Source organism: Neobacillus camarae, assembly GCF_054950115.1.
Genome location: NZ_JBUCKX010000003.1, coordinates 1091679 through 1177534 on the forward strand (window position 1 = coordinate 1091679; position 85856 = coordinate 1177534).

Genomic DNA, 85856 nt, shown 5'->3' on the forward strand with positions numbered 1-85856 from the left:
AGGCAATTTCTCCTAATGTGTTTCCCAAAAAAGCGGTATGCTCCAAGCTAATGTTTGTAATGATGGAGACCAGCGGACACAGCACATTGGTGGAATCCGTCAATCCGCCCATGCCGGTTTCGAAAACGACCGCATCCTGCGGCTCGATACGGGAGAAATAAACAAGGGCCACCACCGTTAATAATTCGAAATCCGTTAAGGTTTCTAACTTTGATGGACCCTGGATATGAGAAATAATATATTGCAGCGTCTCGTCAAATCTTTCTACAGATATCGGACCTTCATTGGTGCAGATTTGATCATTCACCTGAAGAATCGCCGGTGAGGTAAACGTCCCAACCTTATAACCAGCCTCCATTAAGATTTGCCGCATGAATTGAACGGTAGACCCTTTCCCGTTGGTCCCGGCAATATGGATGGATTTCAGGTCATTTTGCGGGTCACCGATAGCATGTAAAAACTCCTTGATCCTTTCAAGGCCTAAATGTATTTCCTCACTTGTATGGATACCGAACTTATTTTTATATGAATTGAATCCCTTGATCATGATGGATTTCCCTTCTTTTATTCTCACTCTATTGTGATATAGTTAGATTATAATTATAAATCAATACATAGCAGCAGGTGAAATAATGTACAACAGTTCCACGAGAGAAAGTCTGATAAACGGTCTTGTTCAATTGGAACATAACCCGGGAACAGCCGGAAAGTTCCCTATTTTCAAACGGGATTCCTATAAGGGAGAAAAACCCGCCTTAATTCTTGTGTTGGCTGATAACAAAACCAAGGCCAAGACTTGGTGCAGAACCTTGGCCAAGCTAACCAAGGCCCATGTGAAAGCAGTGGATTCGCCTGTCTCTTCGTTTGAGATGGAAGCATACATGGAAGAAAATAAAATTCCCTATCTCTTTCTCTTGGAATTCAGCCCGGCTGCTAATGGAATTATCATCTCTGCCCAAAATGAGACGGTCCAATCGTTTTTGACCCAATCGTTTACCGTGGGCTATCCATTTGTGTTCGAACCAGCTGGTTTTGAACCCTATCCAAAGGCCCTGACCACCCATATTACAATGGGACCGGATGCGGACCTTGAGAAATTGATGGGGTTTGTTTGTTCTTACGTGGACTTGCTTCCCAAATTATCTTTGGAAGATAACGAGAGTCATATTCTCAAAAAAAGCGAGGCAAAGGTGAAAGAAAATATCCCTTATAACCGGGTAGAGCTGCATCCGACCTTTTTACAGCAATATCACTTGCAAGAAAATGATTATGTCGTCATCTATAATCCGTTAAACTTCAAGTACACTGTTGCCTGTGTCAAAAGTACAGCCAATATGGCTTTGGATGAAATCATCACCAGTTTGTCCATCCAGAATAAATTGGAGTTATGGACCAATATCGAGATTGTCCTTCATCCGCTAAAGAAAATCGTCAGCCAAAAAGTGACGATTCAAAATGTCAACAAGCTCGCGGATGGTCACATAACCGTTGCCGACGACCTGTTTCAAATGATCACACAGTATGGGGCGGATTATTTTGAAGTGGTGAACCGGACCACCTCGGCTTCATTCGATATTGAGGCCTGTTTCATCCAGTCTGATGCTTCGTTGGGAGACGGGACAGTGAAACTGAGTTACCTGCAGCGCGAATTATTGGGGTTTGAGAACCCGCCGGATACCCTATCTCCATTCTATTTTAATAGGTACCATGACGAATTGGCGCTAAACGATGAACAGCGGCAATTTATCAACAGCCATTACGCAAATAAAAAGGTTCATGAAATAAAAACCTATGAAGGAAAAACGAAAGCCAAGAAAATTTTCACAGCAGCCGGATATTACCAGCCGGCAATTTATCCAATTTATCAAAAACACAAGAAGTCCAGGCTTTTTTTCCTGAAGAAAGTCTTTGTATCCTTATTAAATTGGCTGATTCGTCCTTCTTCCCTTAAGCTGAAAGTGATCCGTCCCTACAGTACGGACGAATCCAGTAACATCGTGAGAATATCAAAGAGTGTGATGAGCCTCTTGGGAATCGAGGAAAATGACCGGATTAGGATCCTTTACCGCGGAAAATCGATTGAGGTTCCGGTTCTTGAACTGGATTCACCGGAATTGATAAAAGAAACCAATATTGTCACCAACGAGAGTTCCATGAACCTATCGATTGGCATACCGGCACATTTGAGATATAAACTGGGAATCAAGCAAATCGGCAAGACCTGTGATGTGGAAAGGGACATGTATTTCCTATTTAAGAAAAACTGGAATTTACAGTTCCTGCCGATACTGGCCACCATTATCGCCATCCTAACTCTGGATCCGCTTGGGGGCTGGCTAAAATTAATCTTAAGCATTATCATTGTTCCATTTTCCAGTTATATCACACTCTCATCAGTCCGGGAAAAAATACCGAAACTATAGGAGTACAACTATGGAACCTATTGAAAAAATCATCAGAATGGAATTAGACTACAAACAGGAGAATTTCCAACAAGAGCAGGCCTATGACATCATTTCTGGCAGCTTGCCGGTTATCATTTCTGCTCCCCACAGCGTGACTCATTTCCGCGATGGCAAACCAAAGCAAGGAGAGTTCATGACAGGGGTGCTGGCCAAATATTTACAGAAGCGGTTGGACTGCTGGTGCATTACGAAAACCAGGAATGACCGAACAGACCCTAACTTTGACCCCGTTCATCCTTATAAACAAGCGATTTGTGACTTGGTTAACGATAATGAGATTTCTTTGTTAATTGACCTGCATATTATGGCCCCTAAACGCCCTGCCGCAATTGAGATAGGCACGGGCAAAGGGAAAAATGTTTTTCACGACGGGCTCTATGCTCAAGTTTTAAAACATCATTTTGAAACATCTGGAATTAGCCCCGTTATCGTCGATGAACGGTTTACCGGAGGATTTCCCTACACGGTATCATCCAATGTTTCTAGTCACACAAACATCCCTTGCGTCCAAATAGAAATAAACTGGAGGCTGCTCGATTTAACGTCTGGCAAGCATCAATTTTTTACGTTGCTTGAATCAATGGCAACGAGCATTAAACAAGTAAGGAGTACACCATGAATAAGAACCGACTTTCCTGCTGGGTCATTTACAACGGCAGTCTGACCGCGGCAAAATTTCTTGACCAAGCCGAAATGATTAAAATCAGTGCCGAAAAGAAAAATATCAGCTGCACAATTTTAAAGAATGATGAACTGACGATGGAAATTGTGAAAGGACAAGCTGTCCTCGGTGGTGAGTCAGACAGACCAAAACCGGACTTTGTCGTGTTTTTAGACAAGGATTTACTACTCGCACGTCATTTAGAACTTCTCGGCATCCCTGTCTACAATCCTGTTTCAGCAATTGAAAGCTGTGACAATAAAGCGGTTATGTATCAAACACTAGCCAATCATGGCCTGCCGATTCCGGAAACCATCATCGCCCCGAAAGTGTACAAAGGCTTTGAATTTCGTAACAAAGAATATTACGAGTATGTGATCCAGCGACTCGGCTTCCCATTAATAATAAAAGAGGTCCACGGTTCGTTTGGGTTGAAAGTTTACTTAATTAATAACCGGGAAGAATTTTATGAAAAAGTAAATGAACTGGCCGGGATTTCTTATTTGTTTCAAAGATTTATCTCTACCAGCCGCGGCCGCGATATACGGATTAATGTCGTAGGTGATCAGGCTGTGGCGAGCATGTACCGGCATTCTGAAACGGACTTTCGCGCCAATGTTTCCAATGGCGGCAAAATGCAGCCGTATCAGCCAACTGAAGCGCAGATCCAGCTTGCCGTACAGTGCAACAAAATCATGGGGACTTACTTTTCGGGGATTGATATTTTGTTTGGGGAAAATGATGAACCTATCATTTGTGAAGTGAATTCCAATGCCCATCTGCGGAATATCTACGACTGTACCGGAATTTGGGTCGCTGATTATATGTTGGATTTCATCATCGATCATTTACAGGAGAATAAACAATGAGAACTGACCTGACAGGCTGGCTCGTCTATAAGAAGCAGGACGCAGCTAGAAATCACGGCTTCATTACCATGCTGATGAAAGAAGCAGAAATTTTAAATATATCTTTAGAACTGGTGTTTGAAGAGGACCTCACATATGGGATCGTCGATACCAGGCTGTCCATTCGACATCCTTACCTTTCGGTGGAGAAAATCAGCTTTGTGGTAATGAGAGCAATCAATCCTTTGTTGTCAAAACAATTTGAAGGAATGGGCCTCCCATGTTACAACCCTTCTGCCGTTTCAGAGATTTGCAATAATAAAGCATTAACCTATCAGTTTGTTGCAAAGTTAGGAATACCCTTATTAACTACGTATTTTATTTCTTACAACTCTTTCCCGGTAGATCACATACCATTTCAGTTTCCAATGGTGTTAAAACAAGCGGGCGGCCGGGGTGGTAAGGAAGTATTTCTTGTTTCCAGCACGGAGGAAATAACCGAATTATTAACGGAATCACCCAATAAACAATTTGTCCTCCAGGAATTAAGCGATAACCCTGGCAAAGACCTTCGGGTGTTTGTCATCGGCACGAATGTGATTGGAGCCGTTTTAAGGGAGTCCCATACCTCGTTCAAGGCGAATTATACATTGGGCGGCATGGTCAGCCCTTATCAGTTGTCAGATTCGGAAATGGAGCTTGTCCAAAGAATTGCTTCCGAACTAAAGGGCGATTTTTTCGGAATTGATTTTTTGTTAAACCAAAACAATGAACTTTTATTTAATGAAATTGAAGATGTTGTCGGATGCCGCTCGCTTTATGCGACCACTGACGTGAATGCGGCAGCATTGTATATGGAATATATTAAAGACCAATTTTAAAAGGGCAGCGGATTCGCTGCCCTTCTTGTTTATGCCCGAATCACTCCGGGGACGATTCTTGAAGCTAGAACCCTATTGGACATATTGGCTGAATTCTTGAAGCATATTGTCTCATAGAGCCCCTTTATGGGACAATTCGACTGGATTCTTGAAGCAAATTATCTCATAGAGCCGAGTTATAAGACAATTTGACTGGATTTGTGAAGCAAATTTTCTCATAGAGCCCTATTGATTCGCTCGATTCCTAATAAAATTAGCCTCGCAGTTCTTTGATTCTTGCTTCCACGATGCCGCGTTTTTCAAGATAATCTTGCTCTTTAGCGCGCTCCTCGGCCACTACAGCTTCGGGAGCTTTTTTCATAAAGCCTTCGTTGCTTAGTTTCTTTTGAACCCTTTCGACTTCTTTGTTTAATTTGTCGTGTTCTTTTTCCAGACGGGCAATTTCCTCATCAATGTTAATCAAGCCCTCAAGCGGCAGGATGATTTCTACCCCGGTGATGACGGCTGTCATGGCTTTATCCGGTACTTCGATATCCGTTCCGATCACCAGCTCTTCCGGATTACAGAAACGCTCAATATAGCCGCGGTTTTCCTCCAGAGCTTTCTGGATGGCTTCATCCTTCGCTTTCACCAGCATCTTAATTTTCTTGCTTAATGGGGTATTCACCTCGGCACGGATGTTCCGTACTGAACGGATCATTTCTACCAGCAGTTTCATCTCTTGGGCTGCTTGATCATCGCTCAGTTCAGGCTTAACCTGCGGCCAGTCAGCGATAGTGATCGATTCTCCTTGATGCGGCAGGTTTTGCCAGATTTCCTCTGTAATAAATGGCATAAACGGATGCAGCAGGCGCATGGTGTTGTCTAGGACATAAGCCAAAATGGAACGGGTCGTTTTCTTGGCCGCCTCGTCTTCCCCGTACAATGGCAGCTTGGACATTTCGATGTACCAGTCACAGAAGTCATCCCAGATAAAATTATATAATGCCCTACCGACTTCACCGAACTCGTAGCGCTCGGAAAGCTTCGTGACATGATCAATCGTTTCATTCAAACGGGTTAAAATCCATTTATCGGCAACTGATTTTTCACCGCTGAAATCAATTTCCTCATAGGTTAAACCATTCATATTCATTAAAGCAAACCGGGAAGCGTTCCAAATTTTATTGGCAAAATTCCAAGTTGCTTCTACTTTTTCCGTGCTATAACGCAAATCCTGACCTGGTGAAGAACCAGTGGATAAGAAATATCTTAGTGCATCGGCACCGTATTGATCTATGACGTCCATTGGATCAACACCGTTACCTAATGATTTACTCATTTTCCGGCCTTGCTCATCGCGTACGAGACCATGGATGAGAACATCCTTAAATGGACGGTCACCGGTGAATTCGACACTTTGGAAAATCATCCGAGATACCCAGAAGAAGATGATATCATAACCGGTTACCAGCGCATCGGTTGGGAAAAACCGTTTGAAGTCCGCTGCATCCTTATCCGGCCAGCCCAGAGTCGAGAATGGCCATAGGGCGGAACTGAACCATGTATCCAATACATCTTTATCCTGTTCCCAACTTTCCGCGTCAGCCGGTGCTTCATGGCCGACATAGACTTCACCAGTTTCCTTGTGATACCAAGCTGGAATCCGGTGTCCCCACCACAATTGTCTTGAAATACACCAGTCACGGATATTTTCCATCCAGTGCAAGTAAGTTTTTTCAAACCGGTCCGGAACGAAGTTAACCTTGTTCTCCTTCTTTTGCAATTCAACGGCTGCATCGGCTAGCGGCTGCATTTTTACAAACCATTGGGTGGACAGATATGGCTCTACTACGGCACCGCTGCGCTCGGAGTGTCCGACGGAATGCAAGTGGTCTTCAATTTTGAACAGAACGCCTTGTTCCTGAAGGTCCTTAACGATTTGCTTACGGCATTCGAACCGGTCCAAACCTTGGTACTTGCCGGCTTTTTCATTCATCGTGCCGTCCTCGTTCATGACGAGAATCCGCTCCAGGTTATGGCGGTTACCGACTTCAAAGTCATTAGGATCATGGGCAGGCGTGATTTTTACTGCCCCAGAACCAAACTCTTTATCAACATAGTCATCCGCGACAATCGGGATTTCCCGGCCGACAATTGGCAGGATGACAGTTTTGCCGATTAGATGCTGGTAGCGCTCATCTTCCGGATGGACTGCTACTGCGGTATCGCCCAGCATTGTTTCCGGACGGGTCGTTGCCACTTCAATCGAACCAGAGCCATCGGCAAGTGGATAATTCATATGATAGAAAGCACCCTGAACATCCTTATAGATAACCTCAATATCGGATAGAGCTGTCTTGGTCGACGGGTCCCAGTTGATGATGTATTCACCGCGATAAATAAGCCCTTTATTATATAGCTTAACAAATACTTCACGTACCGCTTTAGACAAGCCTTCGTCCAGGGTAAAACGCTCACGTGAATAATCAAGGCCCAGGCCTAATTTGGCCCATTGCTGGCGGATATGGGAGGCATACTCTTCCTTCCACTTCCATGTTTCCTCGACAAATTTTTCACGGCCTAAGTCATAACGGCTTTTGCCTTCACTGCGTAGCTTTTGCTCGACTTTTGCCTGGGTGGCGATTCCGGCATGGTCCATGCCAGGCAGCCATAAAACATCATAACCCTGCATCCGCTTCATACGCGTAATAATATCTTGTAGCGTTGTATCCCACGCATGGCCTAAGTGCAGTTTACCTGTAACGTTTGGCGGCGGAATCACGATCGTATATGGCTGTTTTCCCTCGTCATCTTTCGCTTCAAAAAATTTGCCTTCTACCCACCATTTATAACGCCCTTTTTCAATAGATTGGGGGTCATATTTGGTAGGCATTGAAATTTCCTTTGTTTCCATGTATATTGCCTCCTTCTAAACTACCTGCAAACAACAAAAAACCCCATTCGTCGTAAAAGGACGAATGGAGTTGCTTCGCGGTACCACCTTTTTTCCAATCAACCATTATTGATTGGCGCTTCATCGAATAACGGATTTCCTCCGTCTTCTGCTACTGATTGTTCACAGAAGAAGCTATTGGGTGACCTTCCGATGTTCCGCTTAGGAAATCTTTCAGCTAATAATTTCCCTCTCTTAAAGCCGGATGGTATCGTACTCTTCCCTGTCTTTGCTTTTGGTTTTTAAATTATATTGTTATACTACCCAAAAAAGGGTCCCTTCGTCAATCATGATGGACAATTTTTTTAATTTATATACTATGAAGCACCTATGAAAAATGCTACCACTTTTAAGCAATTTGGTTCTTTCCGTGGTCTGGTAAGTTCAATTGTTCCGATGCTGCACTCTTCATTAACCACTCGGATTTGGCAAGGGTAATCCCTAGAATAGCCCAATATAGCGGAGCAACTGGAACCGTGCTGATATTAAAGAATGCCTGAATCAAATAGCCGATGACGATGGAAATGAGCCCGTACATCATCAGTCTCTCCTTGCCGCTCGCCATTCGAACCGCAAGGAACGCCTTTCGCAAAATCAAAAATATAAACAGCAAATAGGTTAATAGTGCCGGAACCCCTAAGGTAATCGCCATCTGCAAGTACTCATTATGGGCTTTGTCCACTCTCTGTCCACCCAAGTAGGTTAGTAATTCCTTATCTGTTGCTGGAAAAATAAACTCAAAGGTATCCGGACCAGAACCGATCCAAAAATATTCCGGGATTAATGGCAGTGATTTCTTCCATATAAAAAACCTTGAAGAACCTTCATGACCGGTGCTATGATGGGAAGCTATCTTATATGAATCCGATAAAACAGACCCAATCCGATCATTATACCTCCCGTTTTCAGTCCAATTAATAATAAGCAATAATAGCATCAAGGAAACCATTAGGGATCCCCATTTTTTCCATAGGAATTTTCTCTTAAAAATAACAAAAACCTTCAGAAACACCAGAGCGCAAAATACACCAACATAAGCGCTTCTGGTATTAGAAAATATTAATGCAACAAATGCAAAACAAACTGTGATGTAATACAGCATAGTAGTTTTTTTGCTCTTTGATATAATGAAACAGGTCACGGCTGACAAGAATGCCAATACCAAATAGGAACCGAAAAAGTTAGGATTATCAAAAAACGTGTAAGTTCCAGGATAATGACGCATGGCGCTATTCCGAGGCAAAAAGTCCAGTTGGAAATGCTGCAGGATTCCATAGATCGAGACGATTATCGACACAATCGCGATTCCCGAAATGGCTTTATCCCATTTTTTCTCCCCCAAAAACCTGAACGAAAATAAAAATACACTGCAGTAGGAGAAAAACGAAATCAGGCCTTCCTTGCGATCGATAAGGCCATAAACAGACGTATACCGGTAATCGGAAAACGCAGTTGAGATTTCTACCAGACATATAAACACAAATAAGGTGTAAACTGCCATGTTGTGTTCTTGGGAAGGAAACAGGGAGCGGAACTTGCGTTTGAATAGGACATACAACCAAGTGCCGATAACAAATAGGTACAAATAATTTGTTTTGGGGTCTGTGTAGTACGGATCAAATCCCCATGGATAGATGAGCAGCGGAAATAGTAGAATAAACCAATACATGTATGTACTCCTTTAGATTGTTCATTTAGTAAAATAGGCACTTGTAAATGATTTCATTTTTATCAAACCATGCATTTGATTTTTTGTAAAGGAAATATTTTAAACAAATATTGGAGAATTCACACGATTGTCTGAATATACATATGGTAAATGGGCGTGGGGGAGGTTTACCGGTGAGGAATTTTCAAAAATACAAATACCGTCCCTGGTTTAAAACGTTTCGCAAGGTGAGCGGACAGTTAATTGTACCGTTTATAATTTTTCAGTTTTTGAGGACGATTTTTCTGCCGACTGTTTTTGATGTCATTTTATTATCGGTCTTTGTCGGGATTGCCATTTCCATCTATTTTGACGTGATATAAGAGCCCATCGGCGCAAACTAACTTTGCTGCTGTTGGGCTCCTTCTTTTGCCGCCTGGGCCGCTGCCTGTTGCTGGGCATCAATCTCGCTCATCCGCATCACTACATACTCGGTATTTTTCAATTGCCAATAGCGATGCTGCAGCTGCCGAACGAATTTCAACTCATTTTTGGGCCGTTGCTTGCGGTAAAACTTCTCTGCCGCTTGAATGATTGGGATGGGATAGGACAGATAACTGTAGAATAATAGTTTTTCATCGGATTTGAAGGGAAAATATTTATAATAATGATATACCCAGTCAATCACCTCATCGTTGCGCTTCGGGCTGGTGTTGAGCGCCCGCGACAGGTACGGCAGCAAATCGTGAATCGGTGAACCATACTGGGCATTTTCAAAATTGATGAAAAAACCGTAGCCGCGGTCATCATAAAGAAAATGCTCATGGGACAGTTTCCCGTGGACGACCACCATCCGGGCCTTCTCTTTCTCCTTCGTTTGCTCATACCATTCTTCGAACTTTGATTTGGAAAACCGTAACGCCTGGCTGATTTCGTTATAGTACAAGCAATAGAGCAATTCAAACGGCGACATGTACGCCTTTTTTTCACAAACATCAATAAAGCCGTCGAGGAATTCCTGATGTTTATCCAACTGCTCGATGGTTTTTTCGTAATGTTCGGTCCGTTCTTCCTGGCTAACCTTGACTTCTTTGGCTGACAAGGTATGCAACCTAGCCAGCTCGCGGAACAGCTGGTTATTTTTAAACTGGCGGTTTTCCGAATAATCATTCGACATCCATGGCATCAGGTAATAAAGCTCGTTATCATGCAAGATTGCGTACCTGCCATCCATGGCCGGATATATTGGGACAATTCGGTTATAGCCTTTTTGGTAAAGATAATGGACATGGCGGATAAAATCGGTCCCGATCGAAGGAGGAATTTTTTTCAAGGCAAAGGTGCCTTTATTGGAATACACCTTCTGGACACTTCCGAAATCCTCGATAAAATACGGTTCCACTTGGTATTGCTGCAGGATTGGAGTGAGCCTCTCCAATCGGTTGGGGTCACTCATAAAATTCAACTCTCTTCCCTTTACAAAAAGTCTGAAAAAAAGAATCTGAGCAGGCCGAACGACCCGCTCAATTCCTTCAAAAGTTTACTTTTTTGCCAAAGCGGCCGGAATATACAATACTTGGCCTTCATGGACATCCTCGCTGATTTCAAGCTGGTTCATGCGCAACAAATTATGCACGGGCACTGAATACCGCTCCGAGAGGGAGTCAATTGTGTCGCCCTTTTGGACAATGCACATACGCAGTCTTGCCTGCTGCGGTCCTTCATCCTTGCGGGCAAGGAAATCGGTCAGGGTCATGGTTTTCTTTTTTACGGTTTTCTTTTTCTTCTTAGGGGCTTCTTCGGAAGAAGATGAACTTTCTAAAACTTCGTCCACTTCCTCTAATACTTCCGGCACCACCTTCGTCTTTTCTGCCACTACCTCCACTTCCACTGGATGCTGCTCGCTTCTGGCTTCATGAAAATGTAAGGCTGGCTCAACAGGCTCCGGGTGGTATTCTTGGAATTGCCATGCTTCCTCGTGGTCTGCGCTTTCCTCGGCTTCCTCCGGCTGATAGTTAAACGTCGGGAACTTAGGGAATGCCTCAACTTTCGGCTGTTCATCCTGCTGCTTCCTTGCCTCAATTTCAAATAACACATTGTTCTCATATGGGCTATGGGCAGCATGCTCTTCTATTTCTTCCTCAAATTCGGCTTCGGCGCGATGAACGACCTCATATTCCTGCTCTTCTTCCTGCTGGGGTTCGGATTCATAGAGCCCACTGATCGTCAGTTCGGCAGAAAGCTTCAAGCAACTGCGCTCAGGCAAAGAATAATCAAACGATTCCACCAGCACATCGATATCGTAAACACTTTGAATGCGGTTATTCGGAATGGTAATGTCAACTGGGAACCGGTGTGAAAATTCACAGACTCCCTCTTCTTGTTCCGCGACCCGCTCCACAAATTTTTGTGAAGGCACCGCCTGGGCCTCAACAGCATTACTATCCTGTACGTTTTTATATTCGCCGGAGAGTTCCAGCGACCCCCGTATAGTTACGTACTGATCGTTTTCCTGGATGGTTATGTCCGGGTCTAGGGATATGGAAATGAGTTCCTCGACTTCCTGTCCTTTTCTAAACCACAACGATTCCTCCACAGAAAATCTAAGGTACGATTGATTCTCCTGGGACAAAGCGACTCCTCCTTTCGTTTCCTTCACGTAAAATCACTATGTCACTTACACTCTATGAGCCAATATTTTTATTTATGATAAAAAAGCCCGATTGTCTGGAAAAATTGCAGGAGTTTTTAGAAGAAGCCCAGGATCTTTCTTAAAGAAGGGGTCCTCGAGTTTGTCAGTGCTTTTTGTAACCAAGGTTTATTGAGGACAATTTAGTCTGTTTTCCAGTTCATTTTGTCGCCAAGAAGCCTTATTGCCGACAGTTTCGTCTCTTTTCCTGCCCGTTTTGTCGCCAAGAGGCCTTATTGGAAACCCCTTAAGAGAGCATTTTTAAATACTGGATTCCTAGAGCAAAAAAAAAACACCCGTCGATTGGCGGGTGCTTCCATGTTATTTAAGCTTGGAAAAAGCAACTTCTGCTGCTTGTATCGTTTTGGCAATATCCTCATCCGAATGTTCGGTGGACAAGAACAGTCCCTCGAATTGGGATGGCGGCAAGAAGATTCCTTGGTCGGCCATTTCGACGTAATACTGAGCAAAATAATCAAGATTCGAGGTTTTGGCTGTCTCGTAATTGACGACATCCATACCGGTGAAGAAAAAGCCAATCATCGAACCGGCACGGTTAAACGTAATCGGAACACCATGCTTTTCAGCGGCTGCTGTAAAGCCTTTTTCCAGCATGTCCGCTTTACGGATGAATTCCTGATAGTGCTCAGGAGTTAACTGGCTTAATGTCTCATAGCCGGCAGTCATCGCTAACGGGTTTCCTGACAAAGTGCCTGCTTGGTAAATCGGGCCGCTTGGCGCGATTTTTTCCATGATTTCAGCTTTACCGCCATAAGCTCCTACCGGCAGCCCCCCGCCAATAACTTTTCCTAAGCAAGTCAAGTCAGGCGTGATATTAAAATAACCTTGGGCACAGTTGTAGCCGACACGGAAGCCGGTCATGACTTCATCAAAAATCAGCAATGCTCCGTATTGGGTAGTAATTTCACGCAACCCTTCCAAGAAACCTGGAAGCGGAGGCACGAGGCCCATGTTGCCGGCAACAGGTTCAACGATGATACAGGCAATGTCATCCCCAAATTTTTCAAAAGCAAGTTTAACACCGTCAATGTCATTGTACGCTACCGTGATGGTATTTTTCGCAATGCTCTCCGGAACACCAGGGCTATCGGGAAGCCCGAGGGTGGCAACACCGGAACCTGCTTTAATTAACAAGGAATCGCCATGTCCATGGTAAGAGCCTTCGAATTTTAATATTTTGTTGCGGCTAGTATAACCGCGTGCAAGACGGAGCGCACTCATGGTGGCTTCTGTGCCGGAGTTGACCATCCGGATAATTTCAATCGAAGGCACGCGTTCTTGGACTAGCTGGGCCAATTTATTTTCCAATAAAGTCGGAGCACCAAAACTGGTTCCTTGCTCGGCTGTCTTTTTCAACGCTTCGACGACTTGGTCGTTAGCATGTCCCAGTATTAACGGTCCCCAGGACAGCACATAGTCAATGTATTCATTAGCATCAATATCATAGATTTTGGAGCCTTTGCCCCTTTCCATAAAAATCGGATTCATATTGACCGATTTAAAGGCGCGGACTGGGCTGTTCACTCCGCCAGGCATTAAGTTCTGCGCTTCCTTAAATGCTTCTATCGATTTGGTATACGAACGCATCCTGTTCCCTCTTTCCACCTATATTCAATATCTGGGTTATTGGTTTTCTCTTAACCAGCGAATCGCGTCTTTTGCATGGTAGGTGATGATCAAATCGGCACCTGCACGCTTCATGCCAACTAGCATTTCGAGAACAGTGGCTTTTTCGTCAATCCAGCCGTTTTGGGCTGCTGCTTTAATCATGGAATACTCGCCGCTGACGTTATAAATGACGACTGGCAAGTTAAAGGTATTTTTGACATCACGAACGATATCCAGGTATGGCATGCCAGGCTTCACGATTAAGAAGTCTGCTCCTTCTTCCACATCGGATTCGGCTTCTCTGAAGGCCTCAATGCGGTTAGCAGGATCCATTTGATAACTTTTCCGGTCGCCAAACTGAGGGGCGCCTTCTGCAGCTTCACGGAATGGTCCGTAGAATGCGGAAGCATATTTAACCGCATAAGACATGATTGGTGTGTCTTGGAAACCGGCTTCGTCCAATCCTTTACGGATGGCGGCTACAAAACCATCCATCATATTGGATGGCGCGATGATATCGGCACCTGCTTTGGCTTGGCTGACTGCTGCTTGCACAAGTAAATCCAGTGATTCGTCGTTAAGAATTTTGTCCCCTTCAACCATTCCACAGTGGCCGTGGCTTGTGTATTCACACAGGCAGGTATCGGCTACAATCAGGATGTCCGGGAACCGCTCTTTAATAAACCGGGTGGCTTCTTGGACGATTCCATGGTCGTGGAAGGCTCCTGTGCCGCATTCATCTTTTGTTTTAGGAATACCAAATAATAATACGGATTTGATGCCGTGAGCGACGATGTCTTCCATTTCTGCTTGCAGATGATCAAGAGAGACTTGGAATACGCCTGGCATCGAAGACACTTCTTTGCGGATGTTTTCTCCTTCGCAAATGAACAACGGATAAATGAAATCATCGGCGCTTAAATGATTTTCCCTTACAAGTGCCCGCATATTGGCACTTGACCGCAGGCGGCGATGACGTTTAAATTGTAAATCCATGGTTTTTACCTCCAAATATGTATTCTCATTTTATAAAAAAGATTTGCTGGGAGCGAAGGGTTGCTTTACTGTCGGATACCCTTTGCCAACTGTCGCATAGACGTGCGCTACTGTCGTATACCCTTCGCCAACTGTCGCATAGACGACCACCACTGTCGGATAACACGTCAACTGTCGCATAGACGCCCCCTACTGTCGGATAACCTTTGCCAACTGTCGTATTGACGCACCCTACTGTCACTTCCCATACGTAACGCATCGGAAGACCTCTTTTTATTATTAACGAATTGCCTGTTTTTTCTCCAAGCAAGCAACGGTCGCTTCTACCATAGCTTGTACCGTATATTCCTGCGGCGACACATGAACCGGCAGCCGGTACTCTTTTAGCCGTTTCTCCGTTACCGGGCCAATGCAGCCAAAGATACATTCGCTAAGCCGGCTCTCAAGTTGATTCTCCTTCACCACATCCATGAAGTGATCCACAGTGGACGGGCTGGTAAACAGCAAAATATCAAGCTGGTTTTCCTTCAGCATCGTAGCGAGCATGTCGCGGCTCTCAACCGGCATGAAGTTTTCATAAATCACCATTTCTTCTACTTCGGCGCCCGCATCAGTTAAGGAATCGGCAATATATTCACGGGCGAGATTCCCTTTTGGGATTAACACGCGTTCCCCTTTCCCGACATGGGGGAGAAATTCCTCAACGAACGCTTCCGCTACATAGGCAGTCGGGACAAACTCGGACTGAATTCCGCGCTCATTCAATTCCTCAGCCGTCTTTTTTCCAATGGCTGCAATTTTAGGGAGCTGGACGTCAACCGGGTCGATAAACGAAAAGAACGTCTCCACCGTGACCTTGCTGGTAAAAATCAGCCAGTCAAAGGTCCCTAGCGCCTGCAAGACTTCTTGCAGGCGCGCACCTTTCGCTACGGGGCGAAACGCAATTAGGGGAATTTCCACCGGGATCCCGCCATACTCCTTCACAAGCTTAGAAAAGGATTGAGCTTGACCTTTGCCCCTTGGGACAAGAACCCTTTTATCCTGTAAAGGTAATGGGTTACTCACGGCCCTCGAGCTCCCGAAGAACCCGATCAATCAAGTCTTTGGCACCCTTTTGCGTGAGCAGGTCAGCTGCTTGAACACCAAGTTCTTCTGGATTCTGGCCTCTAAGCTCTTCTTTAAAAATCTCCTGACCTTCCGGGGAAGCAACCAAAACATTTAAGACCACTTCATCATTGTCTTCAACGCGGGCAAAGCCAGCGATTGGCACCTGGCAGCTGCCTTCCATCTTTTGAAGGAACGCACGCTCAGCCCGTACGGCTCTCTCAGTTTTTTGGCAGGTGAATTTTTCAAACAGTTCAAGCAGTTCCTTGTCATCCTTGCGGCATTCAATCGATAAAGCTCCTTGACCGACGGCAGGAATACATACATCTGCATCTAAAAATTCCGTTACGACATCCTTTGTCCAGCCAAGGCGTGACAGCCCGGCGGCCGCTAAAATAATCGCATCATACTCGTCTGTCTCCAATTTGGCCAGTCTGGTGTCGACGTTGCCGCGGATCCATTTAATCTCCAGGTCAGGACGTTTGGCCAACAGCTGGGCACTGCGGCGCAGGCTGCTTGTGCCAACAATCGCACCTGGTTTTAAATCCATCAATTTAACATGTCCTTTGGAGATCAGAGCATCCCGGTGGTCCTCACGGAACGGAATGCAGCCAATCGTCAGGCCTTCTGGCAGTACAGCCGGCATGTCCTTCATGCTATGAACGGCCATATCAATCTCTTTATCCAGCATCGCTTGCTCGATTTCTTTCACAAACAGCCCTTTTCCGCCGACCTTTGACAGGGTCACATCCACGATTTTATCGCCCTTGGTGACAATCTCCTGGACTTCAAATTCAAATCGAGGATCAATTTTTTTCAACTGGTCAATGACCCAATTTGTTTGTGTTAACGCCAATTTGCTTCGTCTGGAACCTACAATAATTTTTCTCATGATTGCCTCCTATTTTACGAGTACCATATGTGAAAGGAAGATAATTGCCCAAATAAAAAGAAGTTAATTAATACGATCAAAAAGGACCCAGCATTCCAAAGCGCCAATTTTTTGCCTGATAAATTTCTCACGGTGCGCAGATATAAATAGATACTGTATGCAATAAGTAAGATAAACGAACCGATGATTTTCACATCATACCAAGGCATTCCTGGAAGTTTCAGGAAGGCCCATTGCAGCCCAAGAATCAACGCCAACAATAAAAGCGGAACACCAATGACTGCGGATATGTAAGACAATCTCTCCAATTTTTCCAAATCAGCCAGCCTTATAAGCCTTGTTCCCCATTTCTTTCGTTTTAACAAGTCGTATTGCAGCAGGTATAACAAAGAGAAAACAAAGGACAAGGAAAATGCCCCATAGGACAGGATGGCCATTGTGATATGAATCAAAAGCAATTCCGAAACAAGCTGCTTGGCCATGACATGGGTATCCGCCTGCATCGGGGCAAAGGTATGAATCGCCATGACGGTGAACCCGAGTATATTCGTGAAAAAGACGATAAAATCGACCCTTAGTAAATGATTTATCAAAATTGACAATGTTACTAATACCCAGGCATAAAAATAAAGTCCCTCAAAAATCGTCAGTACCGGGAACCTTCCTGTTTTTATGATATAAAGAATAAAAAAAACAGTTTGCAAAATCCATACAAATGCAAGTAACCAGAAGGCAATCCGTTTTGCCTTCCGGTTATGATGGATAAAGTCGAAAAAATAAAGCAGCACACTGAAGGCATACAAAACAACGGTCAATTCATGGAGCCTCGTCATCAAGACAGTATACATCGCACCGTCCCCTTATGACTGAAAGGAAGCCTGCACTTCACGAACCGGGCTTGATTTCGTTTCGGCTGCTTTCAATTGCTGTTCCTTCGCCAGTTTTTCAATATTAAAGATTTGCATGAATAATTCCAAAGCCTGATCCGCATCAGGTCTTGCAGCCATTTCTTTCGCTTGTAAAATCGGATCCTTTAACATTTGGTTTACGATACTTTTTGTATGTTTATTTAACACCTTCATATCGTGCTCACTTAGGTGTGGAAGTTTCCTTTCCAGACTGGTCATGGTTTCGGCCTGGATAGCCAATGCTTTTTCCCTTAGGGCCGAGATAACCGGGATTACCCCGAGCATGCCTAGCCATTGATTAAAGTCGACAATTTCTTTTTCAATCATCAGCATGATTTTTTCAGCCGATTTTTTACGTTCCTGAAGGTTGGCCTCCACGATACCTTCCAAATCGTCGATATCATATAAAAAGACGTTTTCCAGTTCGGCAATTCGTGGGTCTAGATCGCGGGGAACCGCAATATCAACCATAAATAATGGCTTGCCCTTTCGTTGCTTCTCGACCTTTGTCATCATTTCCTTTGTAATGACAAAGTTTTTCGCACCGGTTGAACTGATTAAGATATCAGCATCCACAAGTGCGTTTTGCAGGTCAGAAATGGTTTTGGCATCTCCATTAAACCGGTCGGCCAAAGCCTTGGCTTTATCATAGGTACGGTTTATGACGGTTACTTGTTTGACACCATTACCATGAAGGTTTTGAACCGCCAATTCGCCCATTTTTCCTGCGCCGAAAATCACCACATGTTTATTGCCGAGCGAGCCGAAAATCTTTTTGGCTAGTTCGACAGCGGCGTAGCTGACGGAAACGGCATTCGACCCAATTTCCGTTTCGGAGTGGCCGCGTTTTGCCAATGTAATAGCTTGTTTAAATAAATGATTAAATACTGTGCCGGTAGTTGCCTGTTCTTGGGCAAGCAAAAAGCTGGTACGGACTTGGCCCAAAATTTGTGTTTCCCCAAGCACCATGGAATTCAATCCGCAGGCGACAGAAAATAAATGTTCTACTGCACCATCGTCTTCATAGATGAAGAGGAACGGCGAGAATTCCTTTTGCTCAATACCAAACCATTCCGATAGAAACTCTTTTATGTAGTAGCGGCCGGTATGAAGCTGGTCGACTACCGCATATATCTCAGTCCGATTACAGGTTGACAGGATGACATTTTCAAGAACGCTTTTCTTGGCATTCAGCTGTTTAACCGCTTCTCCAAGATCCGCTTCATTAAATGTCAACTGCTCACGAATTTCTACAGGGGCAGTTTTATAGTTAAGACCGATCGTGACAATATGCATATTAAAAAGACACCCCCACTAAATAATGCATGATTAGCTAGAAATAATTATATCACTCACATTTTTAGGAAAAGCCGGAAAATGTGAACATAAAGCGAAACTATATGGTAAGATAGACTGGAAAAACTGAATTGGCCGCAGGATCACTTTTTGCACATCCTAGCTGTTAAAAATCAGTTCCAAACGTCTATGTTTTCTTTTATACTCCCTTATGTACAGTACCAAAAAACTAGAAGATATTCAAGTGAACCTTACTGGAAGTGGTGTGTTTGTCATGAAAAATCAACGGATATTCCCAGCTATTATTCTTATTGGATTTGGTGGCTATTTTTTCTTGCAGCAGACCGGAATTACTATATTCCCACAATTTTTCTCCTGGCCTACCTTATTAATCATTGTCGGAGTCGCCTTTCTGGGCCAGGGATATTCGGCTAAGGAACATGACGCCATCCTGCCTGGCGTGATTTTGACCGGATTCGGCCTGCATTTCCATCTCGCCGGACACGCTTCGTTTTGGCCGGAAAATACAAGCGGTATGCTGATTTTGTTGATATCGATTGGCTTTTTTCTGCGCTTTTTAAAAACAAATACGGGTATGTTTCAAGCGATTCTGTTCTTTTTACTCGCGATCCTGTTTTTATTTAATGACAAAATTACCGGTTATTTTGGGCTGGTGCAAAGCAGCATCAGCTTCATCTGGAAATTTTGGCCAGCGCTCATCATTGTGATTGGAGTCTATTTTTTGCTAAAAAAGAAAAAATAACCGCTTATATGGGCAGATGTACAAATTTTATGCCAAGAGCATGGGCGGGCCATGCTCTTTTTTTTCAACAAAAAAGCACACGAGATTTCTCCTAAGAAATTTCGCGTGCTTTTTCTAGCATGTTTACATATAACTTTCAATGATGGCCCAAGCTTGGTCTTTTCCCTCGCCAATCTCCGAGGAGAAAACGACGACATGGTCGTCTTTCTCAAGCTGCAACGTTTCTTTTGTCACCTTTAAGTGCTTCTGCCATTTTCCTTTCGGAATCTTATCGGCCTTAGTGGCAATCACGATGCACGGTATGCCGTAATGCTTCAGGAAATCATACATCATTACATCGTCTTCTGTCGGCGGGTGCCTGAGATCGACGATCATCACGACGGCCCGCAATTGCTCCCGTGTGGTAAAATACGTTTCAATCATTCGCCCCCATGCCGCCCGCTCCGCTTTGGACACTTTGGCATAGCCATAGCCTGGCACGTCAACAAAATGAAGAATCTCGTTAATCAGGTAAAAGTTTAAGGTTTGGGTCTTGCCTGGTTTGGAAGAAATTCGCGCCAGCCCTTTGCGGTTCAGCATTCGGTTAATAAACGACGACTTCCCCACATTGGAACGGCCGGCAAGGGCAAATTCAGGCAAATCGGTGGCCGGATACTGTTCCGGCTTCACCGCACTTATGACTATATCAGAGCTTACTACCTTCATTTGGCCCCACCCTCTAAGAGGGCATGCTTCAGAACTTCATCCAGATGGGACACAGGCACAAATTCTAATTCATTCCGGACACTTTCCGGAATATCCTCAATATCGATTTCATTATCTTTTGGTAAAATGACTTTCGTTAAGCCGGCACGATGGGCACTAAGGGTTTTTTCCTTCAGCCCGCCAATCGGAAGCACCCGCCCGCGAAGCGTAATCTCACCGGTCATGCCCACTTCACGACGGATTGGCTTGCCAGTCAATGCCGACACCAATGCTGTTGCAATCGTGATTCCTGCTGACGGGCCGTCTTTTGGCACCGCCCCTTCCGGAACGTGAATATGGATATCATATTTTTCATGGAAATTCTCGTCAATCCCAAGTTCCTTGGCTTTCGAGCGAACGTAACTGAACGCAGCCTGTGCTGATTCCTTCATTACATCGCCAAGTTTGCCAGTCAACACAAGTTTGCCTTTTCCAGGAGCCAATGACACTTCAATTTGCAGCGTGTCACCGCCAACTGTTGTATAGGCCAACCCGGTTGCCACCCCAACCTGATCCTCCGCTTCGGCTTGGCCATAACGGAATCTAGGTTTTCCTAAGAAATCCTCTACTGTTTTTTCAGTCACTACCACGCGCTTTTTCTCACCGGATACAATAATCTTGGCGGTTTTCCGACAGATAGTAGCCATTTGACGCTCTAAACTCCGTACCCCGGCTTCACGCGTATAATAACGGACCACTTTTAAAATCGCGTCATCGCGAACTTGCAGGGCACCTTTCGAAAGGCCGTTTTCCTTGATTTGTTTTGGCAGCAAATGGTCCCGTGTAATATGGACCTTTTCTAGTTCGGTATAGCCGGCAATCGTAATGATTTCCATCCGGTCCAAGAGCGGCCCTGGGATGGTCCCGAGATTATTGGCCGTTGCGATAAACATGACTTTGGATAAATCATAGGTTTCTTCAATATAATGGTCACTGAAATTTGCATTCTGCTCAGGATCCAATACCTCTAAAAGAGCAGACGACGGGTCGCCCCGGAAATCACTGGACATTTTATCAATTTCGTCGAGCAGGAACACCGGATTGATAGTTCCGGCTTTTTTCATTCCTTGGATAATCCGGCCAGGCATGGCCCCGACATACGTTCTGCGGTGGCCGCGAATTTCCGATTCATCCCGGACCCCGCCCAATGAAACCCGGACAAAGTTTCGGTTCAAGGAGGAGGCAATTGATTTTGCCAGACTGGTTTTTCCTACCCCTGGAGGGCCTGCTAGGCAAAGAATCGGCCCTTTTAAGGAATTGGTCAATTTTTGGACTGCCAAGTATTCCAGAACCCGCTCTTTTACTTTTTCCAGACCGTAATGTTCCTCGTTTAGGATTCTTTCAGCCCTGGCAATATCAATGTTGTCATTTGTCTTTTTCGACCATGGCAGGGACACCAGCCATTCAATGTAATTGCGGATCACAGCACTTTCAGCCGAGCTTGTCGGTACCTTTTCATAACGATCGAGTTCCTTCATTGCTGCTTTAAGAATATGTTCCGGCATGCCGGCTTCCTCGATTTTTTTGGTCAGGTCGGCAATTTCCCCGGTTTTCCCTTCCTTGTCGCCCAGTTCTTTCTGAATCGCTTTCATCTGCTCACGTAAATAATATTCCTTTTGTGTTCGTTCCATTGAACGCTTGACACGCTGGCCGATTTTCTTTTCGAGATTCAGCACTTCTTTTTCGTTATAGATGATATCGATGACCCGATTTATTCTCTGTTTCACATCTAGGGTTTCGAGGATGTCTTGTTTTTCCTTTAGCTTGATTGGCAGGTGTGAGGAAATAATATCTGCCATGCGACCTGGTTCCTCAATATCAGCCACAGAAGCCAATGTTTCAGCAGAGATTTTTTTCGATAGTTTTATGTATTGTTCAAAATAATCAAGCATGGTTCTCATTAATGCTTGATCTTCTACGTCCTTTGTTTCGGGATCTTCGTATGTCATTATACTGACAGAATAATATTCCTCTTCATCTTGAAATGAAGTGAGTTCCGCCCTGCTTAAACCTTCTACTAATACTCGAATTGTTCCGTTCGGGAGTTTAAGCATTTGTTTAACCTTCGTCAAGGTTCCAAACTTGTATAAATCCTCTTCGGAAGGCTCGTCAATGGAGACATCCTTTTGAGTGGTTAAGAAAATCAGATGGTCATCTACCATTGCTTTTTCGAGTGCCTGGACAGACCGTTCACGGCCGACATCTAAATGAAGCACCATTGTCGGATAAACAAGCAATCCTCGAAGCGGCAGGAGGGGGACGATCAATTCATTCTGTTTCGCCATAATACTGCACCTCCACATACTAAAAAAATAGATACATTCCCACATTTGCGGAATCGTCTTTGTACAATTCTATCTCATTTACTTTTACGTGTCTATCTTTTGAGATAGCCGTCTGGTACTCCTTACATTAGCTTCTCCAATACCCCAAAAAATACTAAGAAAAATTGGGGCCTGTCCCCCATTGCGTCACCACGTTAAAGGAGCGGGGGACAGGCCCCCGCTGCGTTACCATGTTAAAGGAGTGGGGACAGCCCCACTCCTAGATGGTTTCTTTTTTGGATAATTCGATTGATGCGGGTACGGCGTTGTTTTGTGCGAATTTGTTGACGAGTGCGATTTCGAATACTTCGTGGAGATGGGTAACCGGGACGATTCGGATACCGTCGACCTCGTTTAAGAGTGTTTGCATGTTCTCCTCTGGTATGATTACCGTTTTGGCTCCTGCCTTTTTGGCGGCCTTTACTTTTGGATAGACGCCGCCGATCGGTTTCACGTTGCCGTGAATGCTGATTTCGCCTGTCATGGCGACGGTATTATCAATCGGTATTTTGTAAATCGCCGAGTAGATTCCTGTTGCCATGGCAATTCCGGCTGATGGCCCGTCGATTGGCACCCCGCCTGGGAAGTTCACGTGGATATCAAAGTCATCGGCCGGAACACCCATGGAACGCAGCACCGTAATGACGTTCTCAATCGAACCTCGGGCCATGCTCTTGCGGCGAATCGATTTGCCTTGCCCGCCAATACTTTCTTCTTCCACAATCCCGGTAATATTGATGGACCCTTTTTCTTTGGCTGGGATTACCGTTACTTCGATTTCCAGCAAGGCCCCTGAATTCGGGCCATAGACGGCAAGTCCATTGACCAAACCGACCCGGGACTCCTCGTTGATCATCCGCTCCATTCTCGGTGACAGCTGGCTGGATTGGATAACCCATTCAATGTCTTCATCCTTAATAAATTGGCGGTCCTCGGTAATCGCCAGACCCGCGGCGATTTGAATCATATTAACGGTTTCCCGGCCATTTCTCGCATAGGATGACAAGGTTTGAATGCCCGTTTCATTGATTTCCATATTGACCTTATCAGCCGCTTTTTTGGCTACCGTCATAATTTCTTCCTGAGTTAAATCCCTGAAAAATACCTCCATGCAGCGTGACCGAATGGCCGGGGGAATTTCGCTTGGGGTTCTGGTGGTTGCCCCGATTAACCGAAAATCGGCCGGAAGTCCATTTTTGAAAATATCATGGATATGTGTTGGGATTTGTGTATTTTCCTCATGATAATAAGCACTTTCCAAATATACTTTCCGGTCCTCCAAAACTTTTAGCAGCTTGTTCATTTGAATCGGGTGCAATTCCCCGATTTCATCGATGAACAGCACCCCGCCATGGGCATTGGTGACAGCCCCTTGTTTTGGCTGCGGGATTCCCGCCTGTCCCATCGCACCGGCGCCTTGATAAATCGGGTCATGTACTGATCCAATTAGCGGGTCGGCAATGCCCCGTTCATCAAATCGCGCTGTGGTCGCATCCAATTCAATGAACACTGATTCTCGTTTAAAAGGGGACTTGGCATTTTTCTTTGCCTCTTCCAATACCAGCCGGGCAGCGGCCGTTTTGCCGACACCCGGAGGTCCATAGATAATCACATGTTGTGGATTCGGACCGCATAATGCCGCTTTTAACGACTTAATTCCGTCCTCTTGTCCAACAATATCTTGAAAACTTGTAGGACGTACCCTTTCTGATAAAGGTTCCGTCAATGAAATCGATCTCATTTTTCGCAGCTGTTCCATCTCTTTCCGTGATTCACGGTCAATCGATACTTTTTGTGTCCGCTGATTTTTTAATAGGTTCCAAAAATACAGACCGATTATGATGCCAAAAAACAGCTGAATAAATAAAGCAATCCCCGTCCAACTCATACATTTTCCCTCCTGCACGATATCTATTTCACTAGATATTAAAAAGTATTTCCTGCAGAAAGGAGGAATAAACCCTTTTCGATAAAGAATAGGTAAATGTGCATAAGAAAAGGACTTGGCATATTACCAAGTCCCTAACATTTTATGCAGATTTTTCTTCCACAACAACCGTTCCATCTTCCAAAATCAATTTTGGAACGCCATTTTCAGCAACGGTTTCTTTTGTAATGATACATTTCGAAATATCATCGCGAGATGGCAGATCAAACATGACATCCAACATAATGCCTTCGATAATGGAGCGTAAACCGCGGGCACCCGTTTTACGTTCAATTGCTTTTTTAGCAATTTCTTGAAGGGCTCCTTCTTCAAAATCAAGCTCAACATCATCGATTTCAAGCATTTTTTGATATTGCTTCACCAAAGCATTTTTTGGTTTTGTTAAAATTTCAATCAATGCATCCTCATCCAGTTGCTCAAGGCTGGCAATAACCGGCAGACGGCCGATGAATTCCGGAATTAAACCAAAGCGTAAAAGGTCTTCCGGCAGCACTTTTGAAAGCAACTCTTTTTGGCTGATTTCCTGCTGTTTTACATCTGAGCCAAAACCAATTACCTTTTGGCCTAAACGGCGTTTGATAATCGGCTCGATGCCGTCAAATGCCCCGCCGCAAATAAACAGGATATTGGTGGTATCGATTTGGATAAATTCTTGGTGCGGATGCTTTCTTCCCCCTTGTGGCGGAACGCTGGCAACTGTACCTTCCAAGATTTTCAGTAATGCCTGCTGAACGCCTTCACCAGACACATCGCGGGTAATCGAAGGGTTTTCCGATTTACGGGCGATTTTGTCAATCTCATCAATATAAATGATTCCCTTTTCAGCTTTTTCCACATCATAATCGGCTGCTTGGATTAATTTTAGCAGGATATTTTCAACGTCTTCCCCAACATAGCCTGCCTCCGTAAGCGAAGTCGCATCGGCAATGGCAAACGGCACATTTAAAATACGCGCCAAAGTTTGGGCTAGCAAGGTTTTACCGCTTCCTGTAGGCCCAATCATAGCGATATTACTCTTGGAGAGCTCAACATCATCAATTTTGCTGTTTGAATTAATCCGCTTGTAGTGGTTGTAAACCGCTACGGACAATGATTTTTTCGCTTTGTCCTGACCGATTACATACTCATCGAGGATTTCACAAATTTCTCTTGGCTTCGGAACATCCTTGAACTCCACTTCTTCTTCGGTTCCGAGTTCTTCTTCCACGATTTCTGTGCAAAGTTCAATACACTCATCACATATATATACTCCCGGACCGGCAACCAGTTTGCGGACTTGGTCCTGTGTCTTGCCACAGAATGAACACTTCAATTGTCCTTTTTCATCATTAAATTTAAACAATCCTTTCACCCCTTAACAATCATTTAAAACGTTTATTTTAATCGCGAATCCCAACAAATTCCGATAATTTACTTTTACTTCAATGGTATGTATGTTGCATTTTAACACAATCGCTAGCAGACCGGAAATAATTAGCTTATTAACATATATGTTTTTTGGGCCGTTGGGATTCGCATCAAAAACATATGTACCCAATAATGATAACCATTTTTTAAAAAAATAAATCGGTCTTTCCTTGGAATTAATTAATTCGCTTTCATTCAAAATTATTCCTGCCTGCTTATGAAAAAGGTTTCCCTGTCATTATTATAATATGTAATTGAAAAAATGTATAAAGAAAACTCGCCGACTGGCGAGCCCGAAAGGGCGATGACAGAGGCGCAGCTGCCCTTATGCGTTAAGAAAGAATAAAGCTTTCGACAGAAAGTTTATACTTTCTTATTAGCTAAAATAAGGCACGACTGATATCGTGCCTTACCTATTATTAGTTAAAATATTTTACGACAAAGTTCGATCCTGCCAAAACAGGCAGTTCCACCTTGAAAAATTATTTCTTATTTTCAACAAGGAAATCAATCGCTTTTTGAAGTGCAAGATCAGCCTTGATTCCTTCTGTTCCGCCAAGAGCTGCTTTGATGTTATCAACAGTCATATTGTACATGCCTGCCATTTTTTCAAGCTCTGCATTTACATCTTCGTCAGTAGCTTCTAGGTTTTCTGCTTTAGCAATCGCTTCTAATGTTAAGTTGACACGAACGCGCTTGGTTGCATCTTCTTTCATCTGTTCGCGAAGGGCAGCCTCATCTTGACCAGAGAATTGGAAGTAAAGCTCAAGGTTCATCCCTTGCATTTGCAAGCGTTGTTCAAACTCTTGAAGCATACGGTTAGTTTCGCTTTCTACCATAGCATCTGGAATTTCAACTTCTGCATTAGCTGCAGCTTGCTCAACTACTGAATCTTGAATATGATGCTCTGCTTCATGGTTTTTGCTGTCTTGAAGACGAGTGCTGATTTTTTCTTTCAACGCATCTAATGTTTCGACTTCTTCGTCGACATCTTTTGCAAACTCGTCATCTAGTACAGGAAGCTCTTTTCCTTTTACTTCATGAACAGTCACTTTGAAGGTTGCAGGTTTGCCTGCAAGCTCAGCTGCATGGTATTCTTCAGGGAAATTTACTTCAACATCTTTTGATTCGCCAGCTTTCACACCAACTAGCTGCTCTTCAAAGCCTGGGATAAACGAACCTGTTCCTAGCTCAAGAGAGTAGTTATCTGCTTTACCGCCTTCAAAAGCTTCTCCATCCACAAATCCTTCAAAATCGATTACAACAGTATCGCCGTTTTCAGCAGCAACATCTTCTTTCACTACTAATTCTGCATGGCGGTTTTGAAGCTGTTCTAATTCTTTTTGTACATCTTCGTCAGTTACAGTGGTGTCGAATGCTTCCACTTCAAGGCCTTTGTACTCGCCTAATTTCACTTCAGGCTTCACTTGTACAGTCGCTTTGAAAGTAAAATCTTTATCTTTACCCATTTGCTCAAGATCGAAATCAACGTTTTCTGGTTGAGCGATTGGCTCAATTCCTACTTCATCAACGGCATTCATATAAGCTTCTGGAAAAATCACGTCCAAAGTATCTTGGAATAATGATTCAACTCCAAAACGCTTTTCAAACATTGCACGAGGCATTTTTCCTTTACGGAAGCCAGGAACATTGATTTGTTTTACCACTTTTTTGAACGCTGCGTCCAAGCCTTGGTTCACTTTTTCAGCACTTACTTCAAACGTAAGCACGCCGCGGTTTCCTTCTAACTTTTCCCAATTTGCAGTCATACCTATTTTCCCTCCAACATCTATTTCCTTTTTCATTCGTAACGAATATACTGTAGATTTGCCCTGTCGTACCAAGCCAGTTTCTACTTTTTTATGTAAAAATTTTTCCTTTTTACACAATGCAACCCTTACATTATACCACACGTTTGGTTTCTTTCAACATATCATCCTATATATTGGGATAGGAAATTTTCTCTAATTCGATAATATGCTTCATTGCCTGTTCGATTTCATTAGGCAAAACCCCGAATTCATCTGCTATTTCCTGTATGTCCGTATCTATTCCCAAGTATTCATTTCCAAGGAGAATGAAGGCTGCCGCCCAGATGGAAGCCTCGTCCGGCGGCAGGTCAAACGGATAGCTGATAAAATAGATCCGTTCCACTAGTGCAGCAATATTTTCATATAAAGCCGGGTTGTTATGTTCCAGAATGCCGGCGATAAGTTCCTTGACGGCCAGCATTTTCGGTTCCAGTCTGACTTCCGGAAGCAGCACAGGATTCACCCGTTGTTCCCGATTGAACTTTCTGACGGCCAGCTCCCTGTTAATTTCCTGTTCTTTTAATAGAGTTAATAAAACAGTTTTCAGAAGAGGATGGCCCGTATCGGTTTTTAAATATTCTTCCATTTCCATCAAATGGGGCCGGATATTCTTATTCGCCAAGCTGGATACAAGCAGCATTTGTTCGTTAAGGTCATTCAGCTCTATAAGATTTAAGGATGGTGGGGCCGGTTCCTCCTGTGCCTGCTCCTGTTCATTTGCTATGGGAGTATGGTTTTCCGCCATTTTTCTGCTGAACTGGAGGATGTTTGAAAAATGGGACAGTTTTTCTGGAGGGATTTCCATTTCGTCCATCAGCGCTTCAATCGTCGTGACAATTTCCTGATATTCATGGAGCTGAATCAGGACGGTTAAGTACAAGTCCACCATCTTGTAATAGTCCCCAATGCCCTTTAACAGCATTTCCTTGGCCAAAACCTTGGCTTTTTGATAGGACGCCGCTTCGAAATAAGCGAGCACCAGTCCAATAAGGACCTCATCATTATCAGGGTCCAGCTCTTTCGCTTCTTCCAACAAATCGATGGCCTCGGTGTAATTTCTAGAGTGCAAGCTGTCCAGCCCTTTGGCCGTTAATCTTTTTTCAATGCCGGGAAAAAAAATCACATTGTCTTTTCGTTTTACTTGTTCCCGCTTCTTCATACCAATAACCGTCCTTCAAGTGTCATTGGAAAATAGTGTATCATATCGTGTGCATAAAAAAAACTCACCATGAGTGAGTTTTCTTTCAAAACTCATGGTGGCGGGGATTTATTTTAGAATACTTCACTCGCTTCAAAAGTATCTTTGATTAGTCCTAAATCATGGAGCTGCGCAATCAATGTAGTCCACCGTTTTTGCGGACATATAGGAGACCCCTTCGTTGCAGCATCGCCTCCCTATAGGAGATCTTTCCGTGTTTCCGTTTTATACATTTAAAGCTTCTAACTACATTCAGGATTATTCTTTAAAATCATTTCATTGATAGCTTTATATCCGAATTATGGGACATTAACTTACAAAGATTTTTAGTCAATTCAGCTAAAAATTTAAAAAAACAAAAAAACTCACCTTTTTAAAAAGGTGAGTGAATTTCGGTATGTAGTATGGCGTCCCAGGAGAGATTCGAACTCCCGACCGTACGCTTAGAAGGCGTATGCTCTATCCGGCTGAGCTACTGGGACATTTATTTGTTTTCCGAAGACAAGATTTATTATATTACCCTAACATCTGAAAGTCAACAGGTTTTTCATATATTTTTTTGAATGGGGAACCGTCACAGCTCCCCATCGCTTCTTTAAAAAACAAACTCTTTGGACAGGCCATCCAGTTCACGCCCAGAAACGTCATAAACCGCCAATTTTACCGAGTCTTTATCCACATCTAGAATGCAATACGTTTTGTCCACGCGGCCGCGCGGCAGACGGATGCTGCCAGGATTCAAAAATAACGTTCCTTCCACGAGCTCCGCCCCAAGTTCATGGGAATGCCCAAAACAAACCACATCTGCCTTTACTTCTTCAGCCTTGTATTTTAAGTTCATTAATGAGTATTTTACCCCATAATGATGCCCATGGGTGATGTAAAACTTCTTGCCCGCTACATTGGTGACTAGTTCTTGAGGATAATTGCCATAATCGCAGTTTCCTCCCACTGTGAAGTATCCTTCCATTGATTTATCATCAGGCATGAGTTGCGAATCGCCGCAGTGAATCATGATATCGACATCTTTAAGATGCCTTTTCCGAATGACTTCCAGTTCTTTAGTTAGCCCATGGCTGTCGCTGATAACCAGTACCTTGCTCATGGCCGGTCCGCTCTTTCTAATAGGGAGTCCAGCACAGCATCCAATTTCTTCAATGCATTGGCCCGGTGGCTGATTTTATTTTTTTCATCCGCTGAAAGTTCAGCCATCGCCACATCTTTGTCTGGCACATAGAAAACAGGATCGTAGCCAAATCCGTTAGTTCCTCTAGGCTGCTGGAGAATTCTCCCTTCGCAGGTGCCGGATACCGTAAAGGTTTCCTTGCCTGGGATGGCGGTCGCCAAAGCGCAGTAGAACCTTGCTGTCCGTTTTTCTTCCGGTACGCCTTGAAGCTCCGTTAAGAGTTTATTCGTATTGTTTTGGTCGTTTTTTGGTTCCCCAGCAAATCGAGCCGAATAGATACCGGGTCTTCCTTCCAAGGCATCCACCATTAATCCGGAATCATCTCCGATGACCATTCGGTTGAGCGCCCGGGAAATCGTCTCCGCTTTCAGAATCGCATTTTCCTCAAAGGTTTTGCCGGTCTCTTCCACGTCAGGAATTTCCGGAAAATCAAGCAGGGTCCGTACTTCAATTCCCCTTCGTGCAAAAATTTCTTCAAATTCCCTTGCTTTGCCTGGGTTTTTTGTAGCAATAATAACTTCATTCATGATACTCGCCTCTTTTTTCGGGATATTACAATAAAATAACGGCGTTTATATGCCGATATCGGATATCTATTTGTTCCTGCGTGTCTCGATCTTTTGTGAAATTTCCTCACCTAAGGCCGCTTTTTGAAATTCAAACAATTCCATCAGCCCTTCTTGGGCGGCATTTAACAAGCTGTGCAGCTGATCGTAGGAAAACGTAGATTCTTCTCCTGTACCCTGTAATTCCACAAATTCTCCTTTTCCCGTCATGACCACATTCATATCGACATGCGCTTTCGAATCTTCGCGGTAGTTTAGATCAAGCACGGTTTTTCCATCTTGAAGGATTCCCACACTTGTCGCTGCCAAATAGTCGGTAATCGGGAATCTCGGCAATGACCGCCTTTTTGCCAAGTCATTCAAGGCAATCGCCAGTGCCACAAACGCCCCTGTTATCGAGGCTGTCCTTGTGCCGCCATCGGCCTGTATGACATCACAGTCGATCCAAACAGTTCGTTCACCAATCGCTTGAAGATCGACTACCGCCCTGAGGGCACGACCGATTAACCGCTGAATTTCCATTGTCCGGCCGGAAACCTTGCCCTTGGAAGATTCCCTGATATTCCTTGTATCTGTTGCCCGTGGCAGCATGGAATATTCCGCCGTAATCCAGCCTTTTCCCTCGCCTCTCATAAACGGAGGAACCCGCTCTTCTATGCTGGCCGCACAAATGACCTTCGTGTTCCCGACAGAAATTAGAACGGAACCCTCCGGATGCATTAAATAATGGGTCTCAATATGTATCGGTCTTAATTGCAACGGTTCTCTACCATCTACACGCACGAATCTTCCTCCTCTTTCTTTCTTTAAAGCCCTGTACATTAAGAAAGAGGCGGCCTTCAGCCTGCCTCTTTCCTTGTCATTATATAGTATATCAAAAATACTTTCTTAAAAACTACCTGTATTGACTTTTTGCGGACGGGTAACAGGCTCGGATAGCTTTTTACCCTGTTCATTTTTCAACTCCGCCTTGCCATCCACTTGGACCGCCACTTTTTGAATCCCCTTCTGTTCAGTTAACGAAAGCACCAGGGCGTCAAGCAGATGCTGGGAAATCACCTTTTCCTCAAAGCTGCCATAAATATTTTTATCAAAGTTTAAAGTGACGGTCCCATCTTTATATTTTGGTGCATTGAGAAGTTTCACATCCGGCATAAACTCGGAAACAAGATTCGATTGGTCACTCGGCCCCTCAATCAATTGATTGACCGCAGCAGTGACGGGATCCTTCTCACTATTGCTGATCCTGCGCGTAACCGGCACATAATAATAGGAACCTTCCTCGCCGCCAATGTAGTAAACGGTTATTGGCTTCGTGTTCGATATATCGACGACATCTGTCGTATCCAAATTGATTCCGGTGGCCCGGGACAGCTTATCACTAATCGGCGTTCCATTGACCGGCATTTCTGTCAACTCATTCCCATTCATTTTTAATTTAACTGATTTAACATTATCGAATTGTGTCAGAGTCCAAGTAACAGATTGCAGGATTTTCATTTCATCTTCTGGCTGGTAATTTTTAAATTCCTTAGAAAAATTAACGGTTGCCACCCCATCTTTGATATTGACACTAAGTTCAGTATCCTCAGGCAGAACCGCTTTGAAATCATTTGGCAGCAGGTCAGTTACAGGTCCATTGATTACTAAATATTCTAATGCCTGTTTAGCAACAGATGTAGTTTTAGGAAGATTGAGTGTCTGAGGAACTACATACCCATTCTTATCCATGAGATAAAGCTCCGTTTTGATGGTGTTTTCCGTATTTTCGGTATTTTGGCTTTCCTTTTTTCCTGTGTCTTTTTTTTCCTCCACCGAGACAGTTTTTGGCGGATCGATTTTCTTTTGTGTCTCCGCGCCAAACAAGCCGCAGCCGGATAATAAAAGAGAAGAGGTAAGTACTGTGGAACCAAGAATTTTCGCTTTATGTTTGAACATATTTTTCCCCCCAAAGACAGTTTGTACTATCATATATACGAGCCTTTAAAAAAATTAGACCGGCTCAAGGAAGAAAAATTGGACAAAACTTCCTAATTTTTTTCACACACAAAAAAACCCCGTCTGGCAGGGGTGGATTATAGCTTTATTTTTTTCACATGGTCGACAGGGAAACCGAGCCATTGGGAAGCAATCTTGGAAAAAATCCATCTCGAACCGGTTGTGTAATATTCGTGTTCCGGTTCAGATTCACCTGAATCCAAGAGTCCATTATATTGGAGAATTGCACTGATTTCCCGTGCCGTTTCATCGCCGGAACTAATCACAGTGACCTCCTCACCCATTACCTTTTTAACCAATGGCTCAAGAAGCGGATAATGGGTACAACCGAGAATTAGTGTATCCAAATGATGATTCTGCAAACAACGCAATGATTCATTGACTATTTTTTCTGCAATGGGTCCTTCATACTCACCGCTCTCGACTAACGGTACAAACTTTGGACAAGCATGGGCCATGACAAACAGACGGCTGTTTAATGATTTGAGTGCTTTTTCGTAGGCTCCGCTTTTGACGGTGCCTTCGGTTCCAATAATACCGACACGGTAGTTTTTTGTCCGCTTAATAGCGGCACGGGCTCCTGGGTTTATGACCCCAATCACCGGAATTGACAGTTCCTTGCGTATATCATCCAATGCTGCCGCTGTTGCCGTGTTACAGGCAATCACGAGCATTTTTATATTTTTTTCTAATAGAAAGTTGGTCAATTCCCAGGTAAATCGCTTTACTTCATGGGTCGACCTCGGTCCATACGGACAGCGTTTCGTGTCACCCAAGTAAATGATTTTTTCGTTTGGCAGTTGCCTCATTACCTCTTTGGCAACGGTCAATCCGCCTACGCCGGAATCGATCACACCGATAGCTTGCTTCAAACTTTTCGCCCCATTTTTAGCATATGGGCTGGCTCAAGGCAGACGACTGCCCCCAAAAATATCCTGGTGAGGATCAAATTGGAGAGCCCTCTAGCCATGGGCCAGCCTCATCGCCTAAATTCAACTGCGTCTGGACCATGCCGATAGTCGGTTGGCTTTGGCTTCCCATTAACGCATTTCTTGATGTAATTTCACTAAACTGCTGGATAGAAGTTGAATTTCTTCAGATGAGAAGTTTTTCAGTATGTCCTCAAGATAAACTTGACGCTTATTAATCACTTCGTTAATGATTCTTTTCCCTTCATCAAGAAGATGAATTCTGACCACACGCCGGTCATTCGTATCTTTCACCCGCTCAACCAAAAGATTTCGTTCCATACGATCAATTAAGTCAGTTGTTGTACTGAATGCCAAGTACATTTTATTGGATAGCTCGCCAATAGTCATATCCCCGTCTTCAAAAAGCCATTGCAAGGCAACGAACTGAGGAGGTGTTATTTTATAATTGCTTAAAATCTCCCGCCCTTTTTGCTTAATGATTCCTGAGATATAACGTAATTCTTTTTCAATGGTTCTAACAACGTCCAAGTTGCTAGATGGAAGGTTTTCGAGTTTCATGAGCCATACACTCCTAAAATATGCTTCTCCTCATGATTTGATTATAAAGAAAACACGCCGACTGACAATCCCTTCAAGGGCGACGACAGAGGCGTATGTATACCTGATAGAAAAGGTCTTTACTTTTCCATCGGCTGAAAAAGACGTTTTTTGGTTGAACACTTGAAGCATGTCCTTATTTTCTACTTTTTTCACTAAAATTTCAAGCTGGAACTATTCGTATAGTTTAGACAAAAGCAGGTTGTACGGAATCATCCGTTGGTAAAAATTATCCTCTATAAAATGTATGAACCGGCGTCCAAAATGGATGCCGGCCATGTTTAAAGTTCTAGCTCTCCCATACGAAGGAGTTCTACAACTGCTTGTGAACGCCCCTTAACACCAAGCTTTTGCATTGCGTTGGAAATGTGGTTCCGAACTGTCTTTTCGCTGATAAATAATTCACTCGCGATTTCTTTTGTAGTTTTGTCTTGGACTAACAGTTCGAATACTTCTCTTTCACGTTTGGTGAGTAATGGCTTGTGAGTATAATCATTCTCCTTCAAGTATTGTGACCCTCCTTGCCTTCGCCAGTTATGCACCGGGGGTGGGTATATATTTAGTCAACATATCTTATGTGAACGGTTCACTACTAGTGACTAAAATGGTTAAGGTAAAATGCAATAAATATAGGTTTTTCTTCATCTAGAACAACATTTCAGTGAAAAACAGTAAAAAACTCCTATGAATTAGGAGTTTTTTTGTTTTGCATATATAATATACCGCTTTGGTGCATTTCCCACATATCGAAATGGATAGCAAGTCGTCACAATTAATTCCTCTTTTTGATTTTGCAGCGTAATGATACTTGTATCATCGGACTTTACAATTTTGGTATGGGTAATCTCGTAAGTATAGTCTCCATCAGGCATCCGTATTTGAAGTGAATCGCCGATTTCCAACTCTCCTAACCGGCGGAAAACTGTATCCCGATGTCCGGACAAGACAATTTGTCCATTATCTCCAGGAAAATAGGAACCCTTATAGTGGCCGACCCCTTTTGCTAAGTCGTCAGGATCGGTTCCTTCCACAATAGCCAGTTCAGATTTTAATTTCGGGATAACCAAAAGGCCGACAGTATCCCCAAAACTCGGTGCCGGAGTAGCTTCCCCCGTCTTTTGGTCGTTCTTTACCGGATTTTGTTTATTTTCCACCAGCTTCTTTGCTTTTTCAACGGATGCAGCAGTCTGAACTTTGACATCCACGATTTGCCAAACACCAATCCCGATGATGATTAGGCCGACCAAGATAATCAAGAGAGGGAACTTTGATTTCACCTTATAATACCTTCCTTTATCCATTGGTTCTGTTAAATTTGGCTCTTGATTGCAGCGAAAGTCACTCAGCGAACCCGCGGGAGTAAAGCTTATCCGCTCCAAACAACAGAGTTAGAAAAATCGTTTAACAGATGCTTTCCATTAGAACTTGATATTCCAAGTATATCAAACGATAAAAGAATGGACTACAGGATTATCGTTTATACAATATAAAAAGAAAACCCTCTTTTTCATAAAAGAAGGTTTTCTTTGTTGTTGGTCTTTGATATAGTCTTTTAAGCTAAAAATTAAACATGGTCGCTTCCAAAGAAATTTCTGAATGCTTGGAACGTCGTTTCGCGGTTCAATGCAGCAATCGAGGTAGTCAATGGAATACCTTTCGGGCAGGATTGAACACAGTTTTGTGAATTACCGCAGTTGGCAAGCCCACCGTCACCCATAATCGCTTCCAAACGTTCGGCCTTATTCATAGCCCCCGTTGGATGGGCGTTAAACAGACGAACCTGCGACAGCGGCTGTGGCCCGATAAAGTCCGATTTGCTGTTCACATTTGGACAAGCCTCCAAGCAGACACCGCAAGTCATACATTTGGATAACTCATAAGCCCATTGGCGTTTGGTCTCAGGCATGCGTGGTCCTGGACCTAAGTCATAAGTACCGTCAATCGGAATCCAAGCTTTCACTTTTTTCAAGGCATCAAACATTCTGCTGCGGTCCACCTGAAGGTCACGGATAACCGGGAATGTTTTCATCGGTGCCAACCGGACCGGCTGCTCCAATTTATCCACCAGTGCGGAACAAGATTGACGCGGCTTTCCATTGATGACCATGGAACAAGCTCCGCAGACTTCTTCCAGACAGTTCATTTCCCAAGTTATCGGGGTTGATTGCTGCCCCTTTGCATTAACGGGATTCCTGCGAATTTCCATTAACGCAGAAATAACGTTCATGTTGGGACGATACGGTACCTCGAACTCCTCGTCATAAGGAGCAGAATCCGGGGTATCCTGACGAGTTATAATAAATTTGACCGTTTTCGTTTCAGCCATTCCTTCCCACTCCCCTTTTTAATGCTTTGTCGTATAATCGCGCTTTCTTGGCTTAATCAAGGATACGTCGATATCCTCGTAATGGAAAGCAGGAGCTTCGCTTGCACCAACGAATTTCGCCATTGTCGTTTTCATGAATTCCTCATCATTCCGTTCAGGGAATTCAGGCTTATAGTGCGCGCCACGGCTTTCGTTACGGTTGTAAGCGCCAATCGTAATGACCCTTGCCAATTGCAGCATGTTGAATAATTGGCGGGTAAACGCAGCTCCCTGATTGCTCCATTTCGAAGTGTCATTGATATTGATGTTTTTATAGCGTTCTAGTAATTCTTGAATCTTTTCATCTGTTTTTAATAGTTTATCATTGTAACGGACGACGGTTACATTGTCAGTCATCCACTCACCAAGCTCTTTATGGAGAATGTACGCATTTTCCGTACCATCGAGGTTCATAATGTTATCCCATTTTTCCTGCTGTTCTTTCACGTAACGGTCAAAGACGCTGGAAGAAACGGCGTCGGAGCTCTTTTCAAGTCCTTCAATATATCGAACCGCATTTGGTCCGGCAACCATACCACCATAGATAGCTGACAACAATGAGTTGGCGCCCAAACGGTTCGCACCATGCTGTGAAAAATCGCACTCACCAGCAGCAAATAATCCTGGGATATTGGTCATTTGATCGTAGTCAACCCATAATCCGCCCATCGAATAGTGAACGGCAGGGAAAATTTTCATTGGAACTTTACGCGGGTCATCGCCAACAAATTTTTCATAGATTTCGATAATTCCGCCTAGTTTAACATCCAATTCATGCGGATCTTTATGGGAAAGATCGAGGAATACCATGTTTTCGCCGTTAACACCGAGTTTTTGATTGACACAGACATCAAAAATTTCACGTGTCGCAATATCACGAGGGACCAAGTTACCATATGCAGGATATTTTTCTTCAAGGAAATACCATGGCTTACCATCTTTGTACGTCCAAATCCGGCCACCTTCACCACGTGCCGATTCACTCATGAGGCGAAGCTTGTCATCCCCTGGAATGGCAGTAGGGTGAATTTGGATCATTTCCCCATTCGCATAGTAAACCCCTTGTTGATAGACAATCGAAGCAGCTGATCCTGTATTAATAACAGAGTTAGTGGATTTACCAAAAATGATTCCAGGACCGCCTGTAGCCATAATAACCGCATCGGCATTAAAAGACTTGATTTCCATCGTTTTTAAATCCTGGGCGACAATACCGCGGCACACGCCATCATCATCAACAACGGCACCAAGGAATTCCCAGTTTTCATATTTTGTGACTAATCCGGCTACTTCCTCGCGGCGAACCTGCTCATCCAAAGCATACAATAGTTGCTGGCCGGTTGTTGCTCCGGCAAAAGCCGTACGGTGATGCTGAGTCCCGCCAAAACGGCGGAAGTCCAATAATCCTTCAGGAGTACGGTTAAACATAACTCCCATCCGGTCAAATAAATGGATGATGCCAGGTGCTGCATCACACATTGCTTTTACAGGAGGCTGGTTGGCCAGGAAGTCTCCCCCATAAATCGTGTCATCAAAGTGAATCCAAGGGGAATCCCCTTCACCTTTTGTATTTACTGCTCCATTGATACCACCTTGGGCACAAACAGAGTGAGAGCGTTTAACTGGAACCAGGGAGAATAATTCTACCGGTGTCCCATGTTCTGCAACTTTAACCGCAGCCATCAAGCCAGCTAATCCGCCGCCGACTATGATCACCTTTCCTTTACTCATCGTGACTCACTCTCCTAATCCGAGAATCCAATATATTTTCTGTGAATAAATCTGCTTGTTTAGATAAATGCTAGTAATGTTTGTATCCCTACGATAGAAAGCACCACGAAAACGGCCATCGTGAAATATGTAGAAATTTTTTGGGAACGCGGTGATACAGTGATGCCCCAGCTCACTAGGAAAGACCATAATCCATTTGCGAAATGGAAGATTGCTGATAGGATACCCACCAAGTAAAATCCAAACATAAATGGTGAAGACAGGATATCCTCCATCATTTTGAAGTCAATTTCCGAACCCATTGCAGCAGCCACCCGTGTCTGCCATACATGCCAAGTAATAAAGATAAGTGTAATAACGCCGGTTACACGCTGGACCATATACATCCAGTTTCTAAAAAATCCGAATCTACCAATATTGCTTGTTGCTGTAAAGGCAATATACAATCCATAGATTGCATGAAACAGAAGCGGCAAATAGATTACTACTGTCTCTAGGACAATTTTGAATGGAAGATTCCCCATAAAATTGGCAGCTGTATTGAAAGACTCAGCCCCCTTTGTTGCAAAGTGGTTGACTGTAAGGTGCTGCAAAAGAAAAACTCCGATTGGAATCACTCCGAGCAGTGAATGCAATCTTCGATTAAAAAACTCGCGATTCCCCGCCATTGATTTACCCCCCTTTTAGATTTAAAAACCGATTATTCTCCCTATTAAGTGTTTCTGCATCACTGTGACAATTATGTGACATGTCCATTTTACTCCCATCATTATAGAGCGTCAAGGAAACGGATACATAAAAACAGCCGAAAAAATAAAATTTTTAAAATATATTGATATTATACTAGAAAACGCTTACATTTTAGGGATATTAGAGCATGTTGTTCCTATAACTTGGCTGGCCTGGCATAAAATTACCAACATCTTATGGGTAAAGTTTTTCTATTTTAGGTAAAAATAACGTCAGTCCATAAAATAAGGTATTGTAAAATAGCAAAAACTTCCACTAATATCAGCCGGCTTTTTTGAAAAACGCTACTAAAAATCGGCCAAGATTGTATATAATAGAATCGTAGAAAGAGGGGAAACTCGTGAAGGAAAGCACTGCACTGGAACAATCTGTTCATACTTTAGAAGATACAAGGACCATATCCATTTTCGGTTATGAATTAATCCGAGAAACTCTCTTGCCGGAGATTTTTGGTAAAGACACCCCTGAAATCCTGTATTGGGCCGGCAAACGGCTTGCAAGGAAATACCCATTGGCCGACTTTGAAAGCCTGATTGATTTTTTTGCCAAAGCCTCTTGGGGAACTCTTCAAATCATGAAAGAAACGAAAAATCAGCTGGATATTGAGCTTACGACCCCGTTGCTCGCCCCGCGCGTCAAATCGAAGGCGGAGCACTATTTCCAACTGGAAGCGGGATTCTTGGCCCAGCAAATTGAACTGCAAAAACAAGTAGTGGCTGAAACGTTTGAACATCCTGTAAAAAAATCTAACAGGGTTCTATTCACCGTCAAATGGGATCACAATGATTCTGTCTAACCGCTAAGGTAAAGGAGGATGGCTTAGCCATCCTCCCATTTTTTTATTATGAAGCTTTTTTTATTCCTTGCTTCCTAGTTCAAATGCATCGTGAAGCACTTCGACTGCTTTGAGCATGTTTTTCTCTTCCACAACCGCTGACACCTTGATTTCTGACGTGCTGACCATTTTCACTTGGATGTTGTTCTCAGCCAGAATCTCAAACATTTTAGCCGCAACACCAGGATTGGAAATCATGCCTGATCCGACAATGGATACTTTCGCCAGTTTATTTTCCGCATCCAGCTGTTCGTATCCCAGGACCTCCTTGTTATCTTCGAGTACATTCAATGTTTCCAACCAATCATTGGTATGGATGGAGAAGGAAAGGTTAGCCGTTCCTGCCTCGGTTGTGCTTTGAATGATGATATCAACGTTAATATGATTTTTTGCCAAAGTTGTAAAGATGGTTGATAAACTGGTTAACGAATTGGTCAATCCCAACACGGTTACCTTGGTGATTTCGTCCTCAAATGCGACTCCCCGGACAACTAAATTTTGTTCCATTGTAGCTTCCCCCTCAATTACAGTGCCTTCTTCTTTTTCCATACTTGACCGGACTTCTAGACGGACCTGATAGTTTTTCGCAAATTCAACTGCTCTTGGATGCAATACGCCTGCTCCAAGGTTGGCCAGTTCCAGCATCTCATCATAGGAAACCGATAATAGTTTACGGGCATTCTTTATATAGCGCGGATCGGTTGTAAAAACGCCGGTCACATCGGTATATATATCGCAACGGTCCGCCTTTAGGGCAGCTGCCAGAGCAACAGCCGTCGTATCGGACCCGCCACGGCCCAGCGTGGTAATTTCCCCGTCCTCTGTGACTCCTTGAAATCCTGCCACGATGACAACCTTCCCATTGGAAAGCTGCTGTGCAATGGCGTTGGTGTCAATTCTAGCAATTCTAGCATTGCCATGGACCGGCTCGGTGACGATCCCCGCCTGCCATCCGGTATAAGAAATGGCATCTACCCCTTTTTGGTTCAAAGCAATCGATAGTAATGATATTGTGACCTGCTCTCCAGTCGTCAGAAGCATATCCATTTCCCGCTTGTTTGGCTGCGGTGACAGTTCCTTTGCCATGTTCACCAATTGGTCGGTGGTTTTCCCCATTGCGGAAACCACTACGACTACTTGGTTCCCCTTGTCTATTTCCTCTTTAACACGTCCGGCTACATTGAGAATGCGGTCGATGCTGCCTACGGAGGTTCCTCCAAACTTTTGTACAATTAGCCCCATGTCTTCTCCCTCTTTCGCCTTTCAACTATCTTTATTATTTTCTTCCAAATAAAAAAGCAACGGGAGATTATCCCATTGCTTGTTAAACACGAAGAAAAGTTCATGCATACACAATGAAAGATAGCTCTCCAAGACGGTTGATCCTGACAGTCCCGCATCTCTTAAATGCAAAACCAGCAAAGAAAACAATGAGTTTTCCTTTACTTCGGCGAACATCCCCTTTCAAAGCCCTTCCTCGAAGCTCATCCTTCTCCGGACCTCTACTATTGAAGTTCGCACCTCTACCTTCACTTTAACATGTAAAAGTGATAGTTATTAAATTTTCACTTATTATAGCACAATCGTTTTTTTCTGACAATCAGTCTGTCTGAAGTTTTTTCATTAGGTCCTCAGCCACATTAACCGGAATGCCGATTTCAGTGAAATCTTCCAAACGGGCTTCCTTCATTTTTTTCACTGATCCAAAATGTTTCAGCAATAATTTTTTGCGTTTTTCACCCACACCCGGTATGTCATCCAACATGGATTGGAAGGCGGTTTTTCCGCGGAGCTGCCGGTGGAAAGTGATCGCAAAGCGGTGCACCTCGTCTTGGATCCGCTGGAGCAAATAGAACTCTTGGCTGTTCCTGCCAAGCGGAATGATTTCCAACGGGTCGCCGTACAGAAGCTGCGAAGTTCTGTGCTTTTCATCCTTTGCCAGACCAGCAATCGGTATATCCAAGCCTAACTCATTTTCTAGTACATCTTTGACTGCTTCCACATGGGTTTTCCCGCCATCAATGATAATTAAATCAGGAAGCGGCAAGTCTTCCTTTAAGGCTCTAGAGTACCGCCTTCTAGTTACTTCCCTCATGGACTCGTAATCATCAGGACCTTGTACGGTTTTGATTTTATATTTCCGGTATTCCCGCTTGTTCGGTTTACCATCTGTAAATACGATCATGGCCGAAACAGGGTCAGTACCTTGGATATTTGAGTTATCAAATGCCTCAATCCGGTGCGGAGTATAGATTCCCAGATATTCTCCCAGATTTTCAACTGCTTTAATGGTTCTCTCCTCATCTTTTTCGATTAACGAGAATTTTTCATTCAGTGCAATTTTGGCATTTTTAATCGCCATTTTGACGAGATCTTTTTTCTGTCCCCGCTGCGGCTTTATCACTTTTACTTCTAAAAGCTGCTCGGCCATGCTTTGGTCGACTTCATCCTGAATCAGGATTTCTTTTGGTTTTAGGTGATTGGTCTTTTGATAAAATTGGCCAAGGAACGTAAGCATTTCTTCCTCTGGCTCATTGTAGCTTGGGAACATCGAAACGTCCCTCTCAATCAGCTTGCCTTGACGCACAAAGAAAACCTGCACGCACATCCAGCCTTTGTCCACAGAATAGCCGAACACGTCGCGGTCGGTGAAATCGGTCATGGTGATTTTTTGTTTTTCCATGATGGTTTCAATATGAACGATTTTGTCGCGGTATTCTTTTGCCCGTTCAAAATCCAGTTCATCGGCCGCTGCACTCATTTTTTCGGTTAGCTCTTTTTTAATCTCTTTATAGCCGCCATTTAAAAACTTGGTGATTTCATCGGTCATTTCCTTATAAGTCTGTTCTGCGACTTCATTGACGCAGGGCGCCAGACACTGGCCTAGGTGGTAGTAGAGGCAGACGCGGTCAGGAAGTGTGGAACATTTCCTTAATGGATAAATCCGGTCGAGCAGCTTTTTGGTTTCGTTGGCTGCTCCCACATTCGGATACGGACCGAAGTATTTCCCTTTGTCTTTTTTGACTTTTCTCGTGATGATCAGTTTCGGATGACGTTCTGCCGTCAGTTTAATGAACGGATACGTCTTGTCATCCTTTAGCATGATATTGTATTTAGGGTCGTACTTTTTAATCAGGTTTAGTTCGAGCAGTAATGCTTCAATATTGGAGGAAGTGACAATATATTCAAAGTCTTCGATTTCGTTGACGAGACGTAATGTTTTTCCATCATGCGAGCCCGTAAAATAGGAACGGACGCGGTTTTTTAACACTTTGGCTTTCCCAACGTAAATAATCGTACCCTGACGGTCTTTCATCAAGTAGCAGCCAGGCTGATCAGGAAGCAGTGTTAATTTTTGCTTGATTGTTTCATTCATTCCGGCTACTCCCCTTCCGTCTTCTTATCCTTAAAATTGTAAAACAATTTGTTTTTAAATGGAAGTATGAGTTTCTGGAAAAAGAAAAGCGTAAGCGCCCTGGTCAGCGCCGTATGGCTTGGAGGGGCTCTAATTTAGATATAGAAAACACGAAGAACCATAGGCGCATTCGTGCTTGACTAATCGTAGAGCGGAGACTGAAGGAGTGTCGTCTCTAGGGCGCTGGAGCTGGACAATTCTCAAAGTTGAAAATTTTATCTTACGTGATAAAAAACCCCTAACGGGCACTCCCGTCAGGGGTTTTGGTACATATTAAACGTGTTTTTGCAGTACGCCAGCTAAAGCGTCTTTTGGCTGGAAGCCGACCACTTTATCGACGACTTCTCCGTTTTTAAATACCAATAAGGTTGGGATGCTCATAACGCCAAAGTTAGAAGCTGTTTGTGGATTTTCGTCCACGTCTAATTTTTTGATTGCTACTTTCTCGCCCATTTCAGCGTCAAGTTCTTCAAGAACTGGAGCAATCATTTTACAAGGGCCACACCAAGGTGCCCAGAAATCGACAAGAACAAGGCCATCGCTTGTTTCAGTCGCGAAATTTTGATCGGTAACGTGAGAAATTGCCATTATATTGCCCTCCTAATAAATCAACTTAAATTCTAACGAAAGTATACCATCGATTGGTAATTCACGCTAATAATATGTTTCGTCATACATTTTCCCCTATTGTTAAGGGTCCTATTCCGTTGTAAGCGATTAAAACAGTAACAAAAAATTCATCACTTTTACATTTGGATACCGAGAACTTTTTATAGAATGGACTTGTATGTTAATAAATGGAGAAAGGTCGTGGCATATGGGCAAGGTTCTTAAACCGAGGTTGGAATCGGATGAATTAAGGACTCTTCGCTATTTGGACGTACGAATGGTTTTGTCACCGACGGACAAACAGCACTATTTAAACCTGAAAAAAGGGTATGAGGGGGAGGTTATGTTTGATCAACGCACGGAGAAGCTTACTTGTGATTGTCTGATACTGAACGATTTGCTTTTTAAAGTAAACAGCACCACTTTTCAAATTGATTCCTTGATTATTTTTCAAGAGAGTATTCAGTTCTTTGAAATAAAAAATTATGAAGGCAATTTTATTTACGAGGAGGAATGTTTTATAACAGATGTTGATAAAAAAATCGCAAACCCGCAGCATCAATTAATACGAAGTGACCTATTGCTTCATCAGTTATTGCAAATTCATAAGATCAATTTACCTATCAAAGCGCAAGTTGTTTTTGTTAACCCTCATTTTACCCTTTATCAATGCCCACGTAATAAACCATTTATTTTTCCAACACAATTGAATCTCAATTTGGGCAAATTAGACCATACCCCTTCGAAACTGAATGAAAAACATTCGAGGATTGCGGAAAAATTGATCTCGCTGCATATTAAAAAATCTCCTTTTACTCAGCTGCCTTCATATAAGTATGAACATGTGCGAAAGGGTAATACATGTCCTTTGTGCCTATCATTTTCAACAAAGGTTGTTGGCCATTTATGTATATGCGAAAATTGTGGGTTTGAAGAGACAGTTGAGTCGGCAGTGATGCGGAATGTAAAGGAGATCATGTTGTTATTTCCGGAAATGAAGCTAACAACTACCTTGGTCCATGAATGGTGCCAGGTGATTGATTCGAAAAAGAGAATTTTTAGGATACTGGAGAAAAATATGAAAATGGTGGGACGTAATAAATGGGCATATTTTGAAGACAAATAAATTCGACCACTTGAAACTCCCCAATTGAAATCTACCTAAGTTATATTATATGGGACATTTCCATAGCTCCTCGGCCAGGTTTTGTCCAATAGAACACTCATATGAGACATTTCCTGGGCTCTCTAGCTGGGGTTTGTCTCATAGAGCTGTTATATGAGACATTCCCTTAGCCCTCGGGCCGGGTTTTGTCTAATAGAGATTTTATGAAATTCAACATTCATAACTTGTTAATTATAAAAAACGAGCGGACCCTCGTCCGCTCGCTCCCACTATCTAAGTATTATTGATGTACCTTCAATTTCTTAAACTCTTCCGTCAGCATCGGCACCACTTCGAATAGGTCACCGACGATTCCATAGTCCGCCACCTTGAAAATATTAGCCTCTGGATCCTTGTTGATCGCAACGATGACTTTCGAGTTGGACATGCCGGCTAAATGCTGAATGGCGCCGGAAATACCACACGCGATATACAAGTCAGGAGTAACAACCTTTCCGGTTTGGCCAATCTGAAGGGAATAATCGCAATACTCCGCATCACAGGCGCCGCGGGAAGCCCCCACTGCACCGCCAAGCACGGCAGCTAATTCTTTTAAAGGCTGGAATCCATCAGCGCTCTTGACACCACGGCCGCCAGAAATAACCACCTTCGCTTCACTTAAATCAACGCCTTCGGTTGCTTTGCGCACCACTTCTTTGACAATCGCACGAAGATCTTTAATTTCAACAGAAACCGAGCTAACATCGCCGCTTCTGGACTCATCTTTTTCCAGCGGCGCAATGTTGTTTGGACGCACAGTCGCAAAAATTAATCCGTCCGTGACAATTTTCTTTTCAAACGCCTTGCCGGAATAAATTGGTCTAGTGAACACCACATTGCTGCCGGCCACTTCAACGGCTGTCGCATCGGAAATAAGTCCGGATCCCAGTTTTGCAGCAATTCTTGGCGATAAATCCTTACCAAGCGCAGTGTGGCCAAATACAAGCCCTTCCGGCTGCTCGTGATCAATAACAGCTAATAAAGCTTGAGAGAAACCATCCGATGTATATTGCTTTAATTTTGCATCTTCCACCACTACCACACGGTCAGCGCCGGATTGGATTAATTCAGCACCTAAAACGCTTACAGATTCGCCAAGCAATACCCCAACCACTTCGCCGCCTTCAGAAGCGGTTTTAGCAGCTGCCACTGCTTCAAATGATACGTTCCGTAATGATCCGTCCCGGACTTCTCCTAACACCAATACTTTTCTTGACATTCGTATTTACCTCCTGCAAACAATTTTTATGATAACCGATTAAACTACTTTCGCTTCGGAATGGAGCAATTGCACAAGTTCCTTTACTTGGTCGGCCAGATCGCCGGAAAGAACTTTGCCTGCTTCTTTTTTTGGCGGCAGATAAATCTCGATTGTTTTGGTTTTGGCTTCAACATCCTCTTCCTCAAGGTCAAGATCATCCAATTCCAATTCTTCAAGCGGCTTTTTCTTTGCTTTCATGATTCCTGGCAAAGATGGATAGCGCGGCTCGTTCAGGCCTTGCTGGGCTGTTACCAATAATGGCAGGCTGGTTGCGATGACCTCTGAATCGCCTTCCACGTCGCGGGTAACGGTTACAGACGTTCCGTCGATTTCCAATTTAGTGATGGTTGTAACGTAAGGGATGCCAAGCAGTTCAGCCACACGGGGTCCAACCTGTCCCGAGCCGCCATCAATGGCCACGTTCCCTCCGAGGATTAAATCAGCCTCTTTATCCTTTAAATATTCAGCGATAATTTTTGCAGTGGTAAATTGGTCGCCGTTCTCGACATCATCCTCAGTATTAATCAGGACAGCCTTATCTGCGCCCATAGCCAAGGCGGTGCGCAATTGCTTTTCAGCATCTTCGTTGCCGACAGAGATGACGGTTACTTCGCCGCCGTTAGCATCGCGGACTTGAATCGCCTCTTCAATCGCGTATTCATCGTAAGGGTTGATAATGAATTCAGCCCCATCCTCATTGATGTTTCCGCCGGAAATCGTGATTTTTTCTTCCGTATCAAATGTTCTTTTCATTAATACAAAAATGTTCATGGTTTCCCTCCTAAGTATTCAAACATTCCTTATGTTTGAAAGATTTAGAAAATAGTTAGCAAAAAAATATTTAAACCATCATTCCGGGCGATTGTTGCCCGAAACGAAAAGTTTATGCACCTTTAAAGTTTGGCTCCCGCTTTTCAATGAAAGCTGAAATCCCTTCCTTGGCATCTTCGGAAGCAAACACTTCCCCAAACAATTGGGCCTCTCTGGCGGTGCCCTCGTAAAACTCTTTGGTTTTTCCATAGTTTAATAGTTCAATAGCCGCTTTAATGGAAACAGGGCTCTTCTTGGCAATTTTCTTGGCGAGATTAAATGCCTGATCTAATATTTCGGCTTCCGGGTAAGCGGTATTGGCCAAACCGTATTGAACGGCCTGCAGCCCCGTGATGGGCTCAGAGGTAAACATCATTTCAGCCGCCCGTGAGGTCCCTATGTATTTCGGCAGACGCTGGGTGCCGGCAAATCCAGGGATTAAGCCCAATTGCAGTTCAGGAAGGCCCAATTTTGCATTATCCGTTACATAACGGATATGGCAGGCCATCGCGAGTTCTAAACCACCGCCGAGGGCAGCACCATGGATGGCAGCAATGATCGGCTTCGGATACTTTTCCATGCGGTCAAACAAGTCCTGTCCAAACTTGCCAAGACTCGCAAAATCGCCTGAAGACTGAACGGTAGTAAATTCTTTAATATCGGCCCCCGCCGAGAAAAAGCGGCCATGGCCATGAATCACAATGACCCGGACCTCATTGTTCGTCTCGATTTCATCCAAGACGATGGAAAGCTCACGCAATAACCCCGATGACAGAGCATTGGCAGGCGGCCTGTCTAACGTAATCGTGGCAACCCTATCCTCGCTGGACCATTTCAAAAATTCCAACCTAATCCCTCCCTTGTTCCCATTGTAAAACTTTAATGCGACCCGCAACCGTTGATCAATAGGCGATGAACCTGCGGTGCCAGTGCATTCAAATCATATTTCCCCTCATTCATCACCCAGGTTGTGACGGTTTCGTCAATCGTGCCAAAGATCATTTGCCGGGCAAGCCGGATGTCGAGATTGCTTGAAAACTCTCCGGATTCCTTGCCATCAATGAGGATTTTATCAATTACCTGCAAATATCCCTTTAGCACATCATTAATCCTAAGCCGCAACTCCTTGTTGGATTGACGCAATTCAAGCTGAGTAACCACTGCCATATGGTGATCATCTGAAAGAAGCTGGAAATGAGTCTCCACCATCATTAATAACTTCTCTGCCGCTGTTTCTTTTCCTGCAATCTCTTCATCTATTTTTTCAATGAAAGCTCCCATTTTTTCTTCAAAGAGAGAAATCAGGATGTCTTCTTTGTTTTTAAAGTAAAGGTAGATGGTGCCGTCGGCAACGCCGGCCTGTTTGGCAATTTTGGAAACTTGGGCTTGGTGATAACCATTTTCCGCAATGACAATTACGGCAGCATCAATAATTTGCATAAATTTTGGTTTTGATCGCTTCATGATAACCTTCCTTTGAGAAAAATAGAAAAGCACAGGGCATTAGAGGTCGCGGACTTCGTTCCGGACACTCTTAAGATAAGCCACGCTTTTCCTTCCTTAGCTTACCTTAAAGAGTGGTAAATGTAAAAAAACTAAAATATGAATGAATGGTCATTCATATTTTTATCATAGTTTTTGTAGCTCGTTCTGTCAATAAGGATTGTCCATATATTTACGATCCTGCGACGAAAGCTTAAGCCTGTTTTTTTTCCTCATCCGCAAGCTTTTTTTTATCTTCCTCCACCAAGATCCGTCTCAAAATTTTACCGACAGCAGTTTTTGGAAGTTCTTTTCGGAATTCATAGATTCTCGGAACCTTATACGCTGCTAAATATTTTCGGGCGAATTGGTTAAGCTCATCCTCTGTGACGGTGGCGCCTTCTTTTAACACCACATAAGCCTTCACGGTCTCACCGCGGTATGGATGCGGCACACCTGCTGCAACCACTTCAACGACATCCGGATGTTCGTACAATACTTCTTCAATTTCTCGAGGGTAAATATTGTAGCCTCCTGCAATGATCATATCCTTTTTGCGGTCCACTACATAGAAGAAGCCTTTATCATCCATATAACCAACGTCCCCGGTATGAAGCCAGCCATCCTTTAAAATTTCTTCCGTCTCATGCGGACGATTCCAGTAGCCTTTCATCACTTGCGGGCCTTTGACGACGATTTCGCCAATTTCGCCTGCTGGCAATGATTCACTTGTTTCCAAAGAAATAATTTTTGCCTCCGTGTCAGGATACGGGACCCCGATGCTGCCCTTAATACGCTGATCCCATAGGAAGTTGCAATGGGTCACAGGAGATGCTTCAGATAAACCGTAACCTTCTACCAACTTCCCGCCGGTGACCTCCTCAAATTTTTGCTGAACCTCCACTGGCAGGGCAGCAGAACCGCTGATGCAGGCCTCAATGGAAGATAGATCATATTTCGATAGCTCCGGATGGTTTAACAAGCCGATGTAAATGGTGGGCGCCCCTGGAAATAGCGTCGGCCGCTGTTTATCAATTGTTTTTAGGGTCTCCAGCGCATCAAATTTCGGCATCAGGATCATTTTGGCCCCCATCTTCATGGATAACAGCATGCACACCGTCATCCCATAGACATGGAAAAATGGCACAATCCCCAATACCACTTCTTGCCCCGGCTTTGCTTTGTAAACCCAAGCTTCGCTCATAGACGTATTCGTAATCAAATTCTTGTGCGTCAGCATAACCCCTTTCGGAAACCCGGTGGTGCCCCCGGTATATTGGAGCAGGGCCAGGTCTTCTTCAAAATCAAAATCATGCTGCTCGATATAATTGGCTGGCGTTTTTACGATTTCGGTTAAAAGGTGCGTATTTCCCCCATGCTTTACTTTTACGACAAGACCATACTGTTTTTTCTGGATGTAAGGGTATACAAAATTCTTCGGAAACGGCAAGTAGTCTTTGATAGCGGTTACGATAATATGCTGCAGATCGGTTTGGGCCAAGATTTTGGTGACCCGAGGGTAGAGAATGTCCATTGCCACAATAGCTTTAGCTCCGGAATCCTTCATCTGGTACTCCAGCTCGCGCTCCGTGTACAATGGGTTGGTTTGAACAACCACGCCCCCAGCCATTAATACTCCGAAGTAGGTAATGACGGCCTGTGGTGAGTTTGGCAACATTATAGCAACACGATCGCCTTTTTGAATGCCGATTTGCTGCAAGTATCCGGCCACGCTGGCAGCCTCTTGGTATACCTGCTTAAAGGAAAGCTCTTTACCCATAAAGTGAAGGGCTCGCTTATCCGGATATTTTTGGGCCGAACGCTCCAAAAATTTATACACAGGTTCCCTCAAATAAGTTATTGTGGCTGGAATTTCTTTTGGATATTGATTCAACCACGGTCTCGATTCCATCTTATTCCCCCTTGTTAGATAGATAATTTTAAAAATTCAAACTACTAAAACTATTATAGTACAGTATTTACCAATTAACAATTAGTCTTCCTATATTTTGTATAATTCGTGTTTCCCAACCGGTGGCTATTATAATGGTATAGCTTTCCTATGAAAAAATCACCGCTGGATTCGCTCCAGCGGTGATTTTTTCAGGTCCATGCAACCATGTATATGATTCCTACAAGCAAAAACAATCCGCACAATACAAATAGCACTTTTGCCAATGTTTCCAATCGATTTCTCCCCTTATGAAATACCTGCTCCTATGACATAGGATAGCCCAATCGATATGATCATCGAAATCAGGCCTACCGCACGGTTATTGTTTTGGATTTCCTCGTCAATTTTAAATTTCGGTGTGAGAAATTCAAAAATAAAATACCCCGCCAATAATAATACAAAGCCGTATACACCCCAGCCAATCATGGATAGTAATGAGTTATGGGCTTCAATTGTGTGGCGGAAGATATTGGCAACTCCAAAAATTTTCCCTCCAGTTGCCATGGCAACGGCCAAATTCCCTTTCTTGATCTCATCCCAATTTTTGTACTTGGTTACAAGTTCAAAAATTGCCAAAAAGACCACCATGCATAAAATGACCACACTATAGGAAGCCGCAATTTGGATATATCGATTTTCCCAAAACTGGTCCATTTTCGTTTCTCCCTGGACTTATTTAAATTCAACGACGGTCACGCCTGAACCGCCCTCCCCCGCTTCACCAAAACGAATTTTTTTAACGGAACGATGATTTTTTAAATATTCCTGCACTCCTTGCCTTAGGGCACCTGTCCCTTTTCCGTGGATGATCGATACCCGAGGATAATTGGCCAGAAGGGCGTCATCTATATATTTTTCCACCTTCATCAGGGCATCTTCATAACGTTCTCCGCGCAAATCGAGTTCGAGTTTCACATTGGAATCCTCTCGGCCTTTGACGAGTGCCATCGGCCTTGTTTCCGTTTGCTTTGGGGTTCCAAGATATTCCATGTCTTTATCTTTTACCTTCATTTTCAAGATCCCGATTTGGACCTGCCATTCATTATCGGACACCTGGTCCACCAGGGTTCCTCTTTGGTCAAAGGTCAGCACCTTTACCTCATCCCCAGGCATGTACGTGTGCTTTTTGGCTTTTTTAGCGGCCAATTTGGATGATTTCTTGATTTCCGGAGCCGCTCCCTCCAGCCTTCTTTTTGCATCAATTAACTCATGCTCCTTAACTTCGGCATGTTTTTCCGTCCGCATTTTCCGAAGGTCGCGAATGACTTTTTCCGCTTCATCCTTAGCGTCTTCCACCAATTTCCCGGCTTCTTCAGCAGCCTTTTCGAGCATCGAATCCTTCTTCTCATAAAATTCGATCATCTGCTTTTGCAGGTCATGATGCAGTTTTTCTGCTTGTTTTAGGTAGTCACGGGCTTCTTGCATCTCGATTTCTGCCTGCCGTTTGCTATGTTCCAGCGAGGCAATCATGTTGTCAATTTGGTTGGTATCCTCACTGACATGAGAACGTGCAGCCTGGATCACCTTGTCATTCAATCCCAATCGCTTGGAAATCTCAAATGCGTTGCTCCGGCCCGGTACCCCTAAGAGAAGCTTGTAGGTCGGACTCAGTGTTTCCACATTAAATTCCACGCTGGCATTTAAAACACCCTCCCGATTATAGCCGTAAGCCTTCAATTCCGGATAGTGGGTAGTCGCCACCACCCGTGCCCCCCGTTTTTGGACTTCATCTAGAATCGAAATCGCCAATGCTGCCCCTTCTTGCGGGTCTGTTCCGGCGCCAAGTTCGTCAAATAATACCAGACTGTTATGATCCGCTCTTTTTAAAATATCAACAATATTCACCATATGAGATGAAAACGTACTTAAACTCTGTTCAATCGACTGTTCGTCGCCAATATCCGCATAAACCGCGCCAAAGACGGCCAACTCCGAACCGTCAAGGGCCGGAACCTGCAGCCCTGCTTGGGCCATTAAGGCACACAATCCCAATGTTTTTAAGGTAACTGTTTTACCTCCTGTGTTTGGACCGGTTATTACAATGGTCGAGTAATCTTTCCCGATTAAGATATCATTAGGAACCACTTCATCCATTGGAATTAACGGATGTCTGGCTTTATATAAGCAAATTCTTCCTTCATTGTTGATTTCCGGTTTGGATGCTTTGATTTTTTTGCCATAGCGTGCTTTGGCAAAAATGAAATCCAAGTTGGCCATTACATCCACGATGACCTTAAGCTCATTTTCATGCTCGGCCGCATGAGCCGAAAGCTCGGTTAAAATCCGCTCAATTTCCACCTGCTCCTTGACCCGGATGTCCTGCAATTGGTTATTTAATTGCACGATGACCTGAGGTTCAATAAACAATGTTTGGCCCGAAGCGCTCTGGTCATGAATAATTCCGCCATAATGCCCGCGATATTCCTGCTTAACGGGAATGACAAAACGGTCGTTGCGGATAGTAATAATCGCATCGGATAGCATCTTTTGGGCACTGGACGACCGAATCATACTTTCTAGTTTTTCACGGACCCGCGCTTCATTGGCACGAAGCTGATGTCTTAAGGAACGCAGCAGTTCACTGGCACCATCAAGAACTTCTCCGCTTTCATCGATTGCCATTTTTATCGTTTGTTCCAAATTCGTCAACGGAACAATTTCAGACACTTGTTCCAGTAATATCGGCAGTTCCGTTCTCTCTTCGGCCAGTTCCTCTATGAAACGTTTCATTTGCCGGCTTGCATGAATGGTGCTGGCAATTTGAATCAATTCATGCGGGCTTAAGACCCCGCCAATGACCGACCTTTTAATATGCGCCCGAATATCGTAAATCCCGGCTAACGGGACATGGCCTTTAATCCTGACGACCGTTGCCGCCTCATCGGTTTCCGCTTGAAGTTTTACCACTTCACCATAATCCGAAGACGGTACCAGATTTTTTATTTTCTCTATTCCAAGTGACGAAGCAGCATGCTCTAGCAGCTGGTCTCTTACTTTGGTAAATTCCAAAACCTTTAAAACTCTATTTTGCACGAGGATCATCCTCCTTGGTGTCCATTGTTCCTGTTGGCTAAGTAGTCAAGCAGGTCATATTTATCCAATGCGTTTAAAACCGTTGATTTTTTAATCCAGCCCTTTTTTGCGGCTGACACGCCTATTGCCATATGCTTTAACGTATCCAATCTATGCGCATCAGTATTGATTAAAATTTTTACACCCGCATCCTGCGCTTGGCGCAAATATTCGGCAGCCAAGTCGAGCCGATTGGGGTTCGCGTTTAATTCCAACGCCGTATTGGTTTGCTTGGCCAATTCAATCAGCATCGGGATATCCACTTCATATCCTTCACGCCGGCCAATTTTTCTCCCGGTTGGATGGGCGATTAAATCCACATGAGCATTTTCAAGCGCATTTCTCAACCGCTCCATAATTTTTTCTTTTGGCTGGGTGAAGGCGGAATGAATCGAAGCAATGACAAAATCCAGCTCCGCCAGAAGATCGTCCTCAAAATCCAAGGAACCGTCTGGTAATATATCCATCTCAATGCCGGAAAGAATCACAAAGTCATGGTATTTTGCATTGAGCCGTTTGATTTCTTCCCGCTGCTGCAACAGCCGTTCACGTGTCAAGCCGTTGGCCACTTTTAAATATTGCGAGTGGTCGGTTATCGCCATATATTGATAGCCTCTCGCCCGGCACGTTTCAGCCATTTCTTCAATCGTATGGGCACCGTCGCTCCAGGTGGAATGCATATGGAGATCCCCTTTAATGTCGCCGAGCTCGATTAATTCTTCGTGTTCCGAGAATGTGTCAACCTCCTTACCGTCTTCCCGCACTTCGGGTGGAATAAACGGAAGTCCAAAATGGTTAAAAAATTCCTTTTCTGAAGAAAACGTCAGGATTTCACCCGTCTCGACGTTTTCGACGCCATACTCGCTGATTTTCTCGCCGCGTTCCTTTGCAAGCTGCCGCATCCTTACATTATGGTCCTTAGAACCCGTAAAATGGTGCAAGGTAGTAATAAATTCATTTGGTTTAACCAACCGGAAGTCGACGGAAACATCGTAATCAAACGCAAAGGTTAACGATACCTTCGTGTCTCCTGCCCCAATTACCTCTTTTATCGACGGCAGTTGCAGCAGTTGTTCGCGGACCGATTCATAGTTGTCGGTGGCGATGATAAAATCAAGGTCCTTAATCGTTTCGCGCATTCGCCGCAAGCTGCCGGCCCGGGAAAACCGCACGATATCCTTCATCTCCGCAAGCCTTGCTTCAATTTGCTCCGCCAGCGGAAGCATAAACGCCAGCGGCAGACGCTCGGGTCTTGTTCCGATATTTTCAATTGCGCTTAAAATTTTCTCCTCCGTTTTTTTGCCAAAGCCGGCTAAAGCTTGAACCTGTTTGGCTTCACAGGCTTCCTTTAAGCTCGTGACATCGACAATTTTCAGCTCCTTATAGAGCTTGGCTATTTTCTTGCCGCCCAGTCCCGGAATCTGAAGTAACGGAATTAACCCTGGGGGCACTTCTTCCTTTAATTCTTTTAACACGGTGGAAGTTCCCTCTTTTAAGTACTCATCAATCACCGCTGCCGTGCCCTTGCCGATTCCCGGAATCGATGTAAAATCTTCTATCTCGAATAAGCTTCGTTCGTCAGCTTCCAAGGCATTGGCCGCCTTCCGGAATGCTGATATTTTAAAAGAATTCTCTCCTTTTAATTCCAAATAAATCGCAATCGTTTCCAATAAACGAATGATTTCCTTTTTTGTAATCTCCACCAGTTTCACCTGCTTTTTAAATTCGCACCCCTATAGTTTACCCGTTTTTCGTCCATAAAGAAAAACTCCTCTGCTAGAGAGAAGTTCAACCAGCTGTATAATTCATCCACCAGTCTTTGATTTGCCCGGAAAGGATTGGGGTATAGTTGACAATTGCCTTGGAAAGTGCGGAACCATCCAACTGGGCTTGAAGAAATTCGATTGGCATTAGTGCGGCAATGTATAATAAAATAAATATAATCAAATAAACTTCAACAAAACCTAAAATGGCCCCCGCCAAACGATTCAACTGTTTCAAGACAGGCAAATGGGCAATAAAATCGAACATTGACCCGATAATTTGCAGAACAACCTTGGCAATGAAAAAAATAATCACAAACGCCGCAGCATTGTAGAAGGCATTCTCCATATTGGCTGAGTCCGACAGAATTTTTAAAGCCGTGTCCTCTCCGAAACTCGGATATGGAATCCACAGAATCAATTTGGGTGCCAGTTCATCATAGTATGAAAATGCTGCCACATATGCAATAATAAAGCCGGCCAAGTGAACAAGCTGAAGAATAAGGCCTCTTTTTAGACCGATAAAAATTCCAGCGATTAGAAAAACAATAATGGCTAAATCTAACATAATCAATTGTCCTTTTCTTTTTGTAGTTCCCGTTTCAACTGTTCCAATTCTTCTTTCATTTTCAAATAATCGTTGACTGCATTGACTGCGGTTAAAACAGCAAGTTTATTTACTTCCAGATTGGGATTCTTTGAACTGATTTCACGCATTTTATCGTTAACTAAGGATGCAACAAGGCGAATATGGCTCGGGTTCTCACTGCCCATGATGATGTATTGCTGTCCATAAATATCGACACTTATTCTGTTTTTATGTACATTCGTCAACGTAAAAGCCCCTTTCAGAGAATCCTACATTCTATCATAACACGAACAGAAAAAGTCGAAAAGGAAAAGAAATTCTAGAGAAATGTGGTGCCACTATTGGGTAATGTCGTTTTACAATGTCCAATGAATCAAATTGAAAAAATGAGAGACTATTATGCTAAGTTTCTTAAAGAAACAAATCCTCCAGGCAGTGTTTTTGCCGCAAAGCTTCCTGTCTGCATGATTACAGCCTATAAATCAGGGAAGGTTTTGTTTCAGGGAAATGATGCTGAACAAGAGGCCGCAAGATGGGGAGGTTCCAGCCCTGCCGTAAACAAACCGGCTCCTAAGTCCTCCGGACAAAAATCCACCGCAAAAGGGCACGTTCCGCCAGGCATTGCGCAAATGTCTGTCATCGGGTCGGATGAGGTGGGGACCGGCGACTTCTTCGGTCCGATTACGGTCGTGGCCGCCTATGTAAAAAAGGAAAATATCCCTTTACTGAAGGAACTCGGGGTTCGAGATTCCAAGGATTTAAATGACCAAAAAATCATTGAAATTGCGAAGGTGATCAAAGATGTGGTTCCTTTCAGCCTCATGACGTTGAAAAATGAAAAATATAATCAGGTACAGAAATCGGGCATGTCCCAAGGAAAAATGAAGGCCATTCTTCATAATCAGGCGCTATTAAATGTCCTTGCGAAAATCGCTCCCGAAAAGCCGGATGCCATACTAGTCGACCAGTTTGTCCAACCGGACACGTATTTCCAGCACTTGAGAGGGCAAAAGGCGGTGGCTAATGAAAATATTTATTTTAGCACCAAAGCGGAAGGAATTCATTTGGCGGTCGCGGCTGCCAGCATTCTCGCCCGTTATGCTTTTATCCAATACATCGATAAGATGAGTGCGGCGGCAGGCTTTACCATTCCAAAAGGGGCGGGGTCACAGGTGGATGAGGCGGCAGCCAAGCTGATTTTAAAAAAAGGCCGGGATGTCCTGCCTGCTTATGTGAAGCTTCATTTTGCCAATACAGAAAAAGCGATTGGAATCGTAGCAAAAAAGAGGAAATAGGAGGGGTTTTATGAATAAGTTAACCGAAGCAGAACGGGACCAAGCATTGGCGGCATTAACCGGATGGAAACTGGATGGAAAATTCATTGTGAAGAAGTACCGGTTTCAGGAGTTTATAAAAGGAATCGATTTCGTTAATGAAATTGCCCGGCTTTCTGAGGAAAAAAATCATCATCCGTTTATCTCAATTGATTATAAGCTAGTCACATTAAAGTTAACCTCCTGGCACGCGGGAGGGCTAACCTCATTGGATTTCCAGTTGGCGGAAACGTATGATTCTATTTATGGGAAATACTAAAAAACGAGACTATCTTTATTTTAGTCCTCTTTAACGATAGCATGCCGCGGAGGTCCTTAATTACCCAAAACTTATCTCCGCACCGCTTTCGGGCGTTTGGAAGGCCTCCTACTTACCCTGAACCCCTTTTTGCATCGGTTTTGGGCATTTGGAGCGCTTCCTATTTACCCTAAGCTCCTTTTTGCACCTGCTTCGGGCGTTTGGCGCACTCCTAATCTAATGAATCAAAAGTAAAGCCGGCCCCCATATTTGGGAGAGCCGGCTCTTATCATTTTTTTATCCCCGTAACACTGCCCCAGCTTTATCTGCCAAAGCGTTTAGCACACGTTCATGTACTTTTGTCACTTCTTCATCTGTTAATGTCCGTTCCGGATCCACATATTTGAGTGAGAACGCAATGGATTTCTTGCCTGCTTCCATCTTGTCTCCCTGATATAAGTCGAACACTTCTGCCTCTTTTAGCAGTGGTGCGCCTGCTTCAAGAATAATGGATTTCAAAGATCCAGACACTGTTTCTTTGTCAGCCACGAGAGCAATATCTCTTGTAATAGAAGGGAAGCGCGGGATGGATTGATATTGCAGGGCATCCGTTTCCTCATTCAATACAGCTTGTAAGGATAGCTCGAATACGTAAGTATCTTTTAAGTCCAGCTCTTTCTGGACGTTTGGATGGACTTGACCGATAAATCCGATTTTTTTGCCATTCAACTGGATTTCAGCGGTTCGTCCCGGGTGCATGCCCTCAACCTGTGCTTGCACATACTCCACTTTTTCAGTTAAGCTTAGTTTTGCAAACAAGCCTTCGAGAATTCCTTTGATCACGAAAAAGTCAACCGGTTTTTTCTCTCCCTGCCAGGAATGTTGGTGCCATAATCCAGTAATCGCTGCGGCAAGGTGCTCGCTTTCTTCCGGCTGCACATCGGTTCCGTTTGCCAAAAAGACATTACCCGTTTCAAATACAGCCAAGCTGTCGTTTTGGCGGGCACTGTTATATTTTAATACTTCTAACAGCTGAGGCAGAATGCTTAATCGCAAAATGCTGCGGTCCTCACTCATCGGCATCGCCAAACGGATGGTATCACGTTGTTCCAAAGCAAATTGTGCTGCTTTCTGCTCGCTCGTTAAAGAATACGTAACGGCTTGATATAGCCCGGCTCCTTCAAGATACTGACGGACAACCCGGCGTTTCTTCTGATATTCAGACAGTTTGCCTGGTGTTGTGGAACCGATTGGCAAGGTATATGGGATGTTGTCGTACCCGAAAAGACGAGCCACTTCCTCAATTAGATCTTCTTCAATTTTAATATCGCCGCGGCGGGTTGGAACGGTCACGGTAATCATATCATCCTCTGCCACTGCATTAAATTGCAGGCGGGCAAAAATATCCTTTACCTCGTTCATTTGAATATCCGTTCCAAGAACGCGATTAATTTTTTCAAGGGTGATTGATACAACAGCAGGTTCAACCGTCATTACATCGACTTCTGCTGTTCCTTCTAACACTTGACCGCCGGCATATTTGGCCATTAAGTATGCGGCACGGTCACCGGCAGCGCGGACACGGTTCGGGTCAATTCCTTTTTCATAACGGGCACTGGCTTCACTGCGAAGACCATGGTCTTTTGAAGCCTTTCTGATTGTAGCGCCATTAAAGTAAGCGGCCTCTAATAGCACAGTCGTGGTATCAGAAGTTACCTCAGAATTGGCACCACCCATGACTCCGGCAAGGGCAACAGGCTCTATACCATTAGTGATAACGAGATGATCCGAAGTTAAGGTCCGTTCCACATCATCCAAAGTGACGAATTTTTCGCCATCAACAGCCCGGCGGACGAGAATTTGTTTGGAACCAAGGCGGTCATAGTCGAATGCATGGAGCGGCTGGCCGTATTCCAAAAGAATATAGTTGGTGATATCCACCACGTTATTATGCGGGCGGATTCCCGCAGACATTAGACGTGCTTGCATCCATAACGGTGAATTGCCAATTTTAACATTTTTAATCACTTTCGCTACATATAATGGATTGTCTTCCTTGGCGTCAACGGTGACGGTCACGTAATCGGAAGCTTTTTCTCCTGCAGGCTCTAAATCGGTTTCTGGAAGTTTCACTTCTCTGCCCAAGATTGCCGCTACTTCATAAGCGACACCTAGCATGCTTAAACAGTCTGCCCGGTTTGGCGTAAGACCCAACTCAAGAATTTGGTCGTCACGGCCCAATAAATCAAGAGCATCGGTTCCTACTTCGGCATCGGCTGGGAACACAAAGATACCTTCAGAATACTCTTTTTGGATTAATTTGCTTTCAATGCCCAGCTCTTGAAGCGAGCAAATCATCCCATTGGATTCTTCCCCGCGAAGCTTGGCTTTTTTAATTTTAAAATTGCCTGGAAGCTTAGCTCCAACCGTAGCAACCGCGACTTTTTGTCCTTTGTCAACATTTGGGGCACCGCAGATAATCTGTACCGGTTCGCCTGCGCCGATATCGACAAGGCATTTATTCAATTTATCGGCATTTGGATGCTGTTCACGTTCCAGCACATGGCCTACAACAACACCCTTTAACCCTTCGTTAAGGATTTCTACTCCTTCAACCTCAATCCCGCTTTTGGTGATTTTTTCAGCCAACTCGGCTGGAGTAACTCCGGATAAATCGACATAGTCCTGGAGCCATTTATATGAAACAAACATTTGTTTTACCTCCTCTATTCCTCAATTGCAAACTGGGTTAAGAACCGAACATCGTTTGTGTAGAAATGACGGATATCATCTACACCGTATTTCAGCATCGCAATTCGCTCTGGTCCCATTCCAAACGCAAATCCAGTATATTTTTTCGAATCATAGCCAGCCATTTCCAACACGTTTGGATGAACCATGCCAGCGCCAAGGATTTCAATCCAGCCTGTATGTTTGCAGACATTGCAGCCATGGCCGCCGCACATTTTACAGGAGATATCCATTTCGACTGATGGTTCCGTGAATGGGAAAAAGCTTGGGCGCAAGCGGATTTCACGGTCTTGGCCGAACATTTTCTTAGCAAACACGTCCAATGTGCCTTTCAAGTCACTCATGCGGATATTTTCGCCCACGACCAATCCTTCAATCTGCATGAACTGGTGCGAGTGGGTTGCATCGTCATTATCGCGGCGGTACACCTTACCAGGGCAGATAATTTTGATTGGGCCTTTGCCTTGATGCTTTTCCATTGTCCGTGCCTGAACAGGCGATGTATGGGTGCGAAGCAGGATTTCGTCCGTGATGTAAAAAGAATCCTGCATATCGCGGGCTGGATGGCCTTTTGGCAGGTTTAATGCTTCGAAGTTGTAATAGTCCTGCTCGACCTCGGGACCTTCCGCAATTTCATAGCCCATGCCGATAAACAAATCTTCAATTTCCTCAATGATTTTGGTTAATGGATGATGGTTGCCCACTTTAACGGGGCGGCCTGGCAACGTCACATCAATGCTTTCAGCTGCCAATTTTTCTTGAACTGCCGCCTCTTCAAGCTGGGACTGTTTTGCTTCAATTTTTGCTGCAATGGCTTCCCGAACCTCGTTGGCAAGTGCCCCAATAATTGGCCGTTCCTCTGCAGAAAGTTTTCCCATTCCTCTTAACACTTCGGTAATCGGTCCTTTTTTGCCCAAGTACGATACGCGGATGTCATTCAATTCTTTTAAGCCGTCAGCCTGATCCACTTTTTGAATCGCTTCTGCCTGTAGCTCTTTTAATCGCTCTTGCATGCTATTTCCTCCTTCATTTTGTTCACATATGTACTGAAAAAAATAAAAAACCCCATCCCCAAAAAGGGACGAGGTTACAGTTCGCGGTACCACCCTTGTAAACACACCATATGTATATGTGTTCGCTTCATTCGGATAACGGCTGTGCCGGATCATCTTTACACAAAAACCTTATGCATTTTCGTGGTCCCGATGCCAACTCGGGAGGTGAACTTCTCTTGTCATGCCCATAAAAATGCTTTCAGTCACGGCATTTTCTCCCTTGATGGCCGAATGGCAAGATACTTTTCTCCGTCATTGTCGATTCGTTATAACATTGTTCAATATTATATACCAATTTTTCCTATGTTTCAAACCTATCTTCGCCTATTTTTTCAAATAATATAACAGGATCCCTGCTGCAACGGCCACATTCAGAGATTCACTCTTTCCGTATATCGGAATATACAGGTTTGCCGTCGTTGAAGTTAGCAGCTCTTGACTGATGCCATTTCCTTCATTTCCGACGATGAGGGCAAAGGAATCACTAGGCAAAATTTCTTTATAAACGGAGGCTCCTTCGAGGGCAGTTCCGTATACCGGTATGTTTCTGGATGAAAGTTTATCCATCCATTCCTTCAGATCGCCTCTTATAATGGGCAGATGGAAATGGCTGCCCTGTGCCGAGCGCAATACCTTTGAATTGTAGACATCGACACTACCGCGGCCGACAATGACGGCATCGATTCCGGCCGCATCGGCGGTACGGATCATCGTGCCAAGATTGCCTGGGTCTTGGACCGCATCGATAAAAAGAAATGTCTTGGCCTGTTCCAAGGACTCGCTAATGGACGGCTGATGGCAAACAGCGTAAATTCCTTGCGGTGCTTCTGTATCCGTTAAGGCATCGGAAATTTCTTCGGTCACCATCGCCATCGGAGTATCTCCACTGTCCAATCTTGAGGGAACTCCTATTTTTTCGGACACAATGATTTCGACAACGAGACCCTCTTGTTTCAATGCTTCCTCGACGAGATGGAACCCTTCGACAAGAAAGGTGCCAGAACGGTCACGCTCTTTTTTGGTCAGCAATTTTTTCCATTGTTTCACTTGCGGATTTTGGATCGATTGAATATATTTCAAGTGGATTTTCCCCTTTAAGAATTCTGTTGATTTTATTATAGCGAAATTACATAATAAAGCCAAAATCAGACAACCTAAGAAGGTAAAAGAGCACAAAAAGGAGTGTGTCGTCATGAACTTAAATTTGCGAAAAGCGGTTATTCATAACGTTGTCAATGATACGCAAGAACAATTAGAAGATACCATTGTGGATGCGATTCAGAGCGGGGAAGAAAAAATGCTTCCTGGCTTGGGCGTGTTGTTCGAAGTGATTTGGACCAATGCTTCTGAGGAAGAGAAAAAAGGCATGTTGACAACGCTAGAAACCGGGTTAAAACAATAAAAAATGAGTTAAAGCCGGCAAGTTTATCATGTGCCGGCTTTTTTAATTGCAGATACAAATATCGATTGTGTTTTCTTTATGACCTATTATTGCTCTCTTACGACCTATTTTCGGGCTCTTACTACCTAAATTTCTGCACTTACAACACATTTTTGGGACTTATTGGAATCGCAATCTTTCCGGCTCCTTTACGACCCACTTTTGCTCACTTACAACCTATTTTCGGGCTCTTACTACCTAAATTTCTGCACTTACAACACTTTTTTGGGACTTATTGGAATCGCAATCTTTCCGGCTCCTTTACGACCTACTTTTCCTCACTTACGACCTGTTTTCGGGTTCTTACTACCTAAATTTCTGAACTTACAACACTTTTTTGGGACTTATTGGAATCGCAATCTTTCCGGCTCTTTTACGACCTACTTTTCCTCACTTACGACCTGTTTTCGGGCTTTTACTACCTAAATTTCTGCACTTACAACACTTTTTTGGGACTTATTGGAATCGCAATCCCTCCGGCTTCTTTACGACCTACTTTTCCTCACTTACGACCTGTTTTCGGGCTCTTACTACCTAAATTTCTGCACTTACAACACATTTTTGGGACTTATTGGAATCGCAATCTTTCCGGCTCTTTTACGACCTACTTTTCCTCACTTACGACCTGTTTTCGGGCTCTTACTACCTAAATTTCTGAACTTACAACACATTTCTGGTACTTATTGGAATTGCATCTCACATACTACCTATTTTCGGGCTCTCACTACCAAATTTCTGCACTTACAACACTTTTTTAGTATCTTTTGGAAACAAAACAATTCTTCTCATCTACCAATTCAAAGAAAAACCCCCGGCATCAGTCTGCCGGGGATCATTTTTTTATTCATAAATAATCTTATCAACCGTCTCGCGGTCTAATCGTTTAATCACTTCAACAATCAGCTTGACCGCGTTTTCGTAGTCGTCGCGGTGCAGAATTCCGGCATGGGAGTGGATATAACGGGTAGCGATGGTTATCGCCAATGCCGGTACACCATTATGGGTCAAATGAATCGAGCCTGCATCCGTTCCGCCGCCTGGAATCGATTCAAACTGATAAGGAATGTTCAGTTCATCGGCCGTATCCGTGACAAAATCACGCAAGCCTTTATGAGCTACCATCGAAGCATCATAGACAACGATTTGCGGGCCCTTGCCCATTTTACTCATCGCTTCTTTTTCGGTAATTCCAGGAGTGTCTCCGGCAATACCGACATCAACGGCAAAGCCGATATCCGGCTCAATTTTATGCGTGGAAGTTTTGGCGCCGCGCAAGCCGACTTCTTCTTGGACGTTACCAACTCCGTAGACCACGTTCGGATGGTCAACACCCTGAAGCTGCCTTAACACATCAATCGCGATGGCGCAGCCGATGCGGTTGTCCCATGCTTTGGCCAGCAGCATTTTTTCATTGTTCATAACCGTGAATTCAAAATACGGCACGACCATATCCCCTGGGCGGACGCCCCACTCTTCTGCTTCTGTGCGGCTGGATGCGCCAATATCAATGAACATGTCTTTAATCTCGATTGGCTTCTTCCGAGCTTCTGCTGACAGAACATGGGGAGGCTTAGAGCCAATAATTCCTGTAACTTCGCCTTTTCTTGTTACAATTGTGACGCGCTGGGCAAGCATGACCTGCCCCCACCAGCCGCCGACGGTTTGGAAACGCAGGAAGCCTCTGTCATCAATTTGGGTGATCATAAATCCGACTTCGTCTAAGTGGCCAGCCACCATGATTTTAGGGCCGTCAGCATTTCCCACCTTTTTTGCGATTAAACTGCCAAGTCCATCGGTTGTGATTTCATCAGCATAGGGAGTTATGTATTTTTTCATGACTTCGCGAACTTCGCGTTCATTGCCCGGAATGCCTTTCACATCCGTCAATTCTTTAAGCATGCTCAATGTTTCATCCAGTTTAGCCATTTACGGGCCCCCTTTTTAAATAATCAAACTACAAGCTTTATTATACCGAAACCCTCAAACATCCAACAAATTTAAAATCGTTAATAATTGTTGGCTTGTCTTTGATAATTTACTTCATTTTTTGCAAAATATGCCTGTTCCATTTCGGATTCACTTATTTCTAATAATGTACCTAGTTGCAAATAAGTTCCGATTACTGTTACATAGTCATCGAAACTCTTGGATTGCTGAAAGTCATTAATCGTTTCATATAGAGATAAGAATTGCTCTGTCACGTCTTTCGAGGACGCTAAAGCGTTGACTTCAAAATCCTTCTTGTCAAACCCGCATTCAATACCAAGCGACAAAATAAAATGGATCCCATCGACAAACTCCTCTAAAATCACGTTCTTCGGGGATGATGGCTTAACGCTCCAGAATTTAAAGCATTTTGTTTCATTGGCGAGTTCGCCAACCTCGACTAATAGTGCTAAAACCTTTCGGGAAAACAGATCACTTTCCTGCAATTGATGCTTTTCTTCTATATGTTGGTCCAATGCTTTTTGCATGCCAAAAAGTTTTGTAAGATTCATTATTCATCCGCTCCCTTATTAGAAAAATATTTTTAAATAAATGGCCAATTCTAGAAGTGCCAAAATTGGAAATCCCCATTTAAATTGAACATGCTTGGTTTTATGGTGAAAATATCGCATTCCAGCCGTTGCTCCAATCGCTCCGCCAAAAATGGCCACCAACCAGAGGGTCCGTTCACTTATACGAAACTGGTGCCGCTTCGCCCGCTGCTTGTCTACTCCCATTATGATTATACCGATTAAGTTCATTACAGCAAAAAATAGTACCAAATATGTCCTGCCATCCATTGTAGTTTCCCCTTTATAGTAAAAGAGCCATCCTCAAAATCGAGAATGGCACTTGGTATATTATTTGCTTAATTGTTGCTTAGCAGTGTCAGCTAATTGAGTGAATGCTGCTGCATCACTAATTGCCAATTCAGAAAGCATTTTGCGGTTTACTTCGATACCAGCAAGCTTTAAGCCATGCATTAAACGGCTGTAAGAAAGACCGTTCATGCGAGCTGCTGCGTTGATACGAGTAATCCAAAGTTTGCGGAAATCGCGCTTAACCTGACGACGGTCACGGAAAGCATATTGCAATGATTTCATAACCTGTTGGTTAGCAACTTTGTATAATGTATGTTTTGAACCATAATAACCTTTAGCTAATTTAAGAACTTTTTTACGACGTTTGCGAGTAACAGTACCGCCTTTTACACGTGGCATGTATTTTCCCTCCTATAAATCTTTCCGATATTATTTAACGTTAGTTAGCAATTGACGAATGCGTTTGAAATCGCCTTTTGAAACAAGGCCAGACTTGCGAAGCTTACGCTTTGCTTTAGTTGATTTGTTAGCAAACAAGTGGCTTGTATAAGCGTGGTCACGCTTTAGTTGACCAGATCCAGTTTTTTTGAAACGCTTTGCAGCGCCGCGGTGTGTTTTCATTTTTGGCATTGGGGTATCCTCCTTATTACTTTTCAATTTTCGGTGCTAAGACTAGGAACATACTGCGGCCATCCATTTTCGGATGAGACTCAATAGTTGCTACTTCTTTGCACTCACTAGCAAAACGGTCTAATACTTTTTGACCGATTTCTTTATGGGTAATCGCCCGGCCCTTGAAGCGGATTGAGGCTTTTACCTTATCGCCCTTTTCCAAGAATTTAATGGCATTGCGCAGCTTTGTATTAAAGTCATGCTCATCAATGGTTGGGCTTAGGCGAACTTCTTTCGTAGTGATGATTTTTTGGTTCTTGCGAGCTTCTTTATCCTTCTTTTGCTGCTCGAACTTAAACTTACCATAATCCATTATCCGGGCTACCGGAGGTTTTGCATTTGGTGCAACCAGCACTAAATCAAGATTCACTCGTCCGGCAATTTCCAGCGCTTCGTTTTTGGGTTTGATTCCTAATTGTTCCCCGTTTTGATCAATCAAGCGAACTTCACGAGCGCGAATGCCCTCATTTAACAACATGTCTTTGCTAATAGTTAGCCACCTCCAAGGTTTTACATCAAGAATACTTTTGCCAGGGACAAGAATTCGCCCTGCAAAACCTGATTCATGAACCATTTTTAAAAATAACAGAATCATAAGTTCCAGCAGAGAAGCCATTAAAAAAGTGTGGATGATAACACCCACACTTTACGAAACATAGTTTAAGTAACTATTTAAGTCCACGTAATACCTGTCAACTGCGAAACGCGTCAAATCAGGTGAGAAGCGGGCGCTCCTTCTTTCCCAAAACTTAGTATTCAATTTTCATACCTTTGTAACTATAACACAAGCAAAGAGAAGATGTCAAATAAACTTTTCTTTGATGACAACGAAAATTATTGTAACAAAAAACGATAAATTATTCAATACCTTATTCAAAAAACAACTGAGGGCCGGCTTCGACCCTCAGTTGCTCATTAATTGTGTTGAACTTTTGCTTTAAGCGCGGCAAGAAACTCTTCAAAGGCTATCGTTTCGGATTTTTGCTCACCGTATTTACGGACGTTGACAGCATTTTCCGCCATCTCTTTGTCACCGACCACCAGCATATATGGAATTTTTTGCATCTGCGCTTCTCGGATTTTATAGCCGATTTTTTCATCACGGCCATCCAATTCGACACGGAAACCTTGTGCTTTCAGTTGCTCTTGAACCTTCCTTGCATAGTCATAATGCGCATCAGGAGATACAGGAATCACTTGAGCTTGCACTGGTGCCAGCCAAGTTGGGAATGCGCCTTTATACTCTTCAATCAGGTAGGCAACAAACCGCTCCATTGTGGATACAACGCCGCGGTGGACAACAACTGGACGATGCTGTTTGCCGTCTTCTCCAACATAAGTTAAGTCAAAGCGTTCTGGCAGCAAGAAGTCCAATTGGACAGTCGACAGCGTTTCGTCTTTTCCAAGCGCTGTTCTGACTTGAACATCCAGCTTAGGTCCGTAGAAGGCAGCTTCCCCTTCGGCTTCGAAATAGTCAAGACCAAGGTCATCCATCGCTTCTTTTAACATGCTTTGTGCTTTTTCCCACATGGCATCATCGTCAAAGTATTTTTCTGTATCCTGCGGGTCCCTGTAGGATAACCGGAAGGAATAATCCTTGATATCAAAATCTTTATATACATCCAAAATCAAATTAACAACACGTTGGAATTCTTCCTTAATTTGATCCGGACGGACGAAGATATGGGCATCATTTAACGTCATGCCGCGGACACGCTGCAGGCCGGATAAGGCTCCGGACATTTCATAGCGGTGCATCGTGCCTAGCTCAGCAATCCGGATTGGCAGTTCACGATAGCTGTGAATAGCGTTTTTGTATACCATCATGTGATGCGGGCAGTTCATCGGACGAAGCACCAATTGCTCGTTATCCATATCCATCACAGGGAACATGTCTTCATGGTAGTGATCCCAGTGGCCGGAAGTCTTATAAAGCTCGACATTGGCCATGATAGGCGTATAGACATGGTCATAGCCCAAGCTAATTTCTTTATCGACAATATATCGTTCCACGATGCGGCGGATCGTTGCGCCTTTAGGCAGCCAAAGCGGCAGCCCCTGGCCGATTTTTGGGTTATTGGTAAATAAGTTTAACTCTTTGCCCAGTTTCCGGTGGTCACGCTCTTTTGCTTCTTCGAGGATGCGGAGATGCTCAGCCAAATCCTCTTTTTTGAAAAAGGCCGTTCCATAGACGCGCTGAAGCATTTTATTATCGCTGTCGCCGCGCCAGTAAGCTCCGGCAATGCTTAATAATTTAAATTCTTTAATTTTGCCTGTCGATGGGACATGGACACCGCGGCAAAGGTCAAAGAATTCACCTTGTTCATAAATGGTGACTGTTTCTCCTGCTGGAATCGCCTCGACCAGTTCTACCTTATAAGGATCGCCGACTTCTTTGTATAACTCAACGGCTTCCTCACGGCTAACCTCTTTACGGACAATCTCCAGATTTTCATTCACAATTTTTGCCATTTCTTTTTCAATCTTTGGCAGGTCTTCCGGAGCTAATGATTCCTCCAGATCCATGTCATAATAAAAACCGCCTTCAATGACAGGACCAACCCCCAGCTTGGTATTAGGGTAAAGCCGTTTAACTGCCTGGGCCATCAAATGGGCCGTACTATGGCGCAATACCTCTAGTGCGTCCTTAGACTCCGGAGTCACAATCTCTATTGAACCGTCTTCAAATAGCGGACGGCGAAGGTCAACTAGATTACCGTTTAATTTACCGGCAATTGCCTTTTTCTTAAGGCCCGGGCTAATCGATGCGGCGACATCTTCTGTTTTTGTTCCCTTAGGAAACTCCTTCACTGCTCCATCAGGAAACGTAATTTTTACAACGTCTTCCATATCTTTCTCCTCCTTTAAAAAAATAAAAAACCCGTCCCTCAAGAAAGGGACGAGTTTGAATTAACACGTGGTTCCACCCAAGTTTTCATTTTCCATCACCAGGATAAAAAATGACTTTAGGTCAGGTAACGGCTGAGACCGTCAACAATTACTTTCTTCCATCAGAAGAGTTCACTGCTGAAGTTTAAAGGCGGTAAACATCTTTTCCGTGATAGGAGGCTTGCAGCCTGGACCTCCCTCTCTATAATCCGTAAAAAAACGCTGTTGTCCTTATCATAACTTGTTGCTATCATTATTCTTTGAAAATAGGCCAACTCCTGGCCATACTACGCTGACCAAGTGCATCCTCTTTTCTTGCTATGTAGGTTATTATAATCAGTTTAAATTTAAAAATCAAGGATATCACGCCTATATTGTTTGTTTTTATTTCGGTAGGAGCCATGATTTTCAGCAGCATCCGCGTCCAGGTCAATATCCCCCAAGCTGCGAAGGGATTGGTAGGATTTAATAATCACCCTCTCTTCAAAAATATTCTTGATTGTCCGGACCAGCGGGGCTTCTTTGTCCCTTGTATAAAGGAAAATTGAGGTTGGGGCAAGTGACAGCAATGGAGCAATCGTAGCCGAATCGACATAAATTGGATGATTCACCAGCAGTTTTCGGTCAATCATTTTTGTCAATTCGCTCCTTTTTATTTCTTTCAGCTGCTGGTTGTAAAACGTAATTTCCTCATCGAGCAATAAATGAAGGACATCCGCTTTGGGCTCACGGTCAGCTAAAAAATCCCTTAGCATCTGAACAAACATTTGATATTCCTGTTCCATTTTATATTCATCAATCGAAATTTCCACATATCTCTCCAGGTGCTGAAGATAGGAACGCAGGCGAAACTTCACAAATGAGTCGAAAGAAAACGTCACTTGGTCCTTAAATATATGGTCAATCGCCTCTTTAATTTTTGGATCTTCATTCTTATCCTTGATAAACATAGACAAGTCCTCGCGCTGGCCCTCAAGGATAGAATAAAGGATTTCCATAATTTGTTGCTGCTCTTCGGCTTCTTTAAAATAAAATTGTTCGCTTATTATTTCCTGAAACCAATCATCCCGTTTTACGAAGGTGATAAATTGATAAAACCCCGTCTTCACGAGTTCCATAATGTCCTCTGCAACTGGAAGGTCCTGAATTTTTACTTTATATCGATCTTCTAAAAGAAGATTATCCATAAGGTCCGGAACTTGCTTAAAGCATTTACAAAAGTGGTCATAGCATTTGATGGCATCTATTTTATTTTGGAAGATGATTTCTACCAACCAAACCCCCCCTTTTACCAAATATCTGTTTTTAATATATATGGGGAACTTGGCCAAAATAGAAGTTGCCAGAATAGTCGATTCCATAAAAAAGAGGACAGCCTTAGATAGGCCGCCCTCAGAAACATTAAGAATTCAATTAGGTCCTCCGGTTAGGACCTGCCACTAATACCGGTTCACTTAGTGCCCGTATCCGTTCCATAATCCGGCGGGCTTTGACTTTTTCCTCTTCGCCCCGTTGAGAATGGGCTAAATGATGCTCGAGACCTTGAAAATCAAAGTTTGAAGTGAAAAACGTCGGCAGTTTCTCCAGCATCCGATACTGGAGAATTGGGCCTAAAACCTCATCCCTCGTCCAGCTCGAAACTGCTTCGGCCCCAATGTCATCCAGCATTAAAATCGGCTCTTTTTTTAACGCTTCAATCTTTTCATTCAACGTTGAATCTGCAATCGCACTTTTCATTTCACGCAGCAGCTCAGGTACATACACAATCATAGAAGAGATTTGTTTTTTCGCCAGCCTGTTGGCAATCGCACCAAGCAGATAAGACTTTCCAACCCCAAACTTCCCGTAAAAGTAAAGGCCCTTTGTTGGCTTGCCTTGGTCGTAATTGTTTAGGAACAGAGCCGCTTTTTGAACCGCATCAATCCGTTCGGCATCATGTTCCAAGTCTTCGAACGTGGCGCTAATAATATCCCTTGGAACATGAAGGCTTTTAATCAGTTTTTCGTTTTTCCGCCGTTCATCATCCAATACTTTTCGCGGACAACGCTCATAGGTTACATCAATGCTGTTTCTTGTTAAAACGAGCTCCGGCTGATAGCCCTTCATCATATTGATGCAGCCATCCAAGCTTTCACATTTATCACATTCCTTGCTCTGGTTGATGTACTCATAGAGCTTGTTTAAGCTTTTTTCAATTGTTTCTTCCGAAATCTGTTCTTGATTCTTTTGAATAAATGCCCTGATGTCAGGATGTGATAAAGTTTCCTGGCGGATTTTTTCGTACCGTTTTTGGAAATTGTCGCTAGAGGCTAACCGCTTTAATGTTTGGTTAATTCTTTCCATACTTCACCATCCTAATCATCAAATGCCTTTAGCATTTCTTCTATTTCCCGTTTTTTAGCTTCCAAATCGGAGACATTCTCCTCTCCCCGCTTATTTTCCACTTTAGCTGGCTGTTCTTCATTAAACCAGTCAGGGAGAAATTCAGTCCGGGTCGGTTTTCTATTGGAAGATTTCCCGGAAGTTTTCGTATTTTTGTTTTTGTGTTGCGTTCTGGCAAATTCCATGGCTTCCTTAACGGTCCTTAATTGTTTCCTGGCCCATTGGCTGGCAATGGTCTCCACATACGCCTTCGTAAATTTCATATCGTTTATCAGCATGACATACCAAATGAGGACGTTAATAACACCCGGTAAGAGCTTTTGGTTAATCATCACTTCTTCTACAATTTTAATTTCAGAAGCTGAAGGTTCGCCGCCGACGGATAAATCCCTTAAAACCTTTAAGGGCGATACCGTTTCAAAATAAAGAACCAATTGTTCGTCCTTTGTTTTGGGCTTCTCACTCTGCTGTTTATGGGCCTCCGGCTGGGTTCGCTCAATCAGGCTTGGAAGCTGATCGTAATTTTCAAATTGGTACCAATTTCGGGCTGCTTTTCGCAGTTGCTCCACATCAATCTCATCATGCTCATCAAGCGCGTCCATAATGAATTTTTTCATCTGAATGGCATCAATTTGATAGAGAAACGCCAGTTTGCTAATAACCTCTTTTACCTTTTGGTTAATGGCTTTCCTTGGCACCAGAGATTCGTGCAATCCGGCCAGCAGCAAGTCAAAGTCAAAAGTATACCCCTCAAGCGTAATTCCCTTCTGGTCGTGCCGGCCGATAAACCGTTCTGACTCTTCACTGTCCAACTCTTCGGATAAATCCTGCAGATATTGTAGATTTGCGGGTGTCCCTGAAGCAAACACATCTTGAAAAGCCTTTGTTACATCCTGATACCCTTGTTCGTTTGGTAGCCCCTGATCGGAGAAAAACCGCTTCAGCCGAGCAAAATGTTTTTTTCCGATTTTACGGTATAGATATATATTTAGCATTCCATCGAGAAAAAACTGTTCAGGATTTAAAGGAGGCACCAGTTCATAAATAAATGAACGTTCTTCTTCCTTTACTTTAACGTAGGATTTTAACAGCCCGATTCCTTCCAGCTTTAGCCGTGCCTGGTAAATATCCTTTAAATTCATATCCAAAAGATTCATTAATAAGTGATGGGTAGAGGATTCCGACCAAAGCCGATTTTCCTCAAGCTCTGCCCAAAGGGTCATATACAGACTATGACAGGCTGAGCCAATTAACGGCTGATACAACATTGTCAAAACTTTTCGGTCATAATCATGCAGCAGCCCATTAGCTGTTACAATATAACGGTCGATAGGAAGAATTTCCTGCCAATGCTGCGCCATGTTTTTCCGACCTTTCATTATAATGGTAAAAAGAGCCAAAAACCTCTTGGCTCTAGGATTTCTCTTTCTTAATCAATTCCTTTAATTCATCAATAAAAACATTAATATCCTTAAATTGACGGTATACAGAAGCAAAGCGCACGTAAGCTACCTCATCCACTTTTGCCAGTCTGTCCATGACCATCTCACCAATGGCTTCGCTTTTAATCTCAGAAATCCCTTGACTGCGTAAATCCTTTTCGACACCATGGGTAATATCCTCTAATTCCTTGAGGGCAACAGGCCGCTTCTCACAAGCTTTAATCAATCCGCGAAGGATTTTATCGCGGCTGAATTCCTCCCTGGTCCCTTCTTTTTTGACCACAATCAAAGGAATCTCTTCGATTTTTTCAAAAGTAGTAAAGCGATAGCCGCATTCTTCACACTCACGTCTTCTTCTTGTGGCTCGTCCTTCATCTACCGGTCGGGAATCCAGTACACGTGTACCATAATGCTGACATGAAGGGCATTTCATCGGCAACTCAACTCCAAATCTAAACAAATCCGATCCATATACAACAAAATCCTACTATTATCTTATATAAAAGAATATCGATACACAAGTAGAAGCTATTTAGTTTTTATTGGGTTTTATTTCGGTATGTAACTTATTAAGCCGGTCATAGTAGGCGTTAATCCGCTTTTTCAAGGCGGGATGGGCCCCGGTCAGCGAGATTTTTTCAGTTGAAATATGAAAATCGACCGCAGTTTCGAGCGGCTTTGATTGAATAACAGTAGCTATGAGAAAGCACGGAAATGGTTTTTTTACGTCAACAGCAATTTCGCCATGTTCTTTTGACACGGTTTTAATTTGGCAATCCGCATCTTCTTTAAACAGCTTTTCTACCGTGTCCATCATTTGGTTCAGTCTTGTTTTATAATAATGCGTTTTCAAAGATTCATCGGATTGCCTGTCCGAGGTTTCAATCGACCTCTTATACCGGATAAACAAATTGGCCATCGTATCTCCTCCAATACTTTTTAAATATATTTTAATGTATAACATATTCCTAATAATATAAAAAGAGGTGTCAATTATACACCCCTTAATGTCAATATTATATCATATCATCTATTAGTTTAGCTCTGTTAAATTTGACTGTTGATTGTAGCGAAAGAAGCTCAGCGAACCAGCGAGTGTGCAGAGGAGCCTGCTCGGGCACTTGAAGCGCCTGCGGGGTCTCCCCAGCCCCGTACCCCCGCAGGAATCGAACTTATCCGCTCCAATCACAAAAAATCAACCTTTCGTTAACAGAGCCATCAATTTAAGAACTATGTTTTTTCCTTAACATTACCACCAGCAGCCACACTCATGCTTTTCCTTTATCCAGCCTTCACCTTGGATGTTTTGGCCATTGCCTCACCAACATGCAAGGTTAAGTCGACCACACGGGAAGAATAACCCCATTCATTGTCATACCAAGCTAACACTTTCACTTTTCTTGTCCCCATGACCATGGTAGAAAGGCCGTCTATGACCGCCGAGTAATCATTTGTATTAAAATCGACCGAAACGAGCGGATCCATGGTAATGTCCAAAATTCCTTTTAATGGACCGTTCTTGGCCTCGGTAAATGCTTGATTCACTTGCTCGATCGTTACATCCTGCTTCAAATCGACCACTAAATCAACCAATGACACATTCGGGGTTGGTACCCTTAATGCAATGCCGTGCAATTTTCCCTTTAGTTGCGGAAGGACAAGGGAGATGGCTTTTGCCGCACCGGTAGTGGTTGGAATGATGGATTGACCGCAGGCGCGTGCCCTGCGTAAATCTTTATGCGGGTTATCAATATTTTTTTGATCATTGGTATAGGAATGGATCGTTGTCATTAGGCCGCTTTCAATCCCAAACCTGTCATCCAGTACCTTGGCAACTGGTGCCAGGCAGTTGGTCGTACAAGACGCATTGGAAATAATGCTATGCTGTTCAATATTCAGTACATCTTCGTTTACACCCATCACAATCGTTACATCCTCATTTTTTCCCGGTGCTGTAAGGATGACCTTTTTGGCGCCTGCATCGAGATGCAGCATCGCTTTTTCTCTGGAATTAAACTTTCCTGTCGCTTCTATTACAATATCAACTCCTAGCTCCCGCCATGGCAGCTGCATAGGGTCACGCTCATTTAATAATTTCACCCGTCGTCCATTCACCAGTAACTCATTATCTAAAGGAATGACTTCACCTTGGAACCTTCCATGGATGGTATCATATTTAATCAAGTGAGCTAACGTTTCCGACGGATAGCTTGCGTTGATGGCTATAACATCAAGGTTTTTTTCAAGTACTGCCTGTCGGAAAACCATCCGCCCAATTCTCCCAAAACCATTTATTGCAACTCGCGCCTTCATTGTACAGCCCCTTCCGAATTAGTGTTATACTTTTAACACTTTATATTACTTTTAGTATAACACATTCAAGTTCCATTGCGATGAATAAAAGGCACATTTATAAAAAAGTTTTATTTTTCAGAAACTTTACCAACAAAAAAAAGAGGGAGTGCCCTCTTTTTTTAACTGGATTTATTTAATTCCCCAGCCCTCTAATATTGTTATCAGCTGTTGTTTGGAGGTTTCCATTGACCCAGTATTGTCAATGACGGCATCCGCCAGTTTCACTTTTTCATTCAATAGCATTTGTGACTGGATTCTCGCCCTCGCTTCTTCTTCGGATAATTGATTGCGGGCCATTAACCGGTTTAACTGAGTTTCTGAATCAACATAAACCAGTATGGTTTTTTCAACCATATGGGTCAATTTGCTTTCAAATAGTAACGGAATATCCATAACAACCGCTTTTTCCCCGTTTTGAATCGCTGCCTGCATCTTTTGTGTCATTCGTTTCCGGACTTGAGGGTGAGTGATTTCATTGAGGCGAGATCTTTTGACCGAGTCATGAAAAATAATTGATCCCAGTTTCGGCCGATCAATTTCGCCATTTGCCAGTAATATTTGCTCCCCGAATTCAGAAACAATCTGCTGGTAGGCAGGTTCCCCTTTTTCCACGGCTAGGCGTGCTTCTACATCGGCATCGATCACTGTTATTTCCAATTCTTTGAACATATTGGATACTGTACTTTTTCCACTGGCAATACCGCCTGTTAATCCGATCACAAGTGTCATTTGGTTTTCCTTTCTATTTTCAGGACTCAGTTAAATTTGGTGGCTGTTGATTACAGCGAAAGAAGTTCAGCGAACCTGAAGGCGTGCCAGGGAACCTCTTCGGCCCCGTATTCCCGCAGGAGTCGAACATATCCGCTCCACTCAACAGGGTTTTACAGAATCAACCATATCGTTTAACAGAGCCAAGTCCATTATAATTTCCAGATTCCTATAATAATTAATAAAATCCCCGGCAAAAACGAGAAACGTTGTATCCAGTTAAACCTATGAAAATAACTTCCGCTTTTAATCCCAAACAAAACAAACAAAGAACTCATGATCGCCGATGCCAAAGCTAACTCCACAGGTGAAAACCCCATCATGGCGGCGCCGATTCCTGCACCGAATGCATCCAGCGATAGAGCGAAGCCTAACATGAAGGCCTCGATGCCGGTGATTGTCCCGGAGTGGTCAAAATCAGCCGACATTGGTTTTTTTAATATATTGATAGCAAGCCCCAGCGAGCGGATTTCAAAGTTGACAATCGTTGTTTCCTCATCAATTAATTCTTTTTCCTTTTCAGGCCGGAAAAATTGATACAATACGTACGCTCCGATACAAATTAACAGGAATCCCCCTAATTTTGTTGTCAGTTCCGGTGAGATTACTTTTGACAGCCCGTGGCCAATGGATACTGCTATCAAAAGTGAAATAGCGGAACAAGCTGCTATAATCAAAACCGACTTCACTGGCATAACCATTTTTCTAAGTCCGTAAGTGAAACCAACACTGAAGCTATCAATACTAAGAGCAAATGCGAGTAACAGTAGTGAGAACATCTGACCCATATTCTAGGCTCCTTCCTCCCAAAATCACTACGATAGTATATGGCAGGAGCCCATCCTATGTTATTCATTTGTTCTCGCGACAAGTGCTTTTGCTCTTAGGCCGATCAATAAGTCCATTCCGAATGCTTTATTTTTGGCAGTGAGGACAGTAATGAGTGCCCCGGCCGCCGACTTTCATTTTTTCAAGCGGCCTGCCGCATTTTTTGCACGCTTCCCCCTCACGGCCATAGGCATATAACTCAAGCTGAAACATGCCAATTTCACCCTGGGAGTTTACATAGGAACGTATCGTGCTGCCGCCCTTTTTGACTGCCTCGCCCAATGTATCAGTAATCTCTTTATGAAGTTTGGCAATTTCTTTGTCTGTTACCGAACTCGCCAATCGCTCCGGATGAATTCCCGCACGGAAGAGCGCTTCATCCACGTATATATTTCCAAGGCCTACCAAGATGGTTTGGTCCAGCAGGGCCGGTTTTATTTTTCGATTGGTTTTGGACAACTTACTTTTTAAATATTGCTTGGTAAACTCCCCGGAAAAAGGCTCGGGACCGAGCTCGACTAATGGAGGTTTTTCAAACTCTTCCCCTTTTCTATACAAATGCATCGTGCCAAATTTCCTCACATCGCGATAGCGCAATTCTGTCCCATCAGTAAAATGGAAAATCACATGGGTATGTTTATCATAAGGTTCCTCACCAGGGTACAGCCCGTACCTGCCTTCCATGCGCAAATGGGATACGAGAGCAAAATGGTTGGTATAAATAATTAAAAATTTTCCCCGTCTGCCAACATCAATGATGGTTTCCCCTTTCAAGGCATCAATAAATTGCTCGACTTCTAGAGGATTTTTAATGATTTTAGGCCAATGAACGGTGATATTTTCAATAGTTTTTGATTGGACCAATTTAATTAAAGTTTTTCTGACTGTTTCCACTTCAGGAAGCTCTGGCATGGAATCCCCTCCTTCCTGTTCAACTCATCCATTATTTTGCATCGAACCATGTCGGGCCGTAGGCATAATCCACTTTTAGAGGCACTTTTAATTCAAGGGCATTTTCCATTACCAACGGAACTAACTCTTTTAGAATTTCCACTTCTTCTTCGGGGGATTCAAAGATGAGTTCGTCGTGTACCTGCAATAACAGCCGGGATTTTAAACCCTTGTCCTTTAAAGCCTCGTCCATATCAATCATTGCTTTTTTAATAATATCGGCGGCACTACCCTGAATCGGGGTATTCATCGCTGTTCTCTCGGCAAAGCTTCTTAAATTGAAATTGCGTGCGGTAATATCCGGTAAGTACCTTCGTCTGTTCATCAATGTCGTAACATAACCTTTTTGTTTGGCCAGATGGATAATCTCATCCATATAAGTCTTTACACCCGGATAACTGTCAAGGTAGCGCTCAATAAATTGACCGGCTTCTTTTCTCGAAATGCCAAGCGACTGGGAGAGGCCATAATCACTGATTCCATAAACAATGCCAAAATTAACAGCCTTCGCATGGCGTCTCATGTTGGAGGTTACTTCATCTTTGCCAACATGGAAAACCTCCATGGCGGTTTTGGTATGAATGTCTAAGTCCTCTTTAAATGCCTGAATAAGTTTTTCATCCTCGGAAATATGGGCAAGGACGCGCAGTTCAATTTGGGAATAGTCCGCGGCGAAAATGACCCAGCCCTCTTCAGATGGAACAAAAGCCTGGCGGATCTTTCGGCCCTCCTCCAAGCGAATCGGAATGTTTTGCAGGTTGGGATCGATGGAGCTTAATCTTCCTGTTGCCGTCAGGGTTTGCTGGAACCTCGTATGAACCTTGTCCGTTTTCGGGTCAATGACCTTCAGCAGGCCCTCGATATACGTGGATTGCAGCTTGCCTAACTGGCGATAGAGTAAAATATGCTCAATGATTTCGTGTTCAGAGGCCAGTTTCTCCAATACATCAGCAGAAGTCGAATACCCAGTCTTCGTTTTTTTAATGGCCGGCAGCTGCATTTTTTCAAAAAGGATAATCCCCAGCTGTTTTGGGGAGTTGATATTGAATTTTTCACCGGCAAGTTCGCAGATTCTTTCTTCAATTTCCACCAGGCGCTCGCCCAGTTCTCGGCCCATTGCCTGCAAACGGTCGCGTTCCACTTTAATACCAGTCGATTCCATATCGGCTAAAATCAGCGATAACGGCATTTCCAATTCCTTGAATAACTCGTATTGTTCATTGGCCTTTAATTCATCTTCAAGCTTGTCCTTTAACTCAGCCATCATCAGACTTTTTCGCACAAGGTGACCGGCAAGGGCTTCGGTTTCAGGGACTCTTCTTTTTACCCCTTTCCCATAGAAGGATTCATCCGACTGTATATTATTCAAACCGTATTTTTTTGAGATTGAGGCAAGATCTTCAAGAGTCTCGGACGGATTCAACAAATAAGAGGCCATTAAAATATCAAATTTTGCCCCTGTCAAGTGAATGCCAAATCGCCTTAACGATACCTCGGACCGTTTAGCATCGTACACAACCTTTGTTTTCTGCGGATCTTCTGCCCATGTTTTAAATGCCTTGGACGCTAATGCTGCTTCAGTCGGCAGAAAGTAATTGCCTGTTTCATTGACAAGGCCAAAACCGATCATGTCCGCATGATGATAGTTGTCGTCAAGCATTTCCACATAAAAATAGTTTTCATCCGCAAATATTTCATCGGTGATTTCTTCTGGTATCACATACTCAATATCCTCTAATTTCAGTTCCTCTGTTTCTGCGGGTCCTTCGCCCAATCTGTCCAGCAAAGAAGTGAAACCCAATTCCTTAAACAAGCCAATGAGTTTTTCCCGTGAATATCCTTCATACCCAATATGGTTAAAGTCCACTTCAACGGGTGCCTGCCTTTCAATCGTTGCAAGCTGTTTGCTCATGATGGCTTGGTCTTTATATTCCTCGAGCTTTTCTTTCAGCTTCCCATTGACCTGTGCAAGAGATTGGAGCAGTTCCTCCACTGTTGTAAATTCCTTTAACAGCTTGATGGCTGTTTTTTCACCCACTCCAGGCACCCCTGGAATATTGTCTGACGGGTCCCCCATCAGCCCCTTCATGTCAATGATTTGCCCAGGAGTCAGGCCGTATTTCTCCATCACATGTTCGGGCGTGTATTCCTCAATATCAGTAATCCCTTTTCTTGTAATGCCAACTGTTGTACTTGGTGACGAAAGTTGGGTCAGGTCTTTATCTCCAGAAATGACCTTGACCTCATACCCTTCTTGTTCCGCTTTTAGGGAAAGCGTGCCGATAATATCATCCGCTTCGTAATTCTCGAGCTCGTATCTCGAAATCTGGTAGGCATCCAAAAGCTCGCGGATAAACGGAAATTGCTCGGATAATTCAGGTGGTGTTTTCTGCCTCCCGCCTTTGTATTCAGAAAATGTTTTATGCCGGAAAGTCGTTTTACCCGCATCAAATGCCACAAGCATATGGGTTGGCTTTTCGTCTTCAAGAATTTTCATCAGCATCATCGTAAAACCGTACACCGCGTTTGTATGTATGCCTTTATCATTGTTCAACAGGGGAAGGGCAAAAAATGCACGATAAGCAATACTGTTCCCGTCAATCAGAACTAGTTTTTTTGTTTCCACCAAATCACACCTTCCATCTTTTTTCTATTTATGTAGTTTGACCTTAAATACACTGCCTTTTCCCACTTCACTCTCCACGCTAATGCTTCCGTGGTGGGCTTCAATTATATGCTTCACAATGGCTAAACCTAGCCCGGTTCCTCCGGAGTTGCGGCTTCTGGCGCGGTCGACCCGGTAAAATCGTTCAAATATCCGTGGGATTTCTTTCTTTTCTATTCCAATCCCGGTGTCTTTTACTGAAACAACGACTGCCCCGTCATGTTCTGCTAAAGTCACAGACACTTCTCCATTGGCAGGAGTATAAGTAATGGCATTCGCAATTAAATTGATAAAAACCTGCTTTAGACGGTCTAAATCCCCATTAATGGTGACAGGACTTGGTGAACAGTTCAGTTTAAGCGATATATCTTTTTCCTTTGCCTTTCCGGAAAGCAATTTCATCACGTCTTCCAACATATGGTGCAAATCTAATTCCTGCTTGGATAAAGTGAATCCGTGCGTTTCCAGTTTGGATAGTTCCAATAATTCCTGAATCAAAGATTGCAGCCGATCACTTTCTTTTAAGATGATTGAAAGAAAGGCTTCCAGTGTTTCTTTTTGATTCATCGCCCCATCCAATAACGTCTCTGAAAACCCTTTGATGGAAGTAACAGGGGTCTTGAGTTCATGGGAAACATTGGCTACAAAGTCTTTTCTCATCAGTTCTAGTTTTTTCAATTCGGTAATATCGTGGAAAACGACTAAAACACCTTTCCATACATGGTTTGTCCCAATAATCGGAACTGCGTATACATCAAAGTACTTTCTCTCGATTCCCACCGGTACATGCAATTGCTTGCTCACCTTATGTTCTGTCCGGAAAACTTCAGCTACGATCTGACATACTTCCATTTGATCAATAACTTCATAATAGAGTTTGCTCAAATAGTCCGCATGTTTAACATGAAACAAATCTATATAGCCTTTGTTAATCAGGTTGATATAGCCGCGGCTGTCAATCAGGATGAGTCCCGCCCCGATATTTTGAATCAATGCTGTTAACCGGTCCTGCTGAATTTCCTGGGTTTTTTCCAGTTCCTCGAGATTTTCTGCGAGCAGATTAATGGACGATGCCAGCATCCCTGTTTCATCCGGCCTCTCCACAGAAGCGCGGGCACGGTAATTTCCTTTAGCCAGCTCCTTGGCAGTTCTGGCCGCCTCTTCAATCGGTTTGGTATAGGATGATGCAATGCGGATGCCAAGATAAATGATTACGATTAGCGCTAGGCCTAAGCTGATGGAGAGGATCCACCAAATTTGCCCATAGGCCTGTTTTAGCTCATTGGTTCTAATGCTTAGAAAGATATACCCTTCGGTTTGATCGTCTTTTTTGATTGGTCTCCAATAATAATGAAGGTCGAAACCATCGCCCTCTTCAAATTTTTCATCCTGTTTTGTCTTTTTTTTAATCACTTCGGATATAATTTTGCTTATTCCGGAATTATCCACAACGCCAGTGTCATATAATATGTTCCCATTCGTATCCGTCACGGTGGTACGGACGTTCAGCAAATCACTGATTTTCAAGACAGTTTGCTCACTAAACGAGTCAATCCCGCCATTTTCCTCAATATAAAAACTTAGCAATTCGTTTTCAATTTTTAAACGCTCATTAAATGAATGCAAATAATAGCTTTTAAATAACTGACCAAGCAATATTCCTAACCCGACTAGCACACAGATAATCAAGGTGATTAACGCAATAAAAAGCTTTGTCCGGAATTTGGTCATTCTTCCCTTGGCTCCTCCAGCTTATAACCAAGACCACGAATGGTTTTGATGTAGATGGGCTTCTTGGTATCCTCTTCAATTTTTTCTCTTAAATGTGAAATATGGACATCAACTATTCTAGTATCGCCCGCAAAGTCGTAATTCCAAACAGCACTTAATAATTGGTCACGTGTCAAAACTCTTCCTTTATTTTGTCCTAGATATAACAAGAGCTCAAACTCCTTTAAGGTAAGCTCTAGTTTCTGATCATTAAAAAATGCTTCATATTTTTCAGGAAAAATGGTCAATGCCCCAATGATGATTTTACCTTCGTCCCGAACGGCCTCACCGGACGCCTCCGTTTGGATATTGGCCCTCCTTAGGATGGCTTTTACCCGGGCAATCACTTCTCTTGGACTAAATGGTTTAACCATATAGTCATCCGCACCCAGCTCTAACCCCAATATTTTATCCAGTTCGTCGTCTTTGGCTGTCAGCATTAAGATTGGGACCATGATTTTTTCCTGGCGAAGCTGCTTGCAAACTTCGACCCCATCCATTTTTGGGAGCATAAGATCCAAAATCATTATATCCGGGTTGTCCTGTTCGGCCAGGTTTTTTCCAGTTTCCCCGTCCATTGCCGTAATTACCTCGTATCCTGCTTGTTCCAAGTTATATTTGAGCAATGTTACAATTGACTGTTCATCATCCACAACAAGTACCTTTGCACTCATCCAATCCCCGCCTTTGAAAGTTCTCTTTAGCTAATTTTATTATAATATAAAACATGCGAGTTTACTTGTCCGCAAGCTTTTTAGTCAATACATTGGGAACTTCAAAAAAAAATCCGGGAGCAAGGCCCCCGAATAATTTTTTTATTTAAGCTAAAACATTCATCACATTTTTGACAGAATCCACTGACTTATCTAGTGCAGTTTTTTCTTCAGCCGTAAGATCCAATTCTATTACCTTTTCAACGCCGTTTGCCCCCAGGATGGTTGGCACACCTAGATAGATGCCTTCATACCCGTACTCCCCTTCAAGATATGCAATGGTTGGCAGCACGCGTCGCTGATCTTTTAGCATGGCTTCACACATTTCAACTAACGATGCCGCAGGTGCGTAATAAGCACTTCCATTGCCTAAAAGGTTAACGATTTCTCCGCCGCCTTTTCTGGTACGTTCTACAATGGCATTTAATCGGTCTTTGGGGATTAAAGTTTCTAATGGAATTCCTCCGGCATACGAATAGCGAACAAGCGGAACCATGTCGTCACCGTGTCCGCCCATAACGAACCCGGTAATATCTTTAACGGAAAGGTTTAATTCTTGGGCAACAAAGGTGCGGAAACGAGCTGTGTCAAGAACGCCAGACTGGCCAATCACTCGGTTTTTAGGGAACCCGGATTCCTTATATACCGTATAGGTCATAGCGTCAACAGGGTTTGTCAGCACGACAATGATACAATTGGGAGAGTGTTTGACGATTTCTTTAGTGACACTTTTCATGACCTTTTGATTGGTTTGAACCAAGTCGTCACGGCTCATGCCAGGCTTACGGGCAATACCCGCCGTAATGACAACAATATCAGAATTCTTTGTATCTTCGTAATCGGAAGTACCAATGATATTTGCATCAAATCCCTGGACCGGGCTTGCTTCAAGCATATCTAGTGCTTTCCCTTTTGTAGGGTTTTCCATTGGAGGAATATCGACTAATACGACATCCCCAAGTTCTTTTTGAGCAAGTAAAAATGCTGTAGTAGCTCCAGTGAATCCGCCGCCAATCACAGATATCTTATTACGTTTCAAAGACATTCTACCCATCCCCTTTGTTCGTATTTATTTAAAGAAAGGCCATCTTCTTGATTTCGGCCTATACTCTAAAAACAGTAAATAAATAAACAAAAGCGCCCGTGATTCTTCAGCACTTAACATACAGCAAGTTATTAAAAAACAGCTTCCCCTTTAGTTGTTTTCTATTTGCTGTGTCGAGTCCAAAACGGGCGCTTTCGCATTTTATATCTTTTTAGAATTCTTAATCCATATTTTTAATTAATTCGTCACCGAACTCAGAAGTTTTTACTTCGGTTGCTCCATCCATTAAGCGGGCAAAGTCGTAAGTAACTACTTTAGAAGCAATGGTATTCTCCATTGATTTTATGATTAGATTTGCCGCTTCATTCCAGCCTAAGTGCTCAAGCATAAGCACGCCGGATAAAATAACGGATGAAGGATTCACTTTGTCTAATCCTGCATATTTAGGTGCAGTACCATGGGTTGCTTCAAAGATCGCATGTCCAGTTTCATAGTTGATGTTAGCGCCTGGTGCAATACCGATGCCTCCAACTTGTGCTGCAAGGGCATCAGAGATATAGTCACCGTTTAGGTTCATAGTAGCTACTACATCAAATTCACGAGGACGTGTTAAAATTTGTTGCAGGAAGATATCAGCAATCGCATCTTTAACGATAATTTTGCCTGCTGCTTCTGCTTCCGCCTGTGCTTGGTTGGCTGCATCCGAGCCTTGTTCTGCTTTGATGCGGTCATATTGAGCCCAAGTAAATACTTTATCGCCGAATTCTTTTTCCGCAAGCTCGTAACCCCAGTTTTTAAATGCTCCTTCGGTAAACTTCATGATGTTTCCTTTATGGACAAGTGTCAGGGATTTGCGTCCTTCTTTAATTGCATAGTTGAGAGCCGCACGGACAAGGCGATTAGTGCCTTCCTCTGAAACTGGTTTAATGCCGATTCCTGATGTTTCCGGGAATCTGATTTTTTTCACGCCCATTTCATTCTGTAAGAAGTCTATTACTTTCTTTACAGCTTCAGAACCTTTTTCATATTCGATACCAGCATAAATATCTTCCGTATTTTCACGGAAAATGACCATATCAGTGTCTTGAGGACGTTTTACCGGTGAAGGAACACCTTCAAACCATCTTACAGGACGCAAGCACACGAATAGGTCAAGCTCTTGTCTTAATGCCACGTTCAGCGAGCGGATACCGCCGCCGACAGGAGTGGTTAATGGACCCTTAATTGCTATTAGGTATTCATTGATGACATCCAGTGTTTCTTTTGGCAGCCATTCACCGGTTTGGTTAAATGCTTTTTCTCCAGCCAAAACTTCTTTCCAGACTAATTTGCGTTCTCCTTTATAGGCCTTTTCGACAGCCGCATCGAGCACTCTGTACGAAGCTGCCCAAATATCCGGACCTGTACCGTCACCTTCGATAAATGGAATAATTGGATTGTTAGGAACGTTTAATACCCCGTTTGTTACCGTAATTTTTTCGCCTTGCATAGTTGTTCTCCCTCCTGGTTATGTATAAGCTTAT

General features: G+C 43.5%; 77 protein-coding genes, 1 tRNA gene, 1 riboswitch and 3 other annotated features (1 of these 82 only partly in view). Of the genes, 11 read left to right on the forward strand and 67 right to left on the reverse strand.

Annotated elements, in window-relative coordinates:
• Positions 1 to 547, reverse strand: the beginning of a protein-coding gene (locus ACY8D0_RS20815; RefSeq protein WP_462412395.1) for a bifunctional folylpolyglutamate synthase/dihydrofolate synthase. The gene continues 737 nt to the left of window position 1, outside the view; only the first 547 of its 1284 coding nucleotides appear in the window; it begins with the start codon at positions 545 to 547; its stop codon lies beyond the left edge, outside the window.
• An 85-nt stretch (positions 548 to 632) separates the two neighbouring features.
• Here ACY8D0_RS20815 and ACY8D0_RS20820 point away from each other — a divergent pair, with 85 nt between their 5' ends.
• From ACY8D0_RS20820 to ACY8D0_RS20835, 4 genes are read left to right on the forward strand one after another with little or no spacing between them, the layout of a single operon-like run.
• Positions 633 to 2423, forward strand: coding sequence for a hypothetical protein (locus tag ACY8D0_RS20820; protein WP_462412396.1), 1791 nt, complete (start codon positions 633 to 635; stop codon positions 2421 to 2423).
• A gap of 10 nt (positions 2424 to 2433) precedes the next feature.
• Positions 2434 to 3084 (forward strand): N-formylglutamate amidohydrolase, encoded by a 651-nt coding sequence (locus ACY8D0_RS20825; RefSeq protein WP_462412397.1) that lies wholly within the window; start codon positions 2434 to 2436, stop codon positions 3082 to 3084.
• Entirely contained in the window at positions 3081 to 3995 is a 915-nt protein-coding gene (locus ACY8D0_RS20830; RefSeq protein ID WP_462412398.1) for an ATP-grasp domain-containing protein, read from the forward strand. The genes ACY8D0_RS20825 and ACY8D0_RS20830 overlap by 4 nt, the downstream gene beginning before the upstream one ends.
• Positions 3992 to 4855: an ATP-grasp domain-containing protein gene (locus ACY8D0_RS20835; protein ID WP_462412399.1), complete on the forward strand. Its 864-nt coding sequence runs from the start codon at positions 3992 to 3994 to the stop codon at positions 4853 to 4855. Before ACY8D0_RS20830 ends, ACY8D0_RS20835 begins: the two co-directional genes overlap by 4 nt.
• 253 nt (positions 4856 to 5108) lie before the next feature.
• On the opposite strand, the gene ACY8D0_RS20840 is transcribed toward ACY8D0_RS20835, so the two are convergent.
• Both ACY8D0_RS20840 and ACY8D0_RS20845 read right to left on the reverse strand, forming a co-directional pair.
• Positions 5109 to 7751, reverse strand: a complete 2643-nt coding sequence (locus ACY8D0_RS20840) for a valine--tRNA ligase (RefSeq protein WP_462412400.1) — start codon at positions 7749 to 7751, stop codon at positions 5109 to 5111.
• A 53-nt stretch (positions 7752 to 7804) separates the two neighbouring features.
• Positions 7805 to 8029, reverse strand: a binding site (T-box leader).
• Between the two features lie 110 nt (positions 8030 to 8139).
• On the reverse strand, positions 8140 to 9459 hold the full coding sequence (locus ACY8D0_RS20845) for an O-antigen ligase family protein (RefSeq protein WP_462412401.1): 1320 nt from the start codon (positions 9457 to 9459) through the stop codon (positions 8140 to 8142).
• A gap of 173 nt (positions 9460 to 9632) precedes the next feature.
• Here ACY8D0_RS20845 and ACY8D0_RS20850 point away from each other — a divergent pair, with 173 nt between their 5' ends.
• Complete coding sequence (locus ACY8D0_RS20850) at positions 9633 to 9821, forward strand: hypothetical protein (RefSeq protein ID WP_462412402.1); 189 nt, start codon at positions 9633 to 9635, stop codon at positions 9819 to 9821.
• Between the two features lie 17 nt (positions 9822 to 9838).
• On the opposite strand, the gene ysxE is transcribed toward ACY8D0_RS20850, so the two are convergent.
• The 9 genes from ysxE to hemA form a co-directional block, all read right to left on the reverse strand.
• Positions 9839 to 10894, reverse strand: coding sequence for a spore coat protein YsxE (ysxE, locus tag ACY8D0_RS20855; RefSeq protein ID WP_462412403.1), 1056 nt, complete (start codon positions 10892 to 10894; stop codon positions 9839 to 9841).
• 84 nt (positions 10895 to 10978) lie between these two features.
• Positions 10979 to 12070 carry a stage VI sporulation protein D gene (gene spoVID / locus ACY8D0_RS20860; protein ID WP_462412404.1) on the reverse strand — a complete coding sequence of 364 codons (1092 nt, stop codon included), beginning with the start codon at positions 12068 to 12070 and terminating at the stop codon, positions 10979 to 10981.
• Positions 12071 to 12448: 378 nt separating this feature from the next.
• On the reverse strand, positions 12449 to 13735 hold the full coding sequence (gene hemL, locus ACY8D0_RS20865) for a glutamate-1-semialdehyde 2,1-aminomutase (RefSeq protein WP_462412405.1): 1287 nt from the start codon (positions 13733 to 13735) through the stop codon (positions 12449 to 12451).
• Between the two features lie 36 nt (positions 13736 to 13771).
• Positions 13772 to 14752, reverse strand: a complete 981-nt coding sequence (gene hemB / locus ACY8D0_RS20870) for a porphobilinogen synthase (protein WP_462412406.1) — start codon at positions 14750 to 14752, stop codon at positions 13772 to 13774.
• A 30-nt stretch (positions 14753 to 14782) separates the two neighbouring features.
• Positions 14783 to 14932, reverse strand: coding sequence for a hypothetical protein (locus tag ACY8D0_RS20875; RefSeq protein ID WP_462412407.1), 150 nt, complete (start codon positions 14930 to 14932; stop codon positions 14783 to 14785).
• A gap of 99 nt (positions 14933 to 15031) precedes the next feature.
• Positions 15032 to 15817, reverse strand: coding sequence for a uroporphyrinogen-III synthase (locus ACY8D0_RS20880; RefSeq protein ID WP_462412408.1), 786 nt, complete (start codon positions 15815 to 15817; stop codon positions 15032 to 15034).
• Positions 15810 to 16748: a hydroxymethylbilane synthase gene (gene hemC, locus ACY8D0_RS20885; RefSeq protein WP_462412409.1), complete on the reverse strand. Its 939-nt coding sequence runs from the start codon at positions 16746 to 16748 to the stop codon at positions 15810 to 15812. The genes ACY8D0_RS20880 and hemC overlap by 8 nt, the downstream gene beginning before the upstream one ends.
• Before the next feature lie 14 nt (positions 16749 to 16762).
• Positions 16763 to 17596 carry a cytochrome c biogenesis protein CcsA gene (gene ccsA, locus ACY8D0_RS20890; protein ID WP_462412410.1) on the reverse strand — a complete coding sequence of 278 codons (834 nt, stop codon included), beginning with the start codon at positions 17594 to 17596 and terminating at the stop codon, positions 16763 to 16765.
• Between the two features lie 12 nt (positions 17597 to 17608).
• Positions 17609 to 18952 (reverse strand): glutamyl-tRNA reductase, encoded by a 1344-nt coding sequence (gene hemA / locus ACY8D0_RS20895; RefSeq protein WP_462412411.1) that lies wholly within the window; start codon positions 18950 to 18952, stop codon positions 17609 to 17611.
• A 274-nt stretch (positions 18953 to 19226) separates the two neighbouring features.
• On the opposite strand from hemA, the gene ACY8D0_RS20900 reads away from it, so the two are divergent.
• The gene (locus tag ACY8D0_RS20900) at positions 19227 to 19715 is read left to right on the forward strand and encodes a LiaI-LiaF-like domain-containing protein (RefSeq protein ID WP_462412412.1); all 489 of its coding nucleotides are present in this window, start codon (positions 19227 to 19229) and stop codon (positions 19713 to 19715) included.
• Positions 19716 to 19838: 123 nt separating this feature from the next.
• Here ACY8D0_RS20900 and yihA read toward each other — a convergent pair whose 3' ends face one another.
• From yihA to ACY8D0_RS20990, 18 genes are all read right to left on the reverse strand, one after another.
• Positions 19839 to 20420 (reverse strand): ribosome biogenesis GTP-binding protein YihA/YsxC, encoded by a 582-nt coding sequence (yihA, locus tag ACY8D0_RS20905; RefSeq protein ID WP_462412413.1) that lies wholly within the window; start codon positions 20418 to 20420, stop codon positions 19839 to 19841.
• Entirely contained in the window at positions 20417 to 22744 is a 2328-nt protein-coding gene (gene lon, locus ACY8D0_RS20910) for an endopeptidase La (protein WP_462412414.1), read from the reverse strand. Before lon ends, yihA begins: the two co-directional genes overlap by 4 nt.
• Before the next feature lie 259 nt (positions 22745 to 23003).
• Positions 23004 to 24671: an ATP-dependent protease LonB gene (lonB, locus tag ACY8D0_RS20915; RefSeq protein ID WP_462412415.1), complete on the reverse strand. Its 1668-nt coding sequence runs from the start codon at positions 24669 to 24671 to the stop codon at positions 23004 to 23006.
• A gap of 142 nt (positions 24672 to 24813) precedes the next feature.
• On the reverse strand, positions 24814 to 26073 hold the full coding sequence (clpX, locus tag ACY8D0_RS20920; protein WP_462412416.1) for an ATP-dependent protease ATP-binding subunit ClpX: 1260 nt from the start codon (positions 26071 to 26073) through the stop codon (positions 24814 to 24816).
• Positions 26074 to 26620: 547 nt separating this feature from the next.
• Complete coding sequence (tig, locus tag ACY8D0_RS20925; RefSeq protein ID WP_462412529.1) at positions 26621 to 27907, reverse strand: trigger factor; 1287 nt, start codon at positions 27905 to 27907, stop codon at positions 26621 to 26623.
• A gap of 169 nt (positions 27908 to 28076) precedes the next feature.
• Positions 28077 to 29108 (reverse strand): tetratricopeptide repeat protein, encoded by a 1032-nt coding sequence (locus ACY8D0_RS20930; protein ID WP_462412417.1) that lies wholly within the window; start codon positions 29106 to 29108, stop codon positions 28077 to 28079.
• Positions 29109 to 29552: 444 nt separating this feature from the next.
• Positions 29553 to 29629: transfer RNA gene (locus ACY8D0_RS20935), tRNA-Arg, on the reverse strand.
• 113 nt (positions 29630 to 29742) lie between these two features.
• Positions 29743 to 30252, reverse strand: coding sequence for a metallophosphoesterase family protein (locus ACY8D0_RS20940; RefSeq protein ID WP_462412418.1), 510 nt, complete (start codon positions 30250 to 30252; stop codon positions 29743 to 29745).
• Positions 30249 to 30860 carry an XTP/dITP diphosphatase gene (locus tag ACY8D0_RS20945; RefSeq protein ID WP_462412419.1) on the reverse strand — a complete coding sequence of 204 codons (612 nt, stop codon included), beginning with the start codon at positions 30858 to 30860 and terminating at the stop codon, positions 30249 to 30251. The genes ACY8D0_RS20940 and ACY8D0_RS20945 overlap by 4 nt, the downstream gene beginning before the upstream one ends.
• A gap of 66 nt (positions 30861 to 30926) precedes the next feature.
• Positions 30927 to 31682, reverse strand: coding sequence for a ribonuclease PH (gene rph, locus ACY8D0_RS20950; RefSeq protein ID WP_462412420.1), 756 nt, complete (start codon positions 31680 to 31682; stop codon positions 30927 to 30929).
• Positions 31683 to 31787: 105 nt separating this feature from the next.
• Positions 31788 to 32837, reverse strand: a complete 1050-nt coding sequence (locus ACY8D0_RS20955; protein ID WP_462412421.1) for a GerMN domain-containing protein — start codon at positions 32835 to 32837, stop codon at positions 31788 to 31790.
• 137 nt (positions 32838 to 32974) lie between these two features.
• Positions 32975 to 33769, reverse strand: coding sequence for a glutamate racemase (gene racE / locus ACY8D0_RS20960; protein WP_462412422.1), 795 nt, complete (start codon positions 33767 to 33769; stop codon positions 32975 to 32977).
• A 168-nt stretch (positions 33770 to 33937) separates the two neighbouring features.
• Entirely contained in the window at positions 33938 to 34387 is a 450-nt protein-coding gene (locus ACY8D0_RS20965; RefSeq protein ID WP_462412423.1) for a MarR family winged helix-turn-helix transcriptional regulator, read from the reverse strand.
• Positions 34388 to 34707: 320 nt separating this feature from the next.
• A complete protein-coding gene (locus ACY8D0_RS20970; RefSeq protein WP_042459328.1) occupies positions 34708 to 34932 on the reverse strand; it encodes a helix-turn-helix domain-containing protein in 225 nt (74 codons plus the stop codon).
• Positions 34933 to 35115: 183 nt separating this feature from the next.
• Complete coding sequence (locus ACY8D0_RS20975) at positions 35116 to 35703, reverse strand: class D sortase (protein WP_462412424.1); 588 nt, start codon at positions 35701 to 35703, stop codon at positions 35116 to 35118.
• A 287-nt stretch (positions 35704 to 35990) separates the two neighbouring features.
• Positions 35991 to 36752: a succinate dehydrogenase iron-sulfur subunit gene (sdhB, locus tag ACY8D0_RS20980; protein ID WP_462412425.1), complete on the reverse strand. Its 762-nt coding sequence runs from the start codon at positions 36750 to 36752 to the stop codon at positions 35991 to 35993.
• Between the two features lie 18 nt (positions 36753 to 36770).
• Entirely contained in the window at positions 36771 to 38522 is a 1752-nt protein-coding gene (gene sdhA, locus ACY8D0_RS20985; protein ID WP_462412426.1) for a succinate dehydrogenase flavoprotein subunit, read from the reverse strand.
• Between the two features lie 59 nt (positions 38523 to 38581).
• Positions 38582 to 39190: a succinate dehydrogenase cytochrome b558 subunit gene (locus ACY8D0_RS20990; protein ID WP_462412427.1), complete on the reverse strand. Its 609-nt coding sequence runs from the start codon at positions 39188 to 39190 to the stop codon at positions 38582 to 38584.
• Between the two features lie 422 nt (positions 39191 to 39612).
• Between ACY8D0_RS20990 and ACY8D0_RS20995 the strand changes: the two genes are divergently transcribed.
• On the forward strand, positions 39613 to 40068 hold the full coding sequence (locus ACY8D0_RS20995; RefSeq protein WP_462412428.1) for a YslB family protein: 456 nt from the start codon (positions 39613 to 39615) through the stop codon (positions 40066 to 40068).
• 60 nt (positions 40069 to 40128) lie between these two features.
• Here the strand turns inward: ACY8D0_RS20995 and ACY8D0_RS21000 are convergent, their stop codons facing one another.
• The 3 genes from ACY8D0_RS21000 to trxA all read right to left on the reverse strand — a co-directional run bounded on the left by ACY8D0_RS21000 (position 40129) and on the right by trxA (position 44110).
• Complete coding sequence (locus ACY8D0_RS21000; protein ID WP_462412429.1) at positions 40129 to 41349, reverse strand: aspartate kinase; 1221 nt, start codon at positions 41347 to 41349, stop codon at positions 40129 to 40131.
• A 113-nt stretch (positions 41350 to 41462) separates the two neighbouring features.
• A riboswitch (Lysine riboswitch) is annotated at positions 41463 to 41641 on the reverse strand.
• Positions 41642 to 41707: 66 nt separating this feature from the next.
• Positions 41708 to 43483 carry an excinuclease ABC subunit UvrC gene (gene uvrC / locus ACY8D0_RS21005; RefSeq protein ID WP_462412430.1) on the reverse strand — a complete coding sequence of 592 codons (1776 nt, stop codon included), beginning with the start codon at positions 43481 to 43483 and terminating at the stop codon, positions 41708 to 41710.
• A gap of 312 nt (positions 43484 to 43795) precedes the next feature.
• Complete coding sequence (gene trxA, locus ACY8D0_RS21010; protein ID WP_462412431.1) at positions 43796 to 44110, reverse strand: thioredoxin; 315 nt, start codon at positions 44108 to 44110, stop codon at positions 43796 to 43798.
• 229 nt (positions 44111 to 44339) lie between these two features.
• On the opposite strand from trxA, the gene ACY8D0_RS21015 reads away from it, so the two are divergent.
• Entirely contained in the window at positions 44340 to 45257 is a 918-nt protein-coding gene (locus ACY8D0_RS21015) for a nuclease-related domain-containing protein (RefSeq protein WP_462412432.1), read from the forward strand.
• 280 nt (positions 45258 to 45537) lie between these two features.
• Here ACY8D0_RS21015 and ACY8D0_RS21020 read toward each other — a convergent pair whose 3' ends face one another.
• The 10 genes from ACY8D0_RS21020 to zapA all read right to left on the reverse strand — a co-directional run bounded on the left by ACY8D0_RS21020 (position 45538) and on the right by zapA (position 56472).
• Positions 45538 to 46515 carry an electron transfer flavoprotein subunit alpha/FixB family protein gene (locus ACY8D0_RS21020; RefSeq protein WP_462412433.1) on the reverse strand — a complete coding sequence of 326 codons (978 nt, stop codon included), beginning with the start codon at positions 46513 to 46515 and terminating at the stop codon, positions 45538 to 45540.
• Positions 46516 to 46554: 39 nt separating this feature from the next.
• Entirely contained in the window at positions 46555 to 47328 is a 774-nt protein-coding gene (locus ACY8D0_RS21025) for an electron transfer flavoprotein subunit beta/FixA family protein (protein ID WP_462412434.1), read from the reverse strand.
• 112 nt (positions 47329 to 47440) lie between these two features.
• Complete coding sequence (locus ACY8D0_RS21030; protein ID WP_462412435.1) at positions 47441 to 48214, reverse strand: enoyl-CoA hydratase; 774 nt, start codon at positions 48212 to 48214, stop codon at positions 47441 to 47443.
• A gap of 32 nt (positions 48215 to 48246) precedes the next feature.
• Positions 48247 to 48831 (reverse strand): fatty acid metabolism transcriptional regulator FadR, encoded by a 585-nt coding sequence (locus tag ACY8D0_RS21035; protein ID WP_462412436.1) that lies wholly within the window; start codon positions 48829 to 48831, stop codon positions 48247 to 48249.
• A 232-nt stretch (positions 48832 to 49063) separates the two neighbouring features.
• Entirely contained in the window at positions 49064 to 50761 is a 1698-nt protein-coding gene (locus ACY8D0_RS21040; protein ID WP_462412437.1) for a long-chain-fatty-acid--CoA ligase, read from the reverse strand.
• Between the two features lie 288 nt (positions 50762 to 51049).
• The gene (locus tag ACY8D0_RS21045; protein WP_462412438.1) at positions 51050 to 51457 is read right to left on the reverse strand and encodes a DUF350 domain-containing protein; all 408 of its coding nucleotides are present in this window, start codon (positions 51455 to 51457) and stop codon (positions 51050 to 51052) included.
• Between the two features lie 18 nt (positions 51458 to 51475).
• Positions 51476 to 53836, reverse strand: coding sequence for an endonuclease MutS2 (locus ACY8D0_RS21050; protein ID WP_462412439.1), 2361 nt, complete (start codon positions 53834 to 53836; stop codon positions 51476 to 51478).
• 5 nt (positions 53837 to 53841) lie between these two features.
• Complete coding sequence (polX, locus tag ACY8D0_RS21055; protein WP_462412440.1) at positions 53842 to 55578, reverse strand: DNA polymerase/3'-5' exonuclease PolX; 1737 nt, start codon at positions 55576 to 55578, stop codon at positions 53842 to 53844.
• 85 nt (positions 55579 to 55663) lie between these two features.
• Positions 55664 to 56206 (reverse strand): CvpA family protein, encoded by a 543-nt coding sequence (locus tag ACY8D0_RS21060; RefSeq protein WP_462412441.1) that lies wholly within the window; start codon positions 56204 to 56206, stop codon positions 55664 to 55666.
• Between the two features lie 2 nt (positions 56207 to 56208).
• The gene (gene zapA / locus ACY8D0_RS21065) at positions 56209 to 56472 is read right to left on the reverse strand and encodes a cell division protein ZapA (protein ID WP_462412442.1); all 264 of its coding nucleotides are present in this window, start codon (positions 56470 to 56472) and stop codon (positions 56209 to 56211) included.
• 96 nt (positions 56473 to 56568) lie between these two features.
• Here zapA and rnhC point away from each other — a divergent pair, with 96 nt between their 5' ends.
• Positions 56569 to 57522, forward strand: a complete 954-nt coding sequence (gene rnhC, locus ACY8D0_RS21070; protein WP_462412443.1) for a ribonuclease HIII — start codon at positions 56569 to 56571, stop codon at positions 57520 to 57522.
• Between the two features lie 10 nt (positions 57523 to 57532).
• Positions 57533 to 57820, forward strand: a complete 288-nt coding sequence (locus tag ACY8D0_RS21075) for a 4a-hydroxytetrahydrobiopterin dehydratase (protein WP_462412444.1) — start codon at positions 57533 to 57535, stop codon at positions 57818 to 57820.
• A gap of 276 nt (positions 57821 to 58096) precedes the next feature.
• On the opposite strand, the gene pheT is transcribed toward ACY8D0_RS21075, so the two are convergent.
• The 3 genes from pheT to ACY8D0_RS21090 all read right to left on the reverse strand — a co-directional run bounded on the left by pheT (position 58097) and on the right by ACY8D0_RS21090 (position 62685).
• The gene (pheT, locus tag ACY8D0_RS21080; RefSeq protein ID WP_462412445.1) at positions 58097 to 60511 is read right to left on the reverse strand and encodes a phenylalanine--tRNA ligase subunit beta; all 2415 of its coding nucleotides are present in this window, start codon (positions 60509 to 60511) and stop codon (positions 58097 to 58099) included.
• A gap of 14 nt (positions 60512 to 60525) precedes the next feature.
• Positions 60526 to 61563 (reverse strand): phenylalanine--tRNA ligase subunit alpha, encoded by a 1038-nt coding sequence (pheS, locus tag ACY8D0_RS21085; protein WP_462412446.1) that lies wholly within the window; start codon positions 61561 to 61563, stop codon positions 60526 to 60528.
• 366 nt (positions 61564 to 61929) lie between these two features.
• Positions 61930 to 62685, reverse strand: a complete 756-nt coding sequence (locus ACY8D0_RS21090) for a TrmH family RNA methyltransferase (RefSeq protein WP_462412447.1) — start codon at positions 62683 to 62685, stop codon at positions 61930 to 61932.
• Between the two features lie 112 nt (positions 62686 to 62797).
• Between ACY8D0_RS21090 and sspI the strand changes: the two genes are divergently transcribed.
• Complete coding sequence (sspI, locus tag ACY8D0_RS21095; RefSeq protein WP_462412448.1) at positions 62798 to 63007, forward strand: small acid-soluble spore protein SspI; 210 nt, start codon at positions 62798 to 62800, stop codon at positions 63005 to 63007.
• A gap of 879 nt (positions 63008 to 63886) precedes the next feature.
• Here the strand turns inward: sspI and ACY8D0_RS21100 are convergent.
• The 21 genes from ACY8D0_RS21100 to icd form a co-directional block, all read right to left on the reverse strand.
• The gene (locus ACY8D0_RS21100; protein WP_462412449.1) at positions 63887 to 64972 is read right to left on the reverse strand and encodes a M42 family metallopeptidase; all 1086 of its coding nucleotides are present in this window, start codon (positions 64970 to 64972) and stop codon (positions 63887 to 63889) included.
• Positions 64973 to 65052: 80 nt separating this feature from the next.
• Positions 65053 to 65544 carry a dUTP diphosphatase gene (locus ACY8D0_RS21105; protein ID WP_462412450.1) on the reverse strand — a complete coding sequence of 164 codons (492 nt, stop codon included), beginning with the start codon at positions 65542 to 65544 and terminating at the stop codon, positions 65053 to 65055.
• An 18-nt stretch (positions 65545 to 65562) separates the two neighbouring features.
• Positions 65563 to 65832, reverse strand: coding sequence for a DUF1294 domain-containing protein (locus ACY8D0_RS21110; protein ID WP_462412451.1), 270 nt, complete (start codon positions 65830 to 65832; stop codon positions 65563 to 65565).
• 60 nt (positions 65833 to 65892) lie between these two features.
• Positions 65893 to 66252: a 50S ribosomal protein L20 gene (rplT, locus tag ACY8D0_RS21115; RefSeq protein WP_462412452.1), complete on the reverse strand. Its 360-nt coding sequence runs from the start codon at positions 66250 to 66252 to the stop codon at positions 65893 to 65895.
• A gap of 30 nt (positions 66253 to 66282) precedes the next feature.
• Positions 66283 to 66483 (reverse strand): 50S ribosomal protein L35, encoded by a 201-nt coding sequence (gene rpmI, locus ACY8D0_RS21120; protein ID WP_462412453.1) that lies wholly within the window; start codon positions 66481 to 66483, stop codon positions 66283 to 66285.
• A gap of 16 nt (positions 66484 to 66499) precedes the next feature.
• A complete protein-coding gene (infC, locus tag ACY8D0_RS21125) occupies positions 66500 to 67003 on the reverse strand; it encodes a translation initiation factor IF-3 (protein ID WP_462412530.1) in 504 nt (167 codons plus the stop codon).
• 133 nt (positions 67004 to 67136) lie between these two features.
• Positions 67137 to 67271: a sequence feature (ribosomal protein L20 leader region), on the reverse strand.
• A 169-nt stretch (positions 67272 to 67440) separates the two neighbouring features.
• Complete coding sequence (gene thrS, locus ACY8D0_RS21130) at positions 67441 to 69375, reverse strand: threonine--tRNA ligase (protein WP_462412454.1); 1935 nt, start codon at positions 69373 to 69375, stop codon at positions 67441 to 67443.
• 42 nt (positions 69376 to 69417) lie between these two features.
• Positions 69418 to 69661: a binding site (T-box leader), on the reverse strand.
• Positions 69662 to 69761: 100 nt separating this feature from the next.
• Positions 69762 to 70688: a putative sporulation protein YtxC gene (locus ACY8D0_RS21135; protein ID WP_462412455.1), complete on the reverse strand. Its 927-nt coding sequence runs from the start codon at positions 70686 to 70688 to the stop codon at positions 69762 to 69764.
• Positions 70689 to 70827: 139 nt separating this feature from the next.
• Complete coding sequence (gene dnaI, locus ACY8D0_RS21140; protein WP_462412456.1) at positions 70828 to 71757, reverse strand: primosomal protein DnaI; 930 nt, start codon at positions 71755 to 71757, stop codon at positions 70828 to 70830.
• A gap of 11 nt (positions 71758 to 71768) precedes the next feature.
• Positions 71769 to 73157: a replication initiation and membrane attachment family protein gene (locus ACY8D0_RS21145; protein ID WP_462412457.1), complete on the reverse strand. Its 1389-nt coding sequence runs from the start codon at positions 73155 to 73157 to the stop codon at positions 71769 to 71771.
• A 52-nt stretch (positions 73158 to 73209) separates the two neighbouring features.
• The gene (nrdR, locus tag ACY8D0_RS21150) at positions 73210 to 73671 is read right to left on the reverse strand and encodes a transcriptional regulator NrdR (protein WP_462412458.1); all 462 of its coding nucleotides are present in this window, start codon (positions 73669 to 73671) and stop codon (positions 73210 to 73212) included.
• Between the two features lie 99 nt (positions 73672 to 73770).
• Positions 73771 to 74157 (reverse strand): hypothetical protein, encoded by a 387-nt coding sequence (locus ACY8D0_RS21155; RefSeq protein ID WP_462412459.1) that lies wholly within the window; start codon positions 74155 to 74157, stop codon positions 73771 to 73773.
• Between the two features lie 362 nt (positions 74158 to 74519).
• Positions 74520 to 75551 (reverse strand): glyceraldehyde-3-phosphate dehydrogenase, encoded by a 1032-nt coding sequence (locus ACY8D0_RS21160; protein WP_462412460.1) that lies wholly within the window; start codon positions 75549 to 75551, stop codon positions 74520 to 74522.
• 171 nt (positions 75552 to 75722) lie between these two features.
• Positions 75723 to 76322, reverse strand: a complete 600-nt coding sequence (gene coaE / locus ACY8D0_RS21165) for a dephospho-CoA kinase (RefSeq protein WP_462412461.1) — start codon at positions 76320 to 76322, stop codon at positions 75723 to 75725.
• A gap of 191 nt (positions 76323 to 76513) precedes the next feature.
• Positions 76514 to 77149 carry a sporulation membrane protein YtaF gene (gene ytaF / locus ACY8D0_RS21170; RefSeq protein WP_462412462.1) on the reverse strand — a complete coding sequence of 212 codons (636 nt, stop codon included), beginning with the start codon at positions 77147 to 77149 and terminating at the stop codon, positions 76514 to 76516.
• 127 nt (positions 77150 to 77276) lie between these two features.
• A complete protein-coding gene (gene mutM / locus ACY8D0_RS21175; protein WP_462412463.1) occupies positions 77277 to 78101 on the reverse strand; it encodes a DNA-formamidopyrimidine glycosylase in 825 nt (274 codons plus the stop codon).
• 31 nt (positions 78102 to 78132) lie between these two features.
• Positions 78133 to 80769, reverse strand: a complete 2637-nt coding sequence (gene polA / locus ACY8D0_RS21180; RefSeq protein WP_462412464.1) for a DNA polymerase I — start codon at positions 80767 to 80769, stop codon at positions 78133 to 78135.
• 21 nt (positions 80770 to 80790) lie between these two features.
• Positions 80791 to 82536 carry a two-component system histidine kinase PnpS gene (gene pnpS / locus ACY8D0_RS21185; RefSeq protein WP_462412465.1) on the reverse strand — a complete coding sequence of 582 codons (1746 nt, stop codon included), beginning with the start codon at positions 82534 to 82536 and terminating at the stop codon, positions 80791 to 80793.
• A complete protein-coding gene (locus ACY8D0_RS21190) occupies positions 82533 to 83249 on the reverse strand; it encodes a response regulator (protein WP_462412466.1) in 717 nt (238 codons plus the stop codon). The genes pnpS and ACY8D0_RS21190 overlap by 4 nt, the downstream gene beginning before the upstream one ends.
• Before the next feature lie 145 nt (positions 83250 to 83394).
• On the reverse strand, positions 83395 to 84333 hold the full coding sequence (gene mdh / locus ACY8D0_RS21195) for a malate dehydrogenase (RefSeq protein WP_462412467.1): 939 nt from the start codon (positions 84331 to 84333) through the stop codon (positions 83395 to 83397).
• Between the two features lie 220 nt (positions 84334 to 84553).
• On the reverse strand, positions 84554 to 85822 hold the full coding sequence (gene icd, locus ACY8D0_RS21200; RefSeq protein WP_462412468.1) for an NADP-dependent isocitrate dehydrogenase: 1269 nt from the start codon (positions 85820 to 85822) through the stop codon (positions 84554 to 84556).
• Between the last annotated feature and the right edge of the window lie 34 nt (positions 85823 to 85856).

Bases quoted from the DNA above. Each gene is read 5' to 3' on its own strand.
- hemC (WP_462412409.1), bottom strand. From the start codon at position 16,748: ATGAGAAAAATTATTGTAGGTTCCAGACGAAGCAAATTGGCGTTAACA.
- hemL (WP_462412405.1), bottom strand. From the start codon at position 13,735: ATGCGTTCGTATACCAAATCGATAGAAGCATTTAAGGAAGCGCAGAAC.
- ACY8D0_RS20990 (WP_462412427.1), bottom strand. From the start codon at position 39,190: ATGGCGGGGAATCGCGAGTTTTTTAATCGAAGATTGCATTCACTGCTC.
- ACY8D0_RS21020 (WP_462412433.1), bottom strand. From the start codon at position 46,515: ATGTCAAGAAAAGTATTGGTGTTAGGAGAAGTCCGGGACGGATCATTA.
- ACY8D0_RS20845 (WP_462412401.1), bottom strand. From the start codon at position 9,459: ATGTATTGGTTTATTCTACTATTTCCGCTGCTCATCTATCCATGGGGA.
- nrdR (WP_462412458.1), bottom strand. From the start codon at position 73,671: ATGAAATGCCCTTCATGTCAGCATTATGGTACACGTGTACTGGATTCC.
- ACY8D0_RS21040 (WP_462412437.1), bottom strand. From the start codon at position 50,761: ATGGAATCGAGACCGTGGTTGAATCAATATCCAAAAGAAATTCCAGCC.
- pnpS (WP_462412465.1), bottom strand. From the start codon at position 82,536: ATGACCAAATTCCGGACAAAGCTTTTTATTGCGTTAATCACCTTGATT.
- ACY8D0_RS21000 (WP_462412429.1), bottom strand. From the start codon at position 41,349: ATGGGGCTAATTGTACAAAAGTTTGGAGGAACCTCCGTAGGCAGCATC.
- ACY8D0_RS20945 (WP_462412419.1), bottom strand. From the start codon at position 30,860: ATGAATGAAGTTATTATTGCTACAAAAAACCCAGGCAAAGCAAGGGAA.
- rpmI (WP_462412453.1), bottom strand. From the start codon at position 66,483: ATGCCAAAAATGAAAACACACCGCGGCGCTGCAAAGCGTTTCAAAAAA.
- ACY8D0_RS21105 (WP_462412450.1), bottom strand. From the start codon at position 65,544: ATGAATCTTACAAAACTTTTTGGCATGCAAAAAGCATTGGACCAACAT.
- ACY8D0_RS20965 (WP_462412423.1), bottom strand. From the start codon at position 34,387: ATGAAACTCGAAAACCTTCCATCTAGCAACTTGGACGTTGTTAGAACC.
- hemA (WP_462412411.1), bottom strand. From the start codon at position 18,952: ATGCATATTGTCACGATCGGTCTTAACTATAAAACTGCCCCTGTAGAA.
- ACY8D0_RS20955 (WP_462412421.1), bottom strand. From the start codon at position 32,837: ATGTTCAAACATAAAGCGAAAATTCTTGGTTCCACAGTACTTACCTCT.
- sdhA (WP_462412426.1), bottom strand. From the start codon at position 38,522: ATGAGTAAAGGAAAGGTGATCATAGTCGGCGGCGGATTAGCTGGCTTG.
- sdhB (WP_462412425.1), bottom strand. From the start codon at position 36,752: ATGGCTGAAACGAAAACGGTCAAATTTATTATAACTCGTCAGGATACC.
- ACY8D0_RS21190 (WP_462412466.1), bottom strand. From the start codon at position 83,249: ATGAGTGCAAAGGTACTTGTTGTGGATGATGAACAGTCAATTGTAACA.
- trxA (WP_462412431.1), bottom strand. From the start codon at position 44,110: ATGGCAATTTCTCACGTTACCGATCAAAATTTCGCGACTGAAACAAGC.
- infC (WP_462412530.1), bottom strand. From the start codon at position 67,003: ATGTTGTTAAATGAGGGCATTCGCGCTCGTGAAGTTCGCTTGATTGAT.
- ccsA (WP_462412410.1), bottom strand. From the start codon at position 17,596: ATGTATACTGTCTTGATGACGAGGCTCCATGAATTGACCGTTGTTTTG.
- ACY8D0_RS21110 (WP_462412451.1), bottom strand. From the start codon at position 65,832: ATGGATGGCAGGACATATTTGGTACTATTTTTTGCTGTAATGAACTTA.
- sspI (WP_462412448.1), top strand. From the start codon at position 62,798: ATGAACTTAAATTTGCGAAAAGCGGTTATTCATAACGTTGTCAATGAT.
- ACY8D0_RS20940 (WP_462412418.1), bottom strand. From the start codon at position 30,252: ATGAGCAAGGTACTGGTTATCAGCGACAGCCATGGGCTAACTAAAGAA.
- ACY8D0_RS21060 (WP_462412441.1), bottom strand. From the start codon at position 56,206: ATGTTAGATTTAGCCATTATTGTTTTTCTAATCGCTGGAATTTTTATC.
- pheS (WP_462412446.1), bottom strand. From the start codon at position 61,563: ATGCAAGAGCGATTAAAAGAGCTACAGGCAGAAGCGATTCAAAAAGTG.
- mutM (WP_462412463.1), bottom strand. From the start codon at position 78,101: ATGCCAGAGCTTCCTGAAGTGGAAACAGTCAGAAAAACTTTAATTAAA.
- ACY8D0_RS20830 (WP_462412398.1), top strand. From the start codon at position 3,081: ATGAATAAGAACCGACTTTCCTGCTGGGTCATTTACAACGGCAGTCTG.
- thrS (WP_462412454.1), bottom strand. From the start codon at position 69,375: ATGGAAGACGTTGTAAAAATTACGTTTCCTGATGGAGCAGTGAAGGAG.
- lonB (WP_462412415.1), bottom strand. From the start codon at position 24,671: ATGAGTTGGACGGGGATTGCTTTATTTATTCAGCTGTTTTTTGGCATC.
- ACY8D0_RS21025 (WP_462412434.1), bottom strand. From the start codon at position 47,328: ATGAACATTTTTGTATTAATGAAAAGAACATTTGATACGGAAGAAAAA.
- ytaF (WP_462412462.1), bottom strand. From the start codon at position 77,149: ATGGGTCAGATGTTCTCACTACTGTTACTCGCATTTGCTCTTAGTATT.
- ACY8D0_RS21100 (WP_462412449.1), bottom strand. From the start codon at position 64,972: ATGGCTAAACTGGATGAAACATTGAGCATGCTTAAAGAATTGACGGAT.
- ACY8D0_RS21155 (WP_462412459.1), bottom strand. From the start codon at position 74,157: ATGGCCAATTTGTTTATCCGGTATAAGAGGTCGATTGAAACCTCGGAC.
- ACY8D0_RS20875 (WP_462412407.1), bottom strand. From the start codon at position 14,932: ATGCGACAGTTGACGTGTTATCCGACAGTGGTGGTCGTCTATGCGACA.
- dnaI (WP_462412456.1), bottom strand. From the start codon at position 71,757: ATGGAAAGAATTAACCAAACATTAAAGCGGTTAGCCTCTAGCGACAAT.
- ACY8D0_RS21160 (WP_462412460.1), bottom strand. From the start codon at position 75,551: ATGAAGGCGCGAGTTGCAATAAATGGTTTTGGGAGAATTGGGCGGATG.
- ACY8D0_RS21015 (WP_462412432.1), top strand. From the start codon at position 44,340: ATGGGCAAGGTTCTTAAACCGAGGTTGGAATCGGATGAATTAAGGACT.
- coaE (WP_462412461.1), bottom strand. From the start codon at position 76,322: ATGACACTTGTGATCGGATTAACAGGCGGTATTGCCAGTGGAAAAAGT.
- icd (WP_462412468.1), bottom strand. From the start codon at position 85,822: ATGCAAGGCGAAAAAATTACGGTAACAAACGGGGTATTAAACGTTCCT.
- ACY8D0_RS20820 (WP_462412396.1), top strand. From the start codon at position 633: ATGTACAACAGTTCCACGAGAGAAAGTCTGATAAACGGTCTTGTTCAA.
- mdh (WP_462412467.1), bottom strand. From the start codon at position 84,333: ATGTCTTTGAAACGTAATAAGATATCTGTGATTGGCGGCGGATTCACT.
- ysxE (WP_462412403.1), bottom strand. From the start codon at position 10,894: ATGAGTGACCCCAACCGATTGGAGAGGCTCACTCCAATCCTGCAGCAA.
- tig (WP_462412529.1), bottom strand. From the start codon at position 27,907: ATGACTGCAAATTGGGAAAAGTTAGAAGGAAACCGCGGCGTGCTTACG.
- ACY8D0_RS20900 (WP_462412412.1), top strand. From the start codon at position 19,227: ATGAAAAATCAACGGATATTCCCAGCTATTATTCTTATTGGATTTGGT.
- ACY8D0_RS20835 (WP_462412399.1), top strand. From the start codon at position 3,992: ATGAGAACTGACCTGACAGGCTGGCTCGTCTATAAGAAGCAGGACGCA.
- ACY8D0_RS21045 (WP_462412438.1), bottom strand. From the start codon at position 51,457: ATGGACCAGTTTTGGGAAAATCGATATATCCAAATTGCGGCTTCCTAT.
- ACY8D0_RS20840 (WP_462412400.1), bottom strand. From the start codon at position 7,751: ATGGAAACAAAGGAAATTTCAATGCCTACCAAATATGACCCCCAATCT.
- yihA (WP_462412413.1), bottom strand. From the start codon at position 20,420: ATGAAGGTAGTAAGCTCTGATATAGTCATAAGTGCGGTGAAGCCGGAA.
- ACY8D0_RS21035 (WP_462412436.1), bottom strand. From the start codon at position 48,831: ATGAAGCGATCAAAACCAAAATTTATGCAAATTATTGATGCTGCCGTA.
- ACY8D0_RS20930 (WP_462412417.1), bottom strand. From the start codon at position 29,108: ATGAAGAAGCGGGAACAAGTAAAACGAAAAGACAATGTGATTTTTTTT.
- rplT (WP_462412452.1), bottom strand. From the start codon at position 66,252: ATGCCACGTGTAAAAGGCGGTACTGTTACTCGCAAACGTCGTAAAAAA.
- ACY8D0_RS21075 (WP_462412444.1), top strand. From the start codon at position 57,533: ATGAATAAGTTAACCGAAGCAGAACGGGACCAAGCATTGGCGGCATTA.
- uvrC (WP_462412430.1), bottom strand. From the start codon at position 43,483: ATGAATGAAACAATCAAGCAAAAATTAACACTGCTTCCTGATCAGCCT.
- ACY8D0_RS21145 (WP_462412457.1), bottom strand. From the start codon at position 73,157: ATGGCGCAGCATTGGCAGGAAATTCTTCCTATCGACCGTTATATTGTA.
- ACY8D0_RS20825 (WP_462412397.1), top strand. From the start codon at position 2,434: ATGGAACCTATTGAAAAAATCATCAGAATGGAATTAGACTACAAACAG.
- hemB (WP_462412406.1), bottom strand. From the start codon at position 14,752: ATGGATTTACAATTTAAACGTCATCGCCGCCTGCGGTCAAGTGCCAAT.
- pheT (WP_462412445.1), bottom strand. From the start codon at position 60,511: ATGTTTGTTTCATATAAATGGCTCCAGGACTATGTCGATTTATCCGGA.
- lon (WP_462412414.1), bottom strand. From the start codon at position 22,744: ATGGCGAAACAGAATGAATTGATCGTCCCCCTCCTGCCGCTTCGAGGA.